Annotated in this window: 102 protein-coding genes, 1 tRNA gene and 1 other annotated feature (2 of these 104 running past the window's edge); of the genes, 47 read left to right on the top strand and 56 right to left on the bottom strand. The window is 60.7% G+C overall.

Annotated elements, in window-relative coordinates; genetic code table 11:
- Positions 1-2,650, top strand: the 3' portion of a protein-coding gene (locus HPQ64_RS08945; protein ID WP_172888001.1) for a hydantoinase B/oxoprolinase family protein. Its footprint begins 959 nt before the window's first position; only the last 2,650 of its 3,609 coding nucleotides appear in the window; its start codon lies beyond the left edge, outside the window; its stop codon occupies positions 2,648-2,650.
- A 34-nt stretch (positions 2,651-2,684) separates the two neighbouring features.
- Here the strand turns inward: HPQ64_RS08945 and HPQ64_RS08940 are convergent, their stop codons facing one another.
- The 3 genes from HPQ64_RS08940 to HPQ64_RS08930 all read right to left on the bottom strand — a co-directional run bounded on the left by HPQ64_RS08940 (position 2,685) and on the right by HPQ64_RS08930 (position 5,220).
- Positions 2,685-3,452: a TSUP family transporter gene (locus tag HPQ64_RS08940; protein ID WP_172888000.1), complete on the bottom strand. Its 768-nt coding sequence runs from the start codon at positions 3,450-3,452 to the stop codon at positions 2,685-2,687.
- Between the two features lie 18 nt (positions 3,453-3,470).
- The gene (locus HPQ64_RS08935) at positions 3,471-4,367 is read right to left on the bottom strand and encodes an alpha/beta hydrolase (RefSeq protein WP_172887999.1); all 897 of its coding nucleotides are present in this window, start codon (positions 4,365-4,367) and stop codon (positions 3,471-3,473) included.
- 91 nt (positions 4,368-4,458) lie between these two features.
- Entirely contained in the window at positions 4,459-5,220 is a 762-nt protein-coding gene (locus HPQ64_RS08930) for a HugZ family pyridoxamine 5'-phosphate oxidase (RefSeq protein ID WP_172887998.1), read from the bottom strand.
- 376 nt (positions 5,221-5,596) lie between these two features.
- On the opposite strand from HPQ64_RS08930, the gene HPQ64_RS20385 reads away from it, so the two are divergent.
- From HPQ64_RS20385 to HPQ64_RS08910, 4 genes are all read left to right on the top strand, one after another.
- Positions 5,597-5,815: a BA14K family protein gene (locus tag HPQ64_RS20385; RefSeq protein ID WP_246270382.1), complete on the top strand. Its 219-nt coding sequence runs from the start codon at positions 5,597-5,599 to the stop codon at positions 5,813-5,815.
- Between the two features lie 239 nt (positions 5,816-6,054).
- On the top strand, positions 6,055-6,597 hold the full coding sequence (locus tag HPQ64_RS08920; RefSeq protein ID WP_246270380.1) for a BA14K family protein: 543 nt from the start codon (positions 6,055-6,057) through the stop codon (positions 6,595-6,597).
- Between the two features lie 190 nt (positions 6,598-6,787).
- A complete protein-coding gene (locus HPQ64_RS08915) occupies positions 6,788-7,267 on the top strand; it encodes a BA14K family protein (RefSeq protein ID WP_172887997.1) in 480 nt (159 codons plus the stop codon).
- 146 nt (positions 7,268-7,413) lie between these two features.
- On the top strand, positions 7,414-7,803 hold the full coding sequence (locus HPQ64_RS08910; RefSeq protein WP_210260137.1) for a BA14K family protein: 390 nt from the start codon (positions 7,414-7,416) through the stop codon (positions 7,801-7,803).
- An 84-nt stretch (positions 7,804-7,887) separates the two neighbouring features.
- Here HPQ64_RS08910 and HPQ64_RS08905 read toward each other — a convergent pair whose 3' ends face one another.
- From HPQ64_RS08905 to HPQ64_RS08890, 4 genes are all read right to left on the bottom strand, one after another.
- Entirely contained in the window at positions 7,888-8,550 is a 663-nt protein-coding gene (locus HPQ64_RS08905) for an extensin-like domain-containing protein (RefSeq protein ID WP_172887996.1), read from the bottom strand.
- Between the two features lie 45 nt (positions 8,551-8,595).
- Positions 8,596-9,465, bottom strand: a complete 870-nt coding sequence (locus tag HPQ64_RS08900) for an extensin family protein (protein WP_172887995.1) — start codon at positions 9,463-9,465, stop codon at positions 8,596-8,598.
- A gap of 396 nt (positions 9,466-9,861) precedes the next feature.
- The gene (locus HPQ64_RS08895; protein WP_172887994.1) at positions 9,862-11,784 is read right to left on the bottom strand and encodes a DUF3604 domain-containing protein; all 1,923 of its coding nucleotides are present in this window, start codon (positions 11,782-11,784) and stop codon (positions 9,862-9,864) included.
- A gap of 170 nt (positions 11,785-11,954) precedes the next feature.
- A complete protein-coding gene (locus HPQ64_RS08890; RefSeq protein ID WP_172887993.1) occupies positions 11,955-12,500 on the bottom strand; it encodes a hypothetical protein in 546 nt (181 codons plus the stop codon).
- Between the two features lie 180 nt (positions 12,501-12,680).
- On the opposite strand from HPQ64_RS08890, the gene HPQ64_RS08885 reads away from it, so the two are divergent.
- On the top strand, positions 12,681-14,174 hold the full coding sequence (locus HPQ64_RS08885) for an inorganic phosphate transporter (RefSeq protein WP_172887992.1): 1,494 nt from the start codon (positions 12,681-12,683) through the stop codon (positions 14,172-14,174).
- On the opposite strand, the gene HPQ64_RS08880 is transcribed toward HPQ64_RS08885, so the two are convergent.
- Entirely contained in the window at positions 14,113-14,580 is a 468-nt protein-coding gene (locus HPQ64_RS08880) for an NUDIX hydrolase (protein WP_172887991.1), read from the bottom strand. The genes HPQ64_RS08885 and HPQ64_RS08880 overlap by 62 nt on opposite strands.
- Before the next feature lie 266 nt (positions 14,581-14,846).
- On the opposite strand from HPQ64_RS08880, the gene HPQ64_RS08875 reads away from it, so the two are divergent.
- Positions 14,847-15,473, top strand: a complete 627-nt coding sequence (locus HPQ64_RS08875; protein ID WP_172887990.1) for a LysE family translocator — start codon at positions 14,847-14,849, stop codon at positions 15,471-15,473.
- Between the two features lie 10 nt (positions 15,474-15,483).
- Here HPQ64_RS08875 and HPQ64_RS08870 read toward each other — a convergent pair whose 3' ends face one another.
- Positions 15,484-16,467, bottom strand: coding sequence for a zinc-dependent alcohol dehydrogenase family protein (locus HPQ64_RS08870; protein ID WP_172887989.1), 984 nt, complete (start codon positions 16,465-16,467; stop codon positions 15,484-15,486).
- 221 nt (positions 16,468-16,688) lie between these two features.
- Between HPQ64_RS08870 and HPQ64_RS08865 the strand changes: the two genes are divergently transcribed.
- On the top strand, positions 16,689-17,945 hold the full coding sequence (locus HPQ64_RS08865) for an amidase (RefSeq protein WP_172887988.1): 1,257 nt from the start codon (positions 16,689-16,691) through the stop codon (positions 17,943-17,945).
- A 38-nt stretch (positions 17,946-17,983) separates the two neighbouring features.
- Here HPQ64_RS08865 and HPQ64_RS08860 read toward each other — a convergent pair whose 3' ends face one another.
- The 5 genes from HPQ64_RS08860 to HPQ64_RS08840 all read right to left on the bottom strand — a co-directional run bounded on the left by HPQ64_RS08860 (position 17,984) and on the right by HPQ64_RS08840 (position 26,026).
- Positions 17,984-19,045 (bottom strand): DUF2336 domain-containing protein, encoded by a 1,062-nt coding sequence (locus HPQ64_RS08860; protein WP_172887987.1) that lies wholly within the window; start codon positions 19,043-19,045, stop codon positions 17,984-17,986.
- Between the two features lie 538 nt (positions 19,046-19,583).
- A complete protein-coding gene (locus HPQ64_RS08855; RefSeq protein ID WP_172887986.1) occupies positions 19,584-20,198 on the bottom strand; it encodes an FMN-dependent NADH-azoreductase in 615 nt (204 codons plus the stop codon).
- 159 nt (positions 20,199-20,357) lie between these two features.
- The gene (gene metH / locus HPQ64_RS08850) at positions 20,358-24,089 is read right to left on the bottom strand and encodes a methionine synthase (RefSeq protein ID WP_172887985.1); all 3,732 of its coding nucleotides are present in this window, start codon (positions 24,087-24,089) and stop codon (positions 20,358-20,360) included.
- 10 nt (positions 24,090-24,099) lie between these two features.
- Positions 24,100-25,014, bottom strand: a complete 915-nt coding sequence (gene metF, locus HPQ64_RS08845) for a methylenetetrahydrofolate reductase [NAD(P)H] (RefSeq protein WP_172887984.1) — start codon at positions 25,012-25,014, stop codon at positions 24,100-24,102.
- Between the two features lies 1 nt (position 25,015).
- Entirely contained in the window at positions 25,016-26,026 is a 1,011-nt protein-coding gene (locus HPQ64_RS08840) for an ArsR/SmtB family transcription factor (protein ID WP_172887983.1), read from the bottom strand.
- 228 nt (positions 26,027-26,254) lie between these two features.
- Between HPQ64_RS08840 and HPQ64_RS08835 the strand changes: the two genes are divergently transcribed.
- Genes HPQ64_RS08835 through HPQ64_RS08825 form a run of 3 tightly spaced genes read left to right on the top strand, consistent with a single transcriptional unit; the run spans position 26,255 to position 27,773 of the window.
- On the top strand, positions 26,255-26,635 hold the full coding sequence (locus HPQ64_RS08835; protein ID WP_172887982.1) for an ArsR/SmtB family transcription factor: 381 nt from the start codon (positions 26,255-26,257) through the stop codon (positions 26,633-26,635).
- Positions 26,625-27,074 (top strand): SRPBCC family protein, encoded by a 450-nt coding sequence (locus HPQ64_RS08830; RefSeq protein ID WP_172887981.1) that lies wholly within the window; start codon positions 26,625-26,627, stop codon positions 27,072-27,074. Before HPQ64_RS08835 ends, HPQ64_RS08830 begins: the two co-directional genes overlap by 11 nt.
- A 54-nt stretch (positions 27,075-27,128) precedes the next feature.
- Complete coding sequence (locus HPQ64_RS08825; RefSeq protein WP_172887980.1) at positions 27,129-27,773, top strand: glutathione S-transferase family protein; 645 nt, start codon at positions 27,129-27,131, stop codon at positions 27,771-27,773.
- A gap of 16 nt (positions 27,774-27,789) precedes the next feature.
- Here the strand turns inward: HPQ64_RS08825 and HPQ64_RS08820 are convergent, their stop codons facing one another.
- Positions 27,790-30,093 (bottom strand): mechanosensitive ion channel family protein, encoded by a 2,304-nt coding sequence (locus tag HPQ64_RS08820; protein ID WP_172887979.1) that lies wholly within the window; start codon positions 30,091-30,093, stop codon positions 27,790-27,792.
- 251 nt (positions 30,094-30,344) lie between these two features.
- A complete protein-coding gene (locus tag HPQ64_RS08815) occupies positions 30,345-31,430 on the bottom strand; it encodes a DUF2336 domain-containing protein (RefSeq protein WP_172887978.1) in 1,086 nt (361 codons plus the stop codon).
- A 541-nt stretch (positions 31,431-31,971) separates the two neighbouring features.
- Here HPQ64_RS08815 and HPQ64_RS08810 point away from each other — a divergent pair.
- The 4 genes from HPQ64_RS08810 to HPQ64_RS08795 all read left to right on the top strand — a co-directional run bounded on the left by HPQ64_RS08810 (position 31,972) and on the right by HPQ64_RS08795 (position 34,712).
- Positions 31,972-32,862 carry a hydrogen peroxide-inducible genes activator gene (locus tag HPQ64_RS08810; RefSeq protein ID WP_172887977.1) on the top strand — a complete coding sequence of 297 codons (891 nt, stop codon included), beginning with the start codon at positions 31,972-31,974 and terminating at the stop codon, positions 32,860-32,862.
- A 427-nt stretch (positions 32,863-33,289) separates the two neighbouring features.
- Positions 33,290-33,943 (top strand): helix-turn-helix transcriptional regulator, encoded by a 654-nt coding sequence (locus HPQ64_RS08805; RefSeq protein ID WP_172887976.1) that lies wholly within the window; start codon positions 33,290-33,292, stop codon positions 33,941-33,943.
- A gap of 57 nt (positions 33,944-34,000) precedes the next feature.
- Positions 34,001-34,333, top strand: a complete 333-nt coding sequence (locus HPQ64_RS08800; protein ID WP_172887975.1) for a DUF2293 domain-containing protein — start codon at positions 34,001-34,003, stop codon at positions 34,331-34,333.
- Positions 34,334-34,487: 154 nt separating this feature from the next.
- Complete coding sequence (locus tag HPQ64_RS08795; protein WP_172887974.1) at positions 34,488-34,712, top strand: tautomerase family protein; 225 nt, start codon at positions 34,488-34,490, stop codon at positions 34,710-34,712.
- Between the two features lie 60 nt (positions 34,713-34,772).
- Here HPQ64_RS08795 and ettA read toward each other — a convergent pair whose 3' ends face one another.
- Positions 34,773-36,428: an energy-dependent translational throttle protein EttA gene (ettA, locus tag HPQ64_RS08790; protein WP_172887973.1), complete on the bottom strand. Its 1,656-nt coding sequence runs from the start codon at positions 36,426-36,428 to the stop codon at positions 34,773-34,775.
- A 212-nt stretch (positions 36,429-36,640) separates the two neighbouring features.
- Between ettA and HPQ64_RS08785 the strand changes: the two genes are divergently transcribed.
- Both HPQ64_RS08785 and HPQ64_RS08780 read left to right on the top strand, forming a co-directional pair.
- On the top strand, positions 36,641-36,898 hold the full coding sequence (locus HPQ64_RS08785) for a hypothetical protein (protein WP_172887972.1): 258 nt from the start codon (positions 36,641-36,643) through the stop codon (positions 36,896-36,898).
- A gap of 326 nt (positions 36,899-37,224) precedes the next feature.
- Positions 37,225-37,443, top strand: coding sequence for a hypothetical protein (locus HPQ64_RS08780; protein WP_172887971.1), 219 nt, complete (start codon positions 37,225-37,227; stop codon positions 37,441-37,443).
- A 53-nt stretch (positions 37,444-37,496) separates the two neighbouring features.
- Here HPQ64_RS08780 and HPQ64_RS08775 read toward each other — a convergent pair whose 3' ends face one another.
- A complete protein-coding gene (locus HPQ64_RS08775) occupies positions 37,497-38,417 on the bottom strand; it encodes a fatty acid desaturase (protein WP_172887970.1) in 921 nt (306 codons plus the stop codon).
- Between the two features lie 159 nt (positions 38,418-38,576).
- On the opposite strand from HPQ64_RS08775, the gene HPQ64_RS08770 reads away from it, so the two are divergent.
- From HPQ64_RS08770 to HPQ64_RS08760, 3 genes are all read left to right on the top strand, one after another.
- Positions 38,577-39,431, top strand: a complete 855-nt coding sequence (locus HPQ64_RS08770) for a helix-turn-helix domain-containing protein (protein WP_172887969.1) — start codon at positions 38,577-38,579, stop codon at positions 39,429-39,431.
- Between the two features lie 175 nt (positions 39,432-39,606).
- Positions 39,607-39,662, top strand: a sequence feature (sul1 is cis-regulatory element that is thought to sense ions involved in sulfur or methionine metabolism; They are found in Alphaproteobacteria).
- Between the two features lie 74 nt (positions 39,663-39,736).
- Positions 39,737-41,221, top strand: coding sequence for a SulP family inorganic anion transporter (locus tag HPQ64_RS08765; protein ID WP_172887968.1), 1,485 nt, complete (start codon positions 39,737-39,739; stop codon positions 41,219-41,221).
- Positions 41,221-42,093, top strand: coding sequence for a universal stress protein (locus HPQ64_RS08760; RefSeq protein WP_172887967.1), 873 nt, complete (start codon positions 41,221-41,223; stop codon positions 42,091-42,093). Before HPQ64_RS08765 ends, HPQ64_RS08760 begins: the two co-directional genes overlap by 1 nt.
- Before the next feature lie 12 nt (positions 42,094-42,105).
- On the opposite strand, the gene HPQ64_RS08755 is transcribed toward HPQ64_RS08760, so the two are convergent.
- Positions 42,106-42,681: a glutathione peroxidase gene (locus HPQ64_RS08755; RefSeq protein WP_172887966.1), complete on the bottom strand. Its 576-nt coding sequence runs from the start codon at positions 42,679-42,681 to the stop codon at positions 42,106-42,108.
- Between the two features lie 431 nt (positions 42,682-43,112).
- Between HPQ64_RS08755 and HPQ64_RS08750 the strand changes: the two genes are divergently transcribed.
- Complete coding sequence (locus tag HPQ64_RS08750; RefSeq protein ID WP_172887965.1) at positions 43,113-43,943, top strand: hypothetical protein; 831 nt, start codon at positions 43,113-43,115, stop codon at positions 43,941-43,943.
- Between the two features lie 89 nt (positions 43,944-44,032).
- Here HPQ64_RS08750 and HPQ64_RS08745 read toward each other — a convergent pair whose 3' ends face one another.
- The 12 genes from HPQ64_RS08745 to HPQ64_RS08690 all read right to left on the bottom strand — a co-directional run bounded on the left by HPQ64_RS08745 (position 44,033) and on the right by HPQ64_RS08690 (position 57,636).
- Positions 44,033-45,124, bottom strand: a complete 1,092-nt coding sequence (locus HPQ64_RS08745) for a cyclase family protein (protein ID WP_172887964.1) — start codon at positions 45,122-45,124, stop codon at positions 44,033-44,035.
- A 71-nt stretch (positions 45,125-45,195) separates the two neighbouring features.
- A complete protein-coding gene (locus HPQ64_RS08740; RefSeq protein WP_172887963.1) occupies positions 45,196-46,512 on the bottom strand; it encodes a TRAP transporter large permease in 1,317 nt (438 codons plus the stop codon).
- 13 nt (positions 46,513-46,525) lie between these two features.
- Positions 46,526-47,026 carry a TRAP transporter small permease gene (locus HPQ64_RS08735; RefSeq protein ID WP_172887962.1) on the bottom strand — a complete coding sequence of 167 codons (501 nt, stop codon included), beginning with the start codon at positions 47,024-47,026 and terminating at the stop codon, positions 46,526-46,528.
- Between the two features lie 9 nt (positions 47,027-47,035).
- Complete coding sequence (gene dctP, locus HPQ64_RS08730; RefSeq protein WP_172887961.1) at positions 47,036-47,992, bottom strand: TRAP transporter substrate-binding protein DctP; 957 nt, start codon at positions 47,990-47,992, stop codon at positions 47,036-47,038.
- A 39-nt stretch (positions 47,993-48,031) separates the two neighbouring features.
- Positions 48,032-49,570 carry an indolepyruvate oxidoreductase subunit beta family protein gene (locus HPQ64_RS08725; RefSeq protein ID WP_172887960.1) on the bottom strand — a complete coding sequence of 513 codons (1,539 nt, stop codon included), beginning with the start codon at positions 49,568-49,570 and terminating at the stop codon, positions 48,032-48,034.
- Entirely contained in the window at positions 49,567-51,726 is a 2,160-nt protein-coding gene (locus HPQ64_RS08720; protein ID WP_172887959.1) for a thiamine pyrophosphate-dependent enzyme, read from the bottom strand. The genes HPQ64_RS08725 and HPQ64_RS08720 overlap by 4 nt, the downstream gene beginning before the upstream one ends.
- 102 nt (positions 51,727-51,828) lie before the next feature.
- Complete coding sequence (locus HPQ64_RS08715) at positions 51,829-52,350, bottom strand: MarR family winged helix-turn-helix transcriptional regulator (protein WP_425483814.1); 522 nt, start codon at positions 52,348-52,350, stop codon at positions 51,829-51,831.
- Between the two features lie 206 nt (positions 52,351-52,556).
- Complete coding sequence (gene glnT / locus HPQ64_RS08710) at positions 52,557-53,864, bottom strand: type III glutamate--ammonia ligase (protein WP_172887957.1); 1,308 nt, start codon at positions 53,862-53,864, stop codon at positions 52,557-52,559.
- Between the two features lie 35 nt (positions 53,865-53,899).
- Entirely contained in the window at positions 53,900-55,240 is a 1,341-nt protein-coding gene (locus tag HPQ64_RS08705; RefSeq protein WP_172887956.1) for an FMN-binding glutamate synthase family protein, read from the bottom strand.
- Positions 55,241-55,248: 8 nt separating this feature from the next.
- Positions 55,249-55,926: a GltB/FmdC/FwdC-like GXGXG domain-containing protein gene (locus HPQ64_RS08700; protein ID WP_172887955.1), complete on the bottom strand. Its 678-nt coding sequence runs from the start codon at positions 55,924-55,926 to the stop codon at positions 55,249-55,251.
- A complete protein-coding gene (locus HPQ64_RS08695; protein WP_172887954.1) occupies positions 55,913-56,824 on the bottom strand; it encodes a class II glutamine amidotransferase in 912 nt (303 codons plus the stop codon). Before HPQ64_RS08695 ends, HPQ64_RS08700 begins: the two co-directional genes overlap by 14 nt.
- A gap of 179 nt (positions 56,825-57,003) precedes the next feature.
- Positions 57,004-57,636 (bottom strand): helix-turn-helix domain-containing protein, encoded by a 633-nt coding sequence (locus tag HPQ64_RS08690; protein ID WP_172887953.1) that lies wholly within the window; start codon positions 57,634-57,636, stop codon positions 57,004-57,006.
- A 266-nt stretch (positions 57,637-57,902) separates the two neighbouring features.
- Here HPQ64_RS08690 and HPQ64_RS08685 point away from each other — a divergent pair, with 266 nt between their 5' ends.
- Positions 57,903-58,853 carry a GlxA family transcriptional regulator gene (locus HPQ64_RS08685; RefSeq protein ID WP_210260136.1) on the top strand — a complete coding sequence of 317 codons (951 nt, stop codon included), beginning with the start codon at positions 57,903-57,905 and terminating at the stop codon, positions 58,851-58,853.
- Here the strand turns inward: HPQ64_RS08685 and HPQ64_RS08680 are convergent.
- Genes HPQ64_RS08680 through HPQ64_RS08665 form a run of 4 tightly spaced genes read right to left on the bottom strand, consistent with a single transcriptional unit; the run spans position 58,780 to position 63,918 of the window.
- Complete coding sequence (locus tag HPQ64_RS08680) at positions 58,780-59,421, bottom strand: sarcosine oxidase subunit gamma (RefSeq protein ID WP_172887951.1); 642 nt, start codon at positions 59,419-59,421, stop codon at positions 58,780-58,782. The genes HPQ64_RS08685 and HPQ64_RS08680 overlap by 74 nt on opposite strands.
- Entirely contained in the window at positions 59,414-62,371 is a 2,958-nt protein-coding gene (locus HPQ64_RS08675) for a sarcosine oxidase subunit alpha family protein (protein WP_172887950.1), read from the bottom strand. Before HPQ64_RS08675 ends, HPQ64_RS08680 begins: the two co-directional genes overlap by 8 nt.
- Positions 62,368-62,655, bottom strand: coding sequence for a sarcosine oxidase subunit delta (locus HPQ64_RS08670; RefSeq protein ID WP_172887949.1), 288 nt, complete (start codon positions 62,653-62,655; stop codon positions 62,368-62,370). Before HPQ64_RS08670 ends, HPQ64_RS08675 begins: the two co-directional genes overlap by 4 nt.
- A 12-nt stretch (positions 62,656-62,667) precedes the next feature.
- Entirely contained in the window at positions 62,668-63,918 is a 1,251-nt protein-coding gene (locus HPQ64_RS08665) for a sarcosine oxidase subunit beta family protein (protein WP_172887948.1), read from the bottom strand.
- Between the two features lie 257 nt (positions 63,919-64,175).
- Between HPQ64_RS08665 and HPQ64_RS08660 the strand changes: the two genes are divergently transcribed.
- Both HPQ64_RS08660 and HPQ64_RS08655 read left to right on the top strand, forming a co-directional pair.
- Complete coding sequence (locus HPQ64_RS08660; protein WP_172887947.1) at positions 64,176-65,369, top strand: agmatinase family protein; 1,194 nt, start codon at positions 64,176-64,178, stop codon at positions 65,367-65,369.
- Positions 65,370-65,411: 42 nt separating this feature from the next.
- The gene (locus tag HPQ64_RS08655) at positions 65,412-65,579 is read left to right on the top strand and encodes a hypothetical protein (RefSeq protein WP_172887946.1); all 168 of its coding nucleotides are present in this window, start codon (positions 65,412-65,414) and stop codon (positions 65,577-65,579) included.
- Here the strand turns inward: HPQ64_RS08655 and HPQ64_RS08650 are convergent.
- Entirely contained in the window at positions 65,576-65,734 is a 159-nt protein-coding gene (locus HPQ64_RS08650; protein WP_172887945.1) for a hypothetical protein, read from the bottom strand. The genes HPQ64_RS08655 and HPQ64_RS08650 overlap by 4 nt on opposite strands.
- A 250-nt stretch (positions 65,735-65,984) precedes the next feature.
- Here HPQ64_RS08650 and HPQ64_RS08645 point away from each other — a divergent pair, with 250 nt between their 5' ends.
- The 7 genes from HPQ64_RS08645 (at position 65,985) to HPQ64_RS08615 (ending at position 72,786) form a co-directional block, all read left to right on the top strand.
- Positions 65,985-66,767 carry an SDR family NAD(P)-dependent oxidoreductase gene (locus HPQ64_RS08645; protein WP_172887944.1) on the top strand — a complete coding sequence of 261 codons (783 nt, stop codon included), beginning with the start codon at positions 65,985-65,987 and terminating at the stop codon, positions 66,765-66,767.
- 18 nt (positions 66,768-66,785) lie between these two features.
- Positions 66,786-67,568, top strand: coding sequence for an SDR family NAD(P)-dependent oxidoreductase (locus HPQ64_RS08640; RefSeq protein ID WP_172887943.1), 783 nt, complete (start codon positions 66,786-66,788; stop codon positions 67,566-67,568).
- 197 nt (positions 67,569-67,765) lie between these two features.
- Complete coding sequence (locus HPQ64_RS08635; protein WP_210260135.1) at positions 67,766-68,707, top strand: polysaccharide deacetylase family protein; 942 nt, start codon at positions 67,766-67,768, stop codon at positions 68,705-68,707.
- 74 nt (positions 68,708-68,781) lie between these two features.
- Complete coding sequence (locus HPQ64_RS08630) at positions 68,782-69,969, top strand: ABC transporter substrate-binding protein (RefSeq protein WP_172887942.1); 1,188 nt, start codon at positions 68,782-68,784, stop codon at positions 69,967-69,969.
- 128 nt (positions 69,970-70,097) lie between these two features.
- Positions 70,098-71,159: an ABC transporter ATP-binding protein gene (locus tag HPQ64_RS08625; RefSeq protein ID WP_172887941.1), complete on the top strand. Its 1,062-nt coding sequence runs from the start codon at positions 70,098-70,100 to the stop codon at positions 71,157-71,159.
- Entirely contained in the window at positions 71,156-72,010 is an 855-nt protein-coding gene (locus tag HPQ64_RS08620; RefSeq protein WP_172887940.1) for an ABC transporter permease, read from the top strand. Before HPQ64_RS08625 ends, HPQ64_RS08620 begins: the two co-directional genes overlap by 4 nt.
- The gene (locus HPQ64_RS08615; RefSeq protein WP_172887939.1) at positions 72,010-72,786 is read left to right on the top strand and encodes an ABC transporter permease; all 777 of its coding nucleotides are present in this window, start codon (positions 72,010-72,012) and stop codon (positions 72,784-72,786) included. Before HPQ64_RS08620 ends, HPQ64_RS08615 begins: the two co-directional genes overlap by 1 nt.
- Positions 72,787-72,837: 51 nt before the next feature.
- Here HPQ64_RS08615 and HPQ64_RS08610 read toward each other — a convergent pair whose 3' ends face one another.
- Positions 72,838-73,800 carry a LysR family transcriptional regulator gene (locus HPQ64_RS08610; protein ID WP_172887938.1) on the bottom strand — a complete coding sequence of 321 codons (963 nt, stop codon included), beginning with the start codon at positions 73,798-73,800 and terminating at the stop codon, positions 72,838-72,840.
- Between the two features lie 111 nt (positions 73,801-73,911).
- Here HPQ64_RS08610 and HPQ64_RS08605 point away from each other — a divergent pair, with 111 nt between their 5' ends.
- From HPQ64_RS08605 to HPQ64_RS08590, 4 genes are all read left to right on the top strand, one after another.
- Positions 73,912-74,223 carry a hypothetical protein gene (locus tag HPQ64_RS08605; protein ID WP_172887937.1) on the top strand — a complete coding sequence of 104 codons (312 nt, stop codon included), beginning with the start codon at positions 73,912-73,914 and terminating at the stop codon, positions 74,221-74,223.
- 844 nt (positions 74,224-75,067) lie between these two features.
- Positions 75,068-75,820 (top strand): transporter, encoded by a 753-nt coding sequence (locus tag HPQ64_RS08600; protein ID WP_172888577.1) that lies wholly within the window; start codon positions 75,068-75,070, stop codon positions 75,818-75,820.
- A gap of 119 nt (positions 75,821-75,939) precedes the next feature.
- A complete protein-coding gene (locus HPQ64_RS08595; RefSeq protein ID WP_172887936.1) occupies positions 75,940-76,830 on the top strand; it encodes a peptidyl-prolyl cis-trans isomerase in 891 nt (296 codons plus the stop codon).
- Positions 76,827-77,819: a HupE/UreJ family protein gene (locus HPQ64_RS08590; RefSeq protein ID WP_172887935.1), complete on the top strand. Its 993-nt coding sequence runs from the start codon at positions 76,827-76,829 to the stop codon at positions 77,817-77,819. Before HPQ64_RS08595 ends, HPQ64_RS08590 begins: the two co-directional genes overlap by 4 nt.
- A gap of 45 nt (positions 77,820-77,864) precedes the next feature.
- On the opposite strand, the gene tdh is transcribed toward HPQ64_RS08590, so the two are convergent.
- From tdh to HPQ64_RS08540, 10 genes are all read right to left on the bottom strand, one after another.
- On the bottom strand, positions 77,865-78,902 hold the full coding sequence (gene tdh, locus HPQ64_RS08585) for an L-threonine 3-dehydrogenase (protein WP_172887934.1): 1,038 nt from the start codon (positions 78,900-78,902) through the stop codon (positions 77,865-77,867).
- Positions 78,899-80,089, bottom strand: coding sequence for a glycine C-acetyltransferase (locus HPQ64_RS08580; protein ID WP_172887933.1), 1,191 nt, complete (start codon positions 80,087-80,089; stop codon positions 78,899-78,901). The genes tdh and HPQ64_RS08580 overlap by 4 nt, the downstream gene beginning before the upstream one ends.
- A 429-nt stretch (positions 80,090-80,518) precedes the next feature.
- Entirely contained in the window at positions 80,519-81,409 is an 891-nt protein-coding gene (locus HPQ64_RS08575) for a 2-oxo acid dehydrogenase subunit E2 (RefSeq protein WP_172887932.1), read from the bottom strand.
- 9 nt (positions 81,410-81,418) lie between these two features.
- Positions 81,419-82,849 carry an NAD-dependent succinate-semialdehyde dehydrogenase gene (locus HPQ64_RS08570; RefSeq protein WP_172887931.1) on the bottom strand — a complete coding sequence of 477 codons (1,431 nt, stop codon included), beginning with the start codon at positions 82,847-82,849 and terminating at the stop codon, positions 81,419-81,421.
- Positions 82,850-82,864: 15 nt separating this feature from the next.
- On the bottom strand, positions 82,865-84,184 hold the full coding sequence (locus HPQ64_RS08565; RefSeq protein WP_172887930.1) for a biotin/lipoyl-containing protein: 1,320 nt from the start codon (positions 84,182-84,184) through the stop codon (positions 82,865-82,867).
- On the bottom strand, positions 84,174-85,172 hold the full coding sequence (locus HPQ64_RS08560) for an alpha-ketoacid dehydrogenase subunit beta (RefSeq protein WP_172887929.1): 999 nt from the start codon (positions 85,170-85,172) through the stop codon (positions 84,174-84,176). The genes HPQ64_RS08565 and HPQ64_RS08560 overlap by 11 nt, the downstream gene beginning before the upstream one ends.
- Complete coding sequence (locus HPQ64_RS08555; protein ID WP_172887928.1) at positions 85,169-86,182, bottom strand: thiamine pyrophosphate-dependent dehydrogenase E1 component subunit alpha; 1,014 nt, start codon at positions 86,180-86,182, stop codon at positions 85,169-85,171. The genes HPQ64_RS08560 and HPQ64_RS08555 overlap by 4 nt, the downstream gene beginning before the upstream one ends.
- A gap of 69 nt (positions 86,183-86,251) precedes the next feature.
- Entirely contained in the window at positions 86,252-87,550 is a 1,299-nt protein-coding gene (locus tag HPQ64_RS08550) for a M24 family metallopeptidase (RefSeq protein WP_172887927.1), read from the bottom strand.
- Positions 87,551-87,613: 63 nt separating this feature from the next.
- Entirely contained in the window at positions 87,614-88,423 is an 810-nt protein-coding gene (locus HPQ64_RS08545; RefSeq protein ID WP_172887926.1) for an SDR family NAD(P)-dependent oxidoreductase, read from the bottom strand.
- A 12-nt stretch (positions 88,424-88,435) separates the two neighbouring features.
- On the bottom strand, positions 88,436-90,190 hold the full coding sequence (locus HPQ64_RS08540; RefSeq protein ID WP_172887925.1) for an ABC transporter substrate-binding protein: 1,755 nt from the start codon (positions 90,188-90,190) through the stop codon (positions 88,436-88,438).
- A gap of 296 nt (positions 90,191-90,486) precedes the next feature.
- On the opposite strand from HPQ64_RS08540, the gene HPQ64_RS08535 reads away from it, so the two are divergent.
- The 4 genes from HPQ64_RS08535 (at position 90,487) to HPQ64_RS08520 (ending at position 95,274) form a co-directional block, all read left to right on the top strand.
- Entirely contained in the window at positions 90,487-91,449 is a 963-nt protein-coding gene (locus HPQ64_RS08535; protein ID WP_172887924.1) for a sugar ABC transporter substrate-binding protein, read from the top strand.
- A gap of 329 nt (positions 91,450-91,778) precedes the next feature.
- On the top strand, positions 91,779-92,753 hold the full coding sequence (locus HPQ64_RS08530) for an ABC transporter permease (RefSeq protein WP_172887923.1): 975 nt from the start codon (positions 91,779-91,781) through the stop codon (positions 92,751-92,753).
- Between the two features lie 11 nt (positions 92,754-92,764).
- The gene (locus HPQ64_RS08525; protein WP_172887922.1) at positions 92,765-93,766 is read left to right on the top strand and encodes an ABC transporter permease; all 1,002 of its coding nucleotides are present in this window, start codon (positions 92,765-92,767) and stop codon (positions 93,764-93,766) included.
- A complete protein-coding gene (locus HPQ64_RS08520; RefSeq protein ID WP_172887921.1) occupies positions 93,763-95,274 on the top strand; it encodes a sugar ABC transporter ATP-binding protein in 1,512 nt (503 codons plus the stop codon). Before HPQ64_RS08525 ends, HPQ64_RS08520 begins: the two co-directional genes overlap by 4 nt.
- Positions 95,275-95,571: 297 nt before the next feature.
- Here the strand turns inward: HPQ64_RS08520 and HPQ64_RS08515 are convergent.
- A tRNA-Ile gene (locus tag HPQ64_RS08515) sits at positions 95,572-95,648 on the bottom strand.
- Positions 95,649-95,815: 167 nt separating this feature from the next.
- Between HPQ64_RS08515 and HPQ64_RS08510 the strand changes: the two genes are divergently transcribed.
- From HPQ64_RS08510 to HPQ64_RS08485, 6 genes are all read left to right on the top strand, one after another.
- A complete protein-coding gene (locus HPQ64_RS08510) occupies positions 95,816-96,916 on the top strand; it encodes an AI-2E family transporter (RefSeq protein WP_172887920.1) in 1,101 nt (366 codons plus the stop codon).
- 70 nt (positions 96,917-96,986) lie between these two features.
- Positions 96,987-97,727 carry an SIMPL domain-containing protein gene (locus tag HPQ64_RS08505; RefSeq protein ID WP_172887919.1) on the top strand — a complete coding sequence of 247 codons (741 nt, stop codon included), beginning with the start codon at positions 96,987-96,989 and terminating at the stop codon, positions 97,725-97,727.
- A 117-nt stretch (positions 97,728-97,844) separates the two neighbouring features.
- On the top strand, positions 97,845-99,641 hold the full coding sequence (locus HPQ64_RS08500) for an SLC13 family permease (RefSeq protein WP_172887918.1): 1,797 nt from the start codon (positions 97,845-97,847) through the stop codon (positions 99,639-99,641).
- A 216-nt stretch (positions 99,642-99,857) separates the two neighbouring features.
- A complete protein-coding gene (speD, locus tag HPQ64_RS08495) occupies positions 99,858-100,391 on the top strand; it encodes an adenosylmethionine decarboxylase (RefSeq protein WP_172887917.1) in 534 nt (177 codons plus the stop codon).
- On the top strand, positions 100,388-101,260 hold the full coding sequence (gene speE / locus HPQ64_RS08490) for a polyamine aminopropyltransferase (RefSeq protein WP_172887916.1): 873 nt from the start codon (positions 100,388-100,390) through the stop codon (positions 101,258-101,260). The genes speD and speE overlap by 4 nt, the downstream gene beginning before the upstream one ends.
- A gap of 95 nt (positions 101,261-101,355) precedes the next feature.
- Positions 101,356-101,877, top strand: a complete 522-nt coding sequence (locus HPQ64_RS08485) for a cytochrome b (RefSeq protein WP_172887915.1) — start codon at positions 101,356-101,358, stop codon at positions 101,875-101,877.
- 19 nt (positions 101,878-101,896) lie between these two features.
- Here the strand turns inward: HPQ64_RS08485 and HPQ64_RS08480 are convergent, their stop codons facing one another.
- Both HPQ64_RS08480 and HPQ64_RS08475 read right to left on the bottom strand, forming a co-directional pair.
- Positions 101,897-102,994 carry an NAD(P)/FAD-dependent oxidoreductase gene (locus tag HPQ64_RS08480; RefSeq protein WP_172887914.1) on the bottom strand — a complete coding sequence of 366 codons (1,098 nt, stop codon included), beginning with the start codon at positions 102,992-102,994 and terminating at the stop codon, positions 101,897-101,899.
- 83 nt (positions 102,995-103,077) lie between these two features.
- Positions 103,078-103,743 (bottom strand): helix-turn-helix transcriptional regulator, encoded by a 666-nt coding sequence (locus tag HPQ64_RS08475; RefSeq protein ID WP_172887913.1) that lies wholly within the window; start codon positions 103,741-103,743, stop codon positions 103,078-103,080.
- A gap of 109 nt (positions 103,744-103,852) precedes the next feature.
- On the opposite strand from HPQ64_RS08475, the gene HPQ64_RS08470 reads away from it, so the two are divergent.
- Positions 103,853-105,310: an MFS transporter gene (locus HPQ64_RS08470; protein WP_172887912.1), complete on the top strand. Its 1,458-nt coding sequence runs from the start codon at positions 103,853-103,855 to the stop codon at positions 105,308-105,310.
- Between the two features lie 9 nt (positions 105,311-105,319).
- On the opposite strand, the gene HPQ64_RS20380 is transcribed toward HPQ64_RS08470, so the two are convergent.
- The 4 genes from HPQ64_RS20380 to HPQ64_RS08450 all read right to left on the bottom strand — a co-directional run bounded on the left by HPQ64_RS20380 (position 105,320) and on the right by HPQ64_RS08450 (position 110,983).
- Positions 105,320-105,610, bottom strand: coding sequence for a GYD domain-containing protein (locus HPQ64_RS20380; protein WP_172887911.1), 291 nt, complete (start codon positions 105,608-105,610; stop codon positions 105,320-105,322).
- Between the two features lie 185 nt (positions 105,611-105,795).
- Positions 105,796-107,790 (bottom strand): RNA polymerase sigma factor RpoD, encoded by a 1,995-nt coding sequence (gene rpoD / locus HPQ64_RS08460; protein WP_172887910.1) that lies wholly within the window; start codon positions 107,788-107,790, stop codon positions 105,796-105,798.
- A 625-nt stretch (positions 107,791-108,415) separates the two neighbouring features.
- A complete protein-coding gene (gene dnaG, locus HPQ64_RS08455; protein WP_210260134.1) occupies positions 108,416-110,326 on the bottom strand; it encodes a DNA primase in 1,911 nt (636 codons plus the stop codon).
- 201 nt (positions 110,327-110,527) lie between these two features.
- Positions 110,528-110,983, bottom strand: a complete 456-nt coding sequence (locus HPQ64_RS08450; protein ID WP_172887908.1) for a GatB/YqeY domain-containing protein — start codon at positions 110,981-110,983, stop codon at positions 110,528-110,530.
- A gap of 255 nt (positions 110,984-111,238) precedes the next feature.
- On the opposite strand from HPQ64_RS08450, the gene carA reads away from it, so the two are divergent.
- The gene (carA, locus tag HPQ64_RS08445; RefSeq protein ID WP_172887907.1) at positions 111,239-112,438 is read left to right on the top strand and encodes a glutamine-hydrolyzing carbamoyl-phosphate synthase small subunit; all 1,200 of its coding nucleotides are present in this window, start codon (positions 111,239-111,241) and stop codon (positions 112,436-112,438) included.
- Between the two features lie 96 nt (positions 112,439-112,534).
- Here carA and HPQ64_RS08440 read toward each other — a convergent pair whose 3' ends face one another.
- Together HPQ64_RS08440 and HPQ64_RS08435 are read right to left on the bottom strand one after the other, a co-directional pair.
- Entirely contained in the window at positions 112,535-112,990 is a 456-nt protein-coding gene (locus HPQ64_RS08440) for a MerR family transcriptional regulator (protein WP_172887906.1), read from the bottom strand.
- A gap of 618 nt (positions 112,991-113,608) precedes the next feature.
- Positions 113,609-113,772: the final stretch of an AraC family transcriptional regulator gene (locus tag HPQ64_RS08435; protein ID WP_172887905.1), read on the bottom strand. 943 nt of this gene lie beyond the right edge of the window; only the last 164 of its 1,107 coding nucleotides appear in the window; the start codon falls outside the window, past its right edge — the gene reads right to left on this strand; its stop codon occupies positions 113,609-113,611.

Below are 113,772 nucleotides of genomic sequence, written 5' to 3'. Positions count from 1 at the left end.
GCGCGCGCCGATGATGATGATCCACACGGTCGCGGCCGGCGGCGGCTCCATCCTGCATTACAAGGACAACCGCTTCCAGGTTGGCCCGGACAGTGCCGGCGCCAATCCGGGGCCGAAGTGCTACCGGCGCGGCGGCCCACTTGCGGTTACCGATGCCAACGTCATGGTCGGCAAGCTCATTCCGGATTTCTTCCCGAAGATCTTCGGCTCGGGCCGCGACGAGGCGCTCGACGCCGATGCCGTGAAGGCGGCATTCAGGGAAATGGCGGAGAAGATCGGCGACGGCCGTTCTCCGGAGGACGTTGCCGACGGTTTCCTCAAGATCGCCGTTGAAAACATGGCGAATGCCATCAAGAAGATTTCCGTGCAGCGCGGTTACGACGTCACGCATTATGCCCTCACCTGCTTTGGCGGGGCGGGCGGCCAGCACGCCTGCGCGGTTGCCGACAGTCTCGGCATGAAGACGGTCATCGTCCATCCGCTTTCGGGCATCCTCTCGGCTTACGGCATGGGCCTTGCCGATATTCGCGCGACCCGCCAGCAGGCCGTTGTCAAGCGGCTGGAGGATGCTGTCCTTCCCGACCTCGACAAGCTGGGCACCGCCCTTTCAAAGGAGACCGAGGACGAGCTGGAGCATCAGGGCATTCCGGCTTCAGAGCGTAAAACGGTGGTGCGCGCGCATCTGCGCTACGAGGGCACGGACACCCCGCTTCCCGTCGAGCGCGGCGATATCCCGTCGATGATTTCCGCCTTCGAGGAGGCGCACAAGGCGCAGTTCGGCTTCGCCTATGACGAAAAGCCCATTGTCGTGGAGGCGCTTGAGGTCGAGACCATCGGCGGCGGTGCCGGCATCGAGGAAAGCGACCGCGACCTCGCAACTGCTGACGCCGATATCGAGCGCACGACCCGCTTCTTCGCCGATGGCGAATGGCACGAGGCCCGCGTTTATCTGCGCGCCGATCTTGCGCCCGGCCACAAGGTTCCGGGCCCCGCCCTCATCATGGAACCGCATCAGACCATCGTCGTCGAACCCGGCTGGCAGGCAGAGGTCACGGCCAAGGATCACGTGATCCTCAATCGCGTCGTCGCGCTGAAGCGCACGGAGGCCATCGGCACGAAGGCCGATCCGGTCATGCTCGAGGTCTTCAACAACCTCTTCATGTCGATCGCCGAGCAGATGGGCGTGACGCTCCAGAACACGGCCTATTCGGTCAACGTGAAGGAGCGGCTCGACTTCTCCTGCGCGGTCTTTGATTCCGATGGCGCGCTTGTCGCCAACGCTCCGCACATGCCGGTGCACCTGGGCTCGATGGACCGCTCGGTCGAAACCGTCATTCGGCTGAACAAGGGCGATATCCGCCCCGGGGACGTCTTCGCGCTGAACGCGCCCTATAACGGCGGCACGCACCTGCCGGACATCACCGTCGTCACACCCGTCTTTGACGATGCGGGCAAGGAAATCCTGTTCTGGACGGCCTCGCGCGGCCACCATGCCGATGTCGGCGGCACTGCGCCCGGCTCCATGACGCCACGCGCGACCACGGTCGATGAGGAAGGCGTCCTGATCGACAATTTCAAGATGGTCGACCGAGGCACCTTCCAGGAAGAGGCTCTGGTGAAGATCCTCACCGACCATCCCTACCCGGTCCGCAACGTCACGCAGAACGTTGCCGACCTGAAAGCCCAGATCGCCGCCAACGAGAAAGGCGTGAAGGAGCTTCGCAAGATGGTCGCCCACTTCGGGCTCGACGTCGTGCAGGCCTACATGGGCCACGTTCAGGACAACGCTGAGGAAAGCGTGCGCCGCGTGATCGAGGCGCTCACCGATTCCGAATACGAATATCCGACCGATCAGGGCTCGGTGATCAAGGTGAAGATCACCGTCGACAAGGCCGCCCGCGAGGCAACGGTCGATTTCACCGGCACGTCGGACGTGAAGCCGAACAACTTCAACGCGCCGGAACCGGTCACCCGCGCGGCGGTGCTTTACTGTTTCCGCGTCATGGTGGAAGGCCACATCCCGATGAACGCGGGGTGTCTCCGCCCCATCAACATCGTGATACCCGATGGATGCATGCTGAAGCCGGCTTATCCCGCAGCCGTCGTCGCCGGCAACGTGGAGACGAGCCAGCACGTGACGAACGCGCTCTTCGGCGCGCTGAAGGCCATGGCGAACAGCCAGGGCACGATGAACAACCTCACCTTCGGCAACGATCAGTACCAGTATTACGAGACGATCTGCTCCGGCTCCCCGGCGGGGCCCGGTTTCGACGGCACGGACGGCGTGCACGTTCACATGACGAACTCGCGCCTGACCGATCCGGAAGTGCTGGAGTTCCGCTATCCGGTCCTGCTGGAAGACTTCCACATCCGGAAAAATTCCGGCGGCAAAGGTCAGTGGTCGGCCGGTGACGGCACGCGCCGCACGATCCGTTTCCTTGAGGAGATGGACTGCGCAATCCTTTCCTCCCACCGCACGGTCCCGCCGAAGGGTCTCGACGGCGGGGCGGATGGCGAGGTCGGCCACACCTATGTGCGCCGGAATTCCGGCGAGACGGAAGAGCTCAAGGGCTGCGACCAGACGGTGCTGAAAGCCGGCGAAGCCGTCATCGTGGTGACGCCGACGGCTGGCGGCTGGGGCAAGGCGTAAAAATGGCAGGGCAGGCTCCGGCCTGCCCGCTCGTTTATATCCCCCGCACCACCAGCGCCATGCCGAGGGTCAGGAGCAGGATCAGCACCAGCCTGCGGAATGCCGTCTCGTCGAGGCGGCGGCGCAAGGCTCCGCCCGCTTTCGTGCCCGCATAGACGAAGCCGAGCCCGCCCACGGAGACGGCAAGGCTCGCCACCGTCATCAACCCCAGTTTCGACAGGCCGAGCGCCATGACGATGCTGCCGATGGTGAAGGAACAATTTATCGCCTGGACGAAGCGTTCGCGCGAAAGATTGAGCGAAATGAGATAGGGCAGAACGGGCATGATCTGCGAGCCCGTGACGCCGTTGACGAGCCCGGTCGCGAAGCCCGACAAGGGCGCAAGCGCCCGCGCCGCAGGCGCCGAAAGCATGAAATCCGGGCTCCGCAACGCGTAGAGGCTATAGGCGACGAGCACGCCGCCGAGCACGATCGCCGCCCGTTCGCCGTCGACAGTATCGAGCAGCCAGAGCCCGAGGATAAGCCCCGGCACGCTCGCCAGCAGCATCGGCCAGAAGCGGGAGACCGTTTCGCGGAAATGGCCGGCCTGACGCATGACGAAGATGTTGCTGGCGATCGACGGCAGGATGATGAGCGGCAGCGCGGACTTGAGGCCCACCGCCAGCACGAGAAACGGCAGGCAGGTCGTCGAAAAGCCCAGCCCCGTCGCCCCCTTCACGAATGCGGCGAACGCGAAGCCGAAGGCGATCACCGCAAGCTGGGCGAGCGAAAATCCGGGGTCGAAAACGGATAGGTCAAGCACCGGCGCCCGAGCGGCAGGTCAATACCCGCCGACCTCCAGCATCCAGTTGAGGATCAGCCGCCAGTCGGTCATGCGGATCGGCGTTCCATGCGTGCCCGTCTCGAAGAGCGTGAATTTCGCCGGATAGCTCGGCGAAAGCTTCTTGAGTTTGGTGTAAAACGCCGCCTGCCTCTGCCAGTCGTAAACCTTGTCCCAGCTTCCGTGGCCGAAATAGATCGGCAGCTTTCGCGCCCTGAACGTGGAGCTTGAGAAGAAACTGTCGTCCCAGGCCGCGCCCATCAGCAGCATTCCGCCCATCATCGACGCGGTCTCCGGGTTTTTGGCAAGCCGCCAACACAGGAAACTGCCCATGGAACCGCAGGCGACGAAGATCGGCGCGTTCGGCGACTTCTGCTTGTAGTGGCGCATGAGAGCGGCGATATCCGCCTCCCCGCGCCCCTTGAAGTCCATGAAATCCGGCGAAATATAAAGCCCGCCGTTTCGCGCCATCAGGTTCTTGATGCGGTTGAAATTGCCGCCGAAGCTCCAGTCGTTGTTGCCCTGGAAGCGGTTTCCGCCCTGGCCGTGGATATAAATGACGATTGCCCGCGCATTGCGCTCCGCCTTGCCGACGCGGATATAGCTGATCGTGCGCCCGTTCGCCTGCAGTTTCAGGTCTTCTTCCGAGCGGTTCGGGTAGGCCGACACATATTCGCCGTGAACCTTTCGCTCCCACTCCTTGTCGCGGCGGTGGATGTCGCGGCGCTTGTCGTAGTCGACGATGACGAAGTCGTCGCCGGACTTTCCGGCAAGCAGGCCTGGATAGCGGAACAGGCGATCCTTGTGCGGATCGAGCCTGAAGGCGGCCTCGGCGACACCTGTTGTCGACAGCATCAAAGCCAAAAGAATGGCGATAACGCGAAATAATCGGCTCATGAAAGATCCCGGATTCGCTTGCGGTATGTCGGCAAGAAACTACCGGCTCGCAAAACATGCATCAATCGAAACCGCAAAGGGAAAACGGAACTCAACCTGCGGCACGGGCAGCCTTCGCCATCTCCACGAGCCTCGGGCGAACCTCCGCCGCCGATGACAGCGACGGATCGAAGTCTATGCGCAGCACCTCATCACCCGCCATCAGGTCGAAACCGTCCGGGTCGAGGCCGGTAATGATCCATCCCACCGCCTTTTCCGCCTTGCCGAATGCTTTCGCGTAAAGCGCGATTGCGTCGGCATGGTCCTCGTTCATATGCTCCACGGCGCCCGCTTCCATCTCGGCAAATCCGGCGAGCCTTTCGTCGGGAACGACAATATCCTCGCGCGACAGTTCGAAGGCCTTGCCGAAGCCGCCGTTGAGGCTCGCCCGCTCGACCCCGATCCGGTAGAGCGCGAAATCTCCGAAATCGGCATAAAGCTTCGCCTTCGGCTGGCGGGCGAGATAGCGTGCCCGCGCGCGTTCCTCTTCCTCGCTGCCGCGCTCCAGCCGTTCCGCCCGGCCGATAACGGTCACGCGCGGATGCGCCAGTGGATCGCCCTTGCCGGGTTCCCCGAACATGAGCGAGCAGACGGGATATTCGATCAGCCCGCGTGTATGCGCCGAAAGGGTCGAGATCAGGATCATCGGCGAGCCGTCGATATCGGTGGCGCAGGCCACGCGCGAGACGAAGGGCACCTCGCTTTCCGCCTCCTTCACCGCGATCGCGGCAAATCTCGCCGTACGCATGAGCCTGCGCGCGAGCCGCCTCGCCCCCTCGTCTGTCGGGCGTATCACGTTGCCGATGTCTGCCATTTCAGCCCTTTTTCTACTTCTCTCACGCATGTGATGGAACATTGATCCCGTCAAGCCGTTACAGATCGAGCCGGCCATCTTATCGTCAACATCGGTTGCAGGCTGCGGAGAACTCCGTCGCAGGTCGCGGACGAACGGCCGTAACAAAATCTGCGCGCACAATCGATGCAGGCTCGAACTTCCATGGAGAGATTTTAGTGAGAAGAAAATTGCCCATTGCCATGGCGGCCCTTGCGCTTGCGACGACCTCCCTTGCGCCGCCGTCAGCCATAGCCATGCCGGCGGCTGGCGCTCCCGCCGCCACCACGGGCACGATCATCATGACCACCACCAGCCTCCCCGCAAGAAGCGCGACAAGAACAATGCCGGCGCGGCCGTGGCTGCCGGCATCATCGGCCTTGCTGCCGGCGCGATCCTTGGCAGCACACTCTCCAAACCCCAGCGCCCGGAATATATCGGCCCGCCTCGGCCGCAGATTTCCTACGAGCCGTGGACGCCTGAGTGGTATCGCTACTGCAGGGCGAAGTACCGCAGCTTCAACCCGGATACGGGATATTATATCGCATACTCCGGGCAATACCGATTTTGCGAATGACAGGAATTATCTGATATTCAAAGCAAAATTACAGAAAGCGCCGCATAAATTACGGCGCTCTTTTTATAGTGATAGCAAAGACTCATTGCCGAATACTCGCAAAACCCTATATTTTGTTATATAATTAACCACTTTAAATGCCAGCGATACGTTCGAAGATATTCTCCAGCTGGCACTCTTTATTTCCCGCGCCCCCGTATCGGGTGAACTGACGCGGGTAAACGAAAAGGGATAGTCCCATGCTTGGAAGAAAGACACCCGCCTTGGCGGTCGCGCTCGCATTGACGGTGACGTCATTCCTGCCTCAAGCGCCGGCTTTCGCTGCCATGCCTTTGGCAAAGGCCGTATTGCCCCCTGCCGCACAGACCGACAATTCCAATCTGATCCAGAAGGTGCAGTCGCGCGGGCGCCGCTGGCGGCAAGGCCGGGCCGGTGTCCGCAACGGCCGGAACTATCGCAGAGGACGCGGCTATCGTGGCGGACGCCGCTACCATGCCAAACGGCGCTATTATCGTGGCGGCCGCGGGTATTATTACGGCAAACGCTACTATAATCCGGGTGCGGCCGCGGCGGCTGGTATCATCGGACTTGCCACCGGAGCCATCATCGCTGGCGCGTTGTCGCAACCGCGCTACGTTGCGCCCGCTCCGGCATACCGGCGCGGCGCCTATGCACCCTGGACGCCGGAATGGTACAGCTACTGCGGCTCGCGCTACCGCAGCTTCAATCCCGATACCGGTTACTATCTCGCCTATTCCGGCAAATACAGGTTCTGCCGGTAAGCGGACATTCTTTAAAGCGCAACAGCGAAAAGCGCCGGCCCTGCCGGCGCTTTTTTTCCGAACCTGCGCCCGTTTTGAAACCTGAACGGCAGATGAACGCACGTCTCAGAACGGGTTCACGCACCGGTCTATATAACGGTCTCATCGAATTCAACGCATCGCCCGGCGATGCAAGCGGAGACCGAAACCCATGACCTCCAGAACCACGACCGCAAAGACATTCACCACCAAGGCCGTTGCCGCCCTTCTTGCCAGCGCTCTCGTTCTGCCGAGCGTCACCACGGCTGCGGAAGCCGGCCACCGTCACGGCTGGCGCGACAATCACGGCCATTACCAGAACCATCACCGCCCGCGCTGGCACAAGCGCAAGCGCCACAACAATGATGCCGGCGCGGCTGTCGCCGCTGGCGTGATCGGCTTTGCCGCAGGCGCAATCCTCGGCTCCGCCCTGTCGCAGCCGCGCCAATACATCGACCCGCCGCGCCGCGTCTATGGCCCGCCGCGCGCTCCCGCCTACGGCGGCGGCTATGGCGGCCCGGTCACGGTCGATTATTCGCCGCGCCCCTGGACGCCGGAGTGGTATCGCTACTGTTCGGCGAAGTTCCGCTCCTTTGAGCCGGAGACAGGCCTCTACACCACCTATTCGGGTGTCAGGAAGCTTTGCCAGTAAGGCGAAAATTTCCCCGGATTCGACAAGCGCCGGACATGGTTTCGGCGTTTTCCGGCCTTCTAATCGGATTGAAGAATCGGAACACGCGGCCTGGCTGAAAAATGCGGGCCGGACATATCTTCGGAGATGAACGAATGCTTCGTGGAATGAAACTTTCAAAAGGCCTTGCAGCCGCCCTTGCCGGCGCGATGATGCTGCCGATGGCATCCACGGCGGATGCCGGCGATGCGGGCGCGGCGATCGCGGCCGGTGCGGCCGGTCTTGCCGCAGGTACGCTTCTGGGCACCATGCTTTCCGGCCCGCAGTACATCGATCCGCCGGCACCCGTATACGTCGCGCCTCCCCCGCCCCGGCGCGTCTACCGCGAATATTACGTGGAACCGGCACCCGTTTACCGCGAGCGGGTCTACGTCGAATATGCGCCGGAGCCCTGGACGCCGGAGTGGTATTCCTACTGCGGGCGCAAATACCGCAGCTTCGATCCGCGCTCCGGCTATTTCATCGCCTATTCGGGTGAATACCGCTTCTGCCGATAACGGCTGGACGGTGACAAACAAGGCCGCGCGTCCTTTCGGGTGCGCGGCCTATTATTGTTTGCGAACGGACGCATCCGGCACGTCTCATTGGCAGACGCGGTGGTCGCCGTAGCGCCCGTGTCGGGCAAGGTCCAGGTGGAAATGGTCCCGGTGGTGGCGGTCGGCCTCCGGCCCCAGCACCGTTGAAAACCGCTCGCATGCGCCCGAATGCGCATTGCGCAGGAATGCGCCTTCGTAGATATCGCCCCACCCGCCTTCCACGGTGATCTCGCGCCCGTCGGCCAGCTTGAAGGAAGAGATGTCGAGCGCGTTCGCGAAGGCATGTTCGGAAAGCGGCCCCTTGGCTGCCCCGTTACGTCCCCGGCAGGAATAGGACGCGGCGATCTTCATTTCGCTGACGGGTGAGCCGAAAATGGCCATGGCCGCCGGCTGGACGCTCTCGGACAACCAGTCTTCGGTCTCGCGGATATGGCCGCAGCTCATCGTCGCCGAATTGGAAAAGGCCACCTGTCCCCCTTGCAGCGCCGTCACCTCGAAGGGGTGGTCGATACCGCAGATGCCGGGGCCGGATATCGCCCGCGAAGGCCGGATGAAGGGCGTGCGCTTCACATCACCGGAGGCAAGGCATTGCGCTTCCTCGCGCGCGCGCCAGCGCTCGCGCTCCTCGATGTCCCAAAACCCGCCGCATCCGGCAAGCAGCAGGAAGACGGCAGACGCAAGCGCGATATTGAAGATCCCTATCCGCATGCGGCGACTGTCACGCAGCGGAAATAAGAAAGGATTAACGCTGTTTCACGGGCAAGGCCGGTTCTTGCATTTATTGCCGTCGCACGGTTCGGCGAAACGAAGCCCCTCGCCCCCGATGCGCTGCTCGCCAGGCGCGTGAACCTTCTCGAAGCGGGCGCAGCCTTTTCGCTGCAGCACCATGAGAAAGTTTCCTTCCGGCGTTTCCTTCCCCCAACTGTCGGAAACCACGACCTCGCTGTCGTTCGCAAGCTTGAAGCCGATAAACTCGATCGTCCGGCCACCCGTCGCATCATCACCGGCTTTTGCAGCCGCATCGCCTTTCGGACAGCCGGAGGAAGCGGCGGCATCCAGCCCGACGAGGCGCTGCCCGAACTGGATCAAGGTCATGTCGCTCATCTCGTTGGCGACGAAATTTTCGACGGCGATGGCGAAGTCGCAATCGAGGGTCACGCTCTCCCGCAGCCGCACCACACCGCCCGGCCCGAAGGAATCCACATCCACCGGCGCGGCCATTTCGCATTCCCCGGCCACAAGCGCTTCGGGCAACACCCGGCGTTCACCGGAATTCAGCGGACATACCGGCCCGTCGTGCTTCCTTTCGAAATCGACAAGTCCGAAAGCCACTCCTATCCGTTCTTTTGAGCCCGCCTTGGGCCTTGGCACGGCAGCTTGCACGGGAGCCGACCGCAGGCTGTGCTTGGGTTTCACCGCATCTTGCGACGGCGCCAGCAGGACGGAGGTTTGGGAAGGTGCCGCGTTTTCCTGCTCCGCGATGACGGCCGTATCTGGCGCCAGAACCGCTGCCAGCATCATGACAGCCGCAATCGGCCGGCGATATGCGGTCGAACGGTCCCTTGCGGAATTTCCCTTGCCGTGCCGCGCGGCTCCCCGAAAAAGGGCGCTCCTGGCGCCCATCGGAAAAAACCCGCATATGCGCCCATCCGCTGGGACACACGGCTCAGCGTCACTCCGAAACATGCCCCGCTCCTGCCTGATCCGGCGCGCTTTCGACTGGTTGGGGGCACCCGCACAACAGGAAACCGCCCCGGGATCAATACCTCGAGCAGACCCTTGTCACCAATTCCAGGCCGGTTTCGGCGGGACATGCTCTGGCGAAATTAATTCATTTTTCGAAATAAAATACAACCCTTCAATAGTATATTCAGACGTTCCGGCCTCAACGTCTTTACAGAGCGGATTCTATACATCGGCAAGCGTAAAAATTACCTGAGATCGGGCCCCGTCACCGTCCCGAAAGGTCTGCTTGGTGAAAAGCGCCGCGAGGGATTGCGGGCTGGCCCGGACAATCCGTTACCCCTCGGGGCCGTACCAGATCGGCGAGGTATAAGCCCGTTCCTGAGCGCTTTTTTCGGCTGCTTCGGGTATCTCGATGCCATAGCGGAATGCGTCATAGACCACCCAGCGCGGCGTGGGGATCTCAAGGACCCGGGCGTAATAGAATGCGGACTGTGCAGGGTCGAAATCAGGATCCGTCCACACAGTGCCCAATTCGGATGCGCCGATTGTGTTGGTCCAGTTCGCCGCCGCGACATCCACCGTGTTGCCGACATCCGGCAGCACGCCGTTGTCATCCGGCTCCCGACCCGGCGACCATGCAACGTCATAGACCTTCTCATGCGTGTTGCCCTCGGCATCGAGCCAGCCCTTGACGATCTGTATGCGGTCGAGATTGGCGCCGATGGGGTCGCGCAGCGCATAGACCATGAAGGTCGGCGCGGCGGCCTCCCCGCGTGCGGGCAGATCGCCTCCCATGGGCACACCCTTGCCATAGCCGCGAAAGGCCGGCTGGCGACTGTTCAGGTCGTCATCCGTATAGTCCCATCCACCGAAGAAGCGCACGATCATGCGCGGGCCGGTGGTGGCATAAACCTCCTTTCGCGCCATCGCGTCGAAGATCGATGTACGCGTGTTTTCCTGCGCCCAGACGGCGGCATATCCGGAAGACACGAGCTGATATCCCTCGTAGGCGCCGATGTTCGTCTTGGCGAAAGGGTGGCTCATGCGTTCGGGCTTGGGTTCGGCATTGGCCGCCTTGCCGAAGAAGTTGTCTTCTTCCGCGGTTGAAAGAGCGGTGTGGCTGTCGGTGGAGCCGACAAGGCCGAATTTATAGGGGTTGCTGCCAAGCCGCGCCTCAAGTTTCAGCCCGTTCTTCAGCGCCTCCCGGGCGTATTCGTACTGCAGCATTTCCGGCGTCTTGGCCTGGGTCAGGTCCAGGTTGCCGACGTCCCATGTCTCGTAGTTCGCGAAGGCGTCATCGGGCGAAAGCAGCGGATGGGCTTCGCCGTCGCCCTTGATCTGCGTCGCCTCGTACATCTTTTCCCAGCGGGCGCGTTTTTCCACGTATTCGGCGTCCAGCGCACGGCCGGTGTATTGCGCATCGACCGGGAACATCAGCCCGTTCGAAAGGTTGCCGTTGTGGGCAAGCGCCAGCACGGTCCCGCCCGTCTTCGCCTCGTAGTTCTCAAGCCATTCGTAAAGGTCGAGCGGGTCTGTCGAGCCGATAGGCGGTTGGGTTGTAAAAGGCACCACCTGGCCGGCCTTTTCCGCTCCGTCACGGAACAGGACATTGCGGTGCAGGTTGTTGCCGCTGACAAGCGAGGTCCACTCGAAGCCGATTATCGTCGAAAAATTACCCGGCTCGTTGTGGGCTTCCGCTGCGTTCACCACCTTTTCCCAAACGCTCGCGTAGGTCTTCGCGCCGGGCGAATAGTCTTTCAGGAGGTCGGGCGGGATATTACCTTGCGCGAAATTCGTGATCAGGTCGAGCGCGGCCTTGGCGGAAGCCTCGCCGCCCGCCTGCAGCCCCTCGTACCAGCGTTTCCCATCTTCGAAAGCGATGATATTGGGCGCGCCCTTCGCAAGATCGTTGAAAAAGCCCATGGCGTCGGAATGATCGGCGATCACCAGCCAGTCGAGGGGGCGGGAAAGCTTCACCGGCTGCCCGGTGTTGGAGGTCACCTGCTCTCCCTTGGCGAAGCGGTAGGCATCGTCAAGGCCAAGGCGCGCGCCGAACAGTCCGGCATCGACAGAAAGCCCGGTGTGAAGGTGCGTGTCGCCCCAGAACACCCGGCTCGGGAAATCGCGCTCGGCATAAGGAGAATAGGCTTTGCCGGGATACATACCGGAAAGCGATGACTCGGAGGGGATGAACTGTGCCGCGGCCGGCGCCGTCAGCAAGGCGGCGATGGCGGCTCCAATGAACAGACGATGCATGACAATCCTCCGGCAAATCTGTTGTTCCGCCCCCGGCAAGATTCTTATTTCCGTTACATCATTATTAAACCCACTCCGGCAGATAGCATCAATCCGGTGTTTTCCACTATCATCGCCAGCAATTTCCGTGGGCTGCATCCTCGGATACGCGATGCCTTGCCGGCCTGTTCTCAAATCGCCCCGAGTTCCCGCGCCCGTTTCTGCCCTTCATCGGTGTGGTCAAGAACGAATTCGAATCCGTGCCGGCCTGCGATGTCACGCAATATCGTCACCAGATAGGACATTTCTTCGTTCGACAGGACCGGCAGAAACACCCGCGTCTTGCGATTGTCTTTCATGATGACGATGAGATTTCGATCGATCGGCGCCATGCTGCCCAGCATCGTATGCGTATGGACCAGAGCCCGCACCTCGGACCAGTTGATACGGCGTGGGCGCCACCAGCCAGAGGCCACCATTGCTTCCGGGCTCACGCCGACCGGATTTGGCGACAATAGATAGCTGGACAACTTCAATCCGAACGGAAGAAGAACTGCCGTGTAGAGCGCAGCCGTCAGGTAGGGGCCAATCGCCCGTCCGTCGACGAAAGCGGAAATTATGATGATAACGACGATTGCAACTGTGAAGCCGGCGATCTGGCGAGCGGAAAAATGATAAACTCGCCACGGGAGATATGCTTCGCTTCGCTCCAGATCGAACCAAATTGTTTTTCTCATAGCTTGCAAATGCCCACGGCACCAATTCGTGTCGATTCAATTTTAAATTGCATGTCTGTATAGTAAATAAATCTTCAAGCTCAATTCAGGCCCTTCCACCGCCAAGCCTACGGTGAATTTACATTACGTCATCGATATGGGATGAGGTGACTAACCAAACTGACCATTCCGTAAGGTCCCGTGAGCAGCCAAGAAAAAAACCTCGCCAACCGCTACGTAAGCGACCTGAAGCGCTACGGCGTCAGCCAGTCGCAGTTCCCGAACGTTCTGCGCGCCATGGTGCCGATCACGCTGTCGGGCATCTTCCTGGCATTGACCGCCATTTTCGTCGCCTGGTCGCAAGACAGTTTCGGACAGGAATGGCTGATCGTCGCGGTCGCCGCCGTCGTCGGCGGCTACATGGCGCTGAACATCGGCGCGAACGATGTCGCCAACAACATGGGGCCGGCCGTCGGCGGCAAGGTTCTGACGGTGATCGCAGCCGTCCTGATCGCCGCCGTTTGCGAAAGCGCGGGTGCAATCCTTGCCGGCGGCGATGTCGTCAAGACGGTGTCCAAGGGCATCATTTCGCCTGGAACAAGCATAGGCGTCTCGCAGTTTCGCGATCTCATGCTGAGCGCGCTATTCGCCGCCGCGCTGTGGATCAATCTCGCCACCATCCTGAGCGCGCCGGTTTCCACCACGCATTCCATCGTCGGCGGCGTGTTGGGCGGGGGCATCGCAGCCTCGGGCTTCGCTCTGATCAACTGGATCACCATGGCCCAGATTGCTGCAAGCTGGGTCATCTCGCCGGTCTTCGGCGCGGCCTGCGCCGCCGCCATCCTGTTCTTTATCAAGAAACGCATCCTGAACGTCGAAAACAGGCTCGAAGCGGCAAGGTTCTGGGTGCCGGTCCTGATCGCGCTGATGGCCAGCGCCTTCACCGCATATATGGCCATGAAGGGGCTGAAGAAGATCTGGTCCCCGTCCCTGGTGGAGATCGTCGCCTACTCGGGCGCCGCCTTCCTGGTCGCCTATCTCGCCTCCCGCCCCGCCGTTGCCGCGCGCACCATGAAGCTTCAAAACCGCAAGAAGGATATCTACGGCCTGTTCGACGCGCCCTTGATCGCCGGCGCCGCACTTCTGTCTTTCGCCCATGGGGCGAACGATGTCGCCAATGCGGTCGGGCCGCTTGCCGCCATCGTCTCCACCGTTCAGGACCATTCGGGAATCGCGAGCCAGGTTTCCATTCCGCTTTGGGTCATGGTCGTCGGGGCGATCGGGATATCCTTCGGGCTTGGCCTTTTCGGCCCGAAACTGATCCGCGTCGTGGGCCAGAAGATCACCCGGCTCAATTCGCCGCGGGCCTTTTCCGTGGCTCTGTCAGCGGCGATAACGGTGCTGATCGCAACCTCGCTCGGCCTTCCCGTCAGTTCGACGCATATTGCCGTCGGCGCCGTCTTCGGCGTCGGTTTCCTGCGCGAGTTCCTGGAAAACCCGAACAAGCGCACCCTGCGGCCGGGTCACAAGCTGAATGAAACCGCCGAAGACGCATTCAACAGCCTTGGCTTCCGCTCTGTCAGGAAGCTTGTGCGGCGGCGCTTCGCCCTGTCGATCGCAGCCGCCTGGTTCATCACCGTCCCGGCATCGGCTCTTCTGGCTGCAACGCTTTACTGGCTGCTGCGGCTTCTGTGATCCAGGGCTTCAGCGTCTCGAACTGCTTGATGACTTCCAGATAGTCTTCGCGGTAGGCCACGCGCGCGGCCTCCTGAAGCAACGCCCAGTGGCGCTGGCGCCTGTCCTTTTCCGGCCAGTCGTCGGCCTGTTCGCTCACCAGAAAGGGGTAATAGGTGACAGGCACCGTCACCTTGCCCGATTTCGCCTGTTTGGTGACCGGCACGGTGATCGGAAAGTCCTCCAGCACGGTGCCGCGCACGCCGGCTTCCTCGAAGCCTTCCCGGTGGCACGCCTCTATATGGCTTTCGCCCGGCTTCAACAGCCCCTTGGGCAGGATCCATCGTCCCCGCGTCTGCGAGGTGACGAACAGAACCGCGATCAACTGGTCGCGCATGTCGAAGGGAATGATCCCGACCCGATGCATAGGCCGCCTCTCCAATTATCCAGTCACCTATCCTGCGATTCACGTTACGTGAGTCATCGCTTTTTCCAAACCTTGCCGAATAATATCCGCCTGCCGCTTACCCCGGCAGGACACGGCATTCGCGGCAGCGCTCGCCAAAGCTTTCAACCATCCGCAATAACAATCGACGCCCGGATCGTGAAATCCTGGGCTTTTTGAGCGGCGTTCCAGGTGATAAAGACCGATTATTCGGTTGTGTGATGCTGCCTCCAAAAGGCCTTTGATAGATGACGCTTGAGATATATTCCGCCTATGTCGTCGCCAGCCTCATCCTGCTTGCGGTTCCAGGGCCCACGGTCATGCTCGTCGTCAGCTACGCGCTGGCGCAGGGGCGCAAATCGGCGGCGGCAAGCGTTGCCGGTGTCGGCGCGGGCGACGCCTTGGCCGCAAGCGCTTCCCTGCTCGGCCTTGGCGCGGTGCTTGCGGCCTCCGCCACGCTTTTCACGGTGCTGAAGTGGGTCGGCGGGCTCTATATCATTTATCTCGGCGTTCAGATGTGGCGGGCAAAGCCTCATGCGCTCGAAACCGTCGAGACGAAAACGGCAAGCAAACGCAGGGTCTTCCTTCACACCTTCACTGTCACCGCCCTCAATCCCAAGGGGATCGCCTTCTTCGTGGCCTTCCTGCCGCATTTCATCGTGCCGGCGAGCCCGGTCGTGCCGCAGTTCTTCGTTCTCGGCACCACCTTCGTCGTGCTAGGCATGGTCAACGCCGCGCTTTACGCCTTTCTCGCTTCTTCCGTGCGCGAGCGCGTACGCAAGCCTTCCACGCTCAAGGTCATGAACCGGCTCGGCGGCAGCGTTCTTGTCGCCGCCGGCATCATGACGGCGACGCTCCGCCGCGCGGCCGGGTGAAGGCAAACCGTCAGGGGATCAGCACCGCCGCCCCGCTCAGGCGTCCGTCGCGAAGATCAGCCAGCGCTTCGTTCGCCTTCTCCAGCGGGTATTCCGTGACATGGGTCGTAACACCCGCCTTCGGCGCGATATCGAGGAACTCGACCGCGTCGTTTCGCGCCAGGTTGGCGACAGAGCGGATCGCCCGCTCGCCCCAGAGGTCCGCATAAGGAAAGCCCGGGATATCGGACATGTGAATGCCGCCGCACACCACCGTTCCGCCCTTTCGCACCGCCTTCAGCGCAATCGGCACCAGCGCGCCGACGGGGGCGAAGATGATGGCAGCATCCAGTTCCTCCGGTGTTTTTTCGTCCGATCCGCCGGCCCAGACCGCCCCGAGCGACCTTGCGAAATCTTGCGCCTGGGCATCGCCCGGTCTCGTGAAGGCGTAGATCTCGCGTCCTTCGAATTTGGCGACCTGCGCCACGATATGGGCTGCGGCACCGAAGCCGTAAATGCCGAGCTTTACCGCATCGCCCGCCATTTTCAGCGACCGGTGGCCGATCAGCCCGGCGCAGAGCAAGGGGGCGGCTTCAGCGTCCGAATAGCCTTCGGGCAGCTTGAACGTATAGTCGGCATCGGCCACGCAATGGCTCGCGTAGCCGCCGTCGATCGTGTATCCGGTGAAGCTCGGCCGGTCGCAGAGGTTTTCCTGACGCCGGCGGCAATAGGCGCAAGAACCGCAGGTATGGCCAAGCCAGGGAACGCCGACGCGCTCGCCTTCGGCGAAACCGGTGACACCCCTGCCAAGACCCAGAACACGGCCGACGATTTCGTGGCCCGGCACGATCGGCAGTTTCGGGTCGGGCAGTTCGCCATCGATCACATGCAGGTCCGTCCGGCAGACGCCGCAGGCCAGGATTTCGATCAGGAGCTGGCCTGATGCGGGCGACGGAATTTCCCGTTGTGTCAGTTTTAATGGTTGCCCGGCCGCCTCCAGCACCATCGCCCGCATCTTTATCCCCCTTCGCTCAAACGCACCTATCCTCGGTCCCGATCGGATCCTGCGCTTTGATGACCATCAATCGCGCCAGCGTCGAAAAGCCACGAAAGTCGCCCTTATCGCCCCGAAAATCCACCAACGCTCCCTTGATTTCACCTTTCTCATCGCCAATTTCGCAAGGCTTGCGTTCCGGCGGATCCTGGCCGATCTTGGCGCTTCAGCCGGAGGATAACATGCTCTCAGCCGTCAAACTCGCCCGGGAAATCGAAGCCGGGGGAACTTCCGTCGAAGCGATCTACGAAACATGCGCGGCGGCGATTGCCGAACGCGAGGAAACCATCTCCGCCTTTACCCATCTTGCCCTGGATGAAGCGCGCAAAACGGCGGAAAACAGCCATGGCCCGCTCTTCGGACTGCCGCTTGGCGTCAAGGACAATCTCGACACCGCCGACATGCCGGCAGCCTATGGTTCGCCGATCTACGAGGGACACACTCCAGCCGCCGATGCGGCTGTCGTCGCCCTCGCGCGGCGTCTCGGCGCGGGGATAATCGGCAAGACGGTGACGACCGAATTCGCCTTTTTCGAACCGGGGCCGACGCGAAACCCCTGGAACCCGCTCCACACCCCCGGCGGCTCTTCGTCCGGTTCGGCGGCGGGAATTGCCGCCGGGTTCTTTCCCTTGAGCCTCGGCACGCAGACCGGCGGTTCGGTCGTAAGACCCGCAGCTTTCTGCGGTATCGCAGGCTTCAAGCCAACCTACGGGCGGTTGCCGCGCGAAGGGTTGAAGGTCTTTTCATGGAGCCTTGACACCATCGGCGTCTTCGGAAAAGGCGTTGAAGACGCAGCGTTCGGTGCGGCCACTCTCACCGGGCGGAACTGGCGCGTGGACGGCACTTCGCCGGGTGCCCCCCATATCGCCGTCGTTCACACCCACCTTTGGAAGGAAGCAAGCGGCGAGATGCGCCAGGCGGTGGAAACCGCGGCAAGGCTTGCCGAAAAAGCGGGTGCGAAGGTCAGCACGGTCGACCTTCCGGGCATTTTTTCAGATGCCTTCGCCGCCCATCAGGTCATTCAGGACCATGAGGCCGCACTTGCGCTTGGTTTCGAATTCGACCGCCATGCCGCCTCGCTCAGCCAGGTGTTGCGGGAGACGCTAGCCGCCGGGCGCGAAATTTTGCCGGAAGACTATGATAGCGCTCAGGAAACCGCGCGGGAAGCACGGCGAAGTCTGGGCGATCTTTTCGGGGAATTCGACGTCATCCTGACGCCGTCGGCACCCGGCGCGGCGCCGAACGGGTTGGGATCCACGGGCTCATCCATCTTCAACCGGATCTGGACGCTGATGGGTGTTCCCTGCATCAACGTGCCCGGTCTCATGTCGGCGAACGCTCTGCCCCTCGGCGTCCAGCTTGTCGGCGCTTACGGGCAAGATCGGAAGACGCTGCTTGCGGCACATTGGCTCGAAGGCTTGCTGAAGAAGCATGGCTGACGCTTCACCGCGTCCCGCCGACCGTTAGCGTCCAGACCCTAAGAAGCGAGTTTCGGCTTTATCGTTTCCAGCGAGCGGGCCGCCAGTTCCGGCGTCATCGACCGATAGCGCTGCAACGCATCGGAGATGGCGGAAGACGTCATCTTCAGCCGTTTCGCGCGCATGGCGATGATCTTCTCGTATGCCTTGTCCGACACGCCGGCGGCGCGGCAGAGGATGACGAGAGGCGCATCCTCCTCGCGGAAAATAATCCTGAGAACCGAATTTTCCGGCACGTCGACCACCTTGGCTATCATGGTGCCGAGATCGATCGGCCGGTCGCGGGAGGTGAATATCTCGACCGCCTCGTCGATTTTGGTCTTGCCGGCGACGACGCTTTCGATAAGAAGCTGCACCTTGGAAGGCTTGTCGCCGAGGTCGTGCAAATGCACATTGACCTTATGTCGCGGACGTTCGTCCAGGGCCTTCAGAATGACCTCGTTATCGCCGAGTTCACGCACCCGGCGCTCCAGTTCGCGGGTCAGGAAAGGCACCAGCGCATCCGCCGCCGCTTTCGTCAAGTCGTCCCGTTCCAGCAACGCTTCCTGAAGCCTGGGCACTTTGCGGGCTCGGTTGGTAATGTGCTTGAAGCCCTCGTCATCGATCGCCGCGCCGGAATTTTTCAGGATTGTCAGCAGGGCTTCCATCTGGCCACGCTTGGCCACGGCCTTCGAAACCTCCGGCTCGACGCGATCGCGTTCTGCGATCGCGCAAAGATGCGCCTGCGATTGCTGTTCCGCGACTTCGACAAGATCGTCCGCGGTCAGAACCACGGCACGTTGCAGGACGGGGCGGGCAACCTCGATCACGTCATGCGCGAGGCGGCGCATGAGGTCGGGCGGCGCTTCCGGATGAGAGGAGACCCGGTCGGCGAGGGACCGCCTCGCCTCTGTCTGAAGCTGGTCGAACACGTGGCAGACGATGTCGCCATAAAGTTCGCTCACACGCTCCGATTCTTCGCCGCCGGAGGCAAGAAACAGATCGGTCAGTGCGGATACCAGAGCATCGCGCCCGTCTTTCGAGCTGTCGCGGGCCAGGTCGTTCAGTTGCGCAAGATCCATCCTGGACCCTCACCACAAGTTGTTATCTTTCAGGAATTGTCGCGAAGAGGTGTTGCCCGGTAGTTAATGGCAAGAGATTCTCGCTCACGCCGCCGCACCGATCTTCACGAAAACGGCAACCAGAGCCGATGCGGTTTAATCGTACATATTTTCCAAAAATCGCTTAGATACTGATTTCCTTACGATACCCTCGCTCATATGACGCAGCGTAAGAATGTCTCAACAGTTGTCTTCGGCGCTGCAACAACTTTTTTACCTTTTCGCGCCCCCGCACCTCACATAAACTCACGAAAGCCTGAAGAGCGGGAGGCCATAGAATGACCATCGTCCGCAATCTGAACCTTATCATGTTCCTGATAGCGTTTTTATTCGTCACAGGCATCGTTGTCGGAATTCTTTAAAAAGAAGGCGGAAAAACCGCCGCATTTTCTTCGCTTGCCGGCGCTTGCCGGCAGTTCGCAAGGAAGCTCGCCGATGGAATTCCGTAAGATTCCACCGGCGATATCGTTTGTTTCCCTGCTCATTCTACATCCACGATTCACGCCGCCATCTTGAAGCGCTGCGCCGCATCGCCGAGCGAAGCCCTTGCATTGGCAACTGCGCTGTCCGCTGAAGCCATCAGACGCTCTGCGGCTATGATTTCCACATCGCCTATCCCGATAAACCCGAGGACATGGCGCAGGTAACCGCTTGCGAAATCGATCTCGGAGCCGATTTGCGTTCCTCCGGACGCCATGACCACATAAGCCTTCTTTCCTTCAAGCAGGCCCACAGGACCGTTTTCGGTATATCTGAACGTTTCCCGCGCACGGGCGATCAGGTCGACCCACGCCTTGAGCGATGCCGGGATCCCGAAATTATAGACCGGGGCGCCGATCACGAGGATATCCGCCGCCTTCAACTCGGCGACCAACTCATCGGAAAGAGAAAGCCTCGCCTTTTGTTCGCCGGTTCGCTCCGCCGGGTCGGTGAAATTGGCGGCGACCCAGGCGTCGTCGATGACCGGAAGGCCCGGGGATACGTCGCGCCTGACGATATTCACCTGACGGCCGGCGGCAAGCCGGCTGACGAGGTCTTGCGCGAGGTCCCGCGTAACGGAACCCGCTTTTCGGGCAGAGGACTCGATCTGGAGAATGTTAAGCGGCTTGTCCATCGTATCTCTCCTGCATCGGGGCGGTGCACCCTTTTCGTTTGTTCACTTGCAGGAAAAGATAATCAGCTTTGCTGGAATGATTAGATCTGAATCGATGAACAATGCATCAACCGCCACGACGCCGGAAAATGGACCGGCGCCGTGGCTGATCGGCAATTGTCATTCGGCGGCTTCAAGCCTGCGCGGATCGTAGTTGAGGATCGGCGCAAGCCAACGCTCGGCGTAATCGAGATCCCAGCCCTTGCGTATCGCGTAATCCTCAACCTGGTCGCGCTCGATCTTGCCGACACCGAAATAGTGGCTGTCGGGATGGGCGAAATAGAGCCCGGAGACCGAGGAACCCGGCCACATGGCGAAGCTTTCGGTCAGCTTGATGCCGGTCGCGGCTCGCGCGTCGAGCATGCGGAAGAGCGTTTCTTTTTCCGTGTGGTCCGGCTGGGCGGGATAGCCCGGCGCCGGGCGAATGCCCTGGTAGGCTTCGCCGATGAGTTCCTCGTTCGAAAGGGTTTCATCCGGCGCGTAGCCCCAAAGCTCCTTGCGCACGCGTTGGTGAAGCTTTTCGGCAAAGGCCTCGGCAAGCCGGTCCGCAAGTGCCTGGCTCAGGATCTTGCTGTAATCGTCGCCCGCCCTTTCGTAGCGCGCGGCAAGTTCCGCCTCGCCATGGCCGGCAGTCACGGCAAATCCGCCGATATAATCGCGGATGCCGAGGTAATCGGGTGCCACGAAGTCGGCCAGAGCCAGGTTGGCGCGCTTGCTCGAAGAACGAGCCATCTGCTGGCGAAGCGTATAGAACGTCGCGGCAATCTCCTGGCACTCCTCATCCTTGAACACCACGATATCGTCACCGCGCCCTACCGCCGGCCAGAAACCGACGACACCCCTTGGCTGCAGGAGCTTGCCTTTGACGATCTCGTCAAGCATGCGTCTTGCGTCATCGAAAAGCGCGCGAGCTGCAGGGCCATAGCGATTGTCCGTCAGAACCGCCGGATAGCTGCCCTTTATTTCCCAGGTCGCGAAGAATGGCGTCCAGTCGATCGTCTCGGCAAGGTCTTCCAGAGGAATATCGTCGACAACCTTCGCCCCGAGGAATGACGGCCTGACCGGCCGGTAATCTTCGAATGACGTCGGGAAACGATTTTCACGCGCCTTTTCAAGGCTCAGACGTTGAGATGCGCCGCGCGAGCGCGAATGGCTTTCGGCGATCTTCGCGTATTCGTTCCGAACTTCCTCGAAATACGGCTCACGCTTCGCCTCGCTCATCAGGCGTGAGGCAACGCCCACCGCACGGCTTGCGTCGGTCACGTAGATCGCCTGCCCGCGTTGGTAGTTCGGATGAATCTTGACCGCGGTATGGATGCTGCTCGTTGTCGCGCCGCCGATCAGCAGCGGCATGTCGAAGCCTTCGCGCTCCATTTCGGCGGCGACATGGCACATCTCGTCGAGCGATGGCGTGATAAGGCCGGAAAGGCCGATGATATCGACCTTCTCCTTTTTCGCCGTCTCCAGGATCCTTGCGGACGGCACCATGACGCCAAGATCGATGACCTCGAAGTTGTTGCACTGGAGAACGACGCCGACGATGTTCTTGCCGATGTCGTGAACGTCGCCCTTGACGGTTGCGAGCAGGACCTTGCCGGCCGAAGACCGTTCGGACTGGCCGTTCTTCCTTTTTTCCTCTTCCATATAGGGAAGCAGATAGGCGACGGCCTTCTTCATGACGCGAGCGGATTTCACGACCTGCGGCAGGAACATCTTGCCCGAACCGAAGAGATCGCCAACCACGTTCATGCCGGCCATCAGCGGCCCTTCGATCACCTCCAGCGGCTTGTCGGCGCGCTCGCGCGCCTCCTCGGTGTCCTCGTCGATATAGTCGGTGATACCGTTGACGAGCGCGTGCTCGAGGCGCTTTTCAACCTCCCACGTACGCCACGTGAGGTCTGCGGTTTTCTTTTCGCCGCCGCCTTCCTTGTAGCGTTCCGCCGCTTCCAGGAGCCGGTCGGTCGCATCCTTGCGACGATTGAGGACGACATCCTCGCAAAGCTCGCGAAGCTCTGCGTCGAGATCGTCGTAGATCGCAAGCTGGCCGGCGTTGACGATGCCCATGTCCATGCCGGCGCGAATGGCGTGATAAAGGAAGACGGAGTGCATCGCCTCACGCACTCCTTCGTTGCCGCGGAAGGAGAACGAAAGATTCGAGACACCGCCGGAAATATGCGCATGCGGCAGATTCTGGCGGATGTAGCGTGCGGCCTCGATGAAATCGACACCATAATTGTCGTGCTCAGGGATACCGGTCGCGACCGCGAAGATGTTCGGATCGAAGATGATATCTTCCGGCGGAATTCCGACCTTGTTGACCAGAATGTCATAGGAGCGCTCGACGATTTCGATCTTGCGCTCCAGCGTATCGGCCTGGCCCTTTTCGTCAAAAGCCATAACGACGACTGCGGCACCGTAGCGGCGCACGAGCCTGGCATGTTCCAGAAACTGCTCCTCGCCTTCCTTGAGCGAGATCGAATTGACGACGCCCTTGCCCTGGATGCACTTGAGACCGGCCTCGATCACGCTCCACTTGGAGCTGTCGACCATGATCGGCACGCGCGCGATATCGGGCTCGGCCGCAACGAGGTTCAGGAAGGTGACCATCGCCTGCTCGGAATCAAGCAGGCCCTCATCCATGTTGACGTCGATGATCTGGGCCCCGTTTTCCACCTGCTGGCGGGCAACCTCCAGTGCGGTCGCATAGTCGTCGTTCTTGATTAGCTTGCGAAAACGCGCCGAACCCGTGACGTTGGTGCGTTCTCCGACGTTCACGAAGTTCGTTTCCGGCGTCACCACGAAAGGTTCAAGGCCGGAGAGGCGCATATGCCGCTCGATCTCCGGAATCTTTCGCGGCGCGTGCCCCTCCACGGCTTCGGCGATGGCGCGGATATGATCCGGCGTCGTGCCGCAACAGCCACCGACGATATTTACAAGGCCGCTCCTGGCAAACTCGCCGAGAAAGCCGGCCGTCGCTTCCGGACTTTCGTCGTATTCGCCGAACTCGTTGGGCAGGCCCGCGTTCGGATAGGCACAGATATTCGTGTCGGCGACGCGCGAAAGCTCACCGATGTGGGCGCGCATTTCCTTGGCGCCCAGCGCGCAGTTAAGGCCGACGGAAAACGGTTGGGCATGCGAAACCGAGGCCCAGAAAGCCTCAGGCGTCTGGCCGGAAAGCGTGCGCCCGGAAAGATCTGTGATCGTGCCGGAAATCATGACCGGCAACTTCACGCCCTTTTCCTCGAACACTTCGTCGATGGCAAAAAGTGCGGCCTTGGCATTCAGCGTATCGAAGATCGTCTCGACGAGCAGGATATCTGCCCCACCGTCGATGAGGCCGCGTGCGGCGTCGGCATAGGCCTTGCGCAGATCGTCAAAGGTCACCGCTCGATAACCCGGATTGTTCACATCCGGGGAAATGGAGGCCGTGCGGTTCGTCGGCCCCAGCGCGCCTGCAACGAAACGCGGACGCGAGGGATCGCGCTCCTCCATGATGTCGCAAGCTTCCCGCGCCAACCGCGCGCCTTCGCGGTTCAGTTCGTAGGCGAATTCCTCACAGCCGTAATCGGCCTGGGCGATCGTCGTTGAGGAAAAAGTGTTCGTTTCCGCGATGTCGGCGCCCGCCTCCAGATAGGCGAGGTGAATGTCGCGGATCGCATCTCCCTGGGTGAGATTCAGGAGGTCGTTATTGCCCTTGAGCGGCAATTTCCAGTCCTTGAACCGTTCTCCGCGAAAGCCGTCCTCGTCCAGGCGCAGGTCCTGGATCATCGTGCCCATGGCGCCGTCGAGAACGAGAATACGTTTGGCGGCCGCCTCCTCGAGGCGGCCGAATACCGGTGATTTATCAACCATTTTCTTCTCTTCAGGCAGCTTGTTTTTCGGGTGTAACGGGGCGCACGCCAAGCATGTGGCAGATCGCGAACGTCAGTTCCGCCCGATTCATCGTATAGAAGTGGAACTCGTTGACGCCACGGTCGACGAGGTCGAGCACCTGCTCGCCGACAACCGCGGAGGAAACCAGCTTGCGGGTCTCGGGATCCTTTTCCAGGCCCTTGAAACGGCGGGTCAGCCAGTCGGGGATCGACGCTCCGCATTTGGCGGAGAAAACCATCGTCTGCTCGAAATTGGTGATCGGCAGAATGCCCGGCACCACCGGCACGTTGATGCCGGCGGCACGCACGCGGTTCAGGAATTCCTCGAACTGGTCGTTGTCGAAGAAATATTGGGTGATGACGCGCGTCGCGCCCGCGTCCACCTTGCGTTTCAGATTGTCGATCTCGAAGTCCCAACTCGGGCTTTCCGGGTGGCGCTCCGGATAGGCGGCAACGGAAATCTCAAAGTCGCCGATCTTGCGGATGCCCTCCACGAGGTCGGAGGCATAGGCATAACCGTCCTCGCGCGGCTTGTAGATCGCCCCGATACCTTCCAGCGGATCGCCGCGCAGGGCGACGATATGCTTCACGCCAAGCTCGCGGTAGTCGCGCACGACCGCGTCGATTTCTTCGCGAGACGCGCCGACGCATGTCAGATGCGCGGCCGGATGGAGGCCGGTTTCATTGACAAGGCGCGCAACGGTGCGATGGGTGCGCTCGCGCGTCGATCCACCAGCGCCATAGGTCACGGAGACGAAATTCGGGGCTAGTGGCTCGAGCCGGTCGACAGCCGACCAAAGCGACGCTTCCATCTTGTCGTTCTTCGGCGGAAAAAATTCGAAGGAAACGGATACGTCACTTTTCTCGCCAAGCTGAAAGCGGCGGATCGAATGGTTGAGCGTCATATTATGCGACCTCCCGGGTCGTATTTTTCTGTGGCAAATCGGTGATGATGCGCGGATCGCGAGCAAGCCAGACGCTCACCGTCAGCATTCCCTCGTTGTGATCCTCGGCGGTGAGATCACGGACCTCGACCACATCTAGGCCGGCCTCCTCCAGCCAGCGCGTCATCTGCTCATGAGCAAAGCCGAGGCGCCGGTGGGCATGCGCCTCGCGCAGGAACTCGAAATCATGCGGAGCGAAATCGACGATCAGAAGCCGCCCGCCCGGGCGCAGGGCCCTTGCCGCCTCGCCAATTGCGCGGCCCGGATCGTCCAGGAAGTGCAGCACCTGGTGAATGCACACAACGTCGTAACTTTCGCGCGGCACGGTGAGGGCGTAGACGTCACCATGGCGCACCTGCGCCTCGCCGATCCCGGCTTCGGCAAGGTTCGCACGTGCGACCGCGAGCATATCGTGGCTGGCGTCGACACCAAGCGCCCTTGCGTATTGATTGCGAAAAACCTCCAGAAGCCTGCCCGTTCCGGTACCAAGATCGAGCAGGGCGTCGAAAGGCTTCTCACCCAGCATTTCCTTAAGCGCATCTTCCACGGCCTCTTCCGGCACATGCATGGAACGCTCCTGATCCCAGGTCTTGGCGCGGTCGGCGAAATAACGGGCCGCCTCCTCCGCCTTGGCCTTGCGGATCGCGTCAAGGCGCATCCGGTCGGCCGTAAGGATAGGTTCTTCCCCGTCGAGACGATTTAGAAGGTCGCGGGCGAAGGCGCCCATCGCCCCGTCGCCAAGCCTGTAGAAGACCCAGGAGCCTTCCGGAAAGCGCTGCACGAGGCCGGCTTCCGTCAGAAGCTTAAGATGGCGCGAAATGCGCGGTTGGCTCTGGCCGAGGATCGCCGTGGCGTCCTTCACGGTAAGCTCGCTTTCGGCAAGCAGCGCGATGAGCCTGAGCCTGGTGGGCTCCCCCACGGTCTTGAGGCCGGAAAGCAGTTGTTCGAGGCCGAGAACGGTTTCATCTGTCATGGCGGGCCGCAATATGAAAGCTGGATATAAAGATATCTTTATACGTACATAGCCTGATTTGCAAGGGGCCTGACGCTAACCGGGCAAGCCCGACCCCTCTCGCCACCACAAAGGAGGAAGCCTCGGCCGTGCGCTACGAGGCGCCGATATCGACGGCGGCGATTTCGGCTTGTTATTCATTAACTGATGTGTTAATTAACACTTTCGCTAAATGATTTGGGGCAATACATGCCTGAACCGCAAATTTCCCTGCCGGACGTATTCGGCGCACTTGGTGATCCGATACGACTTTCGATCGTCGAACGGCTGATGAAGGAGGGCGAAGTTTCCGCCGGCGATATCGCTGCACCTTTCCCGATTTCCAAGCCTGCCATCTCGCGCCACATCTCCGTTCTCGAGAAGGCCGGCATCATAGAGCGCCGGGTGGATCGTCAATTCCGGTTCCTGCGCGTGCGCGGAGAAACGATGAAGGACCTTGCAAGCTGGATCGAACGCTATCGCCGCTTCTGGGAAACCTCTTTCGACCGCCTCGAGAAGCTTTTTCCAGGCGCGGAAAATGACGACGCAGAACAAGGCAAATCGAAGATGGAGGACGACCATGACCACTGACACGACAGAGGCACGAACACTGACGCTCTCCCGCACGCTCAATACCGGCCGGGAATCGGCGTTCGATGCGTGGGTCAATCCTGAAACGCTCGTCAAGTGGTGGGGCCCGGAAGGCTTCACGACCCCCGAACTGGACATGGACGTGCGCGAGGGAGGAGCCTGGTCCACGGTCATGCTGTCGCCGGAAGGTAGCCGCCATCACGTGAGCGGCGTCTACAAAACCATCGACCGGCCGAACCGGCTCGTTTTCACCTGGAGCTGGACGCAGGACGACGGATCGAAAGGGCACGAAACGGAAATCGAGGTCACCTTCACCGCGAAAGGCGACAAGACGCTGATGACGCTGGTGCAGAAGGTTTTCAAGGAAGTCGAGCACCGCGACAACCACCAAAAGGGCTGGACGTCTTCGCTCGACAGGCTGGAGCGCATGTTCGCCTGAGTTTAATTTGTCAACGTCGCGGCGACCGCCGTGTCGGCCTGAAGGAATTCGATCATGACGGAACTGGAAATCATCGGCTTGCCGATTTCGACATACGTGCGAGCAGTGCGTATCGCAGCCCAGGAAAAAGGCGTGGCCTACACGCTTCATCCCGCCTCGCCCCACAGCGAACCGGTGAACCGCATATCGCCGGCAGGCCGCATCCCCGTCATGCGGCACGGCGGTGTGGAACTGGCGGAATCGCGTGCAATCGCCGGATATATCGATGCCGTTTTCGACGGGCCCGATCTTTTTCCGCGCGATCCTGTCGAAGCCGCGAAGGCCGAACAGTGGATCTCGCTGACGAATACGGTTTTCGACCCGCTTTTCATCCGCCGCTTTCTCTTCGCCTATATTTTCCCGAAGGGGGAAAACGGCGAACCGGACCGTGCGGTGATCGATAAAGCGGCCGAGGAAATGCGCCCCTATTTCAAGGCGATTGACGCCGCGCTGGCGGAAACGGGCTATTTCGCCGGGAAAGCCCCGAGCTTCGCCGACTGGAACCTCTTCACCATGATGCACTACCTGCGGCAAATGCCGGAATCGGGAGAAATGCTGAACGCATCGCCCAATCTGCTTGCGCTGCATGACCGTCTCGCCGCGCGGGAAAGCGCGGAGGCTACCCTTCCCCCGCCGCCGCAAGAGGCCGCAAGCGCCTGAGCGCGCAAAGTTCCACCTAACGGGTATCGGCGGACCCGGGAGATTTCTCCCGCGCCGCCTGCTCTTCGACGATAGGTAGCACCGCTGCGCCAATGGCTTTCTTTTCCGCCTCGCTCAGGGCCTTTTCGTCGCCGCCCTGCTCTTCATTCTCATCCACGTCTTCATGGGCGACGCGAACCGTGACCTCGCGGTGAGCGAACTTGATGCCTTCCCGCGCGCAAAGATCGCGAATACCCGCATAAACCACCTTGCGAAGCTCGAACTGATCGCCGGGGCGCGTCATGAACTTGACACGCACGATCATGGCGGAATCCTCCAGCGCCGTAACGCCTTGCGACTTCACGGGCTGAAGGAACTTCGGTCCGTATTCGGGATGCTGCAGCAGTTCCTGGCCGAATTTCTTGATGAGCTTGCGCATCTTTTCCACGTCCGTGTCATAGGTAACGCGGAAGGCAAGTTTCATGATCGCCCAGTCGCGCGAATAGTTGGTCACGAACTGGATTTCGCCGAAGGGTACGGTGTTGAGCGGCCCGCGGTGATGCCTGAGCTGCATGGAGCGGATGGAGATTTTCTCGACAGTGCCTTTCACCGTGCCGATATCGATGTATTCGCCCTTTCGGAATGCGTCGTCGATCAGGAAGAAAGCGCCGGAAAAGATATCGCGGATCAGCGTCTGCGCGCCGAAGCCGACCGCAAGACCGACCACGCCAGCGCCGGCGAAGAGCGGGGCGATGTTCACGCCCAGTTCCGAAAGCGCGATCATGCCGACGATGACGACGATGGTGATCAGCAGGAAATTGCGGAAGATGGGAAGCAGCGTTGCAAGCCGGCTTTCGCCCTTGCCGCCAATCTCCACTTCCTCGCCTGTATCTTCCTCTTCTCCCTTTTCGAGCCTTATCCGGTGGTCGACAGCGATCTGGACTGCCTTGTAGGCCAGATAACCGGCAAAGACGACGAGGAGGACATCGAAGAGATTGCTCAGGACGAACCGGTCGTCGGTGATCGGCACGCCCCAGGTGAAGAGCAGATAGGCGAGCGCGGCGGCGAAGGCGAGAATTGCACCCGCATGGTCGAACAAGGCGCGATAGGGCGCGCGTGCGGCTTCGCGCTCGATGGCCTCGGCTTCGGCGTGCGATGCGACGGCGCCGGGATCCGTGTCCTCACCTTCGCTCGTGGCGGCACGCTCAAGGTCTTCGGCGATCACCCGCAGTTCGGCCGCGCTGTCGCGGCGTGGCAGGAACCAGCGCTCGATCGCGAAGACCATCAGGCCGTAGAGTACGAACCCCAGAAGAAGCGCCATGATCGGCGCACCGATAAGCCCGGTCGCCGCCGGCAGGTCGAGAAGTGTCCTGACCGTGGAAGAAAAGAACGCGAAGAGAAAATAGACAACCGTCAAAGGCAGCCACAGTCGCAAGATCAAGCGGCGCCACAACGGCAATTCCCTTTCGTTCCTGCCGAGCACCCGCGATATGGCAGGCGAAAAGATGACGGCGATTACACTAAGCGCAAGGCACGTAAACAACATGGATGCCATCACGAGAGCCTTGTGCGCATTCTCGTCGAGGCCCAGCTTGAACATCCAGACGCAGACCGCGAACACGATATAGGCTATCGATGCGAGGGAAATCAGGCTCCGGTAAAGCCCGCCGGCTTCCCGATCTGTAAAGCCGACGACTCGATATGCCGAATTATCCGGCGAAATGACGCCTCTGAATACGACCCTGAGAAGGAGGACCGTCGCGACCGCGCGAAGCCCCTGGAAACCGGTCACGCGAATGCCGGGATGGCCGACGTCGAAGGCAAGCACGATGAGGATGCCGACGAGCGCGAAGGCAAGCACGCCGCCGAGCATGACGAAAGATTTGGCGAAGAGATAGCCGAGTTGATCGGCCCGGGTTGCGGGCGTAGCGGCAAAATTGCGCAGAAACCTGTGGTCTGCCCATTGTTCGAAAAGCTTCAGGGCGGCAATGCCGGCGACAACCGCACCGACGAGCACCATGAGTGCCGTCCAAAGCCAGCCCGCATCGCCGCCGTCGATTTCAGCCAGCTTGACGTATGAACGTTCCCACGCGCCATCGAGGCCCTGCAGAACATCGGCAGCAGCCGCGCGCGCCCTGAAGGCCTTGGACATGGTTGCTTCCATGGCGTCGGCGGCGGCCTGCCTTTCCGCTGTGCCCAGGGCCGCAGCCGGCTTTCCGGAAGTCGAGAGGGCAGACGTCTCAGTCGCTTGCGCAAACGCGAAGCTTGCAGGCATTGCGATGATGAACGCCACGAGCGCCGCCACCAGCAGAGCGGAACCGCATCTTATATTCCAATCCATTATGCCCTGCCTCCAGCGCCCATCCCGGGCAAACCCCGAATGCCAAGTCAATATACCGCAACGGAAATTATATTTGATGGCGGATTTGCAAGCAGATCAAGCATCGCTACGCCTTGTCCGGACAATGAGCGCCGGGCAATAAAAAAGGCCTCCGCAAGGGAGGCCTGAGTTGGCAAGAGGCATACGATTTGTCAGAGGCTTGAACGAAAAGGGTGTTGAACCCGGTTAGGGCCGTTTGTGGAGAGTCCTGTTCATACGGCGATGCGTCCCTGCCATTGATCGAGCATTCGCCGGGCGGTCGTCGCTTTCATGCTTTCGTAGCGTTCAAGCGCGTCGCGGCGGGCCTCGTTTCCAAGGCGATGACGCCATGGGCCGATTTTCAAGAGCGCTTGGACGGTCATCGGCGAAAATTCGTTCGCCTTGGCAACGATCAGGAACGGATCGGTATCAAGGCGCACCAGCCAGTGCTTGGCCTCTTCCAGCCCGATATCGCAGATGAGGGCGAAAGTCGCTACCGCCTCCGGGAAGCGATCTTCGGCCGAAAACCGGCGAAGCACCGCCTCGCTCAGGCCTTCCCCGCGCGCAAGTGCCGCAACGCGTCCGGTCGCCGTTTCGAAATCGTAGCGTGCGAGCCAATATTCGTTCGACATGCGCTGCGCGGCCAGGCGCGTTGCCTGCGGCAGCCTGCTCACGCCCGCCGTGTCGTCCACTTCGATCAGGCGCGCGCGCACTCTCTCGCTGGCGATTTCCACGAGAGCGAGGATGTTCTGCTCCGCAAGGTCGGTGCGCGAGCCGATGGCAAACTGCAGCTCCTCGTCTTCCCGAGCGGCCTCCATGAGCCTGTTGAGGCCGACTTCCGAGACGGCGGCCCCCTCGTTCTCAGCAACCTTGCGCTTTACCGTGGCGCCGCCTTCCTCGATCAGCACATCGGTGACGATCTCCGACAGCACCTCTCGCGTCGCGATTGCGACTTGATACTCCTCGCCCTTCTCACGGGCGATTTCAACGAGATCGGGATCGCGCAACACGGTTGAATGGCGCAAAATGGATTCCGCGACCTTGAACGTGTCGGAGGCCAGCGTCTTGATCGTCGCCTCAGGCGCACGACGAAGCTTGCAAAGCCTTTCGGCAATGAAGCAACGCGCCTCCTCCTCCACCATGCTGGCAAGACGCGTCAGCACGGAATCGTAAATCTCCATCTGCTCCTCGGAGCAGTTTTCGGAGGTCAGCGAAAAGAGCATGGCGACGTGTCTCGCCAGTTCATTGCCCCGCGACTTGTCGCCGTCTCGCGCAAGCGCCTCAAAATTCACAAGCTCTGTTTCCAGCGCTCTCGACATGGCGTCACCCTTACCAAAAATCGATACAGGTCAATCCATACACCGGGTGGCTTAAATAAATCAGTAATATCCACACGCGAATTTCAATTGAAATACATATATACTTTTATTATAAATTGAATTAAATTGGATATATTATGAAATTAATGGATTAATAATTTAAAATAACGGGAAAAGCACCGTTAAAAAACGCGCTATCGTCAATTAAAATTAGATTTCATAAACAAAATACGGGAATAATCTCAAATATTACTTATCTATACATGGCGCACGAAAGAAACACCACAACATCATGAAATCGCGGCATTGAATGCGGCTTCATAGCGCAGATCGGGCAAGCTTTGCGGAATGCAGGGGCAGCGGAAAAATGCAACGCCCCGATGCGCGGTTGAACTCCAACCCGACGTTCGGCAATCCCGCTCCGCGCCCTTCGTCTCACATCTCATTGCCGTTTCAGGTGCCATTTACATCAATTCTATGGGCCCAGACCCTGGTTCAAATGTCGTTGCATAGACAATGCGATAAGATTATCTGATCATCCATGCTGACTTTCAAACAACTCCGGTATTTCGACGCCCTGGCACGGCACATGCACTTCGGCCGGGCGGCGGAAGACGTCGCGATTTCCCAACCTGCGCTTTCCATGCAGATCAAGGAACTTGAGACCGATCTCGGCATACAACTCGTGGAACGGACCGCACACTCGACGCGCCTCACCCGCGAAGGCAGCGAGGTTGCCCGGCGCGCAGCAGCCATCCTTTCCGAAATCCGGGATCTGGAGGATTATGGCCGCCATGCGGCACGTGTCCTTGGCGGGCCGTTGCGCCTTGGCATCATCCCCTCGATCGCGCCCTATCTGCTGCCGCGCATTCTGCCGGGCCTGATGCAGGACTATCCGGACCTTGACCTCAGGGTCCGGGAAACCATGACCGAAACGCTTGTCAGAGAACTTCGCCATGGCGAGCTTGACGTTATCCTGATCGCCCTGCCTGTCGACGAAAAGGAGTTCGAATGTGAAAGCCTCTTCGCCGACCGCTTCCTGCTCGCGGTGCATGCCGAACCCGGACTGGACGAGCGCATCCGGGTCGATGCCGCTTCGGTTGAGTCCCGAAACCTGCTTTTGCTCGAGGAAGGCCACTGCCTGCGCGACCAGGCGCTGAATTACTGCCGCGGGCTCAAGCCTTCAGGTGAATCAACCTTCGGTGCCACAAGCCTTTCGACCGTAATGCAAATGGTCGCTGCCGGATACGGCGTCACGCTGTTGCCGGAACTATGCGCCTCCGTCGAGGTGCGCGACGAGCGAGTTGCGCTGCTTCGCTTCAAAGACCCGCAGCCGGAACGCACGGTTGGTCTGGTCTGGCGAAAATCATCGCCGCGAAAGCACGATTTCGCGGCACTCGGAGATAGCATCCGCAAGTCCGGAACGCCTTAGACGAAACAGCCTGCCGAGATGGTCATTCGTAGGTTCAACGCGGATGCGCAAGCACCTGGTCGCAGGACAGTCTCTACGTTGGGGCGTCATTTCCGACGTAATCCGCAACGCTCGAAAAACATCAAAACCAGGCTCGGCAGATTTGCGCCAATGTAACAAAAAGTAATACGTTTTTATTTTCGCCTCTTTCCCCTTCATAAATTCAAATATTTTATTTGAAAAATTAAATATCTCAATCAAAGCTGCACAATATACTGAATAAATAATCAATTTCTTTTGCATTTTGACCAAATAACGCTAGATTTAAAGGTGTTGGAGAGCTACCGGCTTCACTACCCATTCAATGCGCGTCTGGCTTCCGGAAACGACGGACGCGGATGCAGGGCCCCGATCTTAAAATGAGCAGCTCGCTGAAAAAGGTGTCCCCATGACCGGCACCAAGGAAGCGCCCTTCGCGGAAAAGCGGCGCGAAAGCGTGAAGACGACAGACACCGGCTTCGACGGCCAACTTGGTGAGACCAACGATCATGCACCTTTGCTCGAACTGAACGATCGGTACGAACGCGCCGCATTCGTCGTCGATAGCGAAGCCCGCCTGATCGAGGCCAACGAACATGCCGGCCGGCTGCTCGAATGCGGGGCGGACGTGCGTTTGCGCGGCAGCTTCATCGAGTTCGCCGAAAAGAACCGGCAGCACAGCTTCTCAGATACGCTGACAGAGCTTCACGACAGATCGACCGGCTCCCGCAGGGAGTTCATCATAGAACGGCCCAGCACGGGGCGCCGGCCCATTCACGTGGAAATACAGAAAATCTCCGGCGTAGACCATTTCCTCATTATCGCCGTCGACCTGAACGACACGTCGATCGGGCCGATGGCGAGGCTTCGGCAGGTATTCGATCTGACAAGCCGGGAGGCCGACATCGCGCGCCTCATGGCTACACCGCTGACGGAAGCCGAAATCGCCCTGTCGCTGGGCATCTCCACCAATACGCTGCGCTCCCACCGCAAGACGATCTACGCCAAGCTAAATGTCGCAAATCGCGTCGATCTCACGCTCCTGTTGCACCGGCTCGCCTGAAGGGGTTACTCCCTCGCATAACGTTTCCACGGTCTGGAAGTCTTTTGCGAGGGGAACATGAGCGGCGGGACCAGGCGCCAGCGGGAAATTTTCAGGGTGCTCGGCCGTCTCGTTCCGCGCGTGCCTTATCTCGATGCGCAGGCGATTTTGGAAATGGCTCAATCGCGCCACCTGCGGCACCTGCCGCCATCGATCGCCATCTGGCAGGCCACGACGGCAAGAGTGCGTCACGCCCACACCGAATACGACGCCTTGCTGGAAGAAGGCTACGACCGGGACGCCGCCCGGTTTTTCGTGATCGACCATATGAACTTCGTGCTGACGGAATGGGGCTGCGGACGGCATATCGACCCGGACGACACCGATTCCGGCGTCATCGGAAATGACTGAAACAGACACTTTTTTCGAGCGGCCGGTTACCATACCGAAACCGGAAAATCACGCTATCGGCCGCGTGCCGCTTCAAACTTGACGCAAGCCTTTCTAGCTTCCTTGCGAAACCATCGGCGCCAGCGCCGACCGCAACTCGCAACGGAGAGCACTCATGCCCTATGTGAATATCAAGGTCACACGTGAAGGGGTTACCGCAGAACAAAAAAAGGCGCTGATCAAGGGCGCGACGGAACTTCTTGTGAACGTCCTCAACAAGAACCCGGCTACGACGGTCGTCGTCATCGACGAGGTTGAAATGGACAACTGGGGCGTTGGCGGGTTGCCAACCGCCGAATACCGCAAGAAACTCGCCGAGCAGGCAAGCGGCGGCAAATAGAATCCGGCACAAAGTCCGCAAGTCAAAACGGCGGGCCCTGGCCCGCCGTCATTTTCACCGTTACCGCGTCAGCGGCTTGTACTTGATCCGCTTCGGGTTCGCGGCATCGGGGCCGAGGCGGCGGATCTTGTCGGCCTCGTAGTCCTCGAAGTTGCCCTCGAACCACTCCACGTGGCTGTCGCCCTCGAACGAAAGGATATGCGTCGCCAGCCTGTCGAGGAACATGCGGTCGTGGCTGATGACCACGCAGCAGCCGGCGAAATCCTCCAAGGCTTCCTCGAGTGCCGCCAGCGTCTCGGTGTCGAGATCGTTGGTCGGTTCGTCAAGCAGCAGGACGTTCGCACCCGACTTCAGGACTTTGGCGAGGTGAACGCGGTTACGCTGGCCGCCGGAAAGCGAGCCCACCTTCTGCTGCTGGTCGCCGCCCTTGAAATTGAAGGACGAGCAATAGGCGCGCGAGTTGACCTCCTTCTTGCCGAGGTAGATCACCTCGTTGCCTTCGGATATTTCTTCCCAGACCGTCTTGTTCGGATCAAGCTTGTCGCGCGACTGGTCGACATAGCCAAGCTTCACGCTTTCCCCGATCTCGATCGCCCCCTCATCCGGCTGCTCCTGTCCGGTCAGCAGGCGGAAGAGCGTCGTCTTGCCCGCTCCGTTCGGCCCGATCACACCGACGATGCCGCCGGGAGGCAGCTTGAAGGTGAGATCGTCGAACAGGAGTTTGTCGCCGTAGGCCTTGGTGACGTTTTCGACGTCGATGACGTTCTGGCCGAGGCGTGGACCTGCCGGAATGACGATCTGCGCGTTCGACGACTGCAGCCGCTCCTCGTTCTTCTTCAACAGCTCGTCGTAGGCGCGGATACGCGCCTTCGACTTGGTCTGGCGCGCGCGCGGGCTCATGCCCATCCATTCCTTCTCGCGGGCGAGGGCGCGCTGGCGGGCGGCATCCTCGCGCGATTCCTGCTCCATGCGCTTGGACTTGGCTTCCAGATAAGCCGTGTAGTTGCCCTCGTAGGGAATGCCGTTGCCCCGGTCGAGTTCCAGGATCCAGCCCGTGACATTGTCGAGGAAGTAGCGATCGTGGGTGATGATCAGCACCGAGCCCTTGTATTCGCGCAGGTGCTTTTCAAGCCAGTGGACCGTTTCGGCGTCGAGATGGTTGGTCGGCTCGTCGAGAAGCAGAAGGTCCGGCTCGGCGAGCAGAAGCTTGCAAAGCGCGACACGGCGCTTTTCGCCGCCGGAAAGATTGTCGACGCCCCAGTCGCCCGGCGGGCAGCGCAGCGCTTCCATCGCCACTTCCACCTGGGCCTCGAGGTCCCAAAGGTTCTGGCTGTCGATGATGTCCTGGAGCTTTGCGCCCTCCTCCGCGGTTTCGTCGGAGTAGTTCATCATCAGTTCGTTGTAGCGGTCGATAATCGCCTTCTTTTCGGCGACACCTTCCATCACGTTTTCCAGAACCGTCTTGGAACTGTCGAGCTGAGGTTCCTGCGGCAGATAGCCAACCTTGGCTCCCTCGGCGGCCCAGGCCTCGCCCGTGAACTCCTTGTCGAGACCGGCCATGATGCGCAGAAGCGTCGACTTGCCGGCGCCGTTGGGGCCGAGAATGCCGATCTTGGCGTCCGGATAGAACGACAGGTTGATGTTGTTGAGGACCTTCTTGCCCCCGGAGTAGGTCTTCGTCAGACCGTGCATGTGATAGATGAACTGGCGCGCCATTTCGGGACTTGGTGCTCCGTGGATTCCGGATTGCGGGAAACTGGCGGGCAGTCTTAGTCGAAGCCCCCGCGCGTATCAATAGACCACGGAATGTGGGCGGTACCGCCGGAGCCGGAATTTCGTCCGCGGCGACTGCGGCTTTTTACCAATGATTTAAATATTTCCTTTACCTTCTGCCGCGAAACGGGGGGTGCGGCTTGAAGGAGTACGACATGCGTGCAAAGCCAATCCTGAATACGCTCGTCATCTGCGGCCTTGCCCTTGGGCTTGCGGCTTGCGGATCGAGCCGCTTCGAACGCGGCGCCTCGGGCGCGGGAATAGGTGGTCTTGCGGGCGCCGGTATCGCCGTGGCGGCCGGTGGGCCCGTGCTTGCGGGTGCGGCGGTCGGCGCGATCGGCGGCGCGGCAGTCGGCGCGCTGACGAGCGAATGCGATATCGACCTCGGCCCGCAGCGCCCCAACCGCTGCTGATCGCCCTTCTCCGCAGGGCCGGGGCGATTGTCGCCAGACCGCCTAAATCAGCAGCATTTCACTGCGCGAAAAATCGCGTTTCTCCCGTTGGGTAACGCTAGCGTGATCACCAAGTGTTCAACAGCGCCTTCGAATTCGATCGCATAAGGTCATGGGATCGACACGGAGGCGGCCTATGTAAAATAGGCGGCAGCACACCTTGAACATGCCGCGCTGACCGGGCGCGGGATGCTTCAACGTTTTGATACCGATCGGACTTTTGATCCCGAAGTCGTGACGCATGTTTCGGGATCGGTTGATCGAGCGAAGCGACGAGGGGGTTTGTGATGAGCTGGTCTTTGCGGTGGGTCGACCACTGGGCGGGTGACAAGGACGCTCTGTCGAACGAAGCGCCGGGGGTGCAAGCGCCAACGGGGCGGAAAAAGCGGCCTTACGGCATTCTCAATGACTTGGGGGCGGATACGGCGGAGGTGGATTCATCACCTTCCCTCGATCAGGCGCATGACGCTCTGGAACGGATTGCCCGATACCAGCAGCCGGAATGATCCGCATCGAAAGAAACTATCCGGGCCGGCGTTTCGCCGGCCTTTTTCGTGCCTCACACATCACGCCGACGCGTGAAGGGATGCGCCACGGGCTCTTTGGCCTTCAGGAAATGCCGCCGCATGAGCGCGAAATAGGATGGATAGGCATATCCGTCGTTCCCGGTAAGCAGTACTTCGCGATGGCGCTGGTAAAAAGCCGGCAGGCGATACCACGCAAGGCCGGGACGATGATGATGAGCTGCATGCAGATTGTTGAAGAGGAAGAGCCAGGCGAGCGGCCCGCGATCCTCGATGACAACCGTCCGTTCCCCTTCACCTTTCGCGGCCTGATGTTCGGCGAAAGTGCGTATTAGCAGAATTGAAAACCCAAGGTATGTGGCCGCCGCGAACTGCCAGAACGGGATGGCGGACCATCGCGCCATCGACAGTGCCAATGCACCGGCCGAAAGAAGATGTAACCACCAGCACCGACGCACCCGGCGGGCCGGCGCATCCCGTTTCGACACGAGCCGGACATCCGACGAGACGAACCTCAATGTCGAAACGGCAGGACCGATCAGGAGCCTGCCGGCCAGCGTGTTGTTGAAGGAAAGCACGGCCTGCAACGGGCGGGACAGTTCTTTCCATCTCGACCTCGCAAGATACCAGCTTTCCGGATCGTCGAACGGGTCTGTCAGCTCACCCGTGGCGTGGTGGGCAAGATGCGTGTCGCGAAACCTCCCGAAAGGAAATATCCATCCGATCGGAATGAAGACCAAAGCCGCATTTGCGCAAGCGTTGCGCGTCGGATGGCCATGGACGACCTCATGCGTCAGCGACCAGTAGAGCGTGGTGACGAGTCCGGTCGCGACGACCCACAAAGGCGCGGCAAGACCCTGCCCGCTGCCCAGGGTCAGCCAGAACCAGGCCGCGTAGCAGGCCAGGATCAGCGCGACCGTGGGCCACTCGATTTCCTGCGCAAGCTTCCGAATCATCCAGCAACTCCAATCGCTTCTCGATTGAGGTCGCCATAATTACCGCAGCGTCACAATGAGTCAGTGCGCAACCGATCACCAATATTGCTGTGTTTACGCAACAAATGTTGATAAAATAAATAATATTGTTGCGAAACAAGAAACCGGAAATCACGCACGATGGCTCGCCCCGCCCCCGACAAACGCCAGATCGCCGAAAGCTTCCGCTCACGCCTTGTCCAGCTTCTTGAAAGGCAATCGCTCACGCTGTCGGCTTTCGCAAAGCGATGCGGCCTCGATCGATCGGCACTCAGCCAATTCCTGAACAAGGACGGCGCGCGCCTGCCGAGAGCGGAAACTCTGAGCGCCATTGCCATTGCCGAAAGTGTCAGCGTCGACTGGCTTTTGGGCCTGAGCCAGAGCGAAAGCGCGCTAGGCGAAGTGGCCCCACAAATCGGCATCGAGCTTTCGGGAAATGGCGCGCACGAGCCGAAGCTTGCCGAATGGCACCGCGAGGCGATCGGCCACAAGATCCGTTACGTGCCAGCGACGCTGCCCGATCTCCTGCGCACCGAAGCGCTGTTGCGATACGAGTTCGGCGAGGTTCAGCCCGCCCTTCTCGATGCGAAATCGGACCAGACAAAAAGCCAGCTCGACTATTCGCGCCGGCCGGAAACGGACATGGAAGTGGTGATGCCTCGCCAGCGCCTTGAAGATCTCGCGTCGGGAACCGGCATATGGGGCGGCCTCCCGCGCGGGGAACGACAGGCGCAGCTTTTGTATATGGCGGAGCTTCTGGATGAACTTTACCCGACGTTCCGGCTATTTCTCTACGACGGGCGGCAGCATTTTTGCGCGCCCCTCACCATATTCGGGCCGAAGCGAGCGGCCATCTACCTCGGCAGCATGTATCTGGTCACCCATTCGGTGGACCAGATCCGTGCGCTTACGACCCGCTTCGACCATCTGATCCGGGTGTCGGAAGTCGGCGCGGACCGCGTTCATGAGCATATAGCCGCGCTTCAGGTTCGCTGAGAGCGGGACGACCAGCTTTCTTCCGGGCAGACAGGCCCCTGCAGCACGAATTTTCACTGCCAGAACTTTGATTCTGAGCCGAATTCCGATCACGAAAGCGATCTGATTGCACGAGATTTGCGCGCCCCTCATGTTGCGTCGCGGCATAAATCCGTAGTATTCCCCATGCAACTCATCAGGACCCGGTGAAATTCCGGGTGGCTCCTCCGGCCGCTTATCCGCCGGAATCTCCAGGAAACGGCTTGTTTGTGCGCGGGTTGTCCTCCCCGATCCGCGCCATGCCATGTTTTGATCTCGGACGGTCCATGCCCTCAATAGATGCCTATCGCCAGCAGTGGTTCGGCAATATCCGCGCGGATGTGCTCGCCGGTCTCGTCGTCGCGCTCGCCCTCATTCCCGAAGCAATCGCCTTTTCGATCATCGCCGGTGTCGATCCGAAAGTCGGGCTCTACGCCTCCTTCTCCATAGCCGTGATCACGGCAATCGCCGGCGGGCGACCCGGAATGATTTCCGCCGCGACCGCCGCAACCGCCGTACTCATGGTCACGCTGGTCAAGGAGCACGGGCTGCAGTACCTGCTGGCGGCGACCGTGCTCGCCGGGTTCCTACAGATCGGCGCGGGTCTCCTGAAGCTTGGCTATGTGATGCGCTTCGTCTCCCGCTCCGTGATGACCGGCTTCGTCAATGCGCTCGCGATCCTGATCTTCATGGCGCAGCTTCCCGAGCTTATCGGCGTGCCATCTCTTACCTACGTCATGGTCGCGGCGGGCCTTGCGATCATTTATCTTTTTCCGCTCGTCACGAAATCCATCCCCTCTCCGCTCATCTGCATTATCGTGCTGACTACCGTTTCGATAGCACTCGGCCTCAATCTTCGCACCGTCGGAGATATGGGCGAATTGCCCTCGACCCTGCCCGTATTCCTCATTCCGGATATCCCGCTCAACCTCGAGACGCTGATGATCATTCTTCCCTATTCGGCGGCTGTCGCGGCGGTGGGCCTGCTGGAATCGCTGATGACGGCGCAGATCGTCGACGATCTCACGGACACGCCGAGCGACCGGAACCAGGAATGCATTGGCCAGGGCATTGCCAATACGGCGACCGCCTTCATCGGCGGCATGGCCGGCTGCGCGATGATCGGCCAGTCGATGATCAACGTGAAATCAGGCGGGCGCGGGCGCCTTTCCACCTTTTGCGCCGGCATATTCCTGCTTTTCATGATCGTCGTTCTCGGCGAATGGGTGAAGCAGATCCCCATGGCCGCTCTCGTCGCGATCATGATCATGGTTTCCGTGGGGACCTTCAGCTGGTCGTCGATCAAGAACCTCAAGGACCATCCGCGCTCTTCGTCCGTGGTGATGCTGGCAACCGTCATCTGCGTGGTCTTCACGCATAATCTCGCCATCGGCGTGCTCGCGGGCGTGCTCCTTTCCGGCATCTTTTTTGCATGGAAGATCGCGCAGATTTTCCGCGTCACCTCGAAGCTTTCGGAAGACGAAACGGCGCGAACCTATGTCGTGGAGGGGCAGATTTTCTTTGCATCCGCCGATGATTTTGCCGCGAGCTTCGACTTCAAGGAAGCGCTGGAGAAGGTGACGATCGACGTCAGCCGCGCACATATCTGGGATATTTCGAGCGTTGCAGCACTTGACATGATCGTGCTGAAGTTCCGCCGCGAAGGGGCCGAGGTGAATATCGTCGGGCTTAATGAAGCGAGCGAGACGATCGTCGATCAGCTTGCCGTTCACGACAAGCCGGGCGAACTCGAAAAGCTGATGGGGCACTGATGACCACCGAAAACACCGAAAAACGGCTGATCGCCCTCGTCGACGGCTCCATCTACTCCAAAAGCGTATGCGACCACGCCGCTTGGATTGCCGGACGCACCTCCGCCGCCGTCGACCTTTTACATGTCATCGGCCGGCGGGAAACGGCGAGCGCGCCGACGAACCTGAGCGGTAATATTACGCTAGGAGCACGCACGGCCCTTCTGGAGGAGTTGAGCGCGCTGGACGAGCAGAAGGCCAAGCTTGCCCAGAAGCGCGGCCGCGCGATCCTGGAAGACGCCAAGGAAATCGTCGAGGCCGACGGGATAAGCGATGTATCCACAAAGCTGAGGATCGGCGACATCGTCGAGACGGTCGGCGAATTCGAGAAGAACGCGGAAATGGTGGTGATCGGCAAGCGCGGTGAAGCCGCCGATTTCGCCAAGCTCCACCTTGGCTCCAATCTGGAACGGATCGTGCGTGCGGCGAAAAAGCCCGTTTTCGTCGCATCGCGCGCCTTCAAGCCGGTCGAACGTTTCCTGATCGCTTTCGACGGCGGCACCAGCAGCATGAAGGCGGTGGACCATGTTTCGCGCAGCCCGCTGTTCGCAGGTCTTGAATGCAGGCTTCTCATGGTCGGCGCGGAAACGGCGGACACGCGCAAGAAACTCGACGACGCCCGCTCCGTTCTGGAGGCTGGCAGTTACGAAGTGCGCTCCGGCATCGTGCAGGGAACGCCGGAAGCCGCGATTGCGGCAACGGTCGAATCCGACGATATCGGCATTCTGGTGATGGGCGCCTACGGCCATTCGCGTATGCGCAGCCTCATCATCGGATCCACGACGACGGAAATGATCCGCTCGTGCAAGGTCCCAGTGATGCTGTTCAGGTAGGAGACAGCCGCGTCATGAGCCGGATTTACCCGCCCCGACCTTCGAAAGCTGCGCTTCGATCGCCTGTGTCACGCGCTTCGACGACGGGCTGACGGCGGTCGGGAACCAGGCAACGAGGTGGCCGTCGGGGCCGACTAGATACTTGTGAAAATTCCAGCGGGGCGCGGCTTTCGCGCCGAGCGCAGCGCGCGCCCAGACGTAAAACGGATGGGCGCCATCACCTTTCACGACTTCCTTTTCCGTCAAGGGAAAGTCGATCGAAAAATTGACCTCGCAGAACTGCTTGATTTCCGCTTCGCTTCCCGGCTCCTGGCTGCCGAAATCGTTGGACGGAACGCCGAGAACGACGAGGCCGCGGTCGCGATATTTTTCCCAAACGGCCTGAAGATCGGAATATTGATGGGTGAAACCGCAGAAACTTGCGGTGTTGACCACCAGAACAGCCTTGCCCGCATAATCGGACATCGGCAGTTCATGGCCCTCGATGGCGGTGAAGGTGAAGTCATGCGCGGACTGGCCGGTTTCCGCCGCATTGACGGCCGAAGCGCCGAAAAACAGAGAGAAAACCATAAGAACCCGTATCAGCATCCCGCAATTTCCCTATTGATCATCCCCCGTCTACGTCATCCGACGCGCTGCGGATCGCACGAAAACTATATCAGGAACCGGCGGCGAAAAGGGTCACTTTCGTGGCAATCCGGGGCAAAGAGAATTCCGGAAGCGGCAATTCGAACGCCTTTTAATTCCTAAAGCGTCAGCACCAGGTTAGCCATTCAAAAAACGGGTGCACTCCACGGGTTATCCCGTCGAAACGATTATCGGGAGTTATCCCCGTCGATGTTTGCATCGAAAAGACCCCCTTCCTCTTCGTGGATTTTATGGACGCTCACACGCATGAGATTGCGGACCGAGGCCAAGGGCATCCTGCATGCCATCCGCAATGGACGTATTGATAGATATTTTTTGATATTTACTGTAATGTATTTCTGGAGGCTTGGCGCGCAAAGGGAAGAATTAATATGAATAACTTGAGAAAAATACTCGTTGAAATCACGCTTTTTTCAAAAAAAATTATAAATCTTAATTTTACAAGATCTATATGGATTATTTCAGCCTTGGTATCTGCGTTATGTATTTCCACCTTATCGGGCGCGTTCGCGGCTGAAATACCTCAGAACGCACATACCAAAGATTATGGACAAGGTTGGGAGTGCAATGATGGATACATCGAGTACAACGGAATATGCGCTGCGATAACGGCGCCCGAAAACGCTTATCTGACAGGTAACCGCTACGACGGTGGCTGGGAGTGCAATTTCGGCTTTCGGCAGGAGGGCGCGGCCTGCGCGACCATAGATGTTCCGGAAAACGCATTTCTGGAAGATAGCTATCACGGCCCTGGCTGGAAATGCCGCAGGGGTTTTCAGGCTACGAACAGTGGCTGCGTCGCGATCGAAATTCCTGCAAACGCCTACCTGAACACCCGCTCCTACGGCGACGGATGGGACTGCAACAGAGGGTATCGTCCTGTCGGCGACGGGTGCGAACCAATCAAGGTGCCCGAGCACGCATATCTTTCGGATGACAGCTTCGGGTCGGGCTGGACTTGCGAGCGCGGATACCGTGCAGTCGAGGGCAATTGCGAAGCCATATCGGTGCCGCAGAACGGTTATCTTTCGCGGTCGGGTATCGGCCAGGGCTGGGAGTGCGAGCATGGTTATCGCGAGCATCAGGGCACTTGCAGAGAAATTGCCGTACCGGCGAATGCGCATATCGATTTTCTCGGTACCGACTGGAAATGCAATCGGCCATATCACAGGAAGGCCGACACCTGCATACTGACCCCATAGTCCGTTGAGACCCGGCCTTTCTCCCGACAAACGAAACTGCGCCCGGCCGTGAGTGCCTCGGCCGGGCGGCCATGCATGGGCAATACCGATCAGCCGCCCTGCGGCGCACCGATCGCGATCGGACGAACCGGCGAGCCGGACGCACCTTGCGAGCGTATCGGCAGGATGATCGCGCAAGACGTCCACACCTTGTCGGCGGCGATTTCCTTCAACCGCGCGTTCTGGATGTTGTGGATGCCGTTCACCGCAAGGTTCAGATGGTGGATGACGAAGGGAAGCCCCTCCTCCATCCCTTGCGGCGGGGCGGCCTTGCCCTGAAGCTGACCATCGGCGACCGGATCGGTGAACGGGTTGTCGAGGGCGACGAGCACGACGTTGTTTTCCGCCAGCATTTCCGCGCCGTCGCGCGCAAGCCCCGGCCCCATGGTGTAATAGCGTTTTGACGCTTCCGCATCATCCCAGAGCGTGCCCCAGCCGGTATGGATGAAGACGGCGTCGCCCGGCACGATGCCACGCCACGTAAGCCCCTGGGCTTCCAGCATCGCCTCGATATCGGCGGCGGTGACGAGCGTACCCGGCTCCAGCGGCTCGCCGCCGTTCAAATGCGCCGCTGCGTCAAGAAGCACGGCGGAGGTGACGATGGGCTTTGCCTGTTCGATGCCGAGTTGCAATAGGGGGCTGTCCGGCGCGGGCTTCACCTCCGACTGCTTGCGCCCGCCGTAATAGGTCGCGCCATCCGCCGGAAAATCGCCCTCCCCCGTCCAGGGCTCGGCGAGGTAGGCGAAATGGCCGAGCGCATCCATCTGCGTGCCTTGCGCGCCCGGTTCGCCGGACTTCACATCCTCGCCATTGAAGGCATGGCGGGTACCGGGAATGCCGACCGTCGGGCGGTATTCATAGGCAAGCGGCGCGCCAAAGGGCGACATCGGCATGTCGTTGGAGCGGAGGTGGCTGAGTTCGTAAAGCTTCGCTCCCGGCTTCATGAGGTGTGCTGCACAGCGCATCCAGGTTCCGGACCCTTGCGTGTTGCCCATGCCCGCCTGATCGCCATCGGGCCAGGGAGCGGTGGGCGTCAACTCGAGCGAACGCTCAATCAAGCTGCGATCCTCATCGCCCTGCGCAAGCGCCGCACCGGAAGCGATCAACGCCGCAAGGCCCGTGCAAAGTGCCAGTTTCCTCATGTCAATTCCTCCCTTGAAATTGCGATCAATGCCCGCAGGCTTTGATCGCCATTTTCCCGGAAGGCTAATGCCTACCGGGCAATCTGGGCCGGCAGCCAGGTTCCAAGACCCGGAAGCCAGACGAGTGCGGCAAGAACGGCAAGCTTAATGACAACGAACGGAAGTATGGCCGCGTAAATCTGGCGCATGCCGATGCCAGGCGGCGCGACGCCGCGCATGACGAACAAAAGCAGGCCGAAGGGTGGCGTAAGCAGGCCAATTTCCATCGTCAGAAGATAGACGACGCCGAGCACCAGATCGTTGATGCCGACACTTTGGGCAAGCGGCACGAAAACCGGCACGGTGACCATGAGCATGGAAACCTGATCGACGAAACAGCCGAGCAGAAGAAGGAGCAGGATCATGCCGACCAGCACTTCCGTCGGCCCGAGCTCGAATGCGGAGATGGTGCGGATGAGACCGCCGGTGGCGCCCGAAAAGGAAAGCACCTGGGAAAACGTCTGGCTGGCGGCGATGATGAATAGGATCATCACCGAAAGCTTGACCGTTTCCATGACCGCCTTTTTGACCCCTTTCCATGTCAGCGCGCGATAGGCGGCCCCCACACCGAGCGCGGCGAGGCAGCCGAGGGCCGCCGATTCCGTGGGCGTGGCGAGACCTGCCAGCAGGCTGCCGATGACGACGGCGAAGAGGATGGAAAGCGGGGCGACATAAATCAGGAACGGGCGCCAGCGCTCGGCAAGCGTCATTTCAGGCAGATCGTCCGGCGGGGCGAGCTTGGGATTGGCGATGCTGCGACCGACGATCCAGACGACGAAAAGGGCGGCGAGCAGGAGCGCCGGAACGACGCCGGCAACGAGCAGCCCGGCAATCGAAATGCCGGCGAGACTGCCGACGAGGACGGCGAGCGCAGATGGCGGGATCAACATGGCGATTGCGCCCGACGCCATGATCGGGCCCATGGCCATCGACGGATGGTAGCCGCGCTTGAGCATGCCCGGCAGGAGCGTGGAGCCGAGCATCGCGGTATTCGCGATGGTGGAGCCTGAAAGGGCCGCAAAAATCGTGCCGCCGAAAACGGTGACGACGCTGAGCCGGCCCGGAATGCGGGTGACGATGCGCTCCACCGCATCTATGGCGCGATGAGCGACGCCCGTCTGGAACAAAAGCTCGCCCATGAGGATGAAAAGCGGAATGGGCGCGAGCTGGAAATTGGCGATCGACTGCGCAGCGTTGCGCGCAAGCTGCACAAGGCCGCGCTCGCCGCCCAGAACCTCGAACGCGCCGACGAGGGTGACGGCGAGAAAGGCGAAAGCCACCGGCAGGCCGAGAAGCAGGAGCGCCCCGAGACCGCCGAGCATCAGCGCAAGCGCGAGTTGCCATTCCATAAAACAGAAGTCCTCAAAGGCCGGTCGCGGCGCGCTGACCGGAAGCCGGCCGCGCGAGCTTGCGCAGGAATTCGACGAAGATGAGCGCCATCGACAGCGGCGCGACGGTGAGCGTCCACCATTCGGGGATGATGAAGGCTGTGCGGATCATCGATCCGCGCGAATAGGAAAGGCCGAGCGCTTCAAGCGCATACCAGAGAAAGACCGCGGAAACGGCGGCACCCATGAGGTTGACAGCCATATCGGCAATGCGTCTTGCACCAGGCCTGAGACTTGAGACCAGAAGATCGACCGTGACATGGGCGTTTTTCGCCAGAACCCAGGGCGCGGCCAGAAATGTCGCGGCGAGCAGGCCGTACTCGATCGCATCCAGCAGGCCGTAGATCGACGTGTCGAAGGCATTCCTGAGCACGACATTCACGGGAATGAGGAGCGCAATCGCGGCGAAGATCGCGCCCGCCAAAGCGGCGAGCGCGACCAGGAGCCGATCGAACGAACGGTCGAAGCGGTTCATTGCCGGACCTTACTTGACGAGGCAGGCCTGAAGCTTTTCAGACAGATCCGCATCGACCTCCGTCACCGCGGCCCAACCTTCCGTCTGCGCGGTTTCAAGCCAGAGATCGCGGTCGGCATCCGAAAACTCGATGGTCTCAATGCCGGACTCGGCCTGTTTCGCCGCTTCCTTCGCGTTGATGTCGACGTTCTCGGCGTTCTTCGCCTCGATCCACTTCGCACCCTCTTCCAGAACGGCGCGCTGCTCGTCCGTCAGTTCGTTCCACTTGTCGAGATTGACGAGGAAATTCACATCGACCTGATAAAAGCCGGGGTCGATGCGGTATTTGGTCTGCTCGTCCCAGCCGAGATCGGTCACGCCCTGAACCGGCCAGCCGTAACCGTCGATCGCGCCGCGCTCAAGCGCGGTATAGACCTCGCCCGGAGCGGTGCGAACGAGCGTTGCGCCGAGCTTTTCGAACATGGCGCGATAGACCGGCGTGGTGCGGATCGTGAGGCCCGAAAGGTCCGGCTTGTCGATGGACTTCGTGAGATAGAGGTGAAACTCGATATGATCGCCCGTGCGGGCGAGGAACTTCACATTCATATCCTGCTGGTGGCGCTGGTCGATCAGGTCGAGGCAGCCGTTTTCGCGCTGTTCCTGCACCGTGTTGGTGGCGAGATGCAGCGCGTCCCCCCAGGGCAGAAGGTTGGGATAATAGGCGGTCGTGTTGTTGGCGATGTCGACGACGCCGGTGGAGACCGCGTTGCCAAGCTCGAACGGCGGGACGGCTTCCGGCCCGCCGACAAGCTCGATCTGGACCACACCCTTGCCGTTTTCATTGACCCATTCGACGAAGGCCTCGAACGGGCGCGAAAAGGTGGTGCCGGCGGCAAAGGCGCTGACGCCGCGAAGCGTGACTTCCTCGGCCAATACAGGCGAGGCGGTTATGGCGGCAACAGCGGCGGCGAGCAGAATGCGTTTCATTTCAGTTCCTCCCGTTTACGGTTGTTCGGTTCGCGCTCCTCACGCGAAGGATTTCACGGTTTTCAACGCGCCCTCCAGGGCTTCCCCCTTTTCGTCCTGAAGAGCGGCCTCGCGCAGGCGGCGCAGCCAGTCGGCGGCGTCCTCCCGGCCGTCGAGCAGGTCAAGTGCCGAAAGCACACGGTCAAACTTCGAGATCCCACGCGAGTGGGTGTCGCTGTAGCCCTTGATCAGCCGGCGGCAGGCGAGAATTTCCGCGCCCAGCGCATAATCGCGCCTTGCCGTGTCAAGGGCGAGCGCAAACCAGCGCTCAAGGTGCTCAAGCTCGATTTCGTGACGGCGCAGCGAACGGCGATAGGGGCGAAGCCCGGCAAGGAGATAAAGCGCGCCGAACCAGAAAAGACCATCCGTGCGCACGCGCCGTCCGCGATCGATACGCCTGCCGATCCATTGGTAAAGGCGCGGGCGGGCCTCGATCCGGCGCGCCCATCCGGCCGGCAGGACACCGACGACTTCCTCAATACGCGGATGCATGAATTCCGTGAGATGAAGGACGTGATCGTCGCCGACGTTCATTTCGCCGCGAATACGCGAAAAGCGGGCCTTGCGCGTCTTCAGGTCCGCAACGCGGATGACATCGTCATAAACCATCGCATTGGCGAGATATTTCGCCGCGCGTTCGACAAGCGTCCAGCCACGATCCGCGCTGTCGAGCGCAAGCGCCTGATCGAGCCTGTCCATATATTCCGCGCCATAGGCGGGGTCGAGAAAATCCACGACCTTCCTGAGGCCCGCGTGAGCCATGGTCCGCGCAGGCTCCGGCAGCGCGGCGACGCGCGCTTCAAGCTTGCGCCATTCCTCAAGCGCCTTCGTGGGGCCTTGCGGTTCGGCAATAAAGTGCGTCGTAGCGGTGGCATCGTCGTGTTGCGGAGCCTCGCCATTTTCCGCAAGTGCCCAGGCGTCGGCGAAAGCCTTGAGGCTCGCGTCCACGCCGCGCCCGCTTGCGCGGATCGTCGCCTCATATTCCGAACGGGGAAACGGCAGCGCGCCGGAGCCGCCGAGCGCGCCGAAGAGGCTTGCCGAAATGACGCTACCCGCATCCTCGGCGATCTTCTGCATGTCGAAGAGGACAAGCTCCTTCGCGGCGATTGTGGCAGCCGTCGCGACCTCCTCCGATGAGGCGAGCCCATCTCCCGGCACCGTTTTTTCAGCGGTCGCATAGGCACGATGCGATGAGGCGATCAACACCGTGCGGTCCGGCGTGACGAAGCCGCGCTGGATTGCGCGGCCGGCCTCCATCATTTCCGCCGCAAGCAGGATATCGACATCGCCTTCCGACGGAGACAGCGCGAAAACAGGCGCGCGGCCCGCATCCGGCATGGCCTCGATATAATAGATCGTCGCACCCGTACGCTGCGCGACGCCGGCAACGGAGGTGACCTGCGCCAGCCAGCCGCGACGTCGCGCGAGATCGGCGATCCACGTGGAGAGAACGCCGCCCCCCTGCCCGCCCAGCGCAAGCACGGCGATCTTCACCACGCCGGCCATTTGAGTGTGGACCTCGCGCGGTTGAACCGTCATGCCGACACCTCATCAAACATGAGGCGGCGCTTTGCCCGGCGCGCCTGAAGCCGGGCGATGAGGCGCGCACGAACGCGCGACAGCCAACGCTCGAACGGGCGCGGGTTGTGAACGACATCGGCACGGTAGAAAGAGGGGCAGAGCACGGCGGCATCCGCCACCTCGCCGCAATTGCCGCAGCCCACGCAGCTTTCGTCGATATGGGCGACAGGATCGTCCCTCAGCGGATCGTCGAGATGCTTCACCGTGAGCGAGGGGCAGCCGGAAAGCCGCATGCAGGCATGATCGCCAGTGCATACGTCCTCATCCACGCCGAAGCGCGGCTTGACGACACGTGCGCCCGACCTGATCGCCTTCGTCTCAAGCGGCTTTTCGCGCCGCTGCCGGTTCAACATGCATTCCGACGAGGCGACGATGACTTTCGGACCCGTAACGTCGGTCGTCAGCGCCTCGCGCAATGTGTCGCGCATTTTCGGCACGTCATAGGTGCGGTCGATATGGCGCACCCATTGAACGCCAAGCCCCTTTACCGCATCGACGATGGAATGGCCCGTAGAGCGGCTTGCGTTCGGCGCGCGCGTCGACAGGATGTCCTGTCCGCCGGTGGCGGCCGAATAATTGTTGTCAACTATGACGATGACGCCATCGGCCTTGTTGTAGACCGCGTTGCCGATGGAGGAATTCAAGCCGTTGTGCCAGAAGCCGCCGTCGCCGATGAAGGAGATCGTGCGTTTCGCGCCCGGCGCGTTGAAGGCGGAAGCGGAGGCCGGACCGAGACCGTAACCCATGGTCGACGAACCGATCTCGAACGGCGGCAGCGAGGCAAAGAGATGGCAGCCGATGTCGCCCGCGATATGATGGGAGCCCAGTTCCTGCTCGACAAGCTTGGTGGCAGCGAAGATCGGCCGTTCGGGACAGCCCGTGCAAAAGCCCGGCGGGCGCGGCGGCACGACGCCTGAAAGATCCCGCGCGTCCGGCTTTGACGGTTGCGGCTCGTTGGGCGCACGCGCGGCATCGGGAAGAAGTTCGGCCCCGTGGGCGCGCAGGAACTTGCCAATCCCCTCCAGCATGACGCGGCCGGTATATTCGCCCGCCATCGGCAGGTAATCCTTGCCCGTAAGCTTCACATCCGAGCCGGCCTTGTGGAGCATCGCGCCGAAGCTTTGCGCGATATGATCCGGCTGGCCTTCTTCCACGACGAGAACCGAACGCTTGCCCTCGCAGAATTCAAGGAACTCGCTCTCGATCAGCGGATAGGTGACGTTGAGCACATAAAGGGGAACGCTGGTCTGCCCATGGATATCGGCCAGGCCGAGGCGTTGCAGTGCGCGAATGACGCCGTTGTACATGCCGCCCTGAAGGACGATGCCGACGGGCGCCTCATCGGGCCCGAAACGTTCGTTCAGCCCGTGCTCGCGGATGAAGGCTTCCGCCGCCGGCCAGCGCTTCGCGATCTTTTCCTGCTCATGCTGGTAAGACGCGGGCGGGAGGACGACGCGCTGCGTGTCGCGCCGGGGCGCATTCTGCGCTTCCGCCACCGTCATCGGCGGGCGCTGGTTGTCCTTCGCAATGAAGGAACCGGTGACATGGCACGCACGAATGCGCACCTGGAGCATGACCGGCGTGTTGGACGCTTCGCTGAGCGCAAACCCATCCTCCACCGCCTTGACGATGGACGGGAGATTGGGGCGCGGGTCCAAAAGCCAGACCTGCGACTTCATGGCGAAGGCATGACTGCGCTCCTGCATGATGGAGGAGCCTTCGCCGTAATCCTCGCCGATGATGAGAAGGGCGCCGCCCGTCACCCCGCCGGAGGCGAGATTGGCTAGCGCATCGGAGGCGACGTTCAGGCCGACCGTCGACTTGAAGGTAACGGCGCCCCGGATCGGGTAATGCACGGAAGCGGCAAGGGTTGCAGCGGCGGTCGCTTCCGAAGCGCTCGCCTCGAAGCGAACGCCATATTCGCCGAGGAGTTCCTCTGCGTCCGCCAACACATCCATCAGATGCGAGATCGGCGCGCCCTGGTAGCCGCCGACGTAACCGACGCCGCATTGGAGCAGCGCCTTTGTGATCGCGAGGATGCCTTCGCCGTGGAACTCCTCGCCGGCGCCGACGCGCAATTGCTCCACTTCCCTCGCGAAGGACCGTTCGGCCAATTGCCTCTCCTCACGTCAATTGGAGCCAAGGCTCGATTATATCCATATGCATATATTTAAGCTTAAACCAACCGTACGGTCAATCGCGATAATCAAGCCCCGTCAAAGATTATGCCGCCGGACGTTGCGGACGATCCTGCGCAAGGTGCCCAAAAACGCCTCGCGCTCTTCCTCGCCGATGCCGGCAAGCATTTTCTCGTAAGCATCGCGCATCAACGGCCAGACACGAGCGAAGGCTGCGGCCCCCGCGTCGGTCAGGAAAATCTCCCGCGCGCGGGCGTCGTCGGCACGCGCAACGCGCCGTACGAAGCCTTGAGATTCCAGACCGTCGAGCGTGCGGCTCATGGTCGACTGCTCGGTGACCGTATAGACGGACAACTCCATGATCGTGAGGCCCGGAATGACCGAAAGCACGGCAAGCGCTCGCATCTGCGCGGTCGTCAGCCCGAATTCACGCAGCGCCTTCTGGATATCGGCATTCCAGCGGCCCATCACCCGATTCATGAGATAAGGCGCGAAACGGTCCAGCCCGATTTCGCCGAGCGTCGCCGGCTGGCTGCCGACGTCCGCCTCATGCGCCGCAGCGCCGCCGGACTTCAGTTTCGGCCCGCTCATCCGCCCCATGTCCGTCATCGCACCCGACCATCATTCCATGCATGTGAATGGACTATAGCCTGACAGGCAACACAATGGCCAGAGCCTCGGGAACGGCGTTCAAACGTCACGCACCAAGGAAAAAAGGGCGACCAGAGGCCGCCCTTGCAAGTCCCGCGGCATGGAGGGTGGGGCTGCCGCGGTAGGGAGAACGTCTGAGGCCGGCCCCCCGACGGTCAGATATCGATGGCGTTTTCCTTTTCCCACCGGGAGAAGTGGGAGACGAAGGCGTTCCACTCGTCCTTCTTCAGCTTCAGGTAGGCCTCGCAGAACTCCTCGCCCAGAGCGGCTTTCAGCGCGCCATTGCGATCCAGCTCGCGCAGGGCGTCGAGAAGGTTCAGCGGCAGACGCGGCGCATCCTCGACCAGATGACCCTCGGTATACATGTTGATGTCTTGACGCTTGCCCGGATCGGCCCTGGTGTCGATCCCGTCCAGACCGGCGGCGATGATGACCGCCTGAAGCAGGTAGGGATTGGCCGCGCCGTCGGCCAGGCGAAGCTCGATCCGCCCGGGGCCCGGTACGCGCACCATGTGCGTGCGATTGTTGCCCGACCAGGTGACGCTGTTGGGCGCCCAAGTGGCGCCGGATGCCGTACGCGGCGCGTTGATGCGCTTGTAGGAATTCACTGTCGGGTTGGTGATGGCCGTATAGGCGGTCGCATGCCGGACGATACCGCCCAGGAAGTGACGCCCCTCTTCGGAAAGGCCGAGTTCATCCTCACGGGAGGCGAAGCGATTGACCTCACCCGCACCGTCCCACACGGAGATGTGCGCATGGCAGCCGCTGCCGGTAAGCCCTGCGATCGGCTTGGGCATGAAGGTTGCCCGCAGGCCGTGCATCTCGGCGACGGACTTGACCATGAACTTGAAGAAGGAATGCTTGTCGGCGGTCGCCAGGGCGTCGTCGAATTCCCAGTTCATCTCGAACTGGCCGTTCGCGTCCTCATGGTCGTTCTGATAGGGCTTCCAGCCGAGATCCTGCATATAGGTGCAGATCTGCGCGATTACGTCGTAGCGGCGCATCAGCGCCTGCTGGTCGTAACAGGGCTTTTCCGCCGTATCGTGGCTGTCCGAAATCTCGCTGCCATCGGCGCTCAGAAGAAAGAACTCCGGCTCGACCCCGGTCTTGACGCGCATGCCGCGTTCACCCGCACGCGCGACAAGAGCCTTGAGCACGTTGCGCGGGGCCTGTTCGACGAGCCTTTCGTTCATCGTGCAATCGGCCGCGACCCAGGCAACCTCCGGCTTCCACGGAAGCTGTATCGCGGAGGCTGAATCCGGCATCGCCAGGAGATCCGGATCGGCGGGCGTCATATCGAGCCAGCTCGCGAAACCGGCGAAACCGGCACCGCCTTCCTGTATGTCGTCGATCGCGGCGGCGGGGACGAGCTTCGCCCGCTGCGCACCGAACAGATCGGTATAGGAAATCAGGAAATACTCAACGCCTCTTTCTTTCGCAAAATCGGACAGTTGCTCGTTCATCCTGTCCCCTCCTCGGTTATTTCTTCAATGCGCCTTCAAAGCATCGTCTGCCCAGGCACCCAGCTTGTTCCGGCAAGCGGAACCCGCGCCATCGCGGCGGCTTCGACTGTCAGAGCGCACAGGTCCTCCGGTTCGAGGTTGCGCACGTGGCTCTTGCCGCAGGCGCGCGCGATGGTCTGCGCCTCCAGCGTCAGAACGCGCAGGTAGTTGGCAAGCCGCCTGCCGCCGAGCTCGGGATCGAAGCGAGCTGCAAGCTCCGGATCCTGCGTGGTGATCCCGGCAGGATCCCGGCCCTCATGCCAGTCGTCATAGGCGCCGGCGGTGGTGCCGAGCTTGCGGTACTCCTCTTCCCAGCGGGGATCGTTGTCGCCGAGCGCGATCAGCGCCGCCGTGCCGATCGACACCGCATCGGCGCCGAGCGCGAGCGCCTTGGCCACATCCGCGCCATTGCGGATGCCGCCGGAAACGACAAGCTGAACCTTCCGGTGAAGGCGCATGTCCTGCAGCGCGTCGACGGCGGGACGAATGCAGGCAAGCGTGGGAAGGCCCACATGCTCGATGAAGACGTCCTGCGTGGCAGCAGTGCCGCCCTGCATGCCGTCGAGCACGACGACATCTGCACCCGCCTTGGCGGCAAGCGCGGTATCGTAATAAGGCCGCGCGCCGCCGACCTTCACGTAGATCGGCTTTTCCCAGCCCGTGATTTCCCGCAGCTCGAGGATCTTGATTTCCAGGTCGTCCGGCCCGGTCCAGTCCGGATGGCGGCAGGCCGACCGCTGGTCCACCCCTTGAGGGAGATCGCGCATTTCGGCGACCCGATCCGAAATCTTTTGGCCGAGCAGCATGCCCCCGCCGCCGGGCTTCGCCCCCTGCCCGACCACGACCTCAATCGCGTCGGCACGGCGCAGGTCATCCGGGTTCATGCCATAGCGCGACGGCAGATACTGGTAGACGAGCGTCTTCGAATGTCCGCGCTCTTCCTCCGTCATGCCGCCATCGCCCGTCGTCGTGGAGGTGCCGACGGCGCTCGCGCCCCTGCCCAGAGCCTCCTTGGCGGGGCCCGAAAGCGCGCCGAAGCTCATGCCCGCGATGGTGACCGGGATATCGAGCTTCACGGGCTTCTTCGCGAAGCGGCCGCCGAGAACGACATCGGTACCGCACCGTTCCCGGTACCCTTCCAGCGGATAGCGCGAGATCGACGCGCCCAGGAAGAGAAGATCGTCGAAATGCGGCACCGCGCGCTTGGCCCCGCCGCCGCGAATGTCATAAATGCCCGTGGCGGCAGCCCGGCGGATTTCCGCATTCACCGCGTTCGTGAAAGTCGCCGATTGAATCGGCGGAGTGCGCGGCGGTTGGTTTTTCGTGTCTTCGGCCATCAGGACCCTCAGTAGGACGTGGCGTTGTCAACGTCGAAATTGTAAAGCCTGCGCGCCGAACCGTAGCGCTTGAACTCCTCCGGCCGCGCGTCGGCGCCGGCGCGATCGAGAAGGCGGGCGAGCAGTTCCAGATGTTCCGGCCGCATCTCCTTTTGCACGCAGTCCGCGCCGAGGCTGCGTACGCTGCCGCGCACGAAAAGCCGCGCCTCGTAAATGGAATCGCCCAGCGCATCCCCGGCGTCGCCAAGCACGACGAGGTTGCCGGTCTGCGCCATGAAGGCGGAGCTGTGGCCGATATCGCCGTGAACAACGATGTCGATGCCCTTCATCGACACCCCGCAGCGCGAGGAGGCATTGCCTTTTATCGCCAGAAGGCCGCCATGGCCCGTCGCGCCCGCGTACTGGCTCGCGTCGCCTTCGACGATCACGGTGCCGGACATCATGTTTTCCGCCACACCCGGCCCGACGGAACCATGCACATGCACCGTCGCCTGCTTGTTCATGCCCGCGCAGTAATAGCCGGCCGAACCGCGAATGCCGACGTCGATCGGCGCATCCAGACCGACGGCCAGAGCGTGCGCGCCGCGAGGATTGACGATCTCCCAGGACGTTTCGCCCGAAACAGGCACCTGGAGGGCCGCGTTCACCTCGCGCAGCGGCGTTTCGGCAAGGTCAAGCCGCCGCATGGCGATGGCTCCAGAAATAGACCGTGGCGGGTTCCGGCTCCCACACGCGCGCATCCTCTATGCCCGGCAGACCGGCCAGGGCGCGATATTCCGAACCGAAAGCGACATATCGATCGTTCTCCGCCATGACCGCCGGCTTGCAGGCGATCGGGTCACGCACCACGCCGAAACCGCTGCGCGTGCCGACGACGAAGGTGAAAAAGCCATCGAGATCGGAAAGGGCGGCGTTCAAAGCCTCGCCCAGATCCGCTCCGTCGCGCATCTTGCCCGAAAGATAGGCCGCCGCCACTTCGCTGTCGTTATCCGTGGCGAAGCGGATACCCTCCCGCTCCAGCCCCGAGCGCAGGCGGTTGTGATTGGAAAGCGAGCCGTTGTGCACCAGGCATTCGTCCGCGCCCGTGGAGAACGGATGCGCTCCGCAGGTCGTGACCGCGGATTCCGTCGCCATGCGCGTATGGCCGATACCATGGGTTCCGCCCATGGAGCGAATTCCGAAACGGTCGACGACATCGCTCGGAAGGCCGGTTTCCTTGTAGATTTCGATATTCGAGCCGAAGCTCATCAACGTGATTTCGGGAAAGGTTCGTTCAAGGGCTTCCCTCACCGCGTCAACCGCGGCCGGCGGGCACACGAGCACCGCATGGCTGTCGCGCCGGTGCGCCGTAACGCGGGCCTGCGCGATTTCGCCGAGCCTTGCCGCAACGGCGTCGAAATCCGTACCGCGATCGTCCGCCTGAATAGTCAGCCGGCCTTCCGCCCCGCTATCAGCGCCGTATATCGCGATCCCCGCGCTGTCGGGCCCGCGCTCGGTCATCGTCACCAGCATGTCCGAAAGGAGACTGCCGAGCTCCGGTTGAAGGGATCTGTCTTTCAGGAAAAGACCGACAATTCCGCACATGGCATACGCTCCAGGAAGCAATCTTCGCTGAAAGCGTAACTCCAATTCGCGACGGACGCAACTCATATGAATAAATTATTCCTACGGTGATAATTTTCTTGCAGATTTGAGGCCGCCCGAAAGCCGGAGCCAAGGGGAGAAGCATTTCAAAAAGCAGCTAAACGGATGCGGATAACGACCTAATCTGCCGTGGGGTAGCTGATGATCGACAGGAAGCGCGCCGGCAGCTTGTAGTGCTTGTCCGGCCCGTGCGGAGCATCGGCTTCGAAAAACAGCGTATCGCCCGGCTTCAGCCGAAACACGGAATCACCGTGGCGATAATCGATCTCGCCCTCCAGCATGTAGAGCAATTCCAGTCCGCCGTGCTGGAAGCTCGGGAAAACATCGGATTCCTTCGTCAGGGTGATCATGTAGGGTTCAACGACGATGCCGCTGCCGTTCGACGTGATATGGCCCAGGAGGTTGTACTGATGGCCGGCGCGGGTCGCCGCCCTTTCCACCTCCACGGCCTGCCCGGCGGGCGTGTGGACGACTTCGCGCTTTTCCTCGAACCCCCTGAAGAACGACGTCAGCGGCACGCGCAATGCCCTCGACAGGGTTTGCAGCGTCGTCAGCGACGGCGACGTCGCGCCCGTTTCGATTTTCGACAGCATGCCGACCGAAAGATCCGTGAGCTTCGAAAGTTCGGAGACGGTCAGACCCTGCTGGCGCCGCTGCTTGCGAACGGCGCGCCCGATCGCAACCTCCAGAACCTTGTGCCCGGCCTCGCCCGTGCCATGTGGATTCTGGGTCAGACGTGTTCTTTTGCTCATATTCTCTCCATACCCCACGGCCGGTAACCGTCGAATCCGGCCATTGAGAGCGGAAAAGGCCCTGAAACCAAGGCGTTCAACGATCGCCGGGACGAATATTTCCTAGCAGAAGACCTTTGCGCATCGTCTCTCTAAACCCGATGGTGAAAACAACCAAGCGTAAATCACCCCTTGAAGGAATAAATTTTTCCCTTCATGATAAAACAATGTATCACGACAACGCAGATCCGATCGATCTAGGTTTCCTGATTCTACCCGAATTTCCGATGGCATGCCTCACATCGGCGATCGAACCGCTGCGCGCGGCGAACGAAATATCCGGACAAGAGGTCTTTCGCTGGAAGATCATCGCCGAAAGCGGGCAAAGCGTCACCTGCAGCGCCGGGGTCACCTTCACCCCCGACCGTACGCTGGAAGAGGCCGACGACGGCGATTACCTGTTCCTGCTGTCCTCACCCACCGGCGAATTCGAAAACCGGAAAGCGGCCGATGCGCGGCTGCGCTATCTCCTGAGCCACGGCACGGTTGTCGGGGGGTTCAGCGGCGGGATATTCCCGCTTGCGCGCGCCGGCGTGATGAACGGCCACCGATGCAGCGTCCACTGGTGCTACGACGGCGCATTCAGGCATGAGTTCCCGGACGTTCTGGCCGAAAGCTCGGTGATTTCCATAGACGGACGGCGCATGACGGCCTCCGGCTCCTCGGCGGTATTCGACCTCATGCTCATGCTGATCGAAAAGCGCCTGGGGATGGAGATCGCCAACGAGGTCGGCTGCTGGTTCCAGCACCATTTCAGCCGCGACGAAGACTTTGCCCAGCGCATACCGGCCACGCGAACGACGGCCACCCACGAAATCCTGCCCGAACCCGTGAGAAGCGCGGTCCGGCTGTTTCGCGAGAACATGGAAGAGCCGCTCGGCATTTGCGAGGTCGCGCGAAGGCTCGGCGTTTCGATCCGCCATCTGGAACGCATGTTCGTAAAACACACCGGGCTGGGGCCGCACCGCTATTACCGGCTGGAGCGACTGAAGCTGGCGCGGCAGATGATCCGCTACACCGATACGCCGCTGCCGCGCATTTCCAACGCCATAGGCTATGCGCGCACGGCCAGCCTGAAACGGCACTACCGGCGCGAATTCGGCATCAGCCCCGGTGCGGAGCGCCGCCACCGGACAGGCCTGACACCGGAGGATGCCGGGGCGCTGCCAATGGCGTGAGCACGCTTTCCGCCGCCTGGCGCAAGGCATGGAACACCGAGCGGGCGGAAGACCGCGGCGCAAGCAGAAAATAACGGTCCGCCATGCCCAGGCAGCCGAGAAAGCACCCGGTGTGATGGACGCTCACGCGGTGCGCCGATCCCTCACCCACCGTATGAAGCGGCAGCGCGACCAGCCTTTCAAGCACGGTATGGCAGGCGACCCCTTCCAGATCCAGTCTGAGCCAGGCATCCGTCTGGTCCGTCACGGACGCCGAGGGGCCGAAGCCTTCCTTCATCAGCGTTTCGAGATCGCGATGGCAGGAGAAAGGCGCCACGACCATCCATTGGCCCGGCCCGGTCCAGAACGTGGAGTAGGCGCTACGCCGGGCAAGCCCGCCCGGGCCCGGCATGGCAAAGCCGAAAACCTCGCGCGCCATCCGCTCGAAATCCGCCTGCCGGTTCAAGCGGCAGGCGAGCCAGACGAACGAATTCGCCATCGATTCCGAAATGGAAAAGCCTTCATATTCCGATCGAAAGGGACTGGCCCCGCCGAGCGGGAAACGTGGTTTGAGAAGATCATCAGACACGCAGGCGCCCTCCTTCCGGATCGAAGAAATGCGGTGAGACGACGCGCGCCCTGACGCGCGTTCCCATGAGCGGATTGGCGACATCTACGACCTCGCCCAAACGCGCATCCCCGCGCTTCAGGAACCCGAGCGCGATCGGTGTGGCGAGCGTCGGCGAATAGACCGCCGAGGTGAGATAGCCCTGATCGTTGGACGCCTGGGCCGCAGCGCCTTCGGGCAGCAGATGCGACCCCGCCACAAGAGGCTGCGCCGGGTCGAGCGGACAAAAGCCCACGAGCTTCAGGACATCCTCGCCAGACAGGCTTTCGCGCCGCGAAAGAGGCGCGCCGATGCTGTCCTTCTTGGCGGAAACCATCCGCTCCATGCCCAGGTTGCGGGCCGTGACCGTTCCGTTCAATTCACCGCCGGCGGCATGGCCCTTTTCCACGCGCATGACGCCCAGCGCCTCGGTTCCGTAGGGTGTGATGTCGAAATCCCTGCCCGCCTCCATGAGGCGCCTGATCAAGCCATCGCCATAGCGGGTGGGCACTGCGATCTCGTAGGCAAGCTCGCCGGAAAAGGAAATCCGGAAAAGGCGCGCCCTGAGGCCGCCGCAGACCGTGATTTCGCCGCAGGCCATGAAGGGAAAGGCCTCATTGGAAATATCGAACTCAGGATCGACGACCCTTTGAAGAACGCGCCGGGAATTCGGGCCCGCGACCGCGAATTGCGCCCAGGCTTCCGTCGTCGAAACCAGTTGCACGTCAAGCCCCGGCCACAGGCTTTGACGGCAGAACTCCATATGGCGGAAGACGGCGACCGCGTTCGCCGTCGTCGTGGTGGTGACGAAATGGTCCTCCGCCAGCCGCGCGGTGGTGCCGTCATCCATCGCCATGCCGTCTTCACGCAGCATCAGCCCGTAGCGGACCCGGCCAACGGGAAGTTTCGCGAAGCCGTTGCAGTAGACCCGGTTAAGAAAGGCTGCGGCGTCCGTCCCCTGAACGTCGATCTTGCCGAGCGTGCTCACGTCGCAAATCCCGACGGAGCCGCGCGTCGCCAGAACCTCGCGGTCCACCGTCTGGCGCCAGTGGCTTTCGCCCGGCCTCGGAAACCATTGCGCGCGCAGCCACAAGCCCGCCTCGACGAAATGCGCGCCCTGCTCCGCCGCCCAGTCGTGCGACGGCGTCAGACGGCGCGGGCGGAAATCCTCCCCCGTCGAGCGGCCGGCGAATGCGGCGACCGAAACCGGCGCATAGGGGGGCCGAAAGGTCGTCGTGCCCGTTTCGGGGATGGTACGCCCGCTCAGTTCCGCCATCACCGCAAGTCCGATCACATTCGCGGTCTTGCCCTGGTCGGGCGCCATGCCAAGCGTGGTGTAGCGCTTCAGGTGCTCCACGGAGCGGAAGTTCTCGCGATGCGCAAGCTCCACATCTTTCACCGTCACGTCGTTCTGGAAATCGACCCAGGCGCGCCCGCCCTTCGAACGCACATGCCAGAAAGCGACAATGGACGGCGTCCGGCCCTCCGCCTCCGGCAGCTTCACGTCCTGCCGGCGAAAACCCAGGTCCTCCAGCGCGTCGTTGGCGGCATCGCGGCCGCCTTCCAGCGCATTCGCCGTGGAGAACGCGCCGCAGGCCGCCCCGGCGGCGCGAAGGCCGGGAGGACCGGCCTTGCCGGGCACAAAGGCCGCGATATCCTCCCGCCAGACGGGGCGATGCCCCTGATGGCAGGTGAGATGCAGGTTCGGATTCCAGCCACCGCCGAGCGCGAGCGCGTCGCATTTCAACGAACGCTCCTCGCCCGAAGAAAGGCGCAGTTTCACTCCGCTCAAACGCAAGCGGCCCGACGTGCCGACGACGGCGGCGCCCGCGAAAACAGGCACGCCGACATCGACGGCGGCATCGGAGCGCGTATCGACAATCGCCGGAACCTCGACGCCTTTCGCCATCAGGTCCGCCGCCGTCCTGTAGCCGTCGTCATTGTTGGTGAAGACGACAACCTGCCTGCCCACGGCCACGGCCCAGCGGTTAGCATAGGCGCGCACGGCCCCGGCAAGCATAATGCCCGGGCGATCGTTGTCGGCGAATGCGATCGGCCGCTCGACGGCGCCCGCGGCAAGCACGGTACGCCTGGCGTAGATACGCCACAGCACCTGCCTGGGCCCCGATGCCGCTTGCGGGGGATTATTCTCCAGCGCGCCGAAGATGCCGTGATCGAAGGCGCCGAACACCATCGTGCGTGGCATCAGGCGAACGTTTTCGAGCGAGGAAAGCTCTTCCACGCAAGCCGAAATCCAGTCCTGCTGATCGGCGCCGAGAAACAGGCCGGCATCGCAGTTGAGACGGCCGCCGAACCGGAAATCCTCCTCCGCGAGGATCACCCTTGCGCCGGCGCGCGCGGCGGCAAGGGCCGCCGTCAGTCCGGCGGGACCGCCGCCCACCACGAGAAGGTCGCAATGCAGGAAGCCCTTGTCATAGACGTCCGGATCGGCAGCGCCCGACAGACGCCCGAGGCCGGCGGCACGGCGGATCGCCGGTTCGTAGACCTTGTCCCAGAACGAGCGCGGCCACATGAACGTCTTGTAGTAGAAGCCCGCAGTCAGGAAGGGCGCGAGAAGATCGTTCACGGCCAGAACGTCGAACGACAGTGACGGCCAGCGGTTCTGGCTCCGGGCCTCGAGTCCGTCGAAAAGCTCGGTGGTCGTCGCCCGGGCGTTCGGCTCCCGACAGGCGCCGCCGCCCAGTTCCACCAGCGCGTTGGGCTCTTCCGAGCCGGCGGTCAAGGGACCGCGCGGGCGATGATACTTGAACGAACGGCCCATCAGCATCCGGCCGCCGGCGAGAAGCGCGGAGGCGAGCGTATCGCCGGGATGACCATGATATTCGCGGCCATCGAAGCGGAAGGAGAGCGTGCGCTTCCTGTCGATCAGGCCGCCCGGAAGGCGGTGCGAAAGGCGGTTCGGGGCGCTCATCGACAACGCCCCCTTTGCCGGGCGACATCGGCCGCGAGTTCGACCTTCACGATTTCATGGGTCACGGTGTCGCGCGTGACGACGAGCCACGACCGGTCGCCGCCTTCATGAAACCACAGCTCGCGGTGAAGGCCCGCCGGATTGGAGCGGAGGTAGAGGTAGTCGTGAAAACACTCGACTGAATCCTCCGCCATGCCATCCGGGCGGTCGATCAGGGAGGCGTCCCCCAAGTAGACGAATTCCTGCGCGTCGCGCGGTCCCAGAAGCGGATGTTCGATAATCATGCGGATCAGGCCTCAATGAAGGTTGGGCTGGGCGCCCATGCCTTTTTCGTCGATCAGGTCGCCGGTGAGGAAACGGCCCAGCCTGTAGCGCGCGGCTAACGGATGCGGCTCGCCGGTCGCGAGAAGATGCGCGAAACACCAGCCGCTCGCCGGCGTGGCCTTGAAGCCGCCGTAACACCAGCCGCCGTTGAGAAAGAGACCGTCCACGGGCGTACGGTCGATAATGGGCGAACCGTCCATCGACATGTCGACGTTGCCGCCCCACATGCGAAGGACCTTGGCGCGGCCGATCATCGGCATCAGCGCCATTCCGCCTTCGCAGACATCCTCGACCACCGGCAGGTTGCCGCGCTGCGCATAGGAATTGTAACCGTCGATATCCCCGCCGAAGACGAGCCCGCCCTTGTCGGACTGGCTGACGTAGAAATGCCCGGCGCCGAAGGTGATGACGCCCGGAACGCACGGTTTCAAACCTTCGGTCACGAACGCCTGGAGCACGTGGCTTTCCAACGGCAACCGCAGGCCCGCCAGGCCCATCAGACGGCTCGAGGAACCCGCCACCGCGCAGCCCACCGTACGCGCGGCGATCGGCCCGCGCGTGGTCTCCACCCCCACGCAGCGTCCCTCCTTCAAGCGGAATCCGGTGACCTCGCAATTCTGGACGATATCGATACCAAGCCGGCTTGCGCCGCGCGCATAACCCCAGGCAACCGCGTCATGACGCGCGGTGCCGCCACGCCGCTGCAGCAAACCTCCCTTCACGGGAAATCGCGCGTTTTCAAAGTTCAGAAACGGCGCCAGTTCGCGCACGCCTTCCGTGTCCAGCAACTCTGCGTCCGCCCCATGCAGCAACATGGCGTTACCGCGACGCACGAAGGCATCGCGCTGCGCATCCGAGTGATAAAGGTTCAGGACACCGCGCTGGCTGACCATCGCGTTGTAGTTAAGCTCTCGCGACAACCCTTCCCACAGCTTCAGGGAAAATTCGTAAAACGGCTCATTTGCGTCGAGGAGGTAGTTGGAGCGAATGATGGTGGTATTGCGCCCGACATTGCCGCCGCCGAGCCACCCCTTTTCCAGAACCGCGACGCGCGCGACGCCGAACGCCTTCGCAAGATAATAGGCCGTGGCGAGGCCGTGCCCTCCCCCGCCGATGACGATGACGTCGTATTCCGCCCGGGGTGTTGCGTCGCGCCAAACGGGGGACCAACCGGCGTGGCCCCTTATAGCCTCCAGCGCGATCCGAAATGCCGAGTAAGCCACATCCGCTCCTTTCCTATCGGGCGGATATTCTTGGCCTGCACGGCCCGTCGCATCTGCGCGAAAATGGACCTCATGCGATTCAAAATGGACAAATCCGCATCGGCGGCGGCACGAGCGCGGGCCCGGCCACCGCCCGCCGGACCGCCGCGCGAACGAACCATCACTTTCGATGATGCAATGAATTGCAATTCGAACAGTTTTCCAGCTCGCGGCAAATCGTAATCATGCCGTAGAGACAGAAAAGACGGGTGCGTTCGATGACTGACGATTCCACACGCGAATTCGACGGCACAAGAAAATTGCGGGAAATTTCACGCCTGCCGAAGACGAAACAGCAAGAAGAAATCGAGCATCAGCTCAAGTACGGGCTGGAGGCGGCCGATTCCATCAACGACCGCTCGATCTCGCTCTTCGCGCGCGGCAGCCAGCCCGCTTTCGCCGGGATCAACACATTCATGCGCGCGCCCTACTGCGAAGATATCTCGAAGGTGGGGAACTTCGAGGCCGCCTTCGTGGGCGTGCCCTTCGATACGGGCACGACCTATCGGCCGGGCACGCGCTTCGGCCCGCAGGCCGTGCGGCGCATATCCGCGCTTTACGACGGATATTCCGTGGATCAGGGCGTCGACCTTACCGAGGAACTGGACCTTTGCGACGCGGGCGACGTCTTCGTCATTCCCGGCAATATAGAAAAGACCTTCGACCAGGTCTCGAAAGCCATCTCGCATATCTACACGTCAGGCGCATTTCCGATCATCTGCGGCGGCGACCACTCGCTCGGCTACCCGAACGTACGCGGTATCGCCCCCCACATCGACGGGAACGTGGGCATCATCCATTTCGACCGGCACATCGACATGCAGGCGATGGACATGGACGAAAGGATGCACACAACCCCCTGGTACTGGACGTCCAACAACCATCCGGACGCGCGGGCACACACGCATGGGCCCGGCCAGCATCACGATCACAGCCACATGCACGACGTCGGCCTCGCCAATTGCCCGCCGAAGAACCTCGTCCAGATCGGCATCGGCGGGTGGTACGGCTCCCGCCCCGGATCGCAGGTCGCCCACGAGCGCGGCTCCAGCGTGCTGACCATGCATGACGTGGAAAGCATGGGCGCGGCCAAGACGGCCGAAATCGCCCTTGAGCTGGCGTGGAAAGACGCCAAGGCGGTCTATCTTTCGTTCGATATCGATTCCATCGATCCGGCGTTCGCGCCGGGAACGGGCACTCCAGAACCCGGTGGATTCATGCCGCGGGAAGCCTTCGAGATGATCAAGATCATCGCCCGCGAAGGCTTGTGCGGCATGGAAGTGGTCGAAGTGTCCCCGCCTTACGATGTCAACGACAACACCTCGCAGCTTGCCACGCGGGTCATCCTGGACGTCACCAGCTCCATGGTCGCGGCGGGCAAGCTCGGACACCGCGGCACAACGTCCTCCTGAGCGAAAACCCGCAACAGAACGATGAAACAGAAAGGACAGTTCATGACCACAACCCTGAAGGTACTGGCCTGCTCAATCCCCTTCCTGCTGTCGCCGGCGGTTTCCCACGCGCACGGGAGCGGGGTCCATTTCCATTCGCACGACATCCTGCTGGCGATTTCGAGCGTGGCCGTGATCATTTCCTTACTGGCGATCCGCAAGCTGCGCTAACGCCGCCCGTCGAGCATGAAGAACTGGCGGGGCATGGCGAAAATCGTCCAGCTCAAGATGCCGGATCGCAGAAAGGACTGCCCCCTTTCGCGCCCTTGCGGTGTCAGAATGGCCGATTTTCGCCATGCCCCTCCGGACATAACGAAATCCGGCACGGGTAATCGACCCCCGGACGCGTCCCGATTGCGAGAGCGCTGCCGCTTTTCACGGCAACAGCTCCCGATCGTAAATCCGCATCCCGGCCGAAGGCCCGGACACGCAACCTGAAAGCGGGACAAACGACCCGCAAGAAAAACTGGCGTGACGAACGCGCCGTCGCCACGGCCGATCGGCCGGCCGCGGGAGGCTTCGTTTCGCCATGCACGTCATACCAACACTCCTGATGGCACGCCAACGCAGAGACACATGAGCGAAATCACAATCGACTTTTCCGGCCAGACCGTCCTGCTGACGGGCGGGTCCACCGGCATCGGATACGGGATCGCAACAGCCTTCGCCAAGGCGAACGCCGATCTGCACATAGTCGCCCTGGAAGAAGGGCTGGAAGACGCCGTCGCCAGGCTTGACCGGATCGGGGCGAGCAAGGTGACGGGCCATGCGTGCGACATCACCGACAAGGCGCGGGTGGAAGAGGTGGCGGCCACCATCGGCGCCGTGGACGTGCTCATCAACAACGCGGGGCTGGAAATCATCACCCCCATAGACGACCCGAGCGACGAGACCGAGGCGATCTTCCGCAGGATCATCGACATCAACATCGTCGGCACCTACCTCGTCACGCGGGCGGTGCTGCGAAACATGTCCGCCGGCGGACGCATCATCCTGACGGCCTCGGTCTGGGGAAAATCCGCGATCGGCGAGTTCAGCGCCTATATTGCTTCCAAACACGCGAACATCGGTTTCATGCGAAGTATCGCGCGCGAACTGGGACCGCGCGGCATACGCGTCAATTGCGTGTGCCCGGGCTGGGTGCAGACCGGCGCGGGGATGAAGTCGCTGCGCAACATGTCGCTTCGCCAGGAACGGCCGGAAGAGGACATTCTCGCTGAGGTTATGGCGACCCAGTGCATGCCGGGCCTGCAGCAGCCGGACGACGTCGCCGATCTCTATGTTTTTCTGGCGTCGTCGCAGGCAAGGAACATCACCGGTCAGGCAATCAATGTCGACCGCGGCGAATTTCTCGGTTGATCGGGGGGAAGGGCAGAAATGTTCGAAAAGGCATTAAGGTTCGACGGCAAGAATGCCCTCGTCGTCGGCGGGAGCAGCGGCATCGGCTTCGAAGTGGCCAAGGAATTCGCGCTGTTGGGCGCCGAAGTAACGGTTCTGGCGAACGACGACCTGCTTGACGAAGCGGCTTCCGCCATAAGCCGCGTGAGCGGACGTACGCCGCGCCAGATATTTTGCGACATCACCGACCGCGAAGATCTGCGAGGCGCGCTGGAGCCGCTTGGCAATGTCGATATTCTGGTTCACAACGCCGGCTTCGAACGCCTGACGCCGCTGCTCGATGACGACCGCTCGGTCGAGGAGTCGTTTCGCCGCATCATCGACGTCAATCTCATGGGCGCCTATTACGTCACACGCGAGATCGTGGCGCGCATGCCAGACGGCGGAAGAATTATCTATACCGCCTCCACCTATTCGAAATACGCCATCTCGCGCATGTCGGGATACGCAAGCTCCAAGCACGGCCTCGTCGGGATGATGCGCAGCTTCTCGCAGGAATTGGGCGCGCGACGGATAACCGTGAACGCGGTGTGTCCCGGCTGGGTCAACACCGAATTTTCAAACCGCTCGGTGAGGAAAATCGCCGAAGAAACCGGGCGCAGCTTCGAAGATGTGGGCAATGACGTCTGGTCGCTTCAGGCGATCGAAGGGCATCTCGAGGCGCGGGACATCGTCGGCGGCTACATCTTCTTCGCCTCCGACCTCGCGAGGGACGTCAGCGGGCAGACGCTGCATGTCGACCGGGGCGAATATCAAAGCTGACGCGCACCTCTTCCCCCGCGCAACAACAGATGAACGCGATACGCGGCGCGCCTGAAAAGGGGCGCCGCAAAGCTTTTGCCGAGCGAAAATCATTTCATTGAAAATCCATATGTTCTCAATTGCGATTTCGTTAGTTGTATTGCCGCTGCGTCTGGCCGACCCTTGGAAAACCGCAATGTTGAGGCTTGAGCGCAGTTATGGACTTGATCGCAAATCCTGTCCCGTGGCCGAACAACGCACGTTGCGCCGTCGCGATCACCTATGATCTCGACGCGGACAGCCTGATCCACATCGCCAAGCCGGATACGGCCGACACCTACCTCTCGACACAATCGTTGTTGCGATACGGCGTGGAGGTGGCGCTGCCGCGAATCTGCCGCATCTACGAGCATTTCAACCTCCGCCAGACCTTTTTCGTTCCGGCCTGGTGCATCGAGCGTTATCCCTCCATTGCAGAGACGATCGTGCGCGGCGGCCACGAAATCGGCCATCACGGCTACATTCACGAATCCTACAACCAGCAAAGCGCGGCGGATGAAGCCTATTGGTTCGAGCGGGCGGTGCGCGCCTATGAAAAGCACCTCGGCTTCCGCCCGAGAGGTTTTCGCGCACCGCTGAACGAATTTTCCAAACATACGCTCGCCAACCTGATCGACTTCGGCATCGAGTACGATTCTTCGCTGATGGGCGAGGATGTACCCTACATGCTGAAAAGCCGCGAACGCATCGGCGATGTTCTCGAGATTCCTCAGTTCATAGCGAACGACGACTATCCGCAGTTCATGCATAACTGGGATTTCGGCATAGAAATGACGGTTCAGTCGCCGCAAAACGCCAAGAATGTCTATCTGGCCGAATTCGACGCGCAATATGAAAACGGTGGCATGTGGCTGAGCGTCTGGCACCCCTTCCTGAGCGGGCGGACGTCGCGCGCCAAGATGCTGATCGAAATTCTCGAATACATCATGTCGAAGGGAGACGTTTGGTTCGCCACGATGGGCGAGATCAACGATCACGTGCGCCGGTGCATCGCCGACGGCGTCTGGACGCCGCGCGAAGACATTCTTCCCTACGACACATCGCCCATCATCGAGCTTTCCTACGCGAACAGGACAAGGGCCGACACCGGTAGACAATGACGCCCGGCCGGGAACAGAGCCATGAAATAACGAAAAGAAAATACCGCCGATCACAGAGGGCAGGGAGAAGATCAATGACGAGACTTCTGGACAAGCTGAAGAAAGCCGGACTGATTGAATCCTATCCGAACGGTATGATGCGTATCCGCACGATGGGATCTTCCATGACACGCCGTCAGTTCACCGGGCTGATGGCGGCGGGCGCGGGCCTGGCCGCCACGGGCTTTCCCAGCGCCGGTTTCGCCGCCGGCAACGTGCGCTACATGGGCTGGCAAGGGTATGAGGAGGCCTTCAGCGCCGGCGACTTCGCCGCGTCGCAAAACATCACCCTCAGCCCGACCTTCCAGAACGACAACGGCCACGCCATGACCGTCATCGCCAGCGGTGGCAAGGGCAACATGGACATCGTCACGCCCGATACCGCCTATACCGCGCTGATGGCGGAAGTGGGCATGCTGGCGCCGATCGACCTTGCGCGCATTCCAAACTTCAGCGAACTCGACCCGTTCTTCCAGAACAACGAGGGCGTTCGCCACAACGGCGAGGTCTACGCGCTGCCGTTCGTGTGGACGATCATTCCGCTGATGTACAATCCCGCCCACATTCCGGAGGCGCCGGAATCCTGGTTCGACATCCTCAAGCCCGAGTACAAGGGCAAGGTCGGCATGACCAACGACATGATCTCGATGATGGTGTGCTTCTCGCTGGCGGTCACCGGGCGCAAGGACGCCACGCGAATATCCCGCGCGGAGCTGAAGGAGGTTCTCGACTTCCTGATCAAGGTGAAGAAAAACCACGCCCGCACCGTCGTCTCCAGCTACGGCGAACTGACCGACCTTCTCGCCAGCGGCGAGATCTGGATTTCTCAGGGCTGGGTGCCGGTGCAGCTTTGGGCCAAGGGCAAGGGAGCCGACATCCGCTGGACGGTGCCCAAGGAAGGCGCCCATGTTCCCATCGACTGCATGGCGATCGTCAAGGACAATCCGAACCCGGACGATACCTATGCACTGCTGAACCACGCCATGAGCGCCGAAGCCCAGGCCCACACGGCGAACGTCAACGCCACCGGCGTAACCAACGCCAAGGCGATCGGCATGCTCAACCAGGAAATCCTAGACATCCAGCCACATGACGACATCACCGGCTTCTTCGAGGCCTCGACCGGAGGCCAACCGCTTCCGCTCTGGCCGACCGAAGCCGATGGCGATCTCGCCACGTTCGACGATGTCCTGGATGCCTGGGACAAGTTCCTTTCAGCCTGACGGACACTCGAACGACAGACGATACGACAAGGCAAGGGGCGAAACGCCCCTTGCGGTGGACCGACTTTGCGGGAAACCTGATAGCGACCGGCGCCCGGCGCCGGGAATGCCGGAGATGTTGGGGGCCGATGACAGCGCACGTAGAACTCCGCCAGATATCGAAGCAATACGGCGCGGTAAGGGCCGTGCTGCCAACCGACCTCGACATCCAAAAAGGCGAATTCCTGGCCATTCTGGGCCCTTCCGGTTGCGGCAAGACCACGTTGTTACGGATGATCGGCGGTTTCGTAATGCCGAGCGGCGGCACGATAACGCTGGAAGGCCAGGACGTGACGAGGCTGAAACCCGAGGCGCGACCGACCAACATGGTCTTTCAGGGTTATGGCCTGTTCCCGCATATGACCGTGGCGCAAAACGTGGGCTACGGCCTGAGACTTGCCAGGGTGCCTGACGAGGAACGCAAGCGGCGTGTGCAGGAAGCGCTGTCGCTGGTCCACCTCGGCGATTTCGGCCCGCGATCGATCGACCAGATGTCGGGCGGCCAGCGCCAGCGCGTGGCGCTCGCGCGGGCCCTTGTGATGCAACCCAAGGTCCTGTTGCTCGACGAACCGCTAGCCGCGCTCGACCTGAAGCTGCGCAAGGCGATGCAGGAAGAATTCCGCCGCATTCATTCGGCAACGGGCGGCACATTCATTTTCGTCACCCACGACCAAGAGGAGGCCATGTCGCTCGCCAACCGGATATGCGTCATGGAAGGCGGGCGCATCGTCCAGTCGGGATCGCCGCAGGACATCTACCTGCGCCCGCAATCACGCTTCATATCACGGTTCATCGGCGAGGCGAACTTCTTCCGCGGCCAAAGGAAAGACGGGAAGGTAACGCTTGAAAACGGGCTCAGCTTCGCCGATGCCGGCAAGGACGCCGAGATAGACTGCGTGGTGCGGCCGGAAAACATGGGTATCCGACTCAACGAAAGCGAGACCCTGCCGGCGGACTTCGATCTGCAGATCGTTTCGACAGTCGAGGAGGTCGTCTTCCTCGGCCCCTATACGCACTACAAGCTTGCCACGCAAAACGGCGAGCGGATCATCGTCGAGGTTCGCGATCAGGGGCAAAACCGCTGCGCCCATCCCGGGGCCAAGGCTTTGATCGGCTGGCGAAGCCGCGACCACACGGTGCTTACGGAATGAAGAACGGTCGGTTTCCCTACGCACGCATACTTCCTGTCTTGCCGAGCGTGCTGGTGTTCACCGCATTTTTTGCGGTGCCGCTCGCCTATTTCTTCATCATCTCCTTCTGGCGGGTCCGCGCCTTCCAGCTTCGCCCGGACGCGACTCTCGCCCAGTACGAGGCAGTGTTCCTGGATTACTCCGGCCCGCTGATATTCACGCTTGGAATGGCATTGGCGATCGGCCTGACGACAACGCTGATCGCCTTCGCCTTCGCCTTTTTCTGCCGCTTCCGCGCGTATCGCTTCGGTACGGCGCTGATCTTCGTCACGCTGCTTGCGCTGTTTGGCGGATACCTGACCAAGATCTACATGTGGAAGACGATACTCGGCTCCGCCGGCATCCTGAATTCCGCGCTTTTGGCGATCGGTCTGATCGATAATCCGATTACAGCGCTGCTCTACAATCCGGTCGCGGTGGTCATTACCCTCGTGCATTACACGCTCCCGCTGGCGGTTCTGCCGATCTACGGATCGCTCAAGGGCATCGACGACATTCCACTCGAAGCGGCGCGCGACCTCGGGGCGTCGCGCATGCGGATCTTCGCCGACATCATCGTCCCGCAATGCCGGGTCGGGATCCTATCCGCGTTCAGCCTGTCCTTCATCTTCGCGGCCGGAGACTACGTAACGCCGCTGATGGTGGGCGGACCGAGCAGCTCGATGATCGGCCTCTTCATCCAGAACCAGTTCGGCACGCGGCTGAATTCGCCGCTCGGATCGGCGATGTCGTTCGTGGTCATCGGCTGCTGCGTCGTCATCATTCTGACGGTCGCCGCGGCTCTTTTCGCCGTGACGCGGAGGCGCGACTGATGGGCTTGGACAGGATGATCTGGACGGGTTTCGCCACGCTGACGGTACTCTTCATGATGTCGCCGCTGGCGGTTCTGGTGCTGTTCTGTTTCAGCGAAAGCCCGCTTCTCAGCTTTCCAATTCAGGGCTGGACGCTGCACTGGTTCTTCGCGGCCTTCGACCGGCCGGGCTTTTTCACCGCGTTTCAAAACAGCCTGATCGTCACGGCCTGCGTGGGCGCGGTTTCCACGGTCATCGGCACGCTCGCGGCACTTTCGCTGTCGCGCATGAACCGGCGCGCCGCCGGATCACTGATGGCTCTTCTCACGCTTCCCCTGATGGCGCCGCCCCTGCTCCTCGGCATCGCCCTGCTGACATTCTATACATCCTGGGTTGACGTCCCCCTTGGCCTTCACACGGTAATCGCTAGCCATCTCGTGTTCACCCAGCCTTTCGTCATCCTCGTGGTCAGCGCGCGAATGCTTTCCTTCGATTTCGCCACCATCGATAGCGCACGCGATCTTGGCGCCTCACCGCTGCAGGCGTTCTTCCAGATCACGTTGCCGATCGTCAGCCCCAGCATTCTGGGCGGCGCGCTGATCGCCATGGCGCTGTCGCTGGACGATTTTCTCGTGACGTTCTTCACCATCGGCGGCAACAACACACTACCGACGTTCATGTGGGGCATGCTGAGAAGGGGCGTCGACCCAAGCATCAACGTGGTGGCCGTTCTGATAATGGCGCTCTCGCTGGGCGCAACGGTGCTGGGCTTCCGGATCACGCGATACAGGGGCTAGGCGCGCGCCGCCGGCCAAGAAGGGCGGAACCGCCGAAAGGCGCGGGCGGGCTCAGCAACTCAACGCGGACGCGCTTTCCTCATCGGGCTGCGGCAGGAACTCAAGAAACTTCCTGGCAGCGAAATGTCCGCTCGAGGCCCTGTTGGTGACCAGATGAATATCATCCGACAGACCTTCGATCGGCTTGGTCAACGGCCAAAACGTCCCTTCCTCGATTTCGCGTTCCACCATGTCGAGCGGCAGGAGGGAAATGCCGATGCCGGCATGCAACAGGCGCTTGACCTCCCAGATATCAGGTGACTGTCCGGCCTTTTTCTGGCCCCACCCCCGTTCGGACCGGAACTCGCGCACCAGACGCGCCTCATCCGTGCCGGGAACCACGAACGCTTCGTTCGCAAGAGAATCCAGGTCGGTGATCGTCCTGCCGGCCAGCCTGTGCCGGCTGCCGCAAACAACGAGGTGATGCTCCCGGTAGAGGAACGAATATTCCAGCCTCTCGTCCAGCCTCGGATCCGGGCACACACCCAAATCCGCCTCGCCGGCCAGCACCATATCCTCGATCTGCGGATAGGGCGCCACGTGAATGTAAAGCTCGGCCTTCGGATAGGCGGCGGCAAACCGGCGAATGGCCCTGTCGAAGCGCGGGCAAACGACATTGCAGACCGTAGCGATTTGCAGCTGTATCGAAAGATCGTTGTCAATCTCGTCGAATTCGGCCTGCAGGGAGCAGGCAAGCTGATCCATCTGCTCCGCAATACGCGCAAGGCGCGCTCCGTGATCGGTCAGGGCGAAACCGCCCGGCCCTCTTTCACACAGGTTCTTTCCCAGATAATCCTCAAGGCGCTTCAGCGCACTGCTGACGGCGGGTTGCTGCCGCGATATCGCAGCCGCCGCGTTCGTCACGCCTCCATTGCGGGCGATCTCGTGGAATACCTTGACAAGGTTCCAGTCGAGATTGCGCACAAAGCAGCGATCACGGGCAACGGACACCTGGTCTGTTCGGGACTTCTTCATTGCTGCCTGCCTCTCAAACTAGGCTTTTGCCGGCATGCGACGGATCGCGCCGCTGCCCTATTACGCCCGAAACCCGGAAACGTGGCACGGTGGAACCGAACCCGCCCCGTCATGAAGAAACTGCTCCCGCAGTCTTGTATCGCGACGTCAGTTTATCATGAAAATACCGCCATTTTCCCGGAGGATGTCGATCCTGGAGCGATTTCTCATGACGAAAGCGGTCCAGAAACCCGGTCAGGTATCTGGCATGCGAATGCGCACAGCATCGTTGAAAAGGCCATTGTGATTTTCCGGCAATCCGGGCTTTGGCTGCCGGTGCCATTGGAGAAAGTACAAATATGCAGGGCGAATTCGATCCATCCCTTGAGCCGGGGGACCCCACTGTCCCGAGGCGCGATCCAGTTAGGCGCCACAGCCCCTTGATGCCAGGCCTGCGCCTTTCGGGCATGCCGCGACAACAAACCGACCGAACGGCCCTGGCGCCTGCCTGGATGTTACCAAGCGTTGTTTTTGCAACAATCGCTATCGCCGGCCCCTTATCTTCGCGCGTCCGGAGCTTATTCCGTCAAAATAGAGCCGCCTTGACGAAAATACGCTCCAACATATTGATCCTGAAGCGCTTTCCTACCGACCGCATGAGACAATCCGGCCGGAAAACGCTTTAGACAACAACGCAATTCGAACGAACCCAGCGTCAATGGTAGCGTCATACTTGCGCCTTGACAACAAATTCGGAAAACAAGCAGGAAGATATTCAATCAATTAATTACGCAACGTAAATTTCAATTACGAAATACTGCGCTACAATGACTTAATACAGACATGCCGCTATATATTCATTCGCATAAGAGTCAATACGGCAGAAATATACCTCATAGATAAATACCGCTCCATTCGCGCCCTGAATTTAAAAAGAGACACTCTCGAACCAAAACTTAATCCAAGAACCTTCGTTTTCGGAACAGACAAACTCTTTAAAAGTAACTATCTCTATTGAGATAATCATAACACTAAAAATAATTATTTATAACTTCAAGTTATAATAATATTTTTATTTATATAAATCTCAAAATACATGAAAATTAAAAAATAAATATCTTAATTTTAGCGCAATCAGGGCCTGGACCCATCCCTCGGAAAATCATCGATAATCAATATGCCCAGGGCCGGTCCATCCGCAAGCAAAGCTCAAGTTTCTAAAGGGGCGCAAGAGATGATCAAGGCAGGTTAATTTCTTCTCGCGCCGGCGACCGGTGTTTCCTATTCAATCACTTGCGCGCAAGCGCAGGATGCCGACCTTGCCAAGAAACTCTCCAATCCTGTCGCCTCGCTCATCAGCATGCCCTTCCAGTTCAACTACAATACCGGCTACGGCCCGGCTGACGGCGACAATGTCACACTCAACATCCAGCCAGTGATCCCGATCTCGCTGAACGAGAAATGGAACCTCATCTCGCGCACCATCGTGTCCGTCGTCTGGCAAGACGACATCGTGGGAAACTCCGGCACGCAATTCGGTCTGAGCGACACAACCCAGAGCCTGTTTCTTCCGCCGAAAGACCCTGGACCCTGCGGCATCATCTGGGGCCTTGGGCCCGTCTTCCTTCTGCCAACGGGGACGGACAGCCTGTTAAGCACGGAAAAATGGGGCGCCGGCCCCACGGGCGTCGTCCTCAAGCAGAGCGGACCCTGGACCTATGGCATACTGGGCAACCACTTCTGGTCGTTCGCGGGCGACAGTTCACGCAGCGAAGTCAACTCAACCTTCCTGCAGCCCTTCCTCGCCTACACGACGCCAACAGCCGGGACCTTCACGCTGAATTCGGAATCCACCTACGACTGGACGAACAACGAATGGTCGATCCCGATCAACGCCATGGTCGCCAAGGTCGTCAGGTTCGGCGAACAGCCGGTGAGCTTCCAGGCGGGCGTGCGCTACTGGGCGGACAGCGCGCCGGGCGGGCCGGGAGGCCTGGGCGCAAGATTTACCGTTGCGTTCCTTTCCCCGACCGGAAATTGAGCCGACCGGCCCTTAACCACTCGGCCTTTACCGTCAGGCGCTGTGATGCCCTGGAGGCGATTTCGGGTATATTCTTACCTGCGCGAGGGACAGCCGCACGATGGGAGCGCAGTCCGCCCATGGACATCATACGCCGTATGCTTGCCGAGCCGTTCTTCCAGTTCCTGACGATCGGCGCGATCGTTTTCGGGCTCTATTCGTTCATTGACCGAGGCGAAACGGGGCACGCGCGTCAAACGGTCGAGGTCGGGCCGGGGCGGATAGCGCAACTTTACCAGACCTTTTTCAGAACATGGCAGCGCCCGCCGACTGACGAGGAAATGCGAGGACTGGTCGACGCTTACGTGAAGGAGGAAATCTTCTACCGCGAGGGGCGCAAGCTCGGCCTCGACCGGGACGACACTGTTTTCCGCCGGCGTCTGCAGCAGAAAATGGAATTCCTGATGGAACCGGGCGCATCCGAACTTTCGCCGAGCGATGAAGAACTTGCGAAATACCTGAAGGACAACCGCGAAAAATTCCGAATGTCGGAGCGCATCGCCTTCCGCCAGATTTTCCTGAACCCGCAAAAGCGGGGCGGCGAGGCCGAAGCGGACGCCGCCGCCCTGCTGAACGCATTGCGCTCAGCCGAAGGCGAGATCGATGTAGGACGCCATGGCGATCCGACGCTTTTGCCGCAAACCGTGCCGCTGGTTACGGCAGAGCAGATCGAAAATACTTTCGGCAAGGAATTCGCGCAGGAACTTTCAAAGGCCGAGGCCGGGATCTGGACCGGCCCCTGGCGATCGACCTACGGCCGCCATCTGGTGCGCGTCGACCAACGCGAGGCCGCGCGCGACCCTGCGCTCGATGAAATCCGTGATGTGGTGCTGCGCGAATGGCAGGCGGACAAACGCCGCAAGGTGGCGGAAGAACGCTATCTGGAGCTGAAAGAGAAGTACGAGGTGAAGGTCACATGGCCCGCGCCGGAAGGTCAGGAAGGGGCGCCGAACAGCGCCGCAACGCAATGATGCGCTGTCTGGTGTTTCTGATTTCCCTCGCATTCGCAGGCTTCGGGCATACCGGCGCGCAAGCGCATGAACTGCGCCCTGCATACCTCGAAATCACCGAAGCCACACCCGGCATCTACGACATACTCTGGAAGGTGCCGGCGCGCGGCGAGTTTCGCCTTTCGCTCAACGTTCGCCTTCCCGACAATTGCACCGAGACGGCAGCCCCCGTCACCATCAACGACGGCGCTGCCGTGCTGAGCCGGTGGAGCATTGCCTGCGAAGGAGGACTGGCGGGCCGGACCATCTCAATCGACGGCCTCGCCGCAACCTTCACCGACGCGCTCGTCAGGATCGCGCATCTCGACGGAAGCGTGCAGTCCGCGCGCCTGATGCCCGATTATCCAGAAGTGACGGTGGAAACATCGCCAACGTTAACGGATACCGCGCGCACGTATTTTCTGCTCGGCGTGGAGCACATCCTGCTCGGCTTCGATCATCTTCTTTTCGTGCTGGCGCTGCTCTTGCTGATCGGCAGTCTCCGTACGCTGGTGGAGACGATCACGGCCTTTACCGTTGCCCACTCGATCACGCTTGCCTTCACGACACTCGGACTGGCCAACGCGCCGCAACAGCCGGTGGAGGCGCTGATCGCGCTCAGCATCGTTTTCGTCGCGGCCGAAATCCTCAGGAAGGAAAATGGCCGGATCGATTTTTCCAGCCGCTACCCGTGGGTCATCGCGTTCCTGTTCGGCCTGCTGCACGGTTTCGGCTTCGGCGGTGCGCTGCGCGAAATCGGCCTGCCGCAACAGGACGTGCCGCTTGCGCTCCTCACCTTCAACCTGGGAGTGGAAGCAGGGCAACTGATCTTCGTCGCCCTTGCGCTTCTTGCCATTGCCGGCCTGAAGCTGCTGCTTGCCGAAGCGACGGTGTGGCCGAAAAGAGCCGTAACATATGCGATCGGCTCGGTTTCCGCCGTCTGGTTCGTCGAGCGCGTCGCGGGTTTTTAGGCGAGAATCGCGTGGCGCCCGGCCCTTTCCCCAAATGGCTGGGGCCTAATCCCAGTCCATGACGACCTTTCCGGCCTCGCCCGAAATCATCGCCGCGAAGCCGGCTTCGAAATCGTCGATGGAGATACGGTGGGTGATGAGATCCGTCAGATCGAGGCCGGATTGCACCAGCGCTATCATCTTGTACCAGGTCTCATACATCTCGCGCCCGTAGATGCCTTTGACGGTCAGCATCTTGAAGATGATCTTGTTCCAGTCGACGGCGAAAGCGGTGGGCGCGATCCCGAGAAGAGCGATCTTTCCGCCATTGTTCATCTTGTCGATCATGTCGCGCATCGCGGGTGCCGCGCCGGACATTTCCAGCCCAACGTCGAAACCTTCGGTCATGCCGAGGCGCGCCATCACATCATCAAGGCTCTCTTTCGATGCATCGACCACATGCTGGATGCCCAGCTTTTTCGCAAGTTCGATGCGATAGGGGCTGATGTCCGTGATCACCACCTTGCGCGCGCCCACCCTTTGCGCAACCAGCGCGCCCATGATGCCGATCGGGCCGGCACCGGTGACCAGCACATCCTCGCCGACAAGGTCGAAGCTCAAAGCCGTGTGGACGGCATTGCCGAACGGGTCGAAGATCGCGGCGATTTCATCGGGAATATCGTCCGGGATCGCCACCACGTTGTTTTCCGGAATGCAGACATATTCGGCGAAGGAACCGGGCCGGTTTACGCCGACGCCCAGCGTATTGTGGCACAAATGCCCCCGCCCCGCCCGGCAATTGCGGCAAGAGCCGCAGACAATATGTCCCTCGCCGGAAACACGCTGGCCGATCTCGTATTTCGTCGCCGCAGAGCCTGTTTCGGCAATCTCGCCGCAGAATTCATGACCCACGACCATAGGCACGGGCACGGTTTTCGCCGACCATTCGTCCCATTTCCAGATATGCACGTCCGTACCGCAGATCGCGGACTTCCTGACCTTGATCAACACCTCGTTGGGGCCTGGCTCGGGAACGGGGACACGCTGCATCCACAAGCCCGGCTCGGCCTTCGCCTTGACCAGCGCTTTCATCTCATTGCTCATCGGATCACCCCCATCTCCCGTCCGACCTCGATGAAGGCATCGATCGCGCGGTCCAGTTCCTCGCGCGAATGCGCAGCCGACATCTGTGTACGGATCCTGTCCTGCCCGCGCGGGACGACGGGAAAGCTGAAGGGTGCGACGTAAACGCCCTTCCCATCAAGCCGGGCGGCCATTTCCTGCGCCAGTTTCGGGTCGCGCAGCATCACCGGGATGATCGGGTGCTCGCCCGGTAAAAGATCGAACCCGGCAGCCGACATGCGATCCCGGAAATGCGCGGCATTTTCCATCAGCCGGTCGCGCCGCTCGGTCGAAGCCTCCAGCATGTCCAGCACCTTGATCGACGTCGCCGCGATGACCGGCGCAAGCGTGTTGGAGAAGAGATAGGGACGCGAGCGCTGCCTGAGCCAGTCGACAACCTCGGCCTTGCCGCTGGTATAGCCCCCCGACGCGCCGCCGAGCGCCTTGCCCAGCGTGCCGGTGACGATATCCACCCGGCCCATTACGCCGCAATGTTCGATCGATCCGCGCCCAGTCTTCCCGAGGAAGCCGACGGCATGACTGTCATCGACCATGACCATGGCGCCGTATCGTTCCGCCAGGTCGCAGATTTCACCGAGCTTCGCGATATAGCCGTCCATGGAAAACACACCGTCGGTGGCGATCATCCTGAAACGGCAATCAGAGGCTGCCTGCAACTGCGCTTCCAGGTCCGCCATGTCGGAATTCGCGTAGCGGAAACGTTTGGCCTTGCACAAGCGTATTCCGTCGATGATCGAGGCGTGGTTGAGCGCATCGGATATGATGGCATCCTCAGGCCCCAGAAGCGTTTCGAACAGGCCCGTATTGGCATCGAAGCAACTGGAATAAAGAATTGTGTCCTCCATCCCCAGGAAGGCGGAAATGCGCGCCTCCAGCTCCTTGTGCTCCTCCTGCGTGCCGCAGATGAAGCGCACGGAGGACATGCCGTAGCCATAGCGGCGCAACGCCGCGCAACCCGCCTCGATCAGATCGGGATTATCGGAAAGGCCGAGGTAGTTGTTGGCGCAGAGGTTGATGACCGACTTGCCGCCGGCCAGCGACACTGTGCCCGCCTGCCTGGAGGTGATCACCCGTTCCGACTTGTAAAGGCCCGCTTCCTTGAGCCCCGCCAACTCGGTGTTCAGATGGTCCAGAAACGATTGAGTCATCGGTGTATTCCTTCGGGTGCGGCAGGCTAGTCTGGTGAATTGAAAATACAGCTCATACTAGCAGCAGCGTCCGGAGCGTATTCCAAATTCGAAAACCACACTAGAAACATAAACTTGGCTGTCGCCTATTTGAATCTGAAGTTTGTTCGGAACTTGCCGAAAATTGAGACGAGCTTCAGTTTCAAAGGGGTGGCCAGAGCGCTTTCCACGAAAGAAGGATCGCTTTTGTGATCGAAAATTCGGCTCAGGAACAATAACTTGAGCAAATCCTTGTCGCCAAATGCGGTCCGGATCCGGCGGGATATGCTCCAAGATCGAGCGGAGCCGCTTTCCACCCAAGGTCAAGCCACGCGGGACGTGTAAAGATTGCCGTCACGGCCCGCGTTCTGGGCAATGGAGCCGGCGTGTTCTTCCGCAATACCGGAACCTTCAGATCAGCATGCGCCGGGGATCAGCCAGAAGGCCTGCGTAATAGCTCAGGAACCGGGCCGCGTCGGCACCGTTGATCACCCGGTGATCGTAGCTGAGGTCGAGCGGCGCCATCTGCACCGGCTGGAAGGAAGTGCCGTCCCACACAGGCACGGTTTCAGTCCGCGTGATTCCGAGAATGGCCACTTCCGGCGGGTTGACGATCGGCGTGAACGCCGTGCCGCCGATGCCGCCGAGATTGGTGATGGTCGCCGACGCCCCTCCCATCTCGTCCGGGCGGACCTTGCGCGCCTGGGCCCGGGAAGCAAGATCGGCAATCTCGCCGGCGATCTGCCAGAGGCCCTTGCGGTCCACATCGCGGATCACAGGCACCATGAGACCGTGCGCCGTGTCGGCCGCTAGGCCGAGATGCACATAGTCCTTCAGGAATAGCGTCTTGCCATCGGCGCTCAAGGAGGCGTTGAACTTCGGGAATTCGCGCAAGGCCCGCGCCAGCGCCTTCGCATGAAAGGCCAGCGCGGTCAGCTTGACGCCTCTTGCCTGAGCTTCGGATTTCAGTTCCTTGCGCAGGGCTTCGATCGCCGTCATTTCGGCCCGGTCGTGATGGGTGACAGCGGGTATCAACGCCTGCGCGGCGGCCATGTTGCGGGCCGCGACCTGCGCGAACCGGCCCACCGGCTCTTCGCTCACCGGGCCGTATTGCGCGTGATCCACCTCCCAGAAAGACGTGTCCGCAGTTGACGCCTGAGGCGCCCCCACGGCTTCGCCACCGCCTTCCAAATCCTCACGGGCGATGGATGTGCGGCCAATGTCACGGGCCAGTTTCTCGATGTCTATGCCCTTTTGCCGGGCCAGGGCCCGGACCGAGGGCGGTGCGATCACGTCCGGCATCGTTTCCCCCTACCAGCTTGCAGAGATGTACTGGGTTTCCATGAATTCCAGCATGCCTTCGTGACCGCCTTCCCGACCGAGGCCGGACTGCTTCGTGCCTCCGAAAGGTGCAGCCGGATCCGAGACCAGGCCGCGATTGAGGCCGACCATGCCGTAGTCGAGACGCTCGCACACCCTGAGGCCGCGTTTCATGTCGCCCGTAAAAACATATGCAACCAGCCCGTACTCAGTGTCATTGGCGCGCCGGATGACGTCTTCCTGATCCGTGAAGGTCTGGAGAGCCGCTACGGGGCCGAAAATTTCGTCATGGACGCAATCCGCCATCTCGGGCACGTTGGAAAGCACGGTCGGCGGGTAGAAGAACCCCTTGCCTTCGGGGACCTGGCCGCCGACCTCGACCCGTGCGCCCTTTGCAACGGCGTCCTCGACGAATTCCACCACCTTGTCGCGCGTTTGCGCGTTGACGAGCGGGCCGACATCGACCGACGGGTCCGTGCCGTCACCGACCTTCAGCTTGCCCATCGCCTCGGCAAGACGGCGGGTGAACTCCTCCGCGACCGCCTCATGCACATAGATGCGGTTGGCCGCGGTGCAGGCTTCGCCGAGATTTCGCATCTTGGCGAGCATGGCCCCTTCGACAGCGACGTCCAGATCGGCATCGTCAAAGACGATCAGCGGGGCATTGCCGCCGAGTTCCATGGCGGGCTTGAGCACCCGGTCCGCCGCCGCATGCAGCAGCTTGCGCCCGACCGCTGTCGACCCGGTGAAGGAGACGACACGCACGCGCGGATCGTGCAGCATGTGATCGACCAGCACGCCGGACCGCTTGGAGGGAAGCACATTCACCAGACCGGCGGGCACGCCCGCCTCCTCCAGGAGGGGCATGAGCGCCAGCATGGTCAGCGGCGTTTCCGAGGCCGGCTTGATGATGACGGCGCAGCCCGCCGCCAGCGCAGGGGCAATCTTCCGGGTACCCATCGCCGCGGGGTAGTTCCACGGCGTCACCAGAACCGCCAGCCCCGCCGGCTTGTGCTGCACCATGATGCGGGCACCTGAAGCCGGGGCATGGGTGATGAGGCCGTTGGCCCGCACGGCTTCTTCCGCAAACCAGCGGAAGAACTCGGCCGCATAGGCCGCCTCTCCCATGGCGTCGGTCCGCGCCTTGCCGTTTTCCAGCGTGATCAGCCGCGCGAAGTCTTCCTGCCGCTCGCTCATCAGTTCCCAGGCCTTGCGCAGGACTTCCGAGCGCTGGCGCGGCGTTCTTGCCGCCCAATCGGCCATAGCGGCTTCTGCGGCGTCAAGGGCGGCATTGGCGTCGTCAATCTCGGCCGAAGCCACGGAGGCCAGCACCTCTTCGGTGGCTGGGTTCAAAACGTCGAACCGCTCGCCCGATGCACCCTGACGCCAGCCACCACCGATATAAAGATCCGTATAGTCCATGTCGCATCCCTGGGGTCAGAGCAGGTGGCGGAGCGGCTGCTCCATCCGGCCCGCGAAATTGGAAAGGAGGCTCACCGCCGCGTCCGCACTCAAGTGATCGCCGGTGCATTCAAGGGTCAGGCACAAGCCGCTTGCGGCGCGCGTAATGCTGAGGGCCGGACAGTCGCCGGCGCCGAGCCGCACAGCGCCGATCCGGCTGAAGCGCAAATCCCGCACGCACAGATCCGGCGCCGGATCTGGCTCTGCCTTCGACACCTGGCCAAGCAAAGTCGAGGAGACGGTATAGACCTGACGGGTCCCGAGACCCTCGACGGCGACCCTCACCGGCAAGTTTCCAAGGCTTGCCCCGGCAAGCCCGGCAAGCAAGGCGCCGGCATCGGTGAGCCCGGCGCTGCCCGCCGCCCAGGCCGTAAAATCGGTAAAACCGTCTTCGGCGATTTCAGCCGTCAAATGCCGTCCCGGAACGGCCGCAACACCTGCCTGGGCTTTGGGCGGCAAGGCCTTCAACGCTTCCAGATCCTTGACATGAAACGGCTGCGCATGTCCGGCTTCGACAAGACGTTCGAGATCCAGCCCCCGTTCCAGCGCCAAGCGCCGCGCTTTCGGGGACGCCAGGATCCTGCCGCCGGTCTGCGGTTCGCCACGCGACCGAAATTCCGCAGTTGGCGCCGGCGCGGCTTTCACCGGCAGTGCCGCCTCTTCCGCCGGCGGTGTTTCAACCGAGGCCGGAGCAGACGGAAGAGCCGCGGGTCCGGCACTGCGCGCGATCGGGGCCTCCGGTTTTCCGGCACTGATGACCGCAATCGTCTGCCCGACCGGAACCTCTTCACCCGCTTCTGCGAGCAGAGCCGCGATATAACCGTCATGGCCGGCGTTAACCTCGACCGTGCTCTTGTCGGTTTCGACTTCAAACAGGACATCGTCCGCCGACACCGCCTCGCCCGGCTGTTTCAGCCACCTGACCAGAAGGCCGGTATCCTGGGCCATGCCCAGCGTCGGCATGATCACCTCACGACCCTCGATTTCCGACGGTTCGTCCGAGGCCGCGGGCACTTCCTTGGCGTCTTGCCGCGACGATGCGCTGCCGGAACCTTCCGGCGTTTCGCAAATCAGGGCGATCACCTGCCCGACCGGCACATCGCTGCCGGCCTCGGCGGTCACGTCGGTCAGATAGCCCGGCGCCGATGCCTCGACCTCCATGGCGGCCTTGTCGGTCTCCACCTCGAAGAGCACGTCGCCCGCTGAAACCGCCTCACCCGGTTTCTTGTGCCACGCAAGGATCTGGCCGGTATCCTGGGCCATGCCAAGCGCGGGCATGATCACCTCATGCGGCATGAACCAGCTCCCCGCGGCAGATCCTGCGCGCGTTTTCGACAACACCCGCAGCGGTCGGCACCGTGATGTCTTCCAGCGCCGGAGAGAAGGGCACCGGCACGTCCATGGCACCCATACGGATCACGGGCGCGTCCAGGTGATAGAAGGCCTTTTCGCTGATGCGGGCTGCGATTTCCGCTGTGACGCCATAGCTCTGATGGCCCTCGTCGATGACGATGGCGCGTGAGGTCTTGCGCACGGAGCGCAGGATCGTCTCTTCGTCGAGCGGAACGATGGTGCGCGGATCGACGATCTCGGCGCTGATGCCTTCCAGAGCGAGAGTTTCCGCCGCCTGCTCGGCCACTTGCACCATGGACGAGGTGGCGACCAGCGTTACATCCCGCCCCTCCCGCTTGATATGCGCCTTCCCGAAAGGAATGAGGTATTCCTCCTCCGGCACGGGCGCCTTGTCGTTGTACATCAGCTTGTCTTCGAAAATGACCACCGGATTGTCGTCCCGTATCGCGGTCTTCAAAAGCCCCTTGGCCTCATAGGCCGAGGACGGCATCGCCACTTTCAGCCCCGGAATATGCGCCACGAGCGCCTGCAGCGACTGGCTGTGCTGGGCCGCGGAGCGGCGGGTGGCGCCCATGTTGGTGCGCAGCACCAGCGGCACTTTCAGCTTGCCGCCCGACATGTAATGGGTCTTGGCCGCCTGATTGCAGAGCTGGTCCATGACCAGATAGAGAAAATCGCCGAACATCAGATCGACGATCGGCCGCAAGCCCGTCATGGCCGCACCGACGGCGATGCCCATGAAGCCGGGCTCCGAAATCGGCGTGTCGATGACCCGGTCCGTGCCGAATTCCTCAACAAGCCCGGAAAGGACCTTGAACGGCGTTCCGGCTTCCGCAACATCCTCGCCCAGGAGAACAATTGCCGGGTCGCGGCGCATTTCCTCCGCGATGGCCTCGTTGACGGCCTTGGAAAGGGTAATTTCACGTGTCATTGCGTCTCTCCCCAGGCGGCCGTTTCGGCATAGACATGCATATCCACTTCCCGAACGTCCGGATATTTGGCTTCAAGCGCATATTTGACGGCGGCTTCGGCGTCGGACACGATCTCCTTGTCGATGGCAACCAGCTCGTCCGCGGTCATGATCTTCTGGTCGATCAGCCAATTGCCGAAATTGGAGATTGGATCGCGCACCTTCTTCCACTCAGCTTCCTCGTCCCTGGAGCGGTAGTAGTCGCGATTGATGTCGCCGACGTGGTGGCCGTGATAACGGTAGGTCTCCAGTTCGATGAAGAACGGCCCCTCGCCCTTGCGGCAGCGTTCCACGAGGCGTTGCGCGAGCTGGTTGACCGCCAGGACGTCCTGCCCGTCGACCCTGAAGCTCTCGATGCCGAAGGCCTCGGCGCGCGCGGTCAGCGAGCCCGCGGCGATTTCGTCGGTCTTGGTGTATTCGCTGTAGCCATTGTTTTCGCAGGCATAAATGACCGGCAACTTCCACAGCGCGGCCATGTTCATGACCTCGTACCAGAGCCCCTGGGCGGTGGCACCGTCGCCGAAGAAGCAGACGGTAACGTGATTGGTGCCAAGGCGCTTTGCGGACAAGGCCGAACCGGTCGCGATCCCCATCGAACCGCCAACGATTGCATTGGCGCCGAGATTCCCGTTGGCCTGGTCGGCGATATGCATCGACCCGCCCTTGCCGCGGCAATAACCCTCCTCCTTGCCGAGCAGTTCGCAGAACATTTCCCGGAAATTCGCACCCTTGGCGACACAATGTCCGTGGCCGCGGTGCGTGGAGGTGATCTTGTCTTCCGGCGTCAGCGCTTCGCAGATGCCGACGGCCACCGCCTCCTGACCGGAATACATATGGGTGAGACCGGGCATCTTGGCAGAGAGATAGAGTTGGTTCGCGTTGTCCTCAAAGGCGCGGATGCGCACCATCTGCCTGTACATGCGCAGATAGTCATCCGTGTTGTGCTTCTTTTTGCTTCTCGCGGCGCTCATGTCTTGTCCCCTGAAACTCTCGCCCCTTGAAAAGCCCGGCCTTTCGGGAGGCCGGGCAAGGCTGGGAAGTCAGTAGCGGTTTGCGATCGGCAACTCTTCGGCCGGGAACAGGCTGATGACCTCGACACCGGTTTCGGTTACGACCACTTCTTCCTCGATGCGGGCCGCCGAATAGCCATCGGCCGCCGGGCAGTAGGTCTCCAGCGCGAACACCATGCCGGTCTTGATTTCCATGGGATGATCCAGAGAGACCGCCCGTGAGATGATCGGCCGTTCGTGCAGGGCCAGGCCGAGCCCGTGACCAAACTGCAGGCCGAAAGCGGCTTCCTCGCTCGGGAACCCGAATTCCTCGGCCTTCGGCCAGACAGCGGCCACCGTGTCGGTTGAAACGCCCGGCTTGATCAATTCGATCGACGCATCGATCCATTCGCGCGCCTTGACATAGGCATCATGCTGCGCCGGCGTGGCGCGGCCGATGTTGAAGGTCCGGTAGTAGCAGGTCCGGTAGCCCTGATAGGACTGCAGGATGTCGAAGAACGCCTGGTCGCCGGGCCGGAAATAGCGATCGGTGAAATTGTGCGGATGCGGGTTGCAACGCTCGCCGGAGATCGCGTTGATCGCCTCGACATCGTCCGAGCCCATTTCGTAGAGCATCTTGTTGGACAGGGCGACGATGTCGTTTTCGCGCACGCCCGGCTTCAGCTCCTCGTAGATCATGTGATAGACGCCGTCGACCATCGACGCGGCCTGCGTGAGCAACTGGATCTCGTCCCAGTTCTTGATCTCGCGCGCCGCAAGCATGATCTGCTGGCCGTCGATCACGTTCAGCCCTTCCTCCTGCAGCGCGTGGAACATCGCCGTTTCGGCATAGTCGACGCCGACCGGCATGTCGGCCATTCCGGCATCCCGGATCAGGCCGGCAATGTCCCTGGCGTATTTGCGCATGAGACCGAATTCGGGCGGGATGGTGCCCCGCATGCCGACCACGCCGGCAAGGCAATGATCGGGTTCAAGCCAGTCTGAAAATTTCTTGTGGTGGTAGGCCGCCGAGCCGAAATCCCAGACATAAGGGGAATCGTCGCCGGTCAACAGACAGAAGCGGCACATCTTGTCCCGCTCCCACTCGCCGATCTTGGTGGCGGAGACGTAACGAATGTTGTTGACGTCGAAGAGCAGCAGCGTGCCCGCCGGAGAAGCCTTGAGAGCTTGCCGGGTCCGGGACAAGCGGTAACGGCGCAACCGGTCATGGTCGATCCGGCGCTCGAAATCCACCGAGGTATGACCCCAGGCGGGCAGGCGGTTTTCCCATCTCCACTGCGGATCGAGATCTTGAGGCGTCAAAAGGTTCGGTGTCAGTGCGCGGGACATGAGCTTCTCCTTCAGGCGCAGCGGACTGCGCCTGTTCCCGTTAGATATCAGTGCGTTACGGCCTTATTGCATGATCATGCCGCCATCGATCATGATGAGCTGGCCGGTCATGTAGTCGCTTTCGTCGGAACACAGGAACGCCGCGGTTCCCTTGACATCGTCCGGCGTCGACAACTGTTTCATGAGGATCATCGTCTCGGCGAGGTGATCCATGGATTGGCCTTCCTTCTCGAACATGCCGATTTCGACGAGATCCTTGTCGAGTTGCTCCCAGAGCTCGGTCTTCACCACCCCGGGGCCGTAACCGTTAACCGTGATCTTGTGTGGCCAGAGCGCCTTGGCACCGCCGATGATCATGGCGAGCGCGCAGTACTTGGAACAGGAATAGGGCACAACATCGAGAAAGGCGGTACGGGAGACGATGCTGCCCACATTGATGATCTTGTAGGGATGCTCGTCCATCGGCCCCTGCTCGATCATCTTCCTGGCCGCTTCCTGCATGCCGAACAACATGCCCTTGGCATTGATGTTCATGATCAGGTCCCAGTTGTCCTCGTCAATGTCGAGAAACATCTTCGGCTTGTTCACGCCGGCATTGTTGATCATGATATTGATCGAACCGAATTCCTCCGCCGTCGCATTGACTGCAGACGTATGGTCTCCACGTTTCGTGACGTCGAGCCTGAGCGCTATGGCCTTGCCGTTTCCGGACGCATTGATCCGGTTCGCAACCTCATTGACCCCTTCGACATTGATGTCGCCCAGCGCGACATTGGCGCCTTGCGCAGCGAAATACTCCGCATTGGTCGCGCCCATGCCCTGTGCGGCACCGGTGATCAGAATGTTCTTTCCCATAAGTCGATTGGGGTCCATGAGTTCCTCCCGTTAAAGTTTCCCCGCCTCCCGCAAGATCCGGTCGGCACGTTTCTGGGCCGCCTGCAATGCAGCTTTCGGTGTCTGGATGCCGCGCAGCATGTCGTGGCATTCCTCTCCGCAGACGCGGATGATGCTGTTGATTTCCGGGATCGGCGGGCGCGGCCAGAACTGCAGTTCGTCGCGCCAGGACATTGCGTCCACGGCTTCGAAGATCGGCGAAAGCCGGCGAACCTCCGGATCGGCCCCGACGGAATAGCGCGGATTGGTACGGCTGCCGTGTTCCACGTAGAGCTTCTGCGCCTCCGGAGAGGTGAACACGATCAACGCTTTCGCTGCGGCTTCCAGCCGCTCGGGTGCGATATTTGCCGGGATGCACAGCAGATATCCGCCCACCGGCGCGATGTTGGTGGCCCGCGGACCGGACGGATGAGGCAGGTAGCCGACCTTGCCGAAGGCAGCACAAGCGGGATTCTGCTCAAAATATGGGGCCAGCAGAGTGTAGCCATAGGCCATCGCCACCCTGCCATTGGCAAAGGGGCGCACGCGCTCGTACCAGGACATCGACAGAATGTCCGGCGGCGAATATTGCAAGAGCGCCATGAGATATTCGGCTGCCGCGAGACCCCGGTCAGTGTCGATCATGGGGCGGTGGCCGCCGTCCGAAAGCCGCGAGGCATCATAGCCGCCCGCCTGTTTCGGCAGATCCAGAACCGGCTGGCCGAAATCCGCACAGGTCATCATGAAGGTGTGGCCGAGGGCGGTGCCGCGCGCCGCGTTCCAGGCGATCCCGTAGCGCCCTTGCGCCGGCTCATGCAGCACCCTGGCAGCTTCCAGCAGGGCATCGGTCGTGGACGGCGGCTCGAGCCCGGCTTCCGCCAGCAGGTCGCGGCGATAGAACAGCAGCTCCGGCGTCGTTTGCGAGGGCACGCCGAAGGGCCGCCCGCCCCAATGGGCGGCCTGCCAGCCGGCCGTGTGAAAATCGCTCGGGTTGAGCCGCTCGATATCGAGGACCTCCTCGAGGGGAAGCAGGTAACCGCTTTCAGCGAATTCTCCGACCCATGGCAGATCGAGCGCGATCAGGTCATAACGGCTTGTCGTCCGCTGGGCATTCTTCACGGCTTCGTCGTGGAGCCGGTCTATGGAAAAGGCGCGCTGGTGTATGGGGCAGCCGACCACCTGTTCGAACTGACGCTTGAGCCCGTGCATGACCATGAAGGTGGGATCCCCATGCACGAGCACCCGCAATCCACCCGGCAACTTCAACGGCTCGAGCAGAACCTGAGGCCGCTGGATGGTCTGTGCTTCGAGATACGAACCGCCGAAATAATAGTCCTCGGTGTCGGAACGCTTTTCTTCGGTGCCGAAATGATGCGCGGCCAGCCGGCGGATCCGGTTGCTGAATCGTGTCCAGGATTCGAGCATTTCCGCGCTTGGATGAAGGGAATAGCTGCGCCCGGACGCCGTGCGCGGCCGCTGTTCGACCAGCCCGCTGTCGACCATCTCCTTAATGCGGCGGGTTGCCGTCGCATAAGGCACGCCGGACGCGCCGATCAGGGATGTCGGCGTGACGAGCTTTGCCTCAAGATGTCTTTGAACCAGATAGGCCGACATTTTGATGTAAGGGTTCGGCATGGCCATTTCGATCAAACCGTCAAGCTCGTCTTCGAAATCCTCCAGGAACGATAGGACCTCGAGGATTTCCGTCTTGGCTTGCGGTGTGAGGAACGGCGCTTCGCGAACCAGTTCTCCCTCATTGGGGTTCATCTCGCGTCTCCAGGATTCGGACGGGACAAACCACTGCTGCGTTTCCTCAAAATGAATATTTTTTGGATCGGCATTGATCGATCTCCCGAGAGTGTGTGAACCTGCCGCCAAGCTAAACGGCCAAAACATTCATATTGGATATTAAAACATTCATTCTGGATATTTTCGATGGCGCAACGTCACACGCCACAATGCAGGCTTGTTCCCGACGCTCACAAAGTGTGCGACCTCGGCGTCAGGAGGAGACGCGGAGACGTTCAAGACATAGAAATCGGTCTTCACGGGAGGAAATCAGAATGACGTATAAGTTCCGCTCATTGCTTGCGGCAACGACAGCCGTCGCCGGCCTTGCTCTTGCAGGCGCCGCTTCAGCCGAGACGATGAAAATCGGCATCACGCAGAACAATGTCGGCGTGGACAGCTATCAGACCACATACGAAAAGGCCTTCATCGACGCAGCAAGCGCCAACCCCAATGTCGAGACCGTGGTACTGGATGCCGGCGGCGACGTGGCGCGGCAGATCGCCCAGATGGAAGATCTGATCCAGCAGGAAGTTGACGCCATCATCATCTGGCCGACCAACGGCGAGGCGGTGATCCCGGCCGTCCGCAAGGCTTACAAGGCCGGAATTCCGGTGATCGTCACCAATTCGAACATCGCCGAGCAGGGTTTTGAGTTCGTCAAATCCTTCTCCGGTCCCGACAACATCACCCAGGGATCGCGCGCTGCCGAGATCATGTGCGACAAGTTCAAGGATATGGGCATCGAGAACGAAGCCGAGATCGTCCAGATCTCCGGCCAGCCGGGCTACACCACCGCCATCGAACGGGCGAAGGGCTTCGAGGACCGTCTGCCGGAAGTGTGCCCGAATGTCACGCTGGTGGAAACGCAGCCGGGCGACTGGAACCGGGAGAAATCCCAAAAGGTCATGGAAGCCTTCCTGGTCAAGTACGATGGTATCGACGGCGTCTATGCCGGCGACGACAACATGGGTGTCGGGGCCCTGAACGCCGCCAAGGCGGCCGGGCGCGAAGGCATCATCTTCGTCGGAGCGACCAACTTTGCCGTCGGCTATGAAGCGATGGAGCGCGGCGAATACTGGGGTTCCATCTACCAGTCGCCGGTCGATGACGCCGAAGCCGCCCTTCAGACCGCCATCGACGTGCTGTCCGGCAAGGACGTGCCGTTCCTGAACTACTTCGACACGCCGAAGATTACCCAGGACAACATGGCCGAATTTGAAAAGCCTGTCTTCTAAGACAGACCCGACCCGGGCGCGGGCTCTCGCCCGCGCCCCCGTTCCTTCAAGAATTTCGACAAGCGACCGGCCGGAAACCATGGGCCGCACAGCCCGGTGTTCCTGAAAAACGACCGGCACCCGGGACCCGGCCATGGAAACAATTTCCGCCGGAACCGCCAGGATAACGGCCTTTCTTGCTCCGCGTGAGGGTAACTGCATGACAGGGCGGATTTTCACGACCGATGACCGCGGGACGCCCGTATAAAAATCGACAGGTTAGGGAGGGTCTGTTGTCCGACATTTCAACCAAGGCAGAAAGCCGTTCCGACGGTTCGAAGGAGAGATCGATGCGGCCTTCCAACCTGTCGGGCGTGGGTACATTCCTCGCAAAACAGGGCATTCTTGTCGCCTTCGCCCTGTTCATGATCGGATTCACGATCGCAAACGAGCGGTTTCTGGACCCGGACAACATCATGGGCGTGATCCGCTCCTCGGCGATCCTAGGGGTGATGGCGCTCGGCGTGACCTTCGTCGTGATCAGCGGAAATCTCGATCTGTCGGTCGGTTCCATGATGTCCTTCGCGACCATCGTCGTCCTCGACCTTCACGACAAGATCGGGCCGACGCTTGCCATCCCGTCGATGTATGCCATGGTGCTTTGCCTTGGGGCCTTAATCGGCTTCCTGGTCGGCTATCTGAAACTCAATTCCCTGATCGTCACACTGGGAATGCTATCGGCAATCCACGGCCTGACGCTGACCTATTCAGGCGGCAAGAACATGGACATCGCCGACAAGGAAGGCACCTGGTTCAGCGTCTTCGGCCAGTCCGATGCGCTCGGCATTCCGGTGCCGATCCTGATCTTCGCCCTGTTAGCATCGGTTCTCGGGTTAGCGCTTGCCAAGACGCCCTTCGGACGCAAGGTATATGCTGTTGGCGGCAACGGCACCGCGGCAACCTTTTCCGGTATTCGCAGGGCCAGGGTGGTTTTCACCTGCTACCTGGCGTCGGCTTTTTGCGTCGGCACCGCCGGGCTCCTTCAGGCCAGCCGATCCCTCGGCAGCCAGAACACGGTGGGCCAGGGCCTCGAACTGGAGGTTCTGGCAGCCGTCATCCTCGGCGGCGCATCCCTGCTGGGCGGGTCCGGCACCATCTTCAAGACCGTCATCGGCGTCCTGATCCTCGGGTTTATCCAGAACGGGCTTCTCCTGGTCGGTCTGCAGTTCTACGCCCAGTATGTCGTGACCTGGATCATCATCATTCTTGCAGTCTGGCTCGACATCGCAGCCAAGCGCGGCAAGCTCTGGTCACCGATCGCGTAAGGGAGACAGCTATGGAACCGGGCACTCTCAGCACCTTCTTAAAGCGCGGCGCGATCTGGGGATTCATTGTCCTGGAACTGATCTTCTTCTCGGTCGCCGGTGAATACCTGTCGCTCAGCGACAAGGCGTTCATGGATCTCGACAACATGCTGCTGCTGTTCAAACAGTCGGCGCCGATCGGCATCATCGCCATCGGCATGACCATCGTCATGATCAACGGCAACATCGACCTCAGCGTCGGCGCGACCTTCGCGCTGAGCGCCGTCGTCCTGCTCGACAGCATGACCTGGCCGATCTTCGCGGGCCTCGGCGACGGGGTCATCCCGATTGCCTGGGGGCTGGCACTCATGACCGGCATGCTGCTTGGCGCGCTCAACGGCCTGATCGTTTGGAAAACCGGCGTCGACGCCTTCATCGTCACCCTTGGCGCGATGCTCGGTTATCGCGGTCTTGTCTTCATGTACAACGGCGAACAGCCGACATCGCATCTGAACTGGACGCTGGTCGACTTCGCCGAGGCGCAATTCCTCGGCCTTCACACCGCCACCTGGTTCCTGATCGCCGTTACAGCAGCGGTCTGGTTCGTGATGAACCGCACCGTTCACGGCCGCAACGCTTATGCGATCGGCGACAACCGGACGGCCGCCATCAACGCCGGCATCCGGGTCGGCCCGCACATGATGATCAATTTCATGATCATCGGCTTCCTGGCTTCGCTGTCCGCCGTCGTCTTCTATTCGGAATCCGGCTCCGTCAACCCGAATGACGGCGAGCTTTATGAACTGTGGGTTATCACCGCCGTTGTTCTGGGCGGCACCAAGCTGACCGGCGGCGCGGGATCGGTGCTGTCCACCCTGGGCGGCGTTCTGGCGATTCAGCTGTTGCGCAAGGGCCTCGGCCATATCGGTGCGGATACGGAGACGGTCAATCTCGTGATCGGGCTGATCCTGATCGCGGTCCTGTTCCTCGACCGTCAGTTGAACCTCAAAGGCCGGGAGGAGTTGAGAATATGAGCAACCAGACCCCCGCCCTCCGCCTGGAAGGAATCGTCAAGACCTTCCCCGGCGTGCGCGCGCTCGACAAGGTTTCCTTTTCGGTCATGCCCGGCGAGGTCCATGCCCTGATGGGTGAAAACGGCGCCGGCAAATCCACCCTGATGAAGGTGCTCGGCGGCATCTATCAGCCCGAGGAAGGCCGGATCATCGTCGGCGAGCAGCCTGTCGTGATGACTTCACCGCTGCAAGCCAAGGCAAAGGGCATCGTCTTCATTCATCAGGAGCTGAGCCTTGCCGAGGAACTCACCGTTGCGGAGAACATCTATCTCGGGGAATTGCCGAAAAAGAGCTTCGGCCGGGTCGACTGGCAGCAGCTCTATGCCCAGACCGACGAGATCCTGGGCCGACTCAAGGTCGGCTTCGACGCCAAGACCAAGGTGGGCGATCTTTCAATCGCCAATCAGCAGATGGTCGAGATCGCCCGTGCGCTCACCGTCGAGGCCAAGGCCGTCATCTTCGACGAACCGACGGCCTCGCTGACGGATGCAGAGAAAGTCGTCCTGTTCGACGTCATCGAGGACCTGAAAGCGCATGGCGTCGGCATCATCTACATTTCCCACCGCATGGAAGAAATCTTCAAGATCACCGACCGGATCAGCGTTCTCAGGGACGGACACTACCGAGGCACGCTAACCACTGCCGAGACCGATGAAGATGAAATCACCCAGCTGATGATCGGGCGCAAGCTGGACCTTTCCCGCAATGCCAGCCACCACGAAATCGGCGACATCGCGCTGGAGGTGCGCAATCTCTCCTGCGGCAAACTCTTCCGAAATATCAGTTTCGACGTGCGCCGGGGCGAGGTCGTCGGCTTCTACGGACTTGTGGGCGCCGGGCGCACCGAGATCGCCGAAACGCTTTTCGGATTGCGAGAGCCGTCAGGCGGCGAGATCCTCCTGGACGGCCAGCCAACGGTGATCCATTCCCCGGCCGATGCCATAGCCAAGGGCATCTCGCTGGTGCCGGAGGACCGCAAGGGCCAGGGCCTGATCCTTGGCATGAACTGCCGGGACAACATGACGCTGCCGCAGGTTAGCGACCTGAAGGCCGGGCCGTTCGTGGCGGAAGGCGCCGAGATTGCCATTTTCGACCAGTATCGCGACCGGCTCGACATCCGCACGCCCGGCTGGAAGCAACTGGTCGGCAACCTGTCCGGCGGCAACCAGCAGAAGATTGTCATCGGCAAGTGGCTGTCCATGCACCCGAATGTCCTTATCGTCGACGAGCCGACCCGCGGCATCGACGTGGGCAGCAAGTCGGAGATCCACAATCTGATCCGCGAACTCGCGAGCCAGGGTTACGCGGTGATCGTGATCAGCTCCGAAATGCCGGAAGTGCTGCATGTCAGCGACCGGATCGTTGCCATGTTCAGCGGCAAGATCATCCGCACCTTCACCTCCGAGGAGGTCACGGAAGACAATCTCATCCAGGCGATATCCGGCATCACATCCGACAAGGCCGCCTAGAGCGCTTGTCCTGAAAGCGGTATCGCTTTCGTGATAAGAATTCGCTCCAGAATCAATATCTTGAGCATATCCTTGTCGCGAAATCCGAGCCGGATTTCGCGGGATATGCTCAAGATCGCGGTGAGGATTCAACGATTTGCAGCGCCGCCGATCCGGCCACGGCCGGCCACGAGGTTCTGCAAGAACCGGCCGATCGCCTGAGCCCTTGCATCAATGATACATGGGTGATTGTCCGCCCGGGTGTACGCTCCGGCGGCGGCTCTGAAAATAATCAATAAAATCAGTTCGATGGATGAATGGTGGGCCCGGAGGGACTCGAACCCCCAACCAATCCGTTATGAGCGGACGGCTCTAACCAGTTGAGCTACAGGCCCTATACTGCGCTTCGTACACCAGCCGGACGACAGGTGGCAAGCTCATGCTTGAGCATGCTCTGCGCTTTTCCAGAAAAAGACGCCAACGACAGGGTTTTTGCCCGTATCGGTGGCTATCGAGCGTGTGCGAGGTTACGAAAGGGAACAAGAGACAATTGGATTCGGACATGCCGCGTTCGCTTGCCACCGTTTCGCTATCGCTTCTGACGGTAACCCTGATCGGCTGGCTGCTTCATGTCGGCCGCTCGCTGCTGCTTCCCTTCGTGATCGCGCTCGTCGCCTGGTATCTGATCAACGCGCTGGCCCAGGGTTACAAACGGCTGCCGCTCGGACCATTCAGACTCCCCGGCTGGGTAGCGCTTCCCGCCGCTCTTCTCACGATCTTCGGCGTTTCGATCTTCGTGTTCGATCTGGTTGCGGCGAACCTGACCGAACTCGCAAGGGATGCGCCGGTCTACCAGACAAGGCTGGAAACCGTCTTCAACGAATTGATGGACGAGTTGAACCTCAAGGACCAATTCGAGCTGCAGGATCTTCTGCCGAACGGCATCGTCAGCAAGCTCATATCCGCCGGCGCCACCATCATCACGACAGTGGCGGGTTCGGCATCGCTGGTCTTCATCTATGTTCTCTTCCTGCTGATGGAGCAATGGACCTTCGACCGCAAGCTCCTGCGGCTCTTCACGTCCCCGGAAAGGGCCGAAGTCACCTTCGCCATCCGCGACGCGGTTGGCAAATCCGTGCGTCACTACGTCAACATAAAGACCGCCGTCAGCATCATGACCGGCCTTCTGACAAGCGCGCTCCTGACTCTTATAGGCCTGCCCTATGCCGCGCTTTTCGGTTTTATCGCCTTTCTCCTGAACTACATCCCGACAATCGGCTCGCTCATCAGCGTGATTTTCCCGAGCATGCTGGCGCTCGTTTATTTTGACGATCTGACGCAGTTCTTTGTTATCGCGATCGGCCTTGGCGCGATCCAGTTCTCGATCGGCAATATCCTGGAGCCGCGGCTGATGGGAACGAGCCTCAACCTTTCCGGCCTTGTCATCATGCTTTCGCTCGCCTTCTGGGGCACGCTCTGGGGTGTGACGGGCATGGTGCTTTGCGTGCCGCTGACCGTACTCGGACTTATTGTGTGCGCGCAGTTTCCTGCAACCCGGCCGATCGCGATCCTTTTGTCGGCAGATGGCGAAGTCGGCGAACCGCTGGCATTGCACGAACATGCCGATGCCGCCTCATCCACCAAGAGACACCCCGAAGAATAAACGCCACCGATCCGCCGCAATCGCTCGCGACTGTTTCCTCTCAACACATTGAAAACAAAAGGTCCGATTGATGAGAACGCACCCGATCCTGTTGCATGTCATTCGCACTCTGGGGCTTGCCATCGCCGCAGCAGCCATGCTCGCGACACCGCTTTCAGCCCAGGAAAAGGAGCAGCCGGCGACGATCAGCATTTCCGGCGAGGGCAGTGTTTCGGCGCCTCCGGACATGGCGATGGTGACGAGCGGCGTCGTCACCGACGGCAAGACGGCGACGGAAGCGCTTGCCGGCAATTCCGAGGCGATGAACGGCGTCGTCGATACGATAAGGGCAACCGGCATCGAGGCGCGCGATATCCAGACTTCGGGCTTTTCCGTCTCGCCGCGATACGAGCGCATCAAGAGGACGAACGGAAACGAGACGCTTGAAATCGTCGGTTACCGGGTGACGAACGGGGTGAGCGTGCGCGTCCGCGACCTCGAGAGACTGGGCGGTCTGCTCGATGCGATGGTCAAGGACGGCGCAAACCAGGTGAACGGTATCTCCTTCATCGTCAGCGACGGCGACAAGCGCCGCGACGAAGCGCGAAAGGAAGCGATGGCGGATGCTATCCGCAAGGCGAAGCTCTATGCACAAGCCGCCGGGGTGAAGCTTGGTCGGGTGCTTTCCATCAACGAGAATTCGTACCCCATCCGCCCGAAAGGCTTCGCGCTGGCAAGGGCGGAAGCTGTATCCGACGCCGCGCCGCCCGTGGAGGCGGGCGAAAGCGAGCTGAGCGTGCAGGTCAATGTAACCTGGGAACTCGATCAATAGTCCGCACAGCACACCAGGAGATCATCACGTTGCGGGATGAAACCGGTTCATCCCGCCGCCCCTTCAAGCTATAGAATTCGGACGACAGGCAACTTCCGGGCTGGGTATCGCCTTTTCATGCTGCAATTCATCGCCGAAAATCAGGCTTATGTGTCGCTCGCGGTTCTGCTGCTGATTTTCGCAGGCTTCGCCAGCGAGCGATTCCCGCCCGAGGTGATCGCGATCGGCGGGGCGGCAATCATGCTCGCACTTGGACTTCTGGACGTAGGCGAAGCGCTCAACGTCTTTTCCAATGCGGCTCCCATCACCATTGCCGCGATGTTCATTCTGTCCGGCGCGCTGGTGCGCACAGGCACGCTGGAAGCCGTGAGCGGCCTTTTGACGAACCAGCTTGGCGGGCGAAAGGCGCTCGCCATGATCGCGTTGCTGTTCGGGACGCTCGTCTTTTCCGGCTTCGTCAACAACACGCCGATGGTGATCGTGCTCATTCCCGTCGTCATCAAGCTTGCGGGCGAAATGGGCGATCTGCCGTCGCACCATCTGATTCCGCTTTCCTTCGCCGGCATCCTCGGCGGCACCTGCACGCTTATCGGCACGTCGACAAACCTTCTCGTCGATGGCGTGGCGCAGTCGCAAGGGATGGAACATTTCGGCATCTTCGAAATCGCACCGGTCGGCATCGTCGTCGCGGTCGTCGGCATGATCTATCTGCTCGCCATCGGGCGCAGGCTACTTCCGGACCGCCCCGGCATAGGAGGTTTCGAAGCTTCGGACGATGCAGTGGTATTTTCGTCGGAAATCATGATCCCCGCGGATTCCGACTACATCGGCAAAGAAATGGGTTCTACAGCCGCACTCGCGCCCGCCACGGTCACCGTACACGGCATGATCGGGAAGAACGGCGGGCTCGCCCCTGCACACGGCAAGTACGAACTGAAAGCGGGAGACCGCATATCGATCAGCGCGCCAGCCGCGGAGATCCTGACGCTCTACCATGATAAAAACGTCATCATCGGTGAACCGAGGCTTATGCTCGCGCCGCCGAGAGACGAAGAAGAGCCGCAAATCGTCGAGGCGCTGGTGGGGCCGGAACGAGCGGTCAACGAGCGCACGATACGCCAGCTCGGCCTGCCGATGCGGTTCGGTACAGCGGTGCTCGCCGTTCACCGCCACAGGGTGCTTCCCGCCGGCATACCGATTGAAAACATCCGGCTGAGGTCGGGCGACACGATCATTCTTTCCGGCCCGACGGAAGGTTTGCAGCGGCTTGCCGCAACCGGCGGCTTCGTTGGCCTGAGCGCCCCGACAGAACGGCCCTACCGCCGGCGAAAGGCGCCAATCGCCATAGCGACACTCGCCGCCGTCGTCATTCTGGCGGCCTTGAACATCATGCCGATCGCCGGCCTTGCCATGATCGGCGTCGCCTTCATCCTGCTCACGCGCTGCATCGATTCAGACGAGGCTTTCCAGGCAATCGACGGGCGCGTCCTGATTCTGATCTTCGCAATGCTCGCTGTCGGACGCGGCCTTGAGGACGCGGGCGCCGTAAACCTCATCGTCGACAGCGTGCTGCCTGCGCTGCAAAACGCGCATCCCCTCATCATCCTCGCCGTCGTATACCTGCTTGCCTCGCTTTTGACGGAACTGGTAACGAACAACGCCGTCGCGGTCGTTTTCACGCCAATCGCTATCGGGCTTGCGCAGCAGCTCGGCCTTGATGCGCGCTCCTTCGTCATGGCGATCATGTTCGGCGCCAGCGCCAGTTTCGCAACCCCCATCGGCTACCAGACGAACACGCTCGTCTACGGGGCGGGCAACTACCGTTTCCTGGATTTCGTGAAGATCGGCCTGCCGCTCAACATCATTGCCGGCGCGACGGCAGTATTGATGATCTGGGTTTTATTCGGCGTCTGAGTATCCATTCCGGCTCAAATTTATCATTGAGTCGGCGCTTCATGAGCGCTATACGCGCGGTTCGCACACACATGCTTCGACAATGTTCGCAATGGCTGATCCCGGCATGTGGGGTCTTCGCGGATTATCCGGAGCGTTTCGTTCCGGCCTGATGTGTCACACGGGCCGGAGACCGCCTGAGAGTTCAGGTTTCATCTGCTGGTTGGGGAGACCGCCATGTCTGACGACGGCCTCTTCCAATTGGGGATGGACTTGGCGGCTCGCGACGCCGAAATCGACGAGTACGGTTTCAGCGAGCCAAGAAGCACCACCCAGACGGAAGAAAACGACAACACCGCAATCTCGGCACTTTTCGCCGACGATCGGCTGGATCATTTCATCGAGAAAAAAGGGGTGAAGTGCGCGGGCGCGCATCTCATCATAGACCTCTACGACGCCCGGAAACTCGACGATCTTCCCTTTATCGAGGAGACGTTGAAGGAATGCGTCGAGGAGGCAGGCGCCACGCTTCTGCACATCCATCTACATCCGTTCCAGCCGGTGGGCGTGAGCGGGGTCGCCGTGCTTGCCGAAAGCCACATTTCCGTCCACACGTGGCCGGAAGCCGGCTATGCGGCCTTCGATGTGTTCATGTGCGGCGATGCAAAGCCTGAGAAATGCGTGGAAGTGCTGAAGCGAGCCTTCGTACCACTGCGCACGGAAGTGCACGAGATCCTGCGCGGCGAGAAAGTGGCCCGGGAATTCGCATGAAGAACGGATTGCACTTCAACGAAACGCTCTATCCCGGCGTTCAGGTGAGTTACGAATGCCAGGACATTCTTTATCAGGAGCGGACGGAGCATCAGGAACTGGTGCTTTTCGAAAATCCCGTCTTCGGCAGGGTGCTGATGCTAGACAACATCACCCAGGTCACGACGGGTGACGAGTTCATCTACCACGAGATGATGGCGCATGTGCCGATCTTCGCGCATGGGGCTGTGGAAGAGGTTCTGATCGTCGGCGGCGGCGACTGCGGCATGGCCGAGGAAGCACTGAAGCATGGAAGCATCCAGCGCCTGACGCAGGTCGAGATCGATGCTTCCGTCGTCGAGTTCTCCCGCGAGCACTTTTCCGAATTCAACGCTCCCGTTTTCGAAGACGCCCGCTTCGACCTCGTGATCGCCGACGGCGCGCGTTTCGTGCAGGAAACCGACCGGCGTTTCGACGTGGTAATGATCGATTCCACCGACCCCGATGGGCCGGGCGCGGTTCTTTTCACCGAGGAATTCTATCGCGGCGTTCACCGCTGCCTGAAGCCGGGCGGCGTTCTGGTCACGCAAAACGGCGTTCCCTTTCTGCAAAGGGCCGAGCTTGTTTCCTCGATCCGTCATTTCTCGAAAATCTACAAGGATGCGGGCGCCTATATCGCCGCGATCCCGACCTATTTCGGAGGGCACATGGCGCTCGGGTTTGCAAGCGACGATGTGAATCTTCGCAAGGTGCCGCTCGAGACACTCAAAGGCCGGTTCGAAAATGCCGGCTTCGAGACCCGCTACTACACACCGGAGGTGCACAAGGCTGCTTTCGCGCTGCCGAGGTTCATCCTCGATGCGGTGGAGGAGGGAAGGAAGGCCGACTGAACGATACAGCCGGATACACTTTGCGACAGTTCCGGCAAATCCCTGCGACAAAGCCTCTCTAGCATTATGCCGCCCGAAAACATCCAGGCGACATAATGCCGGACAAGAGGTTTACCATGTCGACGTCTTCCCAATCGAGCTACAACCTCACGCAAATCACGCTCCATTGGCTCATAGCGGCACTTGTCGTCTTCCAGATCGTTTTCGCCGAGGCGATCGAAGAAGCTGCCGAGGCCGCCGAGGAAGGCTACCGGATCAGCGCTGGCGAGGCCTTACTTGCCGATGCGCATATCTGGGTCGGTTTCGCGGTGCTTGGCCTGACAATGCTGCGGGTCGCCATCCGCCTTGTGCGCGGTGCGCCGGCAGGAGCGGCAGGCGAACCCGCCTTTGCCCTTCTCGCCATGAAAGCGACCCACCTTGCATTCTACGTGCTTTTGTTCGCGGCACCCGTCACGGGGATAATCGCCTATTACGTTTTTCCGGAAGCGGGCGAGCTTCATGAGATCGCCAAACCGGCCTTCATAGCCCTGATCGCCATACATGTACTGGCGACGCTATGGCATCACCTCATACGGCGCGACGACACCCTGAGACGAATGATACGCCCCGCGCAATAACGTGTATTCGGAGTGGCGCTCAGTCGCGCGCTTCAAGCCAGATGCGCATGGCCTCCGCATCGCCGGAGAGCACACCTTCGGCGATCCGGCGACCAACCTCGGCCCCGAACTTGTAGCCATGACCGGAACAGGCGGAAACGACCGTCAATCTGCCTTCACTCTTCGCGAAGTAATGCTCATCCGCGGTGAAGGTGTAGGCGCAGGTAACGACATCGTTGACGCCATATTCGGAAATGCGCGCGAACGGCGGGCCGAAATAATCGCGGATCTGCTCGCCCTCGCCCTCCAGGGCGACGCGGTTTTCATCCGGGGCGCTTTTATACTTGTGAATGCCCGCCCCGACCTTGAGCCCCGTTCCGGCAACGGGCGGAAGCACATAACCATCCACCGTGCCGCCGACATCGAGGATCACCGGAGCGCTTTCCCAAGCCTCCTTCAAATCCACGGGCGGTTCAAGATAGGCAACCGCCGTGCGATAAGTAGTCAGATTTTCGGCCAGTTCCGGCACAAGCCCGAGGACCCATGCGCCGGCAGTGACGACGATATGGTCCGCAGAAAGCGCCTCGCCATTTTCAAGCGTCACCGAACCGGCGGCGGCATCGACGGCGATGACCTTCGTGTTTTCGCGAATGTCGACGCCATTCACCAGCAGCCAACGCTTCATCGAAGCCGCGATCTTCTGGCAAAGCAGGACACCGCCTTCCGGGCTGACGGCGGCAAAGCGGATCGTGGCGGCATCAAGGAAGGGAAAGCGGCGCGCGGCCTCTTCCGGCTCCAATTCCTCGACCGGATAACCGCCCGCGACAAGCCCGTCGCGATATTCCTCCGCCTCATCGCCTTCCGTCTGGGAGACAACGAGGAAGCCGGTGTCGACAAGATGCTTCTCGCCAATGTCGGCCCAAAGTTCGTCCCACGCCTGATAGGCCTCGTCGATCCGCCGCTGATAACCGCTTTGGCCGCCGTAGGCACGGCGGATGATGCGATGCTGGTCTCCCGAAGCACTCATCGGGTTGGGCACGGGACCTTGCTCCAGCAGCGTGACTTCGGCACCACGCTTTGCAAGCGACCAGGCCGTTGAAAGCCCCGCAATTCCGGCACCGACGACGATCACCCGCATGAGAGCTTCCTTTCACGATTCGCAGGATTTGCGCCGACCGTAGCCGAGCGAAACAAAGCTGCAAGCGATGAATGATCGAAACGTCATTCCACTCGGGCGGGGGCAGCGAGCTCGTTCACCCGCGAAATCCGATAGGCGCAGCGCCTTGCGCCCGAAACGATGTGCTCCTCGCGCTCCACCGTTACATCGGGCCCGAGAAGCATGCGGAACAACGCCAGTTCCGAACGGCAGAACCCCTGACACTTACGCGCCGCCGAACAGATCGGGCAGTGGTTTTCGATCAATCGGAAGCCGCCATCGGGGAGCGCCTCCACCTCGGCCATATAGCCTTCCTGCGTGCGGCGTGCGGCAAGCCTTTCGAGTTGCGACTTCAGCCCGCCGGCACCGTCAAGCGCCTGCGCATAGGCCTCGCGCATGCGCGCCTCACGCTCCGAAATGAGCCTGTCCAGCCCCTCCTCGCCGAAGACGGAGCGCACGGCATCGAGCATCTCCAGGGTCAGGCCCTCGTGATTGTCCGGAAACCGGTTATGGCCCTTTTCGGAAAGCGACCAGTAGCGCTTCGGGCGGCCGACGCTTTCGCGGCGGTCTTCGTAACGAACGAAGGCTTCGGCCAACAGCCGGTCCAGATGCTGGCGCACGGCAACCGGCGTTACCGAAAGCCTTTCGGCAAGGCTTGCGGCAGTGAGCGGCCCGCGCGCCTTCAAGGTTTGCAGGATCAGATCGCTCGTGCGGTCCGTCTCGATCGCCATGGTTCGCGGCCCCCGGCATTTCGTCCCTTCCTTGCATATTTAAAAAGTGTTGCCTTGTCAAAATCATCCTAATATAGAAAGAAAATACTTTCTTTATGAGGCTGACCCAATGTCCATCTCAACCACAAGAGATTCCACGCTCCGACAGCGATACGCGAACATCCTTTTCCACCTCACCGGCCAGGCACGATGGCTTGCCAGCCTGACGTTGATCCTCGGCGTTGGTTCCCATGCGGTGAACGGCTTCGTAACGGCGGCCGCCCTTCCCGACATCATTCGCGAACTCGGCGGTCAGGAGCGCGCATTCTGGGTTTTCACGCTGTTTCAGGTGGCGGCGATCGTGGCTGGAACGATGACAGGCACGCTGAAGGCACGACTCGGCGCGAAGCCGCTTTTCATATTCGCAACGCTTCTGCTGCTCGCGGGTTCGCTGGTGGCCGGCCTGGCGCATTCGATCCCCGGCCTTTTGGGTGGCAGGTTTCTGCAGGGTTTCGGCGAAGGCATGATCATGGCGCTCTGTTACACCGTGATCCCCGATCTTTTCGAGGAGCGGGTGGTACCCGCTGTCTATTCGCTGCTTTCCGCCGTCTGGGCGCTTGCCGCAGGCATCGGCCCGCTTGCGGCGGGCGTGCTGGTCGAGACATGGTCCTGGCGGGCGGCCTTTCTTGCCAACGTCCCGCTGACGGGACTTCTTCTTGCCCTTGCGATCACGGTGATCCCGGTAACCATTCGCGATGAAGCCGAGATTTCAGACAAGGCCAAGGCAGCTGCGATTCCCCGCATCTTGATGATTGCCATCGCGGTCTTACTCATCAGCTTCATAGGCGAAATGAGCGATACGAAGGCCATTACGATGGTGCTGGCGGCGGGATTAAGCCTCATCGCCTTCACGCTTTATCTCGACCGGCGCTCCGCCCTTCCCTTCGCGCCGAGGAACGCCTTTCGCCTCGCCGGCGTTCTCGGGTTTTGCGTGTGGATCCGACTCATCATGTCCTCGTCTAACGCGATCCGCGGCGTCTATTACACCGGCATCGGCCAGTCGCTCTGGGGCCTCAGCGTGACGCAGGCAAGCTATGCCTCGACACTCACTGCCTTTTCCTGGACGATCGCGGCGTGGCTCGTCGCGGGCGTGAGTAACCCGGATACGCAGCGCCGGCTCATCCGCCTCGGCACCATTTCATCCGCGACCGGGCTTGCCGTTGTCGCCCTGGCACTTTCCCGACAATCGTTTCCTGTTTTCACGCTTGGATCGATCGCTTGTGGCGCCGGCTTCGGGATGAGCAACCTCTTCCTCAACAAATCGATCATCTATGCCGCCGAGGGGGCCGAACGCGACCGTGCGTCGGGCATCATCCCGACGCTCACCTCCGCTGGCGTCGCAATCGGCGCCGCTATCACAAGCCTCTTCGCGCTTCAATTCGGCCTGAGCGAACCTGGGACCGGCGAACTCGTGACGCGCGAAGCCGCGATGGCCTCAGGGCCACCGGTGTTCCTCATCATGGCAGGCTTCGCGGCACTTGCCATACCGCTGGCGCTCGCCCTGCCGAGGCTGCGCGGGCCGGAGTAACGCGGATTATCAAAGCGAGTTGATGATCTCGCGATAGGCGGATTCAGGAAATGCCTTTACCGTCCGCGTGCGGATATTCCCGGTCTGGCCGAGCATCAGCACCATACGCGCGATCACCGCGTCGTCGGGTGCTTCGCAAATCGCCATCATGTCGAACTCACCCATGGTGAGATAGAACTCGCGAAAATTCCCGCCCATGTCGGACAGCAGCTTTTTGGCCGCATCCAGCCGCTGGGGAGAATCCTTGACGTTCTTGATGCCCTGATCGGTCCAGCTGACGAAAACGATGTATATGGTCACGACACACCTCCCGTGGCGCTGATACGCGCACCAATGATGTGCCGGCCAGCGCCGTCTTCGCCCCCAATCGCCCCGAAAACTATGCGCCTCGGAGCAATTACCGGCAATGCGGGAAAGACAGTGCCACCCAATGAAAAAGCCCGGCCGAAACGACCGGGCTTTCGATAATTTCCGCCTTGGCGGCTTCAGCTGTCAAGGAAGCTGCGCAGCTTGCGGCTGCGCGAGGGGTGCTTCAGCTTGCGAAGGGCCTTCGCCTCGATCTGGCGGATACGCTCACGCGTGACCGAGAACTGCTGGCCGACCTCTTCCAGCGTGTGGTCGGTGTTCATGCCGATACCGAAGCGCATGCGCAGCACGCGCTCCTCACGCGGGGTGAGCGAGGCGAGCACGCGCGTCGTCGTCTCACGCAGGTTCGACTGAATGGCCGCATCGATCGGCAGGACCGCGTTCTTGTCCTCGATGAAATCGCCGAGATGCGAATCCTCCTCGTCGCCGATCGGCGTTTCGAGGGAGATGGGCTCCTTCGCGATCTTCAGAACCTTGCGCACCTTCTCAAGCGGCATCTGCAGCTTTTCGGCCAGTTCCTCCGGGGTCGGCTCGCGGCCGATCTCGTGCAGCATCTGGCGCGAGGTGCGAACGATCTTGTTAATCGTCTCGATCATATGCACCGGAATGCGGATCGTGCGCGCCTGATCGGCGATCGAGCGCGTGATCGCCTGCCGGATCCACCATGTGGCGTAGGTGGAGAACTTGTAACCACGGCGGTATTCGAACTTGTCGACCGCCTTCATCAGGCCGATGTTGCCTTCCTGGATGAGATCGAGGAACTGCAAGCCTCGGTTGGTGTATTTCTTGGCGATGGAGATAACGAGACGAAGGTTCGCCTCCACCATCTCCTTCTTGGCGATGCGCGCTTCGCGTTCACCCTTCTGCACCATAGAGACGATGCGCCGGAATTCCGTCGTTTCAAGGCCGGTTTCGGATGCAAGGGTCTGGATTTCCTGGCGCAGGTCGCGGATCTGATCCTTTTCGCCGGCCACGAAGCCTTTCCACCCGCGCGTCGAAAGATTGGCGACTTTGCGGATCCAGTTCGGGTCAAGCTCGTTGCCCTGATACTGCTTGAGGAAATCGAGCCGGTCGACGCCATGACGCTCGGCCAGGCGCACGAGCCGCCCCTCGTAGCCCATCAGCTTCTTGTTGATGTCGTAAAGCTGCTCAACGAGCGCATCAATACGATGCTGGTTGAGCGACAGGCTCTTCACATCGACGATGATGTCTTCCTTGAGCTTCTTGTAGCGGCGTTCCTGAGAGGGCGACAACGTCTTGTTGGCGAGCTTGTTCTCGACAAGCTGATCCTGCAGGCGGCGCAGCTTCTTGTATTCATCGGCGATACGGTCGAAAGTTTCGAGAACCTGCGGCTTCAGTTCCGCTTCCATCGCCGAAAGCGAGACATTGGCCTCGAATTCGTCGTCATCGTCATCGCCGTCCTCGCCATCCTCGGATGAACCTTCCGGCTCATCGTCGCCTTGCGTTTTCGCCGAGGCTTCTTCCTCTTCTTCCTCGTCGTCGTTCGCCGCCGGCCCCGCCTTGGCGTCCGGCCCGGCGTAGGTCGCCTCAAGGTCGATGATATCGCGAAGCAGGATCTTGCCGTCGTTCAGCTCGTCGCGCCAGATGATGATCGCCTGGAAGGTGAGCGGGCTTTCGCAAAGGCCGGCGATCATCGCCTCGCGGCCGGCCTCGATGCGCTTGGCGATCGCGATTTCGCCCTCGCGCGACAGAAGCTCCACCGACCCCATCTCACGCAGATACATGCGCACGGGATCGTCCGTGCGGTCCGTCGGCTCGCGTGTCGTGGTTGTCTTGGCGACAGCGCCGCTGCTGGCGGCAACGAGGTCTCCGCCCTCGCTTTCTTCCTCGGAAGCGGCTTCCTCCGCCTCCTCGGCCTCCACCACGTTGATGCCCATGTCGGAAAGCATCGCCATGGTGTCCTCGATCTGCTCGGAGGTCACCTCTTCGGAGGGGAGAACCTCGTTCAGCTCGTCATAAGTCACATACCCGCGCTTCTTGGCGAGCTTTATCATCCGCTTGACCGCGGCATCCGAAAGGTCCAGCAGCGGACCGTCGGAATTTTCAGATGGTGTTTCCTGGGATTCTTCCGCCTGGGTTGCCTTGGCTACCATGTTTGTCTCCGGCTCCACCGATTCGCGATCGGCGTCATGTACCCGCTTGGCGCACGAAGCCCGCCGCTTCGCATTCGATCGGACGATTTCCCCGGCAGCGCGAACAATCCGCCGCCGCTGAAACGCAAGGAAAATCCCGATCGCGCCCGCTTAACCTTTCGGTCTGTTTATATGCGGTCCGTTAAGTCCCGCTTAACTCTGTCGAAATTCGTCCGCACCCTCGCGACCGCGGCGACGCTTTCTCCCGCTGCGCGCTCATCGCGAACAAGAACACGCGAAAAGCAGCGCGGTCTTCCGCACTGGCAAGCTTCCCGGATTGTCGGCAGCCAATCTCGTTTTTCGCCCGTGGATGGCCCATAGGTCCAATGATGCCCAGCGTTTGGCGCTCTTTGCTGCCTGACGACTATTTAACGCGGCCACCGAGAATCGCAAGAGTGATTCGCGAAAGGTCAACGTTGTTTTCGCAGCTATCCCCCTTCGCGATCGCACTCCGTTTGCCGCGCGGGCCCGAGAAGGTCGATCAGGACGCAACACTGTGGCCCTCACCCGGCCTTCGCAAGCACGACCGCCTGGCCGCTTTCGCGCAGTCGGCGGCCTCGCTCGGCGAGTTCATGATTGCCAGAGATCACGCAACCAACTCCTTATAGTCTGTGTGCTCCCTGTGGATGAACTTCGAGAAAGACTTAGCCCATTCAGCAATTGTCGCATCGTCACGATGGTACTCTTCACGCAAGCGATTTAACTCCATAATCAGAGCTTGAAACCGCTCCCACTGAGCCTCGTCTATTTCTTCATCGCTAATATCGCCCGTATCAAGGTCAAGTTCTCGCTCTATTTCGCGAATCTCTAACCTTGACACAAAATGAAGATAGCAATGTTCGACAAAATCATCAGTTGGATTACATTCTAATATCTTCATTCTCTGCTTCAGCCGATAACCATATTCATAAATCTCCATATCATTTACAATCAGTTTTCTACGCCCATAAACTTCATCGAGAACCTCATGAAACTGGGGTGCCAATTCTTCGTAAAAATCAATTACCGAGAGATCGTTAAATTTCATAACTACTTTATATATTTCATCTCTAAATATATTATACTTTTTTTCTGAAAATGTAATTCGACTCACTCTCTCCATATGCTGAAGATAAATCTCAGTATATTCAACCGACATTCCAAGAACAAGGCGCTCATATGGAACCAAATTTCCTTCTGGCGCCTCGACACCTAGCACACGATTATTTCTTCTCCTTTTGCCTACATTTGACTCCCAGAATAAATGGGATAATTTTAGGCGAAACATTATCCTATATTTATGCTTTACAGAGTCATCTTTTATGGCATTTATATGCTTGTAAATGGAGGCCTCAAGCGCCGCTTTTCTTTCTGGAGTCTCGATATTTACATTCGCGGTTTCGCGTTCCCAAAAGAAATTGCTAAAGTTCAGCGCACCCGACAATATCGACAGGAATTCCTTGGCTCCGCCGGAACGAACTACATCGTCAGGATCTTGGCCATTGGGAATAAAAACAAAGTTGAATGAATAGCCACCTTTGAGGTTTGGCAAAATCCGATCGACCGCACGCTCGGCCGCACTTTTGCCCGCAGCATCCCCATCAAAGCAAATTATTGGCTCAGGGGCCATGCGCCACATCTTACGAATTTGTTCTTCAGTAAATGCTGTTCCAAGTGTAGCTACTACGTAGCCTATTCCAGCTTGCCACAAAGATATCGCGTCGAGATAACCTTCCACAGCAATAAGCTGGCCACTTTGAAAGGCAACTTCCCGCGCTCTATGCGCGTTGAAGACCAGCGCGCCCTTGTGGAAGAGCGGCGTTTCCGGCGAATTCAGGTATTTCGGCTGCCCGTCCGGATCAAGCGTGCGCCCGCCGAAGGCCACGACGCGGCCGCGGTCGTCCTGGATCGGGATGATGAGGCGATTGCGGAAGCGGTCGTAGCTTGCGCGCCCGTCATCCGGCTTGATGACCAGGCCGGCCTCGATCATATCCGCCTCGTCCACCCCCTTGGAAATAAGATGGCGCTTCAGGGCATCACGGCCATTGGGCGCAAATCCGAAGCGGAATTCCTTCAGCGTCTCCGCCTTCAACCCGCGCCGGGCGCAATAATCCCGTGCCGCGGTACCGCTGGATGTCGCGAACTCGGCCTGGAAGAACCTCGCCGCCATCTCGCAGATTTCAGCAAGGCTCGCGCGGCGCTGCTCGCGCTTTTCCGCCTGCGGGTCGGGCTTGGGCAAGGCGACGCCCGTCTGGTCGGCAAGACGCTCCACCGCTTCGGGAAAGCTCAGGCCCTCCGTATCGGTGAGGAAACGGAAATGGTCACCCGACGCCCCGCAACCGAAACATTTGTAGCGTCCGCGCCTGTCGTCGACGTGGAAGCTCGGTGTCTTTTCCTGATGAAACGGGCAACAGGCCCAGAAGTCGCCACGTGCTGCTTGCGTCTTGCGCCTGTCCCAACTCACACGGCGCGCAACCACATCCGATAGCGGCATACGGTCGCGAATTTCATCCAGCAATGAAGGCGAGAATCGCATCACTATCGAAGCCCCGCAGTCACAGACCTTGGATGTCTATGATTCGAAAGCGTAACTGAGTCAGAGATTCACGCAACGTCATTTCCTCATAGTCGATCACGGTGGGTCCGCTTTACGCGAACACCCTACCACGTTCAACAGAAGGTTTCTCGCTGCTGATTTTGCCAACGAGGATTTGCGGCGCTATTCGCTGCGCAGCAGATCCTTCACAACGCAGCTTGCCTGAGTGAAATCCATCTGGCCGGGGAAGCGCTCTTTCAACGCGCTCATGCAACGTCCCATGTCGCGCAGCCCGTGGGCATTGATATCGCGCACCACATTCTCGCAATGCTGACGCATTTCCTCTTCGTCAAACTGACGCGGCAGGAATTCACGGATGATCTCGCTTTCCTGCCGCTCCTGCTCGGCCAGCTCCAGCTGGCCCGATTCCTCGTAGTCGCGCACGGAATCCTCGCGCTGGCGCATCATCTTGCGCAGAATTTCGATCACCTCGACATCCGACAGGCCGTCCCCGCCCGTTTCCCGGGAACGCAAGTCCCTGTCGCGTATCGTGGCCTGGATGAGGCGCAACGTCGCCGCGCGCCCTTTTTCGCCTTTTTCAAGCGCGTCCTGCAGGGCGGAATTGATCTCTTCGCGCATTCAATGCTCCACCGGCTGTCGGGAAATTTGGCTCACCAAACGGCAATTGCCAGAAAAATCCCTCCAACGATATGGCTAATCCGTTGATTTTGCGGAATTTTCTTCAGTGACCTCGTGGTTGACCGCTACGGTCGTATCCCCTAGAGTGCCGGCTTTGATGCGCCCCGTTCCATGTCGACCGGCGAATCGGTGCCAAAGGCCGACTACGGAGCGTTGAGGCGCATGATGTCATCAACCGGATTAAGAATGCAAGACATGACGAGCGCTGACGCCTGGTCCGCGACGCCGACAACGGCCGTACTCATTCTCGCCGACGGAACCGTCATTGAAGGACAGGGCCTCGGCGCGACGGGGCAGTCTGTCGGCGAGGTATGCTTCAATACCGCCATGACCGGCTACGAAGAGATCCTGACCGACCCGTCCTACGCCGGCCAGATCATCACCTTTACCTTTCCTCATATCGGCAACGTGGGCGCCAACGAGGAAGACATCGAGACCGTCAACCTGGCCTCGTCTTCCGGAGTGCGCGGCGCCATCTTCAAGGCGGACATAACCGATCCTTCGAATTACCGCGCCACGAAACATCTCGACGCCTGGCTGAAGGCGCGCGGCATCATCGGCCTTTGCGGCGTGGATACGCGTGCGCTTACGGCGTTGATCCGCGAAAAAGGGCTCGCCAACGCCGTAATCTCTCATGCGCCCGATGGTGTTTTCGACATGGAAGCGCTGAAACAGGCCGCGCGTGCATGGCCCGGCCTTGACGGGATGGACCTCGCCAGGGACGTCACCACCGCGCAAAGCTTTTCCTGGGACGAAACGCCCTGGGTCTGGGGCAACGGTTTTGGCCGCCGTCAGCAGGAATTCTTCAACGTCGTCGCTATCGACTACGGCATCAAGCGCAATATCCTGCGGCTTCTTGCCGACACGGGCTGCAAGGTCACCGTTTTGCCGGCCACCGCAAGCGCGCAAGACGTCCTGGCGCACAACCCCGATGGTGTCTTTCTGTCGAACGGGCCGGGCGACCCGGCCGCAACGGGAGAATACGCGGTCGGGACGATCCGTAGCGTCGTGGACAATGGCTTGCCGATTTTCGGAATATGCCTTGGCCATCAAATGCTTGCGATCGCACTTGGCGCCAGGACCGCGAAGATGCATCAGGGCCACCATGGCGCAAACCACCCGGTTTTCGACCGCACCACCGGCAAGGTCGAGATCACCTCGATGAACCATGGATTTGCGGTCGATACGCAAAGCCTGCCAGGCACGCTGGAAGAAACCCATGTCTCGCTGTTCGACGGTTCGAACTGCGGCATCCGGCTCAAGGACAGGCCTGTATTCTCCGTGCAGTACCACCCGGAAGCATCGCCGGGCCCGCGCGACAGTCACTACCTGTTCCGCCGCTTCGCCAATCTCATGCGCGCGCGCAAAGGCCTCGAAGCGGAAGCGGAACGCTGACAACCGTCAAAATGAATTAAACCGAAAACGCCCGGCCGAAATCTTCGGCCGGGCGTTTTCGGTTCATGATGCCACTTGTCGCCGGCATCGGCTCGATCAGGCAGCGTCGCCACCCGCATCGATCAACGTATCGAGCGAGGCGACCACGCCCTGCATCTCGGAGATCTGCTCGTCGACCTGAGCCTGATGCTCACGCAGGATCCCCTCCTGATCGGCGCAAATCTTGCGAAGTTGACGCAACTGCTCGATACGCGGCAGGTTCCCTTCCACAATCGCGATCACGCGGCGGATTTCACCAAGCGTCAATCCGATCTTTTTCGCCTGAAGGATGACCTTCATCCGGCTTACGTCATGCGGACGATAGTAGCGCCTCGCGCCCTTGCGCACCGGATTTAGGAGGCCCTTTTCTTCATAAAAGCGCAGCGTGCGCAAGGTGACGTCGAACAGGTCCGACATCTCCGAAATGGCGAGGAGCTTTTCTTCACCACCATCCTTGACGATTGGCCCCGCGATGTCGGGAGCATCCAGAATTTTCGTTGCCAGGTTACTCATCGTATTGCCCGTTCCATGTTTGCCCGTCTGAAAACGTCTTTTTTTCGATCGGTGCGGCTTGCGGCAGCCGCACCCCGCACCGGATCTGGCAAGACTATGGCACTCTATGCATTTACATGCTTTTTCATTTCACGCCAATTTGTTATCTTTAAACGCGTTACAATTTATCTATCCATAGGTACATCATAAAATTTATGTGATCGAATGTTATATCTATAGTCTTATTTGTTATCAGGATAACAAACATCGAACCGGATACCGAAAATCTTACTTACTTCTATAATAGAAGTTATGTATATAGATATCATATTTGTTTTTTATTTACAATAATCTTGATATTATCGGCCTCTCCCAAGGACATAATCAAACACAATCCAACATGACATAACGGATAGCTACGCCGCGGCCGCATTACTTCCCGTAACGGCGTTTTTCTGCAATGCCATGAAGACCTCGATAACCCGTCGTAATCGCGAAAATTTCCGACGTTACATCGCCTGTAACGTCGAATTTAACCCCAAAGTCGACCGGTTTCACGGAATCCGGGCCCGAAGCACCGTTCAAACTCCGTCGCCTCGAAAGCGGGTGCGCGAGTCGAGGTTCGCTTTTCGCGAACGGTCACCATTGCGCGGCGGCTTGTCTGTCCTTCCGGTATTCCTTGGGCGAACGGTCGAACCAGCGGCGGGCGGCGCGGGTAAAATTACCCACAGCCTTGAACCCCAGCCGGTAGGCAATATCGGAGATCGAAAGATCGCTCGCCGTGAGCAGGTCCTCGGCTGCCT

This window comes from Hongsoonwoonella zoysiae, assembly GCF_013266695.1.
In the GTDB taxonomy this organism is placed as follows: Bacteria; Pseudomonadota; Alphaproteobacteria; order Rhizobiales; family Stappiaceae; genus Hongsoonwoonella; species Hongsoonwoonella zoysiae.
This window is presented reverse-complemented; position numbering and strand designations above follow the sequence as displayed.

Excerpts from the sequence above, each read along its gene's own strand:
- HPQ64_RS08825 (WP_172887980.1), top strand. The coding sequence starts at position 27,129 with ATGACGGAACTGGAAATCATCGGCTTGCCGATTTCGACATACGTGCGA.
- HPQ64_RS08835 (WP_172887982.1), top strand. The coding sequence starts at position 26,255 with ATGCCTGAACCGCAAATTTCCCTGCCGGACGTATTCGGCGCACTTGGT.
- HPQ64_RS08910 (WP_210260137.1), top strand. The coding sequence starts at position 7,414 with ATGAAACTTTCAAAAGGCCTTGCAGCCGCCCTTGCCGGCGCGATGATG.
- tdh (WP_172887934.1), bottom strand. The coding sequence starts at position 78,902 with ATGAGCAATGAGATGAAAGCGCTGGTCAAGGCGAAGGCCGAGCCGGGC.
- HPQ64_RS08725 (WP_172887960.1), bottom strand. The coding sequence starts at position 49,570 with ATGACGGTTCAACCGCGCGAGGTCCACACTCAAATGGCCGGCGTGGTG.
- metF (WP_172887984.1), bottom strand. The coding sequence starts at position 25,014 with ATGACGCTCAACCATTCGATCCGCCGCTTTCAGCTTGGCGAGAAAAGT.
- HPQ64_RS08750 (WP_172887965.1), top strand. The coding sequence starts at position 43,113 with ATGAATAACTTGAGAAAAATACTCGTTGAAATCACGCTTTTTTCAAAA.
- HPQ64_RS08450 (WP_172887908.1), bottom strand. The coding sequence starts at position 110,983 with ATGCGCGAAGAGATCAATTCCGCCCTGCAGGACGCGCTTGAAAAAGGC.
- HPQ64_RS08755 (WP_172887966.1), bottom strand. The coding sequence starts at position 42,681 with ATGCTGATACGGGTTCTTATGGTTTTCTCTCTGTTTTTCGGCGCTTCG.
- HPQ64_RS08510 (WP_172887920.1), top strand. The coding sequence starts at position 95,816 with ATGCCGCGTTCGCTTGCCACCGTTTCGCTATCGCTTCTGACGGTAACC.
- dctP (WP_172887961.1), bottom strand. The coding sequence starts at position 47,992 with ATGAAACGCATTCTGCTCGCCGCCGCTGTTGCCGCCATAACCGCCTCG.
- HPQ64_RS08635 (WP_210260135.1), top strand. The coding sequence starts at position 67,766 with ATGGACTTGATCGCAAATCCTGTCCCGTGGCCGAACAACGCACGTTGC.
- HPQ64_RS08630 (WP_172887942.1), top strand. The coding sequence starts at position 68,782 with ATGACGAGACTTCTGGACAAGCTGAAGAAAGCCGGACTGATTGAATCC.
- ettA (WP_172887973.1), bottom strand. The coding sequence starts at position 36,428 with ATGGCGCGCCAGTTCATCTATCACATGCACGGTCTGACGAAGACCTAC.
- HPQ64_RS08645 (WP_172887944.1), top strand. The coding sequence starts at position 65,985 with ATGAGCGAAATCACAATCGACTTTTCCGGCCAGACCGTCCTGCTGACG.
- HPQ64_RS08575 (WP_172887932.1), bottom strand. The coding sequence starts at position 81,409 with ATGCCGGACGTGATCGCACCGCCCTCGGTCCGGGCCCTGGCCCGGCAA.
- HPQ64_RS08840 (WP_172887983.1), bottom strand. The coding sequence starts at position 26,026 with ATGACAGATGAAACCGTTCTCGGCCTCGAACAACTGCTTTCCGGCCTC.
- HPQ64_RS08480 (WP_172887914.1), bottom strand. The coding sequence starts at position 102,994 with ATGCGGGTGATCGTCGTCGGTGCCGGAATTGCGGGGCTTTCAACGGCC.
- HPQ64_RS08675 (WP_172887950.1), bottom strand. The coding sequence starts at position 62,371 with ATGAGCGCCCCGAACCGCCTTTCGCACCGCCTTCCGGGCGGCCTGATC.
- HPQ64_RS08605 (WP_172887937.1), top strand. The coding sequence starts at position 73,912 with ATGAAGAAACTGCTCCCGCAGTCTTGTATCGCGACGTCAGTTTATCAT.
- HPQ64_RS08440 (WP_172887906.1), bottom strand. The coding sequence starts at position 112,990 with ATGAGTAACCTGGCAACGAAAATTCTGGATGCTCCCGACATCGCGGGG.
- rpoD (WP_172887910.1), bottom strand. The coding sequence starts at position 107,790 with ATGGTAGCCAAGGCAACCCAGGCGGAAGAATCCCAGGAAACACCATCT.
- HPQ64_RS08565 (WP_172887930.1), bottom strand. The coding sequence starts at position 84,184 with ATGCCGCATGAGGTGATCATGCCCGCGCTTGGCATGGCCCAGGATACC.
- HPQ64_RS08805 (WP_172887976.1), top strand. The coding sequence starts at position 33,290 with ATGACCGGCACCAAGGAAGCGCCCTTCGCGGAAAAGCGGCGCGAAAGC.
- HPQ64_RS08900 (WP_172887995.1), bottom strand. The coding sequence starts at position 9,465 with ATGGGCGCCAGGAGCGCCCTTTTTCGGGGAGCCGCGCGGCACGGCAAG.
- HPQ64_RS08555 (WP_172887928.1), bottom strand. The coding sequence starts at position 86,182 with ATGAGCGCCGCGAGAAGCAAAAAGAAGCACAACACGGATGACTATCTG.
- HPQ64_RS08820 (WP_172887979.1), bottom strand. The coding sequence starts at position 30,093 with ATGGATTGGAATATAAGATGCGGTTCCGCTCTGCTGGTGGCGGCGCTC.
- speE (WP_172887916.1), top strand. The coding sequence starts at position 100,388 with ATGAAGAACGGATTGCACTTCAACGAAACGCTCTATCCCGGCGTTCAG.
- HPQ64_RS08880 (WP_172887991.1), bottom strand. The coding sequence starts at position 14,580 with ATGCATCGGGTCGGGATCATTCCCTTCGACATGCGCGACCAGTTGATC.
- HPQ64_RS08705 (WP_172887956.1), bottom strand. The coding sequence starts at position 55,240 with ATGGCCGAAGACACGAAAAACCAACCGCCGCGCACTCCGCCGATTCAA.
- HPQ64_RS08795 (WP_172887974.1), top strand. The coding sequence starts at position 34,488 with ATGCCCTATGTGAATATCAAGGTCACACGTGAAGGGGTTACCGCAGAA.
- HPQ64_RS08640 (WP_172887943.1), top strand. The coding sequence starts at position 66,786 with ATGTTCGAAAAGGCATTAAGGTTCGACGGCAAGAATGCCCTCGTCGTC.
- HPQ64_RS08890 (WP_172887993.1), bottom strand. The coding sequence starts at position 12,500 with ATGAGAAAAACAATTTGGTTCGATCTGGAGCGAAGCGAAGCATATCTC.
- HPQ64_RS08765 (WP_172887968.1), top strand. The coding sequence starts at position 39,737 with ATGCCCTCAATAGATGCCTATCGCCAGCAGTGGTTCGGCAATATCCGC.
- HPQ64_RS08810 (WP_172887977.1), top strand. The coding sequence starts at position 31,972 with ATGCTGACTTTCAAACAACTCCGGTATTTCGACGCCCTGGCACGGCAC.
- HPQ64_RS08855 (WP_172887986.1), bottom strand. The coding sequence starts at position 20,198 with ATGGACAAGCCGCTTAACATTCTCCAGATCGAGTCCTCTGCCCGAAAA.
- glnT (WP_172887957.1), bottom strand. The coding sequence starts at position 53,864 with ATGAACGAGCAACTGTCCGATTTTGCGAAAGAAAGAGGCGTTGAGTAT.
- HPQ64_RS08685 (WP_210260136.1), top strand. The coding sequence starts at position 57,903 with ATGGCATGCCTCACATCGGCGATCGAACCGCTGCGCGCGGCGAACGAA.
- HPQ64_RS08745 (WP_172887964.1), bottom strand. The coding sequence starts at position 45,124 with ATGAGGAAACTGGCACTTTGCACGGGCCTTGCGGCGTTGATCGCTTCC.
- HPQ64_RS08595 (WP_172887936.1), top strand. The coding sequence starts at position 75,940 with ATGGACATCATACGCCGTATGCTTGCCGAGCCGTTCTTCCAGTTCCTG.
- HPQ64_RS08905 (WP_172887996.1), bottom strand. The coding sequence starts at position 8,550 with ATGCGGATAGGGATCTTCAATATCGCGCTTGCGTCTGCCGTCTTCCTG.
- HPQ64_RS08695 (WP_172887954.1), bottom strand. The coding sequence starts at position 56,824 with ATGTGCGGAATTGTCGGTCTTTTCCTGAAAGACAGATCCCTTCAACCG.
- HPQ64_RS08935 (WP_172887999.1), bottom strand. The coding sequence starts at position 4,367 with ATGAGCCGATTATTTCGCGTTATCGCCATTCTTTTGGCTTTGATGCTG.
- HPQ64_RS08505 (WP_172887919.1), top strand. The coding sequence starts at position 96,987 with ATGAGAACGCACCCGATCCTGTTGCATGTCATTCGCACTCTGGGGCTT.
- HPQ64_RS08485 (WP_172887915.1), top strand. The coding sequence starts at position 101,356 with ATGCCGGACAAGAGGTTTACCATGTCGACGTCTTCCCAATCGAGCTAC.
- metH (WP_172887985.1), bottom strand. The coding sequence starts at position 24,089 with ATGGTTGATAAATCACCGGTATTCGGCCGCCTCGAGGAGGCGGCCGCC.
- HPQ64_RS08580 (WP_172887933.1), bottom strand. The coding sequence starts at position 80,089 with ATGACTCAATCGTTTCTGGACCATCTGAACACCGAGTTGGCGGGGCTC.
- HPQ64_RS08920 (WP_246270380.1), top strand. The coding sequence starts at position 6,055 with ATGCTTGGAAGAAAGACACCCGCCTTGGCGGTCGCGCTCGCATTGACG.
- HPQ64_RS08550 (WP_172887927.1), bottom strand. The coding sequence starts at position 87,550 with ATGTCCCGCGCACTGACACCGAACCTTTTGACGCCTCAAGATCTCGAT.
- HPQ64_RS08525 (WP_172887922.1), top strand. The coding sequence starts at position 92,765 with ATGGAACCGGGCACTCTCAGCACCTTCTTAAAGCGCGGCGCGATCTGG.
- HPQ64_RS08475 (WP_172887913.1), bottom strand. The coding sequence starts at position 103,743 with ATGGCGATCGAGACGGACCGCACGAGCGATCTGATCCTGCAAACCTTG.
- HPQ64_RS08800 (WP_172887975.1), top strand. The coding sequence starts at position 34,001 with ATGAGCGGCGGGACCAGGCGCCAGCGGGAAATTTTCAGGGTGCTCGGC.
- HPQ64_RS08930 (WP_172887998.1), bottom strand. The coding sequence starts at position 5,220 with ATGGCAGACATCGGCAACGTGATACGCCCGACAGACGAGGGGGCGAGG.
- HPQ64_RS08625 (WP_172887941.1), top strand. The coding sequence starts at position 70,098 with ATGACAGCGCACGTAGAACTCCGCCAGATATCGAAGCAATACGGCGCG.
- HPQ64_RS08610 (WP_172887938.1), bottom strand. The coding sequence starts at position 73,800 with ATGAAGAAGTCCCGAACAGACCAGGTGTCCGTTGCCCGTGATCGCTGC.
- speD (WP_172887917.1), top strand. The coding sequence starts at position 99,858 with ATGTCTGACGACGGCCTCTTCCAATTGGGGATGGACTTGGCGGCTCGC.
- HPQ64_RS08655 (WP_172887946.1), top strand. The coding sequence starts at position 65,412 with ATGACCACAACCCTGAAGGTACTGGCCTGCTCAATCCCCTTCCTGCTG.
- HPQ64_RS08715 (WP_425483814.1), bottom strand. The coding sequence starts at position 52,350 with ATGGGGCGGATGAGCGGGCCGAAACTGAAGTCCGGCGGCGCTGCGGCG.
- HPQ64_RS08535 (WP_172887924.1), top strand. The coding sequence starts at position 90,487 with ATGACGTATAAGTTCCGCTCATTGCTTGCGGCAACGACAGCCGTCGCC.
- carA (WP_172887907.1), top strand. The coding sequence starts at position 111,239 with ATGACGAGCGCTGACGCCTGGTCCGCGACGCCGACAACGGCCGTACTC.
- HPQ64_RS08875 (WP_172887990.1), top strand. The coding sequence starts at position 14,847 with ATGACGCTTGAGATATATTCCGCCTATGTCGTCGCCAGCCTCATCCTG.
- HPQ64_RS08815 (WP_172887978.1), bottom strand. The coding sequence starts at position 31,430 with ATGTCGAGAGCGCTGGAAACAGAGCTTGTGAATTTTGAGGCGCTTGCG.
- HPQ64_RS08770 (WP_172887969.1), top strand. The coding sequence starts at position 38,577 with ATGGCTCGCCCCGCCCCCGACAAACGCCAGATCGCCGAAAGCTTCCGC.
- HPQ64_RS08660 (WP_172887947.1), top strand. The coding sequence starts at position 64,176 with ATGACTGACGATTCCACACGCGAATTCGACGGCACAAGAAAATTGCGG.
- HPQ64_RS08560 (WP_172887929.1), bottom strand. The coding sequence starts at position 85,172 with ATGACACGTGAAATTACCCTTTCCAAGGCCGTCAACGAGGCCATCGCG.
- HPQ64_RS08700 (WP_172887955.1), bottom strand. The coding sequence starts at position 55,926 with ATGCGGCGGCTTGACCTTGCCGAAACGCCGCTGCGCGAGGTGAACGCG.
- HPQ64_RS08915 (WP_172887997.1), top strand. The coding sequence starts at position 6,788 with ATGACCTCCAGAACCACGACCGCAAAGACATTCACCACCAAGGCCGTT.
- HPQ64_RS08785 (WP_172887972.1), top strand. The coding sequence starts at position 36,641 with ATGCGTGCAAAGCCAATCCTGAATACGCTCGTCATCTGCGGCCTTGCC.
- HPQ64_RS08470 (WP_172887912.1), top strand. The coding sequence starts at position 103,853 with ATGTCCATCTCAACCACAAGAGATTCCACGCTCCGACAGCGATACGCG.
- HPQ64_RS08895 (WP_172887994.1), bottom strand. The coding sequence starts at position 11,784 with ATGCATCGTCTGTTCATTGGAGCCGCCATCGCCGCCTTGCTGACGGCG.
- HPQ64_RS08870 (WP_172887989.1), bottom strand. The coding sequence starts at position 16,467 with ATGCGGGCGATGGTGCTGGAGGCGGCCGGGCAACCATTAAAACTGACA.
- HPQ64_RS08500 (WP_172887918.1), top strand. The coding sequence starts at position 97,845 with ATGCTGCAATTCATCGCCGAAAATCAGGCTTATGTGTCGCTCGCGGTT.
- HPQ64_RS08615 (WP_172887939.1), top strand. The coding sequence starts at position 72,010 with ATGGGCTTGGACAGGATGATCTGGACGGGTTTCGCCACGCTGACGGTA.
- HPQ64_RS08740 (WP_172887963.1), bottom strand. The coding sequence starts at position 46,512 with ATGGAATGGCAACTCGCGCTTGCGCTGATGCTCGGCGGTCTCGGGGCG.
- HPQ64_RS08570 (WP_172887931.1), bottom strand. The coding sequence starts at position 82,849 with ATGGACTATACGGATCTTTATATCGGTGGTGGCTGGCGTCAGGGTGCA.
- HPQ64_RS08620 (WP_172887940.1), top strand. The coding sequence starts at position 71,156 with ATGAAGAACGGTCGGTTTCCCTACGCACGCATACTTCCTGTCTTGCCG.
- HPQ64_RS08540 (WP_172887925.1), bottom strand. The coding sequence starts at position 90,190 with ATGAACCCCAATGAGGGAGAACTGGTTCGCGAAGCGCCGTTCCTCACA.
- HPQ64_RS08530 (WP_172887923.1), top strand. The coding sequence starts at position 91,779 with ATGCGGCCTTCCAACCTGTCGGGCGTGGGTACATTCCTCGCAAAACAG.
- HPQ64_RS08780 (WP_172887971.1), top strand. The coding sequence starts at position 37,225 with ATGAGCTGGTCTTTGCGGTGGGTCGACCACTGGGCGGGTGACAAGGAC.
- HPQ64_RS08760 (WP_172887967.1), top strand. The coding sequence starts at position 41,221 with ATGACCACCGAAAACACCGAAAAACGGCTGATCGCCCTCGTCGACGGC.
- HPQ64_RS08690 (WP_172887953.1), bottom strand. The coding sequence starts at position 57,636 with ATGAGCAAAAGAACACGTCTGACCCAGAATCCACATGGCACGGGCGAG.
- HPQ64_RS08775 (WP_172887970.1), bottom strand. The coding sequence starts at position 38,417 with ATGATTCGGAAGCTTGCGCAGGAAATCGAGTGGCCCACGGTCGCGCTG.
- HPQ64_RS08670 (WP_172887949.1), bottom strand. The coding sequence starts at position 62,655 with ATGATTATCGAACATCCGCTTCTGGGACCGCGCGACGCGCAGGAATTC.
- HPQ64_RS08545 (WP_172887926.1), bottom strand. The coding sequence starts at position 88,423 with ATGGACCCCAATCGACTTATGGGAAAGAACATTCTGATCACCGGTGCC.
- HPQ64_RS08735 (WP_172887962.1), bottom strand. The coding sequence starts at position 47,026 with ATGAACCGCTTCGACCGTTCGTTCGATCGGCTCCTGGTCGCGCTCGCC.
- HPQ64_RS08865 (WP_172887988.1), top strand. The coding sequence starts at position 16,689 with ATGCTCTCAGCCGTCAAACTCGCCCGGGAAATCGAAGCCGGGGGAACT.
- HPQ64_RS08830 (WP_172887981.1), top strand. The coding sequence starts at position 26,625 with ATGACCACTGACACGACAGAGGCACGAACACTGACGCTCTCCCGCACG.
- HPQ64_RS08590 (WP_172887935.1), top strand. The coding sequence starts at position 76,827 with ATGATGCGCTGTCTGGTGTTTCTGATTTCCCTCGCATTCGCAGGCTTC.
- HPQ64_RS08860 (WP_172887987.1), bottom strand. The coding sequence starts at position 19,045 with ATGGATCTTGCGCAACTGAACGACCTGGCCCGCGACAGCTCGAAAGAC.
- HPQ64_RS08520 (WP_172887921.1), top strand. The coding sequence starts at position 93,763 with ATGAGCAACCAGACCCCCGCCCTCCGCCTGGAAGGAATCGTCAAGACC.